Source organism: Pseudomonas sp. TSO6, from assembly GCF_056098905.1.
This window is the reverse complement of sequence record NZ_JBLZWV010000038.1, coordinates 1-90,116: the sequence shown is the minus strand read 5'-3', so window position 1 is coordinate 90,116 and position 90,116 is coordinate 1. Positions and strand designations below refer to the sequence as shown.

72 protein-coding genes and 2 pseudogenes are annotated in these 90,116 nt (G+C 61.7%); 22 read left to right on the top strand and 52 right to left on the bottom strand.

Annotated elements, in window-relative coordinates; all coding sequences use genetic code 11:
• Positions 1-157: 157 nt before the first annotated feature.
• The 19 genes from ACN6NG_RS18110 to tssB all read right to left on the bottom strand — a co-directional run bounded on the left by ACN6NG_RS18110 (position 158) and on the right by tssB (position 20,329).
• Positions 158-1,447, bottom strand: coding sequence for an MFS transporter (locus ACN6NG_RS18110; protein ID WP_474315326.1), 1,290 nt, complete (start codon positions 1,445-1,447; stop codon positions 158-160).
• A gap of 307 nt (positions 1,448-1,754) precedes the next feature.
• Positions 1,755-2,168 (bottom strand): histone-like nucleoid-structuring protein, MvaT/MvaU family, encoded by a 414-nt coding sequence (locus tag ACN6NG_RS18105; protein WP_063422955.1) that lies wholly within the window; start codon positions 2,166-2,168, stop codon positions 1,755-1,757.
• A 335-nt stretch (positions 2,169-2,503) separates the two neighbouring features.
• A complete protein-coding gene (locus tag ACN6NG_RS18100) occupies positions 2,504-2,761 on the bottom strand; it encodes a PAAR domain-containing protein (protein WP_063422956.1) in 258 nt (85 codons plus the stop codon).
• A complete protein-coding gene (locus ACN6NG_RS18095; protein ID WP_063422957.1) occupies positions 2,758-3,651 on the bottom strand; it encodes a DUF6708 domain-containing protein in 894 nt (297 codons plus the stop codon). The genes ACN6NG_RS18100 and ACN6NG_RS18095 overlap by 4 nt, the downstream gene beginning before the upstream one ends.
• A gap of 2 nt (positions 3,652-3,653) precedes the next feature.
• Positions 3,654-3,851, bottom strand: a complete 198-nt coding sequence (locus ACN6NG_RS18090; protein ID WP_063422958.1) for a hypothetical protein — start codon at positions 3,849-3,851, stop codon at positions 3,654-3,656.
• The gene (locus tag ACN6NG_RS18085) at positions 3,848-4,738 is read right to left on the bottom strand and encodes a hypothetical protein (protein WP_474315317.1); all 891 of its coding nucleotides are present in this window, start codon (positions 4,736-4,738) and stop codon (positions 3,848-3,850) included. Before ACN6NG_RS18085 ends, ACN6NG_RS18090 begins: the two co-directional genes overlap by 4 nt.
• A gap of 2 nt (positions 4,739-4,740) precedes the next feature.
• Positions 4,741-7,731: a T6SS effector BTH_I2691 family protein gene (locus tag ACN6NG_RS18080; RefSeq protein ID WP_474315314.1), complete on the bottom strand. Its 2,991-nt coding sequence runs from the start codon at positions 7,729-7,731 to the stop codon at positions 4,741-4,743.
• The gene (locus ACN6NG_RS18075; RefSeq protein WP_063425697.1) at positions 7,724-8,647 is read right to left on the bottom strand and encodes a DUF4123 domain-containing protein; all 924 of its coding nucleotides are present in this window, start codon (positions 8,645-8,647) and stop codon (positions 7,724-7,726) included. The genes ACN6NG_RS18080 and ACN6NG_RS18075 overlap by 8 nt, the downstream gene beginning before the upstream one ends.
• Positions 8,644-10,812, bottom strand: coding sequence for a type VI secretion system Vgr family protein (locus ACN6NG_RS18070; RefSeq protein ID WP_063425699.1), 2,169 nt, complete (start codon positions 10,810-10,812; stop codon positions 8,644-8,646). Before ACN6NG_RS18070 ends, ACN6NG_RS18075 begins: the two co-directional genes overlap by 4 nt.
• Positions 10,813-10,883: 71 nt before the next feature.
• A complete protein-coding gene (locus ACN6NG_RS18065; RefSeq protein WP_063425701.1) occupies positions 10,884-11,405 on the bottom strand; it encodes an Hcp family type VI secretion system effector in 522 nt (173 codons plus the stop codon).
• A gap of 131 nt (positions 11,406-11,536) precedes the next feature.
• Positions 11,537-12,406, bottom strand: coding sequence for a type IVB secretion system protein IcmH/DotU (icmH, locus tag ACN6NG_RS18060; protein ID WP_063425703.1), 870 nt, complete (start codon positions 12,404-12,406; stop codon positions 11,537-11,539).
• Position 12,407: 1 nt separating this feature from the next.
• Positions 12,408-13,745 (bottom strand): type VI secretion system baseplate subunit TssK, encoded by a 1,338-nt coding sequence (gene tssK / locus ACN6NG_RS18055; protein ID WP_474315310.1) that lies wholly within the window; start codon positions 13,743-13,745, stop codon positions 12,408-12,410.
• 55 nt (positions 13,746-13,800) lie between these two features.
• A complete protein-coding gene (gene tssJ, locus ACN6NG_RS18050) occupies positions 13,801-14,598 on the bottom strand; it encodes a type VI secretion system lipoprotein TssJ (RefSeq protein ID WP_063425707.1) in 798 nt (265 codons plus the stop codon).
• On the bottom strand, positions 14,595-15,164 hold the full coding sequence (locus ACN6NG_RS18045; RefSeq protein ID WP_063425709.1) for an FHA domain-containing protein: 570 nt from the start codon (positions 15,162-15,164) through the stop codon (positions 14,595-14,597). The genes tssJ and ACN6NG_RS18045 overlap by 4 nt, the downstream gene beginning before the upstream one ends.
• Positions 15,161-16,177: a type VI secretion system baseplate subunit TssG gene (gene tssG, locus ACN6NG_RS18040; RefSeq protein ID WP_063425711.1), complete on the bottom strand. Its 1,017-nt coding sequence runs from the start codon at positions 16,175-16,177 to the stop codon at positions 15,161-15,163. Before tssG ends, ACN6NG_RS18045 begins: the two co-directional genes overlap by 4 nt.
• Entirely contained in the window at positions 16,141-17,907 is a 1,767-nt protein-coding gene (gene tssF, locus ACN6NG_RS18035; RefSeq protein ID WP_063425713.1) for a type VI secretion system baseplate subunit TssF, read from the bottom strand. Before tssF ends, tssG begins: the two co-directional genes overlap by 37 nt.
• A gap of 3 nt (positions 17,908-17,910) precedes the next feature.
• Entirely contained in the window at positions 17,911-18,321 is a 411-nt protein-coding gene (gene tssE / locus ACN6NG_RS18030; protein ID WP_063425715.1) for a type VI secretion system baseplate subunit TssE, read from the bottom strand.
• Positions 18,318-19,808 (bottom strand): type VI secretion system contractile sheath large subunit, encoded by a 1,491-nt coding sequence (gene tssC / locus ACN6NG_RS18025; protein WP_063425717.1) that lies wholly within the window; start codon positions 19,806-19,808, stop codon positions 18,318-18,320. The genes tssE and tssC overlap by 4 nt, the downstream gene beginning before the upstream one ends.
• Positions 19,809-19,825: 17 nt before the next feature.
• The gene (gene tssB, locus ACN6NG_RS18020; RefSeq protein ID WP_049275563.1) at positions 19,826-20,329 is read right to left on the bottom strand and encodes a type VI secretion system contractile sheath small subunit; all 504 of its coding nucleotides are present in this window, start codon (positions 20,327-20,329) and stop codon (positions 19,826-19,828) included.
• Positions 20,330-20,749: 420 nt separating this feature from the next.
• Between tssB and vasI the strand changes: the two genes are divergently transcribed.
• The 3 genes from vasI to tssM are packed head-to-tail and all read left to right on the top strand — an operon-like array spanning position 20,750 to position 26,381.
• A complete protein-coding gene (vasI, locus tag ACN6NG_RS18015) occupies positions 20,750-21,307 on the top strand; it encodes a type VI secretion system-associated protein VasI (RefSeq protein WP_232876824.1) in 558 nt (185 codons plus the stop codon).
• A complete protein-coding gene (gene tssA / locus ACN6NG_RS18010) occupies positions 21,295-22,758 on the top strand; it encodes a type VI secretion system protein TssA (RefSeq protein ID WP_063425719.1) in 1,464 nt (487 codons plus the stop codon). Before vasI ends, tssA begins: the two co-directional genes overlap by 13 nt.
• Positions 22,755-26,381, top strand: coding sequence for a type VI secretion system membrane subunit TssM (gene tssM / locus ACN6NG_RS18005; protein ID WP_474315307.1), 3,627 nt, complete (start codon positions 22,755-22,757; stop codon positions 26,379-26,381). Before tssA ends, tssM begins: the two co-directional genes overlap by 4 nt.
• Positions 26,382-26,400: 19 nt before the next feature.
• On the opposite strand, the gene ACN6NG_RS18000 is transcribed toward tssM, so the two are convergent.
• Genes ACN6NG_RS18000 through ACN6NG_RS17985 form a run of 4 tightly spaced genes read right to left on the bottom strand, consistent with a single transcriptional unit; the run spans position 26,401 to position 30,978 of the window.
• Positions 26,401-28,083, bottom strand: a complete 1,683-nt coding sequence (locus ACN6NG_RS18000) for an FAD-dependent oxidoreductase (protein WP_063425723.1) — start codon at positions 28,081-28,083, stop codon at positions 26,401-26,403.
• Between the two features lie 42 nt (positions 28,084-28,125).
• Positions 28,126-28,446 (bottom strand): NIPSNAP family protein, encoded by a 321-nt coding sequence (locus tag ACN6NG_RS17995; protein ID WP_016500295.1) that lies wholly within the window; start codon positions 28,444-28,446, stop codon positions 28,126-28,128.
• Positions 28,431-30,164, bottom strand: a complete 1,734-nt coding sequence (locus ACN6NG_RS17990; protein ID WP_063425724.1) for an FAD-dependent oxidoreductase — start codon at positions 30,162-30,164, stop codon at positions 28,431-28,433. Before ACN6NG_RS17990 ends, ACN6NG_RS17995 begins: the two co-directional genes overlap by 16 nt.
• 4 nt (positions 30,165-30,168) lie before the next feature.
• Positions 30,169-30,978: a shikimate dehydrogenase family protein gene (locus ACN6NG_RS17985; RefSeq protein WP_063425726.1), complete on the bottom strand. Its 810-nt coding sequence runs from the start codon at positions 30,976-30,978 to the stop codon at positions 30,169-30,171.
• 151 nt (positions 30,979-31,129) lie between these two features.
• On the opposite strand from ACN6NG_RS17985, the gene ACN6NG_RS17980 reads away from it, so the two are divergent.
• On the top strand, positions 31,130-31,900 hold the full coding sequence (locus tag ACN6NG_RS17980) for an IclR family transcriptional regulator domain-containing protein (protein ID WP_063425728.1): 771 nt from the start codon (positions 31,130-31,132) through the stop codon (positions 31,898-31,900).
• Between the two features lie 75 nt (positions 31,901-31,975).
• Here ACN6NG_RS17980 and ACN6NG_RS17975 read toward each other — a convergent pair whose 3' ends face one another.
• The 7 genes from ACN6NG_RS17975 to ACN6NG_RS17945 are packed head-to-tail and all read right to left on the bottom strand — an operon-like array spanning position 31,976 to position 38,490.
• On the bottom strand, positions 31,976-33,019 hold the full coding sequence (locus tag ACN6NG_RS17975) for an ABC transporter substrate-binding protein (protein ID WP_474315303.1): 1,044 nt from the start codon (positions 33,017-33,019) through the stop codon (positions 31,976-31,978).
• Positions 33,016-34,149: an NAD(P)/FAD-dependent oxidoreductase gene (locus ACN6NG_RS17970; RefSeq protein ID WP_063425731.1), complete on the bottom strand. Its 1,134-nt coding sequence runs from the start codon at positions 34,147-34,149 to the stop codon at positions 33,016-33,018. Before ACN6NG_RS17970 ends, ACN6NG_RS17975 begins: the two co-directional genes overlap by 4 nt.
• Positions 34,146-35,504, bottom strand: a complete 1,359-nt coding sequence (locus ACN6NG_RS17965) for an FAD/NAD(P)-dependent oxidoreductase (protein ID WP_063425733.1) — start codon at positions 35,502-35,504, stop codon at positions 34,146-34,148. Before ACN6NG_RS17965 ends, ACN6NG_RS17970 begins: the two co-directional genes overlap by 4 nt.
• Positions 35,501-35,791 (bottom strand): (2Fe-2S)-binding protein, encoded by a 291-nt coding sequence (locus ACN6NG_RS17960; RefSeq protein WP_063425735.1) that lies wholly within the window; start codon positions 35,789-35,791, stop codon positions 35,501-35,503. Before ACN6NG_RS17960 ends, ACN6NG_RS17965 begins: the two co-directional genes overlap by 4 nt.
• A 14-nt stretch (positions 35,792-35,805) precedes the next feature.
• Positions 35,806-36,600 (bottom strand): ABC transporter permease, encoded by a 795-nt coding sequence (locus ACN6NG_RS17955; protein ID WP_016500286.1) that lies wholly within the window; start codon positions 36,598-36,600, stop codon positions 35,806-35,808.
• A 4-nt stretch (positions 36,601-36,604) separates the two neighbouring features.
• On the bottom strand, positions 36,605-37,474 hold the full coding sequence (locus ACN6NG_RS17950) for an ABC transporter permease (RefSeq protein ID WP_049275572.1): 870 nt from the start codon (positions 37,472-37,474) through the stop codon (positions 36,605-36,607).
• Positions 37,471-38,490, bottom strand: a complete 1,020-nt coding sequence (locus tag ACN6NG_RS17945; RefSeq protein ID WP_049275573.1) for an ABC transporter ATP-binding protein — start codon at positions 38,488-38,490, stop codon at positions 37,471-37,473. Before ACN6NG_RS17945 ends, ACN6NG_RS17950 begins: the two co-directional genes overlap by 4 nt.
• 249 nt (positions 38,491-38,739) lie before the next feature.
• On the opposite strand from ACN6NG_RS17945, the gene ACN6NG_RS17940 reads away from it, so the two are divergent.
• On the top strand, positions 38,740-39,567 hold the full coding sequence (locus ACN6NG_RS17940) for an IclR family transcriptional regulator (RefSeq protein WP_059396216.1): 828 nt from the start codon (positions 38,740-38,742) through the stop codon (positions 39,565-39,567).
• A gap of 147 nt (positions 39,568-39,714) precedes the next feature.
• On the opposite strand, the gene ACN6NG_RS17935 is transcribed toward ACN6NG_RS17940, so the two are convergent.
• Positions 39,715-41,571, bottom strand: coding sequence for an ABC transporter ATP-binding protein (locus tag ACN6NG_RS17935; RefSeq protein WP_353457327.1), 1,857 nt, complete (start codon positions 41,569-41,571; stop codon positions 39,715-39,717).
• Between the two features lie 119 nt (positions 41,572-41,690).
• Positions 41,691-41,936 carry a hypothetical protein gene (locus tag ACN6NG_RS17930; protein WP_162471772.1) on the bottom strand — a complete coding sequence of 82 codons (246 nt, stop codon included), beginning with the start codon at positions 41,934-41,936 and terminating at the stop codon, positions 41,691-41,693.
• Here ACN6NG_RS17930 and dapA point away from each other — a divergent pair.
• The gene (gene dapA / locus ACN6NG_RS17925) at positions 41,935-42,804 is read left to right on the top strand and encodes a 4-hydroxy-tetrahydrodipicolinate synthase (protein WP_474315296.1); all 870 of its coding nucleotides are present in this window, start codon (positions 41,935-41,937) and stop codon (positions 42,802-42,804) included. The genes ACN6NG_RS17930 and dapA overlap by 2 nt on opposite strands.
• Before the next feature lie 104 nt (positions 42,805-42,908).
• Here dapA and ACN6NG_RS17920 read toward each other — a convergent pair whose 3' ends face one another.
• The gene (locus tag ACN6NG_RS17920) at positions 42,909-43,142 is read right to left on the bottom strand and encodes a hypothetical protein (protein WP_474315293.1); all 234 of its coding nucleotides are present in this window, start codon (positions 43,140-43,142) and stop codon (positions 42,909-42,911) included.
• 351 nt (positions 43,143-43,493) lie between these two features.
• Here ACN6NG_RS17920 and ACN6NG_RS17915 point away from each other — a divergent pair, with 351 nt between their 5' ends.
• Positions 43,494-45,452 carry an ATP-binding response regulator gene (locus ACN6NG_RS17915; RefSeq protein WP_474315292.1) on the top strand — a complete coding sequence of 653 codons (1,959 nt, stop codon included), beginning with the start codon at positions 43,494-43,496 and terminating at the stop codon, positions 45,450-45,452.
• Here the strand turns inward: ACN6NG_RS17915 and ACN6NG_RS17910 are convergent.
• On the bottom strand, positions 45,380-46,150 hold the full coding sequence (locus ACN6NG_RS17910; RefSeq protein WP_474315290.1) for a response regulator transcription factor: 771 nt from the start codon (positions 46,148-46,150) through the stop codon (positions 45,380-45,382). The two genes, ACN6NG_RS17915 and ACN6NG_RS17910, sit on opposite strands and share 73 nt — an antisense overlap.
• Positions 46,151-46,372: 222 nt before the next feature.
• On the opposite strand from ACN6NG_RS17910, the gene ACN6NG_RS17905 reads away from it, so the two are divergent.
• Complete coding sequence (locus ACN6NG_RS17905; RefSeq protein ID WP_474315288.1) at positions 46,373-47,506, top strand: aminotransferase class V-fold PLP-dependent enzyme; 1,134 nt, start codon at positions 46,373-46,375, stop codon at positions 47,504-47,506.
• A gap of 193 nt (positions 47,507-47,699) precedes the next feature.
• On the opposite strand, the gene ACN6NG_RS17900 is transcribed toward ACN6NG_RS17905, so the two are convergent.
• Positions 47,700-48,059 (bottom strand): cupin domain-containing protein, encoded by a 360-nt coding sequence (locus ACN6NG_RS17900; protein ID WP_016500267.1) that lies wholly within the window; start codon positions 48,057-48,059, stop codon positions 47,700-47,702.
• Positions 48,056-48,649 carry an N-acetyltransferase family protein gene (locus ACN6NG_RS17895; RefSeq protein WP_474315286.1) on the bottom strand — a complete coding sequence of 198 codons (594 nt, stop codon included), beginning with the start codon at positions 48,647-48,649 and terminating at the stop codon, positions 48,056-48,058. Before ACN6NG_RS17895 ends, ACN6NG_RS17900 begins: the two co-directional genes overlap by 4 nt.
• Positions 48,650-48,895: 246 nt before the next feature.
• Here ACN6NG_RS17895 and solA point away from each other — a divergent pair, with 246 nt between their 5' ends.
• Together solA and ACN6NG_RS17885 are read left to right on the top strand one after the other, a co-directional pair.
• Complete coding sequence (gene solA / locus ACN6NG_RS17890; protein ID WP_474315283.1) at positions 48,896-50,071, top strand: N-methyl-L-tryptophan oxidase; 1,176 nt, start codon at positions 48,896-48,898, stop codon at positions 50,069-50,071.
• On the top strand, positions 50,068-50,847 hold the full coding sequence (locus ACN6NG_RS17885) for a MetQ/NlpA family ABC transporter substrate-binding protein (protein ID WP_474315281.1): 780 nt from the start codon (positions 50,068-50,070) through the stop codon (positions 50,845-50,847). The genes solA and ACN6NG_RS17885 overlap by 4 nt, the downstream gene beginning before the upstream one ends.
• Before the next feature lie 538 nt (positions 50,848-51,385).
• On the opposite strand, the gene ACN6NG_RS17880 is transcribed toward ACN6NG_RS17885, so the two are convergent.
• A complete protein-coding gene (locus ACN6NG_RS17880) occupies positions 51,386-51,964 on the bottom strand; it encodes a hypothetical protein (RefSeq protein WP_235549832.1) in 579 nt (192 codons plus the stop codon).
• Between the two features lie 346 nt (positions 51,965-52,310).
• Between ACN6NG_RS17880 and ACN6NG_RS17875 the strand changes: the two genes are divergently transcribed.
• The 4 genes from ACN6NG_RS17875 to ACN6NG_RS17860 all read left to right on the top strand — a co-directional run bounded on the left by ACN6NG_RS17875 (position 52,311) and on the right by ACN6NG_RS17860 (position 57,346).
• Complete coding sequence (locus tag ACN6NG_RS17875; RefSeq protein ID WP_474315279.1) at positions 52,311-53,615, top strand: SIR2 family protein; 1,305 nt, start codon at positions 52,311-52,313, stop codon at positions 53,613-53,615.
• Positions 53,612-55,333: an ATP-binding protein gene (locus tag ACN6NG_RS17870; protein ID WP_474315277.1), complete on the top strand. Its 1,722-nt coding sequence runs from the start codon at positions 53,612-53,614 to the stop codon at positions 55,331-55,333. The genes ACN6NG_RS17875 and ACN6NG_RS17870 overlap by 4 nt, the downstream gene beginning before the upstream one ends.
• A gap of 783 nt (positions 55,334-56,116) precedes the next feature.
• Positions 56,117-56,710, top strand: coding sequence for a hypothetical protein (locus tag ACN6NG_RS17865; RefSeq protein ID WP_474315275.1), 594 nt, complete (start codon positions 56,117-56,119; stop codon positions 56,708-56,710).
• A 99-nt stretch (positions 56,711-56,809) separates the two neighbouring features.
• Positions 56,810-57,346, top strand: coding sequence for a super-infection exclusion protein B (locus ACN6NG_RS17860; protein WP_474315273.1), 537 nt, complete (start codon positions 56,810-56,812; stop codon positions 57,344-57,346).
• Positions 57,347-57,670: 324 nt separating this feature from the next.
• Here ACN6NG_RS17860 and ACN6NG_RS17855 read toward each other — a convergent pair.
• The 5 genes and pseudogenes from ACN6NG_RS17855 to ACN6NG_RS17835 form a co-directional block, all read right to left on the bottom strand.
• Positions 57,671-57,907, bottom strand: a pseudogene (locus tag ACN6NG_RS17855) (hypothetical protein); the annotation flags it as partial.
• 80 nt (positions 57,908-57,987) lie between these two features.
• Complete coding sequence (locus ACN6NG_RS17850) at positions 57,988-58,713, bottom strand: Crp/Fnr family transcriptional regulator (RefSeq protein WP_063425771.1); 726 nt, start codon at positions 58,711-58,713, stop codon at positions 57,988-57,990.
• A gap of 92 nt (positions 58,714-58,805) precedes the next feature.
• Positions 58,806-67,451 carry a glycoside hydrolase family 94 protein gene (locus tag ACN6NG_RS17845; RefSeq protein WP_474315270.1) on the bottom strand — a complete coding sequence of 2,882 codons (8,646 nt, stop codon included), beginning with the start codon at positions 67,449-67,451 and terminating at the stop codon, positions 58,806-58,808.
• A 174-nt stretch (positions 67,452-67,625) separates the two neighbouring features.
• Positions 67,626-68,714 carry a polyamine ABC transporter substrate-binding protein gene (locus ACN6NG_RS17840; protein WP_063425775.1) on the bottom strand — a complete coding sequence of 363 codons (1,089 nt, stop codon included), beginning with the start codon at positions 68,712-68,714 and terminating at the stop codon, positions 67,626-67,628.
• Positions 68,715-68,755: 41 nt separating this feature from the next.
• On the bottom strand, positions 68,756-70,057 hold the full coding sequence (locus ACN6NG_RS17835) for an NAD(P)/FAD-dependent oxidoreductase (RefSeq protein ID WP_197898405.1): 1,302 nt from the start codon (positions 70,055-70,057) through the stop codon (positions 68,756-68,758).
• 134 nt (positions 70,058-70,191) lie between these two features.
• Between ACN6NG_RS17835 and ACN6NG_RS17830 the strand changes: the two genes are divergently transcribed.
• Positions 70,192-71,127, top strand: a complete 936-nt coding sequence (locus ACN6NG_RS17830) for a LysR substrate-binding domain-containing protein (protein WP_063425779.1) — start codon at positions 70,192-70,194, stop codon at positions 71,125-71,127.
• Between the two features lie 29 nt (positions 71,128-71,156).
• Here the strand turns inward: ACN6NG_RS17830 and ACN6NG_RS17825 are convergent, their stop codons facing one another.
• Positions 71,157-72,923: an NAD(P)H dependent flavin oxidoreductase family protein gene (locus ACN6NG_RS17825; RefSeq protein WP_063425781.1), complete on the bottom strand. Its 1,767-nt coding sequence runs from the start codon at positions 72,921-72,923 to the stop codon at positions 71,157-71,159.
• On the opposite strand from ACN6NG_RS17825, the gene pdxR reads away from it, so the two are divergent.
• On the top strand, positions 72,924-74,399 hold the full coding sequence (gene pdxR / locus ACN6NG_RS17820) for a MocR-like pyridoxine biosynthesis transcription factor PdxR (RefSeq protein ID WP_063425783.1): 1,476 nt from the start codon (positions 72,924-72,926) through the stop codon (positions 74,397-74,399). It abuts the gene before it with no gap.
• Positions 74,400-74,730: 331 nt separating this feature from the next.
• On the opposite strand, the gene ACN6NG_RS17815 is transcribed toward pdxR, so the two are convergent.
• Positions 74,731-75,975 (bottom strand): DUF1835 domain-containing protein, encoded by a 1,245-nt coding sequence (locus ACN6NG_RS17815; protein WP_063425785.1) that lies wholly within the window; start codon positions 75,973-75,975, stop codon positions 74,731-74,733.
• Between the two features lie 226 nt (positions 75,976-76,201).
• Here ACN6NG_RS17815 and ACN6NG_RS17810 point away from each other — a divergent pair, with 226 nt between their 5' ends.
• A complete protein-coding gene (locus ACN6NG_RS17810; protein ID WP_063425787.1) occupies positions 76,202-77,092 on the top strand; it encodes an alpha/beta fold hydrolase in 891 nt (296 codons plus the stop codon).
• 42 nt (positions 77,093-77,134) lie between these two features.
• Here ACN6NG_RS17810 and ACN6NG_RS17805 read toward each other — a convergent pair whose 3' ends face one another.
• On the bottom strand, positions 77,135-77,533 hold the full coding sequence (locus ACN6NG_RS17805; RefSeq protein ID WP_063425789.1) for a tetratricopeptide repeat protein: 399 nt from the start codon (positions 77,531-77,533) through the stop codon (positions 77,135-77,137).
• Between the two features lie 256 nt (positions 77,534-77,789).
• On the opposite strand from ACN6NG_RS17805, the gene ACN6NG_RS17800 reads away from it, so the two are divergent.
• Positions 77,790-79,415, top strand: a complete 1,626-nt coding sequence (locus tag ACN6NG_RS17800) for a methyl-accepting chemotaxis protein (protein ID WP_063425791.1) — start codon at positions 77,790-77,792, stop codon at positions 79,413-79,415.
• 202 nt (positions 79,416-79,617) lie between these two features.
• Here ACN6NG_RS17800 and ACN6NG_RS17795 read toward each other — a convergent pair whose 3' ends face one another.
• The 3 genes from ACN6NG_RS17795 to ACN6NG_RS17785 all read right to left on the bottom strand — a co-directional run bounded on the left by ACN6NG_RS17795 (position 79,618) and on the right by ACN6NG_RS17785 (position 82,237).
• Positions 79,618-80,844: an MFS transporter gene (locus tag ACN6NG_RS17795; protein WP_474315323.1), complete on the bottom strand. Its 1,227-nt coding sequence runs from the start codon at positions 80,842-80,844 to the stop codon at positions 79,618-79,620.
• A 184-nt stretch (positions 80,845-81,028) separates the two neighbouring features.
• Positions 81,029-81,739 carry a TetR family transcriptional regulator C-terminal domain-containing protein gene (locus ACN6NG_RS17790; protein ID WP_474315264.1) on the bottom strand — a complete coding sequence of 237 codons (711 nt, stop codon included), beginning with the start codon at positions 81,737-81,739 and terminating at the stop codon, positions 81,029-81,031.
• Positions 81,740-81,793: 54 nt separating this feature from the next.
• The gene (locus ACN6NG_RS17785) at positions 81,794-82,237 is read right to left on the bottom strand and encodes a GFA family protein (RefSeq protein ID WP_353456319.1); all 444 of its coding nucleotides are present in this window, start codon (positions 82,235-82,237) and stop codon (positions 81,794-81,796) included.
• Positions 82,238-82,359: 122 nt separating this feature from the next.
• Between ACN6NG_RS17785 and ACN6NG_RS17780 the strand changes: the two genes are divergently transcribed.
• Positions 82,360-83,244, top strand: a complete 885-nt coding sequence (locus ACN6NG_RS17780) for a LysR family transcriptional regulator (RefSeq protein WP_132840051.1) — start codon at positions 82,360-82,362, stop codon at positions 83,242-83,244.
• A gap of 22 nt (positions 83,245-83,266) precedes the next feature.
• Here the strand turns inward: ACN6NG_RS17780 and ACN6NG_RS17775 are convergent, their stop codons facing one another.
• Both ACN6NG_RS17775 and ACN6NG_RS17770 read right to left on the bottom strand, forming a co-directional pair.
• Complete coding sequence (locus tag ACN6NG_RS17775) at positions 83,267-84,142, bottom strand: universal stress protein (protein WP_063425799.1); 876 nt, start codon at positions 84,140-84,142, stop codon at positions 83,267-83,269.
• Between the two features lie 153 nt (positions 84,143-84,295).
• Entirely contained in the window at positions 84,296-84,562 is a 267-nt protein-coding gene (locus ACN6NG_RS17770) for an AzlD family protein (RefSeq protein ID WP_474315321.1), read from the bottom strand.
• 479 nt (positions 84,563-85,041) lie between these two features.
• Between ACN6NG_RS17770 and ACN6NG_RS17765 the strand changes: the two genes are divergently transcribed.
• Entirely contained in the window at positions 85,042-85,506 is a 465-nt protein-coding gene (locus ACN6NG_RS17765) for an Lrp/AsnC family transcriptional regulator (RefSeq protein WP_080956794.1), read from the top strand.
• Positions 85,507-85,668: 162 nt separating this feature from the next.
• On the opposite strand, the pseudogene ACN6NG_RS17760 reads toward ACN6NG_RS17765, so the two are convergent.
• Positions 85,669-86,402, bottom strand: a pseudogene (locus tag ACN6NG_RS17760) (ATP-binding cassette domain-containing protein); the annotation flags it as partial.
• Between the two features lie 11 nt (positions 86,403-86,413).
• Complete coding sequence (locus tag ACN6NG_RS17755; RefSeq protein WP_026034535.1) at positions 86,414-87,352, bottom strand: LysR family transcriptional regulator; 939 nt, start codon at positions 87,350-87,352, stop codon at positions 86,414-86,416.
• Positions 87,353-87,494: 142 nt separating this feature from the next.
• On the opposite strand from ACN6NG_RS17755, the gene ACN6NG_RS17750 reads away from it, so the two are divergent.
• Both ACN6NG_RS17750 and ACN6NG_RS17745 read left to right on the top strand, forming a co-directional pair.
• Positions 87,495-88,637, top strand: a complete 1,143-nt coding sequence (locus ACN6NG_RS17750; RefSeq protein ID WP_353456321.1) for an iron-containing alcohol dehydrogenase — start codon at positions 87,495-87,497, stop codon at positions 88,635-88,637.
• A gap of 45 nt (positions 88,638-88,682) precedes the next feature.
• Entirely contained in the window at positions 88,683-90,026 is a 1,344-nt protein-coding gene (locus ACN6NG_RS17745) for an MFS transporter (protein WP_063425803.1), read from the top strand.
• Positions 90,027-90,116 lie beyond the last annotated feature (90 nt).

Here is a 90,116-nt window from a genome sequence, read left to right as displayed (position 1 = left end):
GCTGCAATGGCCTCTTCGCAGCACAAGGCTGCTCCTACAGGACTTGTGTTTCCCCTTGCAATCAACGCTGCCCCGACAGAAAACGCGCTTTCACGGGCTGATCATCAGACCAAAAAAAGGGCCCGCAAGGGCCCGTAGAGGTAAGTGGCTAGCGCCCTCAGGCGCTCTCGGCCTTGCGTGGTGCCATGAAGTACATCCACACCAGCGCCAGGAAATACATGGCCGGAATCATCGTGAACAACACGGCATAGTTGTTGTTGGTGGCGGTCAGCACGCTGCCGACGATCTGCGTCATGAACATCCCGCCAATCGCCGCGCACATGCTGCCGAAGCCGAACACCGTGCTCACCAGGTGCTTGGGCGTGTAGTCCATCACCAGGCTCCAGATATTCGCTGTCCACGCCTGATGCGCGCCGACCGCCAGCGAGATGGCGGCCACTGCGACCCACAGGCCACTGGCGTTGGCGGCAAAGACGACGCTGACCATGGTGCAGGCAAAGATCAGCATCGACACCAGCCGTGCGGTGGTGGCCCGCACTCCACGGCCGATCAGCCAGGACGACAGGATGCCGCCGCCGATGCTGCCAAAGTCCGCCGTCAGCCAGATGATGATCAGCGGGATGCCCATCTGGGTCACGTTGATGCCCAGGCTGTATTGCTGGTTCAGAAACGGCGGCAGCCAGTACAGGTAGAACCAGAACACCGGCGCGGTGATCGCATAGGCCACCGCAAACGCCCAGGTGCCACGCAGGCGCAGGATACGGCTGAACGGCACGCGGGTAGGCTCGGGTTCATCGTCCTGCTGGATGTACTGCACCTCGCTCTGGCGCACGCTGGGGTGGTCTTCAGGGTTGTAGTACTTCAACACCCACAACACCACCCACACCAGGCCCAGGCTGCCCATGGCGATGAACGCGGCCTGCCAGCCCCACACGGCGAGGATCAGCGGCAGCAGGGCCGGGGTGACCATGGCGCCGACGTTGGTGCCGGCGTTGAACAGGCCAGTAGCGATGGCCCGCTCACCCGCCGGGAACCACAACCGCACGGTCTTCACGCAGGCTGGGTAGTTGGCGGCCTCGGTCAGGCCCAGGATGAAACGGCAGACCATGAAGCCGGCCGCCGAAGTGGCCAGGCCATGGGCGCCAGTGGCCAGGCTCCACAGCAGTACGGCGAAGAAGAAGGCGCGTTTTACCCCGACCTTGTCGATCAGCCTGCCCTGCAGCAGAAAGCCGATGGCATAGCCGACCTGAAACCAGAAGTTGATGTTGGCGTAGTCCATCGCCGTCCAGCTCATCTCCTTGGCCAGCACGGGCTGCATGATGCCAAGGGCGGCGCGGTCGATGTAGTTAAGGGTGGTGGCGAAGAACACCAGGGCAAGCATGCCCCAACGGGTCTTGCCGACGCCAAAGGCGCCACGAAGCTTGTCGCCAATCGAACCCTGGTGCATCCGGGGCGCGGCGGGGGTGGTCTTGGTGTGGTTCATAAACTGCTCGTTTCTTGAAATTGTATTCAGCTGCGGTACTACAGGTGCGTGACCAAGTCCCAGGCAGGGGGCACGCAAGGCCGGTGCATGGTGCGCAGTGAAGGCGGCAGCGTCAATTCGAGAGACGGGCTACTGTTCGGTTACCGAACGGTTGCGTTGCCCTGTGGGCGCGGCAGGGATTCACGTCATTAAAGGGTAGAAGGCTTTCACCCTTGTTGCTTGATGGGCGCAGGCCAAGCAGGGAAGGGCAGGCTGTGCTGCACAGCAATGGCTACAGGCCAGGTTTGTGCGTGCACACCGACCATGCAGTTGCCCAGCTTTCGACCTCGGCGCGGCCGTACTGCTGAATCCACAACCTTACGGTTTTGTGCAGGGTGCTTTTTGCTTCTACTTCCTCCCCGGTATGAGGGTTTATGTAGTATTTGCTTTGCCGAGCCCTGTAACGTGCGGGCGATACGACCGGGGGTGGTTGTTGATAGACACCGTAACCCTGGGTTGCGATTTCACTCTCGATGATGGCCAGTATGTTCGATAGATTGAACTGATATTCGGCAAGCAGGTTGTGGAGTTTGCTTTCGAATTCGAATTCGCGGATGAGGCGCGGATCGATTTTTATGAATGAGAGTTCGGACTTTTTGGTCGCGAGTAGTCGTTCGAGGGCGCGGAACTCGGCGAGGCGGGACATGGTTAATCTCCATTGGGTGATGGGGTTAGTGTTAGAGGTTGCCGAACGGAAATGCAAGCGGCGAAATAATTTGAAGGATTTTTCTTGGTAAACCACCATGGCTTTGTGATTCGTGGAGTTGTTTAGTTTTATGAGCTTTGTGTAAGGATATTCCGACGCCGGAGGAACTAATGGTTTCAGGAAATTACCGTTGGTTAAAATGCCTGTGAGCGCTTGTTGGGTGATTGGGCCTAAAGACGGCCTAATCACGTGACTGACAGGTTTTAGAGTTAGGGGAATGATCTCGTTTGGGTTCTGGCGTTTAACCGGCCTCGGCTTAGTGCCGGTGTTTACTTTCAATCAATGAGCCAACCCTGGTCCCCCTCGATCAAAGTCCCTCCGTGGCTGGTGGTGTCTCCCTCCCGTGCTGCTGGTTGGCCCTCGATCATCGTGCAGGCAGCGCCGGTTTCGATGACGGCGCCGCAACTGATGCGGTCGCCCACCCGTGCGACGGCCCTGCCATCCACAAATGTTGCGCTTGCGCCTGTTTGCACGGTGCCTTCGCCATGGAGCGGGCAGCTATGACGATGGCCTACCAGTACGATGGGTTTCATTTGCGCTTCCTTTTGCGGGGTTGAACGGGGGGTTCTTCGAAGGCTGCTGGGGGCGGTGGTGCTGCTCGGACATTGAATAGTTTGCAGACGAAGTACCAACAGATGGCAACGGTGAGGTTGTAGGGGAACAGCACGGCCCAGAACGGCAGTTGCCAGTTCTTTTTGCCCTGCATTTCACCGGGCTCGCCGGTTCGCCAGGGCGCGTAGTGTTGCCAGGCTTCTGCCGGCGTCAGGCAGATGGCGTGCAGCGGTTTGTGCCACCAGTTGGGTTCGCCGGGCGGGGGGAGTTTGTCCGGGCCGTGGGCCATGAAATGACGGAGGTACTCCCAGACTTCAGCGACGTGTTTGACGCCGGGTTCGGTGGGTTCGTTGCTGTCGACCCAGAGACAGTCTTTTTGGTGGAGGCTGCCATCCTCCCGGCGAGGGGCGAATGCGAGGGCGTAACCGGTGCTGAATGATGAACCGCCGTATTCGGTGCGCTTGAAAATACCACCTCCGGTGTTGCTCCACTCAAAGACTAATACCTTGCTCAAGCGTCGGTAGTAGATTTTTTGAGTTGAGCGATTGAGGCAGAAACTTGATAAGTGTTTAATGAAATATATTCGGTAAATTAGAAATGGAAGGAAAATGAAAGGGCCTGTTGCCGTTCCAATGAGCAAAATTGGGCTGAAAGTGTATGGTTCCCAAGCTTCGTTGGATAGCAAATCAGGGTAGAGGAAAATTATCAATACTATTATCAATGCGCAGTACAGTTTTCCCATGAATACGGAATCTGTCACCCATGGGTTTCGCAGGCATAAAGTGTCTCCGGATAAGCTCAGAAGCTGCCCGCCAATGGCCGGCTTAGTTCGGGAGTCTGAGGTCGGGCTAAATATCCAGGTGGTTGTCATGATCAGCGCTCCAGACGAAAGATTGTATGGGTCTCATTGTCTTCGTCTAACCCTTGATTGGCGCTGTAAGCGAGGTGCAGTGAGACGTGATTTTGGTTGGCTAGCGTGTTTTCGAAAGACATAACTAGGCCAGCACCTACAGAGATGCGTGCGCTGCAGGCAGGGCCGGAGGTGGCATTGCTGACGGAGGCGTTAGTCATGCGCGCTTCCTTTTGCCCGAATGTGCCGGGAGCTCCTCAAACGCTTCAGGCGGTGGTGAGGCGACGCGAACATTGAACAGGCGACAGATGCCGTACCAGCAGATGGCGACGGTGAGGTTGTAGGGGAACAGCACGGCCCAGAACGGCAGTTGCCAGTTCTTTTTGCCCTGCATTTCACCGGGCTCGCCGGTTCGCCAGGGCGCGTAGTGTTGCCAGGCTTCTGCCGGGGTCAGGCAGATGGCGTGGAGTGGCTTGTGCCACCAGTTGGCTTCGCCGGGCGGGGGGAGCTTGTCCGGGCCGTGGGCCATGAAGTGTCGCAGGTATTCCCAGACTTCAGCGACGTGCTTTACGCCGGGTTCGGTGGGTTCGTTGCTGTCGACCCAGAGGCAGTCTTTTTGGTGGAGGCTGCCATCCGCTCGGCGAGGGGCGAAGGCGAGGGCGTAGCTGGTGCTGAAGGATGAGCCGCCGTATTCGGTGCGTTTGAATACGCCCCCTCCGGTATTGCTCCACTCGAAGACTAATACTTTGCTCAAGCGTCGGTAGTAGATTTTTTGGGTTGAGCGGTTGAGGCAAAAGTTTGATAAGTTTTTTATAAAATAAATACGATAAATTAGAAATGGAACGAAAGGAAATGGAGAAATTAAGAACAAAAGCATTAATGCAGCGTTTTTATTGTAGAGGTCTAAGGTGATTGGGAGGATTTGAGGGTAAAATCCGATGAGTGATATGACTGTTATTGCGCAGTACAGTTTTCCCATGAATACGGAGTCTGTTATCCATGGGTTTCGCAGGCATAAGATATTTCCGGATGCGTTTGCCAGCTGCCCTCCAATTGCAGGTTTGTGCCCAGAGTCTGACTTTGAATCGAATATCCAGATGGTTGCCATAATTAACGCTTCAGATGAAAGATTGATTGGGTCTCATTGTCTTCGTCCAAACCTTGATTGGCGCTGTAAGATAAATGCAGTGAGACATGACTTTGGTTGGCCAGTGTGTTCTCGAAATGAAGAACCAAACCACCACCTACCATGTGGCCGGTCGGGGCAGCTGGGAATACGTGCATTCCTTGGTCGTCATGTAGGGTGCTCAAACTTCCTGACCATTCGCTTACCCCAAGCACAAAGCCAGGCAGCAGCACGGTGAACTCAACGGTTGGTTGAGGTGTGGGTACTTCGTTATGGGTGATGGCAGTCCAGTTGGGCGGAGACCAGTGATCATTCCGATGCCATTTAGTGTCAACTTTAGGTAGGCCGAGTGACAGGGCCTGTTCGGCCGATAGTAGTTTTGGTCCGTAATGCTCGTTGTGCCAAGCTTTGACTTCAGTTTGTAGCGACCCGAAAGCAGGAAGTTTTTGCTCATAGTCCAAGGTAATGTCTGGGTGCACTTCCCCATCATTGATTCGATTACCGAAGACGCTGCGTGCTGCCCACAACTCAATTGGGCTGTGAAGGTGCTCATGGGCCTTGGCGTGTAGGTAAAGGCCTCCAGCAATGATGGCTACGCCTACTAGAACAAGAGCAGCTGCGGCCCATCCGGCAAAGGGCACAACTGATGTCACGCCGGCAACGGCCAGTCCTGCTTCAAGGGCGACAGCGGAGCCAATAGCCATGGTGAAACCACCAGCCATCGTGTAACTGGCTGCAGTTAGGTTACCGTTGTTATGCTGTCGCAGCGCCTTAGCACTGTCCGCGAAAAAACTAAATGCTATTGCCGGATAACCAGCCAAACGCGCAAACAGATTGCTGCTTAGAAATTTGATAATTCCATTGCCAAAGGCCATGCCTGGTGCGGTCGGACTCAATTTCAGCATTACAGCCTTCTGCGTTGCTCGCACGCTGACCATCGTCGCCGCCGCTGCACCGATCACTCCGAAAATCGATGAAGCAAAGCCCAAGGTGTATTCCGGTGCATCGTTCTTTTGCAGGCTGTTATAGGCCGTCTTCAGCGATAAGATGTTGAACCACAGCATCCCCGCGTTCAAACCACCGCCACCGCCCGAGGTGAGCAACCCGAGAAAGTTGGGCTTCACTCGCGCAGTGGTGGTCAGTTCTATCGATATTGTCCGGCTACCCGAGATGCGCAGTTGTTTCATTTCCTCAACCTGCGCCATACCGCTCTTCAAATACTTCTGTGCCTCCTGGCTAAATGGATTTTCCGTGATGGCCTGTTCGGTGATTCGATAGCGCGCTGCCAACAACCCCAACGCCTTCTCGGCATTCGCCTCCCGTGCCGCCAACAGCACCTGCTGACGCAGGCCATGACTGGCATCCCACCGTGTCTGGCCATGCAGGCGCTTGAGCACTACGGTATTGACCGCCTGGGCGGTAAGGTCGGTGATGTCGGCCATGGCCGGGAAGCGACCCACCAATCCTTCGATCACGTTGTCGCTCGCGCCGAACAAAGAGCCGGTCGAATCCGCCTTGTCCTTGAACGGGTTGAACGGCGCCAGGGCGGTGTACAGCGGGCTGTCGTGCTGGTCCAGCCATTGCTCCAGGCGTTTGAAGCGTCGGTCATGCTCTTCGGTGCCGGGTGTCGGCTGGCCCATCGGGTGAATCAGCAAAGCCAGCGAGATTTCCAGGCCGCGGGCGGAGGTGCGTTCGTCGCGGTCGTAACACGCCAGGGCGGCGGCCAGGCTGTAGGGGTTGTCGATATGTTGCGATTCGGCAGTGGCCAGCCAGGCGTCATGATCATTGCTGGCTTGCAAGGCCAGGTTGTGCAGCGCTGCAATACGCCGTTCCAGTTCATCGCGTTCAGCGAGGAAACGCCGGTATTTGGCGATATCGATGCGCTTCGCCAGGCGTGCGCCGTGGGGGGAGTAATCCTCATGGGTGAGGGCCTGGAAATGTGACTCGGCCGCAGACAGCGCAGGGCCACGCCGCTCCGTGCCAAGCCTGAACGCGGCCAGTTCAGGTGAAGGCGCATCGGCCGGGTACATGCTTTCCAGCGTCTTGTTCAGCAGCATGCCCACCAGGTTGCGATGGTGGAAATCGCGGCTTTGCACGCTCAGTTGCTCGGCATCCAGGCGGTAGCACGCCGGCACGCGTTCCTGCTCGGGAGGTTGCGCGGGTTTTGTGTGTGCCAGTTGCTCGGCGGGCATCAGGTCGCGCATTTGATGCTGGTAGGCCGAGACAGACAGGCTCAGGTCCAGGGCCATGCCTTCGGCGTCGGCGAGTGCTACCACCACCGGTACCTTCGGTTGGGTCCAGGGGTAGTGACGCGCCAAGGCGACCAGGTTGCCGATAGGCAAGGTTTCGGTGACCGGGTCGCTGCTCCAGGTCAGCGGCATGCGCCGTTCGGTTGGCTTGAAGTCTTCGACCCAGGTTTGCAGGGCACTGACCGGCAACACATGGGGCTGGGTGGACGGCGCCTGGTTGCCGGCGATCAGTTCGGCCATGTCCAGCTGGCGCATGTGCCGTTTGCGCAGGGCTGATGAACCGGTGATGCGGGCGGTCACGGCGTTGGTCCACAGGTGGGGGCTGTAGCCGATCCACACTTCCCTGGCGGTATCGGGGCAGGTATCGGCCCACACCCAGCCCATGCTCCGGCTGGAGAGGTAGCGATCACGCAGGTGGTAGTTTTCCAGCCCTTTGTAACTCAGTTCCTTGTAAAGACCCGCGCCAATGTACTCATGGATGACCAGCTTTTCGCCCTTCGGGCCTTTCATGAACACGTAGACATAACCCGGGCGCAAAGCGCGCAGGGTGTAGGCAGAGTGTTGCAGCGGGGCGAAGCCCTGTTCCAGGTTGAAACCTGCACCGGCATAGCGGCAGGCGGGCGTGTCGCCGGTGCGTGGCACGATGGCATAGCGCACTGGCAGGATGGGGATGCGTGCGCTGCAGGCAGGGCCGGAGGTAGCACTGCTGACACTGGCGTCATTCATGGGTGGGTTCCTTGCTTTCGATCAGTGCGTGCAGCTCGCGGAGGCGGCCTTGGGGTGACTCCTCAAGGTTGGTGTAGATCTTCCCCGCGTGGTCATCGCTCATGAGCCACATGTGGCTGGCAACCAGCCTGATGAATTGCCCAGCGACTTCCTCATCGCCAACGTTGAGGGCTTTCAGTTGCGGCAGCAGGCGTTCGATCCATTGCCGGATGTCGGCCAATGTGTGGGTGGCGTGCTGTGGCAGTGCCAACACCTCATGCGCCAACGTGAGCACGAAGTGCTCGTGCATGCCTGCTTGCAGCCGCTCAAGTTCAAGCTGGCGAAGGGGTAATGCATGTTCCTGATAAGAGCGGGCAGTGGTCGGGCTGCGCTCGAGCGTTTTCCACGCGTGCACCGGCCCCCAGTTGACTCGCCAGGCCAGCGACGTCACAGGGCCAAGCCACGTTGCTCGATGGTCTTCATCCAGTGCATCCAGCCAGGCCGCAAGGTGGTCAGGTTTGAATTGGAAAGTGGCCAGTCCCTGGTCTGGAAGCGCGATCTGCACAAGGCTGGTGAAGTGGTCTGCCAACTGGGCAAGGCAGATCTCGGCATCCAGCGCGATGGCACCGCCAATGGGCATCCAGGTCGATGTTGCATGGGCAAGCAGTTCGGGCGCTTCTGACACGTCTACCAGCAATGGCCCAAAGTCGTGACGGTCGTCCAGGGCGCTGCGCCTCCACAGCCAGGCGTGCTGGGTATTTCGGCTGATTTCATTGATGAGTTCCAGTACCGAAGGGGCATAGGCCGGGACCAGTTCGCCCTCTTGGGGTATTGGTCGGTAGGCCCAGTACTCGAGCACGCGGGTCAACAGCAACATGAACCGAGCGTTATTTGCGAAGTGCTCGTCTGGCAGCGCATTTGAAAGGGCGGTTGTCATTGGCCTGGCCCTCTGGTGCAGCGGCAGTCGGGCAAAGTGCAGGTGCCATCGGGGCGGCGTCCGCACTGGCGCTCCAGGGGCTTCCCATTGACCGGCGCGCCGCTGATGGAAAAGAGGTTGCTTGCCCCATCTGCCGACTTGAGCATCTGGCCGGTGATGCGAATCGTCGGGCTGTCCAGTGTGATGCCCGTTTCATCGATTCGAATGGAGCCCCCAGGGCCTTGGATGACCACTGCTTCCGATGCTCGAAGTTCATAACGGCGAGTACGTCTGCGGATATCCCCTCGGGCTTCAAGCTCGGCATGCCCTTCGACCTGCTGCTCAAGGTTGCCGCCAATGTGGGTGTGGTGATTGGCTGTGATCTGGTCGTGGCGGTGATTGCCGATGGTTTCCACACGATCCTTGGCGATCTTGATTGTGTGGTTTCGACCGATGTCGAGCGTGGCGTCATGCCCGATGGTGACGTGCTCATCGTTGCCGACCGTTTCATTACGGTCGTGGCCGATCAGGACTGATTCGTCGTTATTGACCTGTTCTTTGCGGTCATTGCCTACCTGCGTACTTTCATCGTGCCCGACCACATTGTTCTGGTCCTTCTGGGCATGAATGAACACTTCCTCCTGGCCCAGTTCGTCCTCAAAGCGCAGCTCATTGAAGCCATCGCCCTTGTGAGTCTGGCTCTTGATGGTCATGCGGGTCTTGTGGTGGGGAAGGTCGTACGGCGGCAGCTGGTTGCCACAGTAGGTACGGCCTGTGATCATCGGCTGATCGGGGTCGCCATTGACGTAATGGATGATCACGTCCTGGCCGATCCGCGGGATGGCCATCGAGCCCCAGCTGCCGCCGGCCCAGCCCTGGGATACCCGAATCCAGCAGGAACTGAATTCGTTGTCCTGGCTTTCGCGGTCCCAGGGGAAGCTGACCTTGACCCGGCCCCATTCGTCGCAGTAGATCTCTTCACCGGGTGGCCCGACCACAGTGGCCATTTGCGGGCCGTCAACGCGTGGTTTGGGCAACGGTGCCGGGCGCCACTCGGTTCTGCCCGGCACCAGTACCGCCTTTTGCTCGTATCGTGTGCTCTGGTCAGCCCCGGCAGCTTCCTCCTGCAGGCTGGTGAACTGGCTGCCTTCGTGGCTGACTATGCTTACCCGCCAATGTACATTCAGGTCTTCGCGCGGGTGGCCGGTCAGGGTGAAGCTCAGGCCCGGTTGCAGGCGTATATCGTCGCCTTGCACCTCGGCAATGCGCACGTCGTGGCGCAAGGCGGTGATGCGGTTTTCGGTGAACGGCTTGCCAACGGCATCGCGTTTGTAGCGGCCTGGGTAGTCGAAGCACTCATAGTCGGCGGACTGGTGCTTCAGATAGGGGCCTGAGGCCCTGTGTTCCTGGCGGTAGGCGGGGTGGGTGAAGGTGTAGTCGCGTTGAACCTGCCGTGCGGGACGCACCTGTTCGCTGTAGCGCAAGCACCGCAGGCAGGGTTGGGGCTGGTCGCCGCCTCTGTTGGCGTGGTATAGCACTGTGTAGGGTTTGGTTGATTCATCGCCATCGACAAACCCTTCATCGATGATCTTTGCTTTAGCTGCGTTGCACTCGATGTGCCCCAATGTCAGCAGTCGGTCGGTGATGATCAGCTTGTGATGCTTTTCAGTGTGCTCGAACCGATAGACCAAACCTTCTTCAGCAGCGATGCGCGCAAAAAAGTCGAGATCGGTTTCGCCGGCCTGTACGCAGAATTCCCGCGGGTGATAGTTGAAGCCAGTTCCGAATTGATACTGGGTTATGCCTTGTCGCTTCAGCATCAGTTCGAGAATTTGCGGCGCAGTCTTGTGCTGGAAGATGCGCCAGTTCGAGCGCAGTCTGGCGCGGGCCAGTTGCGGCTCGACCAATGCGTGATAGTAAGTGCGGTGGAAGCCGCTCTCGCCCTGGCTGAAACTGCTGACCAGGCCGTGCACGTAGCGGACGGGGCGTTCACTGTCGCAGATGGTGAACAGCACGGGCTTGTCGAGCAGGTGGCCGAAGTCGACATCATGTTCGAGGCTGATGAGTTTCAGGGTCAACTTGAACGGTTGGCTGAGTTCCTCCTTGAGCTCGAACGACACCACTTCGAATTCAGTTTTTCCGACCAGGGGCTGGAAGCTGTATCGCAAATCAGATTGGGTAGGCATAAGCAGTCGTTGTCCGCCGTCTGAAGTATCAGAAGTCCGGGCAGGCAGGCCTGCCCGGCTCCGCAGCTAGATCACACAGCTTCTTTGGGCTTGCGCCAGTCGTCTGCACCTGCGGTACTTGCCGTGATGTGCTCCCACTCAATGCCGCGGTAGGCCATCGAGACTTTGAAGAACTGCGTGAAGTCGCTGTTGTCCTTGTCCTGCACGTGCGGCATTTCAAGGTCGATATCGATGATCACAGCGTCGATCAGCTTGGTCGTAAAGAAGCGTTCCTGGGTGCCTTCGACCGAGGTCCGATACCAGCTGAGCTCGACGTTGGGCAGCATTTCTCCGCTGGACAGCGCGCTGTAAAGCAGCGGTACCGCCTTGTTCAGGGCGCATGTGAAAATCAACGGCCCGTGTACCCGTTGGCCGGCCGGCTGCCCGCTTTGCGGATCTGTGGGCACAGTGATGCGGTGATTGACTTCCTGCACCAGGATCTGGTCTTCGTGACCTTCTACGAAGATGTTGCCGACTGAGTCGGAGGTGAAGGCGCCTTTGGTGATGTTGCCTTGGGTCTTGCCTTCGATGGCGATGTAAGCGGGTGTTGGCATGGCAGTTTCTCCTGCGTCCATGTGGATTGACACGCGCACAACAGTGGCGTGGCCATCGGTAACGATGGGCTTTTCAACAAGGCCGAAGCCTCATCAATTCGTTGAATTCTGTTGGCCTGTATAACCGCGACCTACTGCTGCAAGATGCCGTTGAGCGACTCCAGAACCTCTGTGGTAATCAGGTGCAGGCGATAGCTGTAGATGCCGTAAGCCACCGCCATGGCGATGGCCGAGATCACCAAAGGACTCCACCAGGGCCACTGCCGGTTCATGCGGAAATTGCGTGGGGCCACATTGGTGTAGGGGTCGCATACTTCTTCTGGCGTGGGGCCGCGCAGTTCGCGGATGATCCCGTGCAGTTGGTGAATCAGAGCGTTGAGTGTTTCTTCGCCTTTTGGCGCAAGCGCATACTTGCCTTTCAGCCCAAGGCACAGGGCGTAGTACATGAACTCCAGTACGTCCTGATAACGCTTGGGCTCCTGCATCAGGCGGGTAATCACGGTGAAGATTTTTTCCCCGCCCCAGGTTTCGTCGTGGAAGATGCTCAGCAGCGGCTCCTGGCTCCAACAACTGCTCTTGCCCCAGGGCCGCTCCATGACGGCCTCGTCTATGAACAGGCACAGGCCGTAGGAGTACGCCAGCAACTGAGCGGGCTCGTAACCGTGCTGGCGCATTTCCTCCTGAATGTTGTCGATCTGGTTACGGACTTGCTGGTGCACATCCTTGATGTTTGGCAGTTCGTCCAGCGTGCGCAGGCGTATGACCAAGCCGAACAACGGTGACGCGGCATCCAGCATCAGGTTGGCGAAGCCGCCCCGCAGCTGAAATTCCGGGTCGGCGGGGTAGCCTTCCGAGTCGGGCTCTGGTTCAGGGGTTGCCGTGGATGCTTGCGCATTGGTTACCGTGGCCTGGGCGCTGGATGCCGGCTTTTTAAGGGTTGGATCAAGCGGGCTGACTTCAGCGGTTTTGTCACCGATGGGCGTTTTGTTGTCTTCTCCCATTTCACTCACTCCTGATCGCCCAGAACTGCAGTTCAAGCCCTGGGAAATCGCCCGCAATATGGATGCCGAAGCCATTCGCCTTGGCCATGCATGCCCAGGCGGGGTCGCGCCGGTCCAGCTCGAAGTAACTGAAGCCCGCATGGAAGGGCAGGTCGCGTGGTGCCACCGGTAATGGCAAAAGAGGGATACCCGGCAGTTGCAGCGGCACCAGGTTGCTCAGTGACTCAAGCGAGGTGATCTTGGCTTTCTGGATGAACATCTGGCGCAACGCTTGCGGTGGCAGGTCGGCGCGCACGGCGAGTATGAAGTCGGCTTCGTCGATCAGCCGGCGGTCTTGCAGCGTGGTCGTCATCACGCCGAACTGTTCGCTTTCCAGCGGCAGTGAAACAGCGCGTGGCTGCAACACGGTGCTCAGGGACCGGCGCAGGGTGTCTTCCAGTGGCTTGAACGAGGCGCGCAGCGCAGTGTGGTGGTACGCGGGGTACTCTTGGGGCAGCCTGTTCTGGTCGGTGAAGGTGACGAATTCGCCGCAGGCCTGGCTCATGCAGAGGTACAGCTGCTCGGGGTGCGTGTGCGCTTGTCTGGCCAGATGCTGGAAGCACGGCCACCAACGGTTCATGGCCTGCAGCAGGTTGAAGTCGCGGATGTCGGCGATACCAGACTGGCCCGAGGCGCCTATACGCGTGGCAAGGCCGCGCGCCCGCTCGCGCAACGTGTTGGTGATTTCGTCAAGGAACCGTTGCAGTGCCGGCACCGCCCGCACCGACACGCTGGTGGGGTAGAACGCTTCGTCCAGTTGCACGCTGCCGTCGGGGCGTCGTTCCAGGATACGTGCCACGGCCAGGCGGGTGTAGGCGCTGCTGTCTTCGGTGGTGCGTCTGAGCTGCAGGTTGGGCACGGCAAGGTCTACCTGTACCAGGTCACCGTCAGCGGTGTGGGTATCCTTGATTTCCTGTGCCTGGGCGGTGTAGCGGAAGTTGGCGGCATTGTCGGGCCAGCTCACTTCGCGGCCGCCATTGGTGCGCAGCGGCAGGCACAGATACACCTCGCTGTCTTTGCTGGCGTCGTCGTCGATTTCCAGTGGCGGCGGTGGAGGCAGGTCGGCGGGAATATCGAACACCGTGCCGTCCGGCATGACGCCCCGCGCCCGGGTGATGGCGATCTTGCCAAGGCTCAAGTATTCGTCGTTCAGTTGAAGTTCGCTGAAGCCGTAGAAGGCTGCGTTGAGGCTGGCGAGGCGCTGGTTCAGGGCTGCTTCGCTTGCCCTGGCCGCCTGCTGGAAATGTTGTGGTTTGACGAACAGGCCTTCAGGCCAGAGAACGGGGTTACGTGAACTCATGGGCGCTCCGTGTCAGCGTGAGTAAGCAGGAAGGGCAAAGGGTGTCGAGGCGCCATCAGTCTTCTTCCTTGAGCACGATGTGCGTGTCGTTGACCAACACCGACAGCATGATCTGGCGGCCACGCGGCGGAATGCGCAGCACTTGCCGCCATGTGGCGTTTTCATGGCCTCGGTAGTCGCCAATCACCGCGACGAAGCGCGTTTCGGCGTGGATGGGCTCGAACGGGATGTACTTGAACTGGCCAGGGCGCAGCAGGTAGTCGTCACCACGGATGTAGGTACTGCGCAGTGCCTTGGCCGGGTCCTGGTCCAGCAGCTGGTACACGGTGTTGCGCAGCAGTGAGTCGTCGCGCAGTTGCAGGATCTTGATGGCGATAGGCGTGGCCACAGGCTCTGAGGTAACGGCTGTGGTGCGCGGCAAGGTCAGCACCACGGTAGGGTCGTCGTAGCTGCCGGGTGCGCTTTCTTCCAGGGGCGAGCGTGCCGGGTCGCTTTCGTCCTCGTCATGCATTTCGACGGGGGACATCGCAGGAAATTGCGCCTGCAGGTATTCGAACAAGGTCCCGATTTTTTCGGTCAGCGCATAGGGGTCCCCGGCACTCAGTGTCACTGCGTAGGGGTTGGGTTCCAGGGCAGGCTCCTGTTCGTCCGCTACGTCAAGGCTGTTCGGATTGCCGTTGAGGGTAGTGCTGGCATTGATGCTGAACGCGACCTGGGTCGCATGATCCTTGGGCGGCCCGATGGGCAACGAAGGGTCCATGACAACCTGGCTCGCTCTGCTCAAAGAGGTGCAGCCGGTGAGCCCGACCAACGCAAGCAGCAGCGGCGCGATCAGTAGTGGATGGCGCGTCATGGGTGTTCTCCTGCAATCAGGCGCTGCAGTGGGCATTCTCGGAATGCCCCGGCATCAGCCGCTGCGTCCAGCGCTGCCAGAGGGTCATTGCCCATGGCTGCCTTGAAGACCGAGCAGATCTCGACCGCTGGCTGAGGGGCAGAAGGCTTTGTCGGCCAAGGGGTGGCAGGCTCTTCGGCTATCAGGCGGTCGAGCACCCTTCGGTCCGGGTTGAACAGGTCCTCCAGCGAGCGTGTGCAGGCTTGATCCTGGGCGTAGTGAACCTGTAGCCGGTAGGCACCAATGCGAAGCTGGTCACCTTCAACAAGACGCCTGGGCGCAAGCGTTTCCAGGCTGGTGGAACTGTCATTCAGGTAAGTGCGGTGGCAGTGGTCGATCACGCAGAAGCTGCCTTCGAGCCAGCGGATTTCGCAGTGCAGGGGCGCAACGGTCTGAGCACGGTCGTTGATCCGCCAGCTTGCCCGTTCGCTGCCGATGGTGCCGCCCTTGCAATCGAACCTGTGCCGGGCAGTAACGTCGTGCTGCAGTTGGTCGAGGTTGGTGATGCTCAAGGTCACTGTGTTCATGAACGCCCCCGGAAGCGAACAACCGGGCTGACCTGGCCATGCCGATCATCGACGAAGCTGGTCCAGCCCAGGTAGGCGCCCTGGCTGCGGTGCAAGCAGAAGGGTGACAACGCGTTCTGTTTCAAACGCAACTCCAGGTCGTAGGCCAGACCGTCACGCAGCAGAAAGTCGATCAGTGCGCGCAAACGGCCGAAGTTGATACCGCTGGGCAACAAGTCCCGCAGCTGCGCTTGGTCGAGCTCGCTGATCACGATGGTGAACTTGCTGCTGCGGGTGCGCGTGCGGCTGCCGACCATGAACGTGCTGCCCAACTGACCGTTGGCACGCCCCAGGCTTACAAGCTGCCTGGACGTGGTGGTGACTGAGCGCGTCTCGAACTCGCGGATCTGCACATGCTTGAGGTCGAAGCAGTGCGCAATGATGCCGGCCACAGTGCCCGGCGCACGGCTGCGGCTGGCGATCACCCCGGCAAAACTGAGCAGGCGGCTCCAGGGCAGCGCCGTGTCCCCTCGCAACTGCGTGTCGTTAAGCCCCAGCAGGGCAAACACATACTGCGAAAACCCGTCACTGGCACCCGGCTGGAACCGGATGTAGTAGCGGTACTTGCGCCATATACGGTGCAACAGGCTGAGCAGGTAGTGGTTGAAAAAGTCGAAGAAGGCCGGGCGTACACCGATGCCCTGCGCATGTTCATAGGCCACCTGTTCCAGGTAGTAGGTGGGCAATGGCGAATCGGTGCCATGCAAGCCCAGAAACGTGGCAACGACGCGGTAGCGTTCTTGCTCAGCGGGCATCCTCTGGGCTTTGTATACGTCCGAAACCGGGAAGCTCAGCCGTGGGTCGCAGGCCAGGCGCACCCGCCCCCGGGTGGCTTCGTCTGGCCAACGGGGTTCGAGGTCATCGCCATGCAGCCCGTGCAGCCGCTCCAGCAACTGGAAGAAGTTGTACTGATGCGCCTCAGACAGCAGCTTGTCGGCTAGATCAGCGGTTGCTTGCCGGTCTGTATTGGCCATGTGTAGTGCTCGTTATTGGTGGTGTTGATCACTTCCAGCTGATGGAAGGAGTTGATGCTGGCGTACAGGGCGAAGAAGTGGGCGAGCACGCAGCTGAACAGGTACAAGTCGCCTTCGCAGAGGAAGGCGGTCTGGTCCAGTTTCAGACGGGTGTGCAGGCCGCGAATGGGCTGCCCCTTGATCAGCCAATCCATAGGCTGTGTATGAATGTCGCGCATGCCGGCCAGGCGTTTACGGGTGGTGCGGGCCTGCTGGATGTCGTGCAGGGCCATGAAGTCGTAGGCGCGGATCACGGCTTTCAGCGGCTCTACCGAGAGCAGAGACAGGTAGTTGAGCGACATGTTGGAGATCAATGCCCACTGCAGCTGGCCGTCCAGCACCGGCCGACAGGGGCGGGTGGGCTTACAGAGATTGGTGTAGGTGGCCAGCGGGGGCGTCAGTTCGGTCAGGACGTTGATGTCATCGATGCCCAGCGCCAGCGGCAGGTCCCGATTGGTGCAGGTCAGGTCGATGGACGCGGTTTCCAGTTCGCCTATGTAGCTGTTGGCATCGGCGCGGACGAAGGCGATTCGATGCGTGACGCCATCGCCGCGCAGAGACTCTTCCAGCTGGCAGCGGTAGTACAGCGCTGTGCGCCCCTGAACGTGCTCGATTTCATGGGCGAACGACTCGAAGGGGCGGAAGGTTCGCAGCTGCTCACCGGTGTTCCCGTCAGTCGTCGTTCGGGTGCTGATGACCTGGTCGACACTGAAGATTTCGTAGCCGTGCGGCTCTGTGCCCTTGGGCTTCAGTGGAACAAGGGCGTCCTGGCCGGACAGGTCGATGGGCTCGGCGCTGTGCTGGAACAGGTTGACCGCCGGTGCGCAGAACAGGTTGAAATCTGCTCTGCCGACACGCAGCGTGTCGGGTAGCTGGCGGGTGAAGTGAAATTCCAGGCCTACCTGCTGGCTGTCATGAGCTGGCCAGATTTTTTCCAGCCCGGTCACTCTGAAGAAATGGAAACGTTGGGGGAAGGCGAAGTATTCCTGCAGGATCCGGTAGCCATCAAAGACGTTCTGCGGGTAAGGCAGCAAGGCGTCGTCGGGGCTGAACCCCGGGAATGCGATGCTGTTTGCCGGCAGCCGGCGAACCTCGCCATTGATGGTCACGCTGACATGCTTGAGGTATTGAGAAACCCACAGGTAAAGCGTACGTGCGGTGAGGGTATCGCCACTGAGGTAAAAGTCGAGGCTGGTACAGCCCAGGCTGTTCAACGGCCGCTCGACCAGTGTTTGAAGGCCGATGCAGACCACAGAACTGTCGAGTGTCTGGGTGGCGCCCACCGTGTCGATCTCGAACGGATGAATGTTGACCGCTGTGCAGGTGCGAAACTCGCAGGCCACGCCGTCCACCCGTTTCGAGAACAGCCGCGACCCTTTTGGGATGCGCTGTGACTGGCTGAGGGATTGCCTGATCGGGCTGAACTGGATGATTGTCGCGCTGGGCAGGGGCCGCAAATAGTTCGGCCACAACAGCTGCAGCATGGGATGGGTCAGCTCTGGCAAGTCGTCTTCCAGCTTCAGCCGTAGCTTGGCGGTGAGGAACGCAAAGGCTTCCATCAGGCGTTCGACATCGGGGTCGCTGGCACCTTTGCCAAGCAACCGGGCAAGTTGTGGGTTGTCTTTGGCGAAGTCGTTGCCGAGTTCGTGCAGGTACCGCAGTTCTTCGCTGAAACTGTCTTTCAGTGACATCGGTCACCTCACTCGGGTGGAGCGGTTGTGCCCGTTGACCATCAGCTCGAGCTGCAGCTGCTCTGCGTGGTTGTTGACCTGGACCAGGCAATCCAGCCTGAAATGCAGCTCTAGCGGGGTATGAGCATCGGGCACTGCTTTGAGCGTGCGTATCTGTATGCGTGGCTCGAACCGCTGTAGGATGCGGCGGATATCCGCGCTCACCTGTACAAGCAGGTCGCCGTTGTTAACGTCATGCCCGTTGAAGTCGCGCAGGCCCAGCTCAGGGCTGCTCTGGGAGCACCCCAGGCGGGCATTCAGCAGCGTTTCGAGGTGGCACTTGATGGCGGCGAACTTGTGGGAAGCGCTCTCCCGTCGGGAAGGCTCCCGACTGGTAGCCTGATCCCGCATCAAACGATCAAAAAGACCACTCATTGCGTATCGAGCCGGCCGACCAGGGAGATTTCGAAATTCGCGCCCATGTACTTGAAGTGCGGGCGCACGGCGAGCGAAACCTGGTACCAGCCCGGGTCACCGGCAACATCCGAGACCTCGATTCTGGCGGCTCGCAGTGGCCGGCGGCTGCGAACGTCGGCAGAAGGATTCTCCTGGTCGGCGACGTACTGCTTGATCCATTTGTTCAACTCGGACTCAAGGTCACGGCGCTCCTTCCAGCTTCCGATCTGCTCGCGCTGTAACACCTTGATGTAGTGAGCCAGCCGGTTGACGATGAACAGGTAGGGCAACTGGGTACCCAGCTTGTAGTTGGTCTGAGCCGCCAGCCCCTCGGGGGTTTTCGGGAAGTTCTTGGGCTTTTGCACCGAGTTGGCCGAGAAGAACGCGGCGTTGTCGCTGTCTTTGCGCATGGTCAGGGCGATGAAGCCCTCTTCGGCCAGTTCGAATTCCTTGCGGTCGGATATCAGCACCTCAGTAGGAATCTTGGCCTGCAACTGGCCGAGGGATTCATACAGGTGAACCGGTAAGTCTTCGACGGCGCCGCCCGATTGTGGGCCGATGATGTTCGGGCACCAGCGGTAGCGGGCGAAGCTGTCATTGATGCAGCTGGCCAACAGAAACGCAGAATTGCCCCACAGGTAGTTGTCGTGCTGCCCGGCGATGTCCTCGTCGTAGTTGAAGCTCTGGATCGGTTGTTCCTGCGGGTGGTAAGCGGAACGAAGCATGAAGCGAGGCCCGGCCAAGGCGACGTGGCGGGCGTCTTCGCTTTCACGAAATGCACGCCACTTGGCATGCCGTGGGCCGGCGAAGAGGTCTTTTATTTCCTTGAGGTTGGGCAGCTCCTCGAAACAGCTCAAGTTGAAGAACTCGGGGGCAGGTGCGGCAAGAAATGGAGCATGGGACATGGCGCCAACGGAGGCCATGTAACTCAGCAGCTTGATATCAGGGGAAGAGGGGCCGAAGTTGTAGTTGCCAACCATGGCCGCAACCGGCTCTCCCCCGAATTGGCCGTAACCTGCGGTGTAAACATGTTTGTAGATACCGCTGCAGGTAATGTCCGCAGCATTTTCGAAGTCGTCCAGCAGGTCCTCTTTACTGGCATGCAAGATTTCGAGCTTGATGTTTTCCCTGAAGTCCGTGCGGTCGACCAGAAGTTTCAGGCTGCGCCATGATGACTCGAGCTGCTGGAACTCAGGCTGATGCAGAATGGCATCCATCTGTTTGCCGAGTACCCGGTCGATTTCGGCAATCATCTGGTCGGCCCGGTGCTTGTTGATCAGTTGATCCGGGTCATTGCTTTTGAGGATTTCGGCAATGAACGCAGATACGCCCTGCCTGGCAATCTGGTAGCCCTCTTGAGCAGGTACCAATTTGGTTTCTGCCATGATCTGGTCCAGCAAGGAGGCACTGCCCAACGTGTCGGTCGTTGCGTCTGTGGTGATGGTGGTGTTGCTTGGCTTAGGCATGGGGACGCTCCGTTGTCTCAGTCTTCGTCGGGTGCTTCAAGCACCAGGTCCAGTTCTTGGGCGAGTTGTTTACGGGCCTGCTCGTTGTTGAGCAGGTGCTGCAGTTGCTTGCGGAAGGCAGGGACGTTGCCCAGCGGGCCTTTCAGGGCGACCAGCGCTTCACGCAGCTCCAGCAGCTTGTTCAGCTCAGGCACCTGGCGCGCGATCCGGTCCGGTCCGAAGTCGTTGATGGACCTGAACTGCAGGTGGACCGCCAGCTCGGCATCCGGGGCGGTGCTGAGCCTGGAGGGCACAGACACGTCCAGGCTCACGTCGGCGTCGTTCAACACGCTGTTGAAAGTGTGTTTATCAATGCGCACGACCTGGCGGTCCTCAAGCGCACGGCTGTCATCCAGGCCGAAGTCGCCCAGAACCAGCATCTTGTGGGGCAGCTCCACCTCAGCCTGCTCATTGCTCGTCGCGGGGACATACTTGATATTGACGCGTTCTTTAGGTGCGACGGATCCCGTGCTTTTAGACATCAGTACGTAACTCCCTGTTGAGTTGTAGGAGATTTAGAAGCAAGTTGTGTTTAATGTTGTTGTGATCTTGTAGGAAGTTTCCTGCATATGTTTAATTGGTCGGGCTGGCTGCCCGTTTTCTATAAAAACCATGCATGGAAAAGTGTCCGGTGGTCGAGCGCGAAGATGTAAGTAAATATTTGTTTGTGTACATTTGGAACTCTGTACTAGGCTTCCGCTGGATTTGTTCGAGTTGGCTGCATGCGCATATGTGCATTGGCATTTATTTGTAGGAAAGTTCGCGCCGTCATATAGGCCGTTTGTACTATTTCAGAGAGTAAGTTCAGGATGATTAACCGCTGTGCATATGGCGCTGGTCTCTCGTTGCTGTTTTGTCTGCAATCGGGGCTGGCGGGCCCCACGCGGGACTGTCCCCGGATTGTGTCCAACGTCGAACGACTTGCCTGTTTCGATCAGGCTGCGGGCACGCCGGCGTACACACCAAAACGACAGTGGTCAGCACCGGAGCAGCAGGCCCCCAGTGTGTTGCGCGTGATGGCAAATGAAGCTGCACGGGCACCGGATGACCTGACGTTTCGCATCGGCAGCCAGACGCAGGACAGTCCAGGCGCACCAGCGCTCGTGATTTCGGCACCCGCCATTGCATCGGGTGATGAACGTACCTACATGGCGATCAGTTGCATCCAGGCCATCTCCCGGCTACAGCTGATTGCCAGGCGCCCGATCGATGCAAGTTGGGTCAAGGTACGGCTGACCGGGGAGGGCTGGTCTACCCGTGAGACGTCCTGGCAGGTGATGGAGAACGGGCAGGTACTCGATGCGGGGCGGGGCCTGCCAGCCATCGAGCAGATCAGGAAGCTGATCGGTGCCCAGCGTATCGAGGTTGTGAGTGAGCACGGCGAGGTCGACGGGCTGACCTTCGATGCTCAAGGCCTGGATCCGCTGATCAGCCAGGCGCGAAGCACATGCCGGTGGTAGCGCAGGTATCCGCGGCCGAAGTCGCTCGGCTGCTCGCACCGATTGATCCAGCAGTGCCTGCCGGGCTGTTCGATGTCGAGGACGAAACCTACCAGGCCATTGACCAGGAAATGGTCAAGCTGGGTGGGCTGCAGCACGCCTCGATCGACTGGGTCTACATCGAAGAAGCGTCCCGTCAGTACCTGAGCCAGCAATGCAAGCATTTGCGAATTGTTGCGCACCTGAGTGCCGCATGGCTGCGTAGCGGCTGCTGGGAGCGTTGGGGATTCAGCCTGGCGCTGTTGGCCGGCATGATCGAGTGCTACTGGGAACCTGCTCACCCCAAGCCGGGGCCGAAAGGCTTTCTGGGCAAGCGCAAGCTGGTTGGCCTGGTGGTCAGCCGCTTGGTCGAGGCGCTACCGCGTCTTGACCGTTTCACCTTTAGTCCTACTCATGCAGCGGCGGCGCAGGCGGCGTTTAACCACCTGCAGCAACAGGGCGCGGCACAGCTGGAGGCAGCTGTTCTCGACGAATTGGGGCGCCTGCTGCGAAAGCACATAGAGCTCGCCAACGGTGTCGGCGAGGGTGCGATACCCAAGGCACCAGCGGCGAGCGTGAAACCTGCGCCGCTGGCCGACGTCATCGCCACACCCGCGTCACACCTGTCGATGGGCAATGAGCGTGAGACACGGCGGGCTGTGCTCGCCATGGCCGAGCTCATCAACCAGCAGGACCCTTATGACGCCACTGGCTACCAGTTACGGCGTTTTGGGTTGTGGGCGCACATTCAGGCTGCTCCCCCGGCCAGGCAGGGCAACCGTACGGAATTGATGGCGGTTCCGCTGGATATCACGCGGGTCTATGAAGAGGCCATTGCCAGTTCGTCATTTGACCCTGCGCTGCTTCAGCGTATTGAAAAAAGCGTGACGGCTTGCCCCTACTGGATTCGTGGCAGCTTTCTGGCTGCGACCGTTGCCGCACGGCTGGCGATGGGCGAGGTGGCTGAAGCCATCCGTTGTGCGACTGCCCGGTTCGTACAGCGAATGCCGGCGCTGCAGCAGTTGTGCTTCAGTGACGGCACGGTGTTTGTCGACGACCAATGCCTGGCCTGGCTCAAAGGCACGCAAGGGCCCTCCGAGCAAAGTTCAACCTCCCACGAGTTTGGCGGCCTGCGCGAGGAGCTGGTCAGCCAGTTGGAAACCACTGGTGTAGAGCCGGTTCTCCTCAGGCTGCAAGGGCTGCAAGCGGGCTTTCGTGCTCCCCGTGAGCGCTGCCACGCCACCGTGATCGCTGCCGACCTGCTGGCCGCACGGGGGGTGTCGTGGCTGGCCCAGGACCTGTGCGCCAGCGTTGCCCAAACGATGCAGCAAACCACCGCCAGTGCGTGGGAGCCAGAAGTGTTCCAGCGGCTTCAGCAGTACGCGACATCCCCAGCGCTGGCAGTTCAAGACAAGGATCAGGAGCCTCGATGAATCAAATATGGACGCAACTCAAACGTTGGGGCTTGCCGTGGGTAACGCGCATTGGCCTGGCGCTGCCGCTGCTGCTTGGGCTTGGCGCCTTGCTGTTGCTGGTCGCTATCTGGTGGCTTGGCCCGCAATGGATGTGGCGTGAGCAACAGCCGCTGGCAAGTGTGGCTCATCGCAGCGTGGCAAGCCTGGTAGTCGTGCTGGTGCCGCTTTTGTGCTGGCTTGTGGTGGTGCGCCGGCGCTTACGCCGCCTGCAAGCAGAACGCCGGCAGGCACGCGCCGTCGAACTGGATGGCACGCTACCGTTCATGCAGGCGCAAGAGAAGGCGTTGAGCCAAGGGCTTGAGCGATACCTCGACAATGCCGGTGGGCGACGCGCCCTGTACCGGCTGCCCTGGTACCTGGTGTTGGGCGATGAAAAATCCGGTAAAACCAGCTTCATCGACCGCACCGATCAGCGCTTTACCCTGACGCGAATCGACCAGGCCCAGGCACGGGGTCGACAGGTTGAAGCACCGGCTTACCCGGTCGGTTGGTGGGTCAGCGACGATGCCGTGATCATTGACCCGCCCGGTATCTTCATCAGTCAAAAGCCCCCGGCTGGCTCGGCCGCCAACGACCCCTCCGAGTCTGGACCCTGCGCGGCGCTCGGTACCGAGGCCCGGTTGTGGGAGCACTTGTTGAGCTGGCTGGTGCGTAATCGAAGCCAGCGGGCGCTTAATGGTGTGTTGCTGGTCGTCGAGTTGCCGGCGCTGTTGCATGGCAAGCCCGACCAACGCGTCGCGCTGGCCCATGGGTTGCGCACACGCCTGTACGAAGTCAGCACCCAGCTGGGGTCGCGCCTGCCACTGTACGTGGTACTGACCAAATTCGATCTGCTGGACGGCTTCGACCAGTTCTACGGCAAGCTTCCCGCCGCCAAGCGTGAAAGCCTGTTGGGGTTCACGTTCAAGCTGGATGCAGTTGAGTCGTTCGATGCCTGGCTGGATGAGTATGACGAGCACTACGGGCAGCTTCTCGCCACATTGAACGAGCAGGTCATCGATCGCCTGGACGTACTGGGCAAAACAGCGCCGTGCGGGCGCCTGTTCTCACTGCAAGCCCAACTGATCGGGTTGCGACCCATACTGCTGGCATTTCTGCGCGAAGCCTTGGCAAGTGACCGGTTCACCACGCCACCGTTGGTACGTGGTGTATATTGGTCGTCAGTGGTGCAGCACGGCGACATGAGCAATGCATTTGTCCGTGAAGCGGCACAACCCTACAAGACGAAACTTCCCCTGCGTGAGGGCAAGGCGCAGGGCAAGGCGTTGGTCTATTTCATCCAGCAAGTATTCAGGCGGGTTATCTATCAGGAGGCCGGCCTGGCAGGCGACAACGTCCGGGTAGCGCGCAGCAAGCGCCAATTGCTGTGGATTGGTTCGGGCGTAGGCCTCCTGGCGTTCAGTATCGCCATCGCCAGCTGGCAGCGCTACTTCGATATCAATAGCTCCAAGGCTGCCGGTGTGTTCGCCAAAAGCCAGGAGTACAGCCGTCACGAAGTCGATCTGCGGCTTGATCCGACCGGGCGCAACCTGCTGGAGCCACTGGACCAGATCCGCGATGCGGTGGCGGTGTTTGGCGACTATCGCGCGGCGTGGCTGGGTGTTGCCGATTTTGGTCTGTATCAAGGGCGCAACATTGGCCCCCTGGTTGATGAGGCGTACCTGAGCTTGTTGTCCAGGCGTTTCTTGCCGGCGTTGGCCAGTGGTGTGATCGATGCCATGAACGCAGCGCCTTCTGGCAGCGAGCAGCAAATGGCCGCGCTCAGGGTTTACCGGATGATCGAGGATCGCGACAGCCGCCGGCCCGAATGGGTCGAGGACTGGATGGCCCGTCATTGGCAACGGGCATTTCCTGGGCAAGGGCAACTGCAGCGTGACCTCATGCAGCATTTGAAGTACGCCTTGGCCTATGCAGACACGGATTTGCCGCAGTACCGTCAGCGTGTCAGCGAAGTGCAGCAGGCGTTGCGCAAATTGCCGTTGCCACAGCGGGTCTATGCAGGGCTGAAGCAACAGGCGCAAGAGCAGTTGCGCAGCGGTCTGGACCTGCGCCACCAGGTAGGGCCTGCGTTCGATGTGGTGTACCAGCCGTCTTCCGGGGCCAGTCAAGGGGAGGAGGAGGTACTGCTGGCCGCCATGCTTACCGCCAAAGGCTTCAGGGAATACTTCGAGCCGCGCAGCCAGCGGTTCGCTGAAATGGCGATGGTCGATCAGTGGGCCTTGGGCGAGCGCAGCCAACTCGACTATTCGGACGTCGACCGCAATGCGTTGACCGAACGGCTGCATAACCTCTACAGCGCCGATTACATTGACAGCTGGCGACGCGCCTTGAATGCATTCACCGTCGCCGACTTCCGTGATCTGGACCATGGTGTCACGGTCCTGCAGCAGTTGACCGGCCCAGCAGCACCTTTGCAGCGCCTGCTGGATACGGTCAGGGATAACACCTCACTCGCTTCACCGGCTGGTGTTGAAATAACGGGTGAACTGAATACGCTGCGCTCAGCAACGGGCAAACCCGAGCAACAGCAAGCGTTGGCCATCCAGCGGGCATTTGCAGGCTTGGGCGCGATGCTGCGGGCGACAGGAGAAAAGCCGAGCTACTACGATGAAACCCTTGGCGCTGTTGCTGCCGTGCTGGACTACGCCAAGGCCGTACAGGACAGCCCGGACCGCGGCAAGGCCGCACTGCAAGCTGTGCATCAGCGCTTTGCGATGACGGGGCATGACCCGATAGGCACCCTTCAACGTATTGCCACAGGCTTGCCGGAGCCCATCAACCAACAGGTCCGAAAGCTCGCCGACCAGACCGCCCAGGTGCTGAACGTTGAAGCACTGCGCGAACTGGAGCGGCGTTGGGATGCTGAAGTGTACGGTTTCTTCCAGCAACGTCTGGCAGGCCGCTACCCCTTTATGGTGAAGGCACCCGATGGTTCACTGGATGACTTCGAGGCGTTCTTCGGGCCGAAAGGGAGGCTGCAGCAATTTCATGATCAGTACCTGAAGGTCTTCCTGAAGGACAACCTTGAAGCCCTGCAGGCCGGCCAGCAAGGGCGCTCGTTGATTCGCAGCGACGTGATCGAGCAACTCGAGCTGGCAGATCGCATCCGCGAAACCTTCTTCGATCAGCGCGGCAACCTGAGCGTGCAGTTCAGCATCGAGCCGTTGGGGCTCAGCGCTAACCAGCGCACCAGTCTGCTGGACCTCGATGGTCAGCTGATTTCCTACACTCATGGGCCGAGCCAGATCACCGGGATCGTCTGGCCCAATACCTTGGGGCAGCAGGTGCGCAGCAACCTTACCTTGCTGAGGCAGAACGGTAACAGCAGCAGCCTGGAGTACCGCGGGCCATGGTCGATGTTCCGCTTGCTCAGCCGCGGCTCACTCAATGGGCGGACGCCAACCAGCGTAGATCTGAGCTTCCGGACCGGTGATGGCGTGATGCGCTATCGACTGAATGCTGAAAAAGCCTTCAATCCCATCACCCAGCAACCGTTCAAAAGCTTCCGGTTGCCGCGAGGGTTGTTGCAACAGCCGCCCAAGGTGGCTCAGGTAGAGCAGGCGCATGGGCAGCCTTTATGAAAATCAGCCCTTGCGGTGTTCACTGTGAACGCAGGCCACTTAACGCTCTACCGGCCAGATACCCAAAGGTCATCCCCGGGCCAAGGGTAATACCACCACTCGGGTAATACCCGCCCATCACGCTGTGCATGTCGTTACCCACCGCAAACAGCCCGGGTATCGGCTGCCCCGCGTGGTCCAGCACCCGGGCCGAGGCGTCGGTGCCCAGGCCAGCGAAGGTGCCAAGGCTGCCTGGCAGCAGTTTAACCGCATAAAACGGCCCCTCCAGCAACGGCCGAAGCGACGGGTTGGGTGCCTGCTGCGGTTCACCCTGGGCCCTGTTGTAGGCCGATGCGCCGCGCTGGAAGGTCGGGTCTTCACCCTGTGCCGCAGAGTGGTTGAAACCGTCCACCGTGCGCTGTAACTGCGCGGCATCGATCCCGCAGCGCTTCGCCAACTGTGCCAGCGTAGCGCCGCTGTGCAGGTAGCCGCAGCGTTGATAAAAGCGGGTGGGGAAGGGAAACGGCTTGGCCCAGCCGATGCCGTAGCGGCGTTGCGCGGGGTGGTCGCAGATCAGCCAGGCCTCAGGTGGCTCGCCTTGCGGCGTGGCAGCGAACAGTGCGTTCATGAAGTCATGGTAGCAATCGGCTTCGTTGACGAAGCGTCGGCCATCGCGGCGCACGGCGATGAAGCCGGGTTTGGCGCGGTCGATCAGGTGTGGGAAATGGCCGAAGGTACCATTACTGCGGGGTACCCGCGAAACCGGTGCCCAGGCCCCGGATTGCGCCAGCTTGGTACTTACCAGACCACCGGCCTGTTCACCCAGGCGCAGGCCGTCGCCGCTATTTTCGTTGGGCGCTGCAGAGTAATGCCGGGTGCCATCCGGCGCATGCGCCATCAATTGAGCGATGCGCTCGCGGTCGTGCGGGAAGCCGCCACAGGCCAGCACCACCCCCCGGCGTGCGTGGATCGCCTGGCCATCGGCAAACAGCGCGCCGCTGACCCGGTCTTCCCCCAACAGGCGGCTGGCCGGCTTGTCGGTCAGCAGCGTCACACCCAGGTCCAGCGCGCTGCGCAGCAGGCGTGCCACCAGTGCGTTGCCATTGACCAGTTGCTGGCCGCGTCGGTGTAGCAGCAGGTCGCGCCCGTGGCGCAGCAGGCGCTTACCTACATGCAATGCTGCCTTGGGCGAGCGCGTGGCATTGAAAAAGGCGGCCATGTCGGCGCCGCCGGCAATGCCCATGCCGGCCAGGCTGACGATGTCCAGCGGCGGGCGTAGTTTGTGCAGCCAAGGCCCGAGCAGGCGGCCGTCGTAGGGCAGTGCGCACAGCGAACGGCCGCCGTTTGCGCTGCCGTCACCTTCGCGCATGTCGGGCATGCGGCTACCGGATTGAAACTTTACGGCGGTGTGCTGCTGGAAAAACGCCACCATTTCCGGGCCGTGGCGCAGGAATGCACGCTGGCGTGGGTCCAGCTCGTGCGTATGGGTTTGCGCACGCAGGTAGCGTTCTGGGGCATCGTCGTTTTCGACGATGCCTTCGGCAACGGCCAGCGGGTTGCGCGGTACCCATAGCCAGCCCCCCGACCAGGCGCTGGTGCCGCCCAGCTGGCTGGCTTTTTCAGCAACGATCACGTGCAGGCCGTGATGCGCGGCGGTAACGGCGGCCGCCAGGCCAGAGGCACCGGAACCGATGACGAGTACGTCGCATTCGAGGGGTTGCATGCAAGGGTTCCGCTCAGGCGTTGGTAGGAGATGGCTTACGGTTTACTGCAGCGGCGAAAAGCCGGTGGGCCGCATCAGCCGCGATTGCAGGCGTACTACTGCCGCCAGTTCGCGGTTACGCCGCGAGAATTCCGCCCAGCGCGGGTCGGCTGCCATTGCGGCGCGGCGGGCGATGCGCTCGTCGAGGCTGGCATAGCCCCAGATGTGCACCACCTGGTTGACGTCGCCGAACTCGCTGGTGAAAAAGCCCACCAGGTTACCCAGGTGCTCGCTTTGCACTTCCAGCGCATGGCTTTGGTACAGGGCCAGCCAGTCGGCCATTTTTAGTGGGTCTAGGGTGTAGGTTCTCAGTTCGTAGTACATGCCGGGGTCTCCGTTTGGGTGGCCGGCGCCTGCAGGCGCGCGGTGATGTGGTTGGCAGCGAGCCAGCCGAAGGTTAGGGCGGGGCCCAGGGTAATGCCGGGGCCGGGGTAGGTGCCCTTCATCAGTGAGTTCATGTCGTTGCCGACTGCGTACAGCCCGGCAATCGGCTGGCCGCTGCGGTTCAGCACGTTGGCATCGGCGTTGGTGACCAGGCCGCAGGCCGACCCGAGGTCGCCGGTGTGAATGCGAATGGCATAGAACGGCCCGCTTGCCAGTGGCGCCAGGCAGGGGTTGGGAGTGTGCTGCGGGTCGCCCATGTAGCGGTTGTAGCTGTTGCCGCCTTTGCCGAACGCGCGATCGATGCCATAGCGGGCATCTGCGTTGAACTGCTCAAGGGTTTGCGCAAGCACCTCTGGGTCAACGCCGATGGCCTGGGCCAAGGCCTGTGGTGTTGCCGCCTGATACAGGTAACCGGCGTCGATCAGCGCCTGGTTGTTCACCGGTTTTGGCCGCGCCAGGCCCAGGCCATAGCGGTTCATGGCCTCGGCGTCGCAGACCAGCCAGCAGCTGGAAAGGCCGTTGGCGAACATGGTCTGCACGAAGTGGTGGTAGGAGTCGGATTCGTTCACAAAGCGCCGCCCGGCCGGGTTCACCGCGATCACGCCGGGTTTGGCGCGGTCTGTAACCAGATGCGGGAAGCGCTCACGCTCGCCACTGGCGTGGCGCAGTTCGGAAACCGGCGCCCAGAAGAAGTTGGCCGCCAGGCCCTCGCCCTGCGCTGCCGAAACAGCCCGGCCAAGGCGCAGGGCAGCGCCGTCGTTGGCAGCGGGTGACATGGTCAGGTGCGGTGCTTGCTGGGCTGGCCGGTAGCCAGCGGCGAGCGCGCCTGCCGCGAACCCGCCCATGGCGCACACCACACCGCCGCGGGCCAGTACCCGTTCGCGGCGCCCCTGGTGCTGTACCACCACGCCCGTGACCGCGCCCTGTTCAACGATCAGTTCCAGGGCCTCGCTGCGCAGCCACAGCTGTGTGCCATGGGCAAAGGCACTGGTGGCCAGGCGGGCGATCAGTGCGTTGCCGGTAGTCAACCGGGTGCCACGCGGGTGCTGCAGGCGGTCCCGTGCGTAACGTGCCATCAGTTTCAGGCAATGCCACAACGACCTGGGCGAGCGGCGAATGCTGAGGAAATGCTGGATATCCACGCGGTTGACCATCATGCCGCCGAACAACAGCATGCCGGGCGGTGGCATTTGCAGGTCCTTGAAGCGTGGGCCGAGGTGCTTGCCGTCGTACTCGACCATTTCCAGCGCCCGGCCAAACTGGGTGGCGCCAGGGGCATCGGGGTAATAATCCGGGGAGTGCGGTCGAAGGGCGTAGCGCAGCTCGGTGTGCTGTTCCAGCCAACGCAGTGCCTGGTGGCCATGTTCGATGAAGGCGTCCGCGAGGGCTGGGTCGTAGCCGTCGCCGATCACATGTTTGAGGTAGGTGCGCATGGCCTCGGGTGAATCCTTGGCCCCCGCGGCGCGGGCTTGATCGGTGCCATACAGCCACACCGCGCCGCCGGATATCGCCGAGGTGCCGCCAAAACGTTCGGCCTTTTCCACTACCAGCACCTTCAGCCCGCGGCGAGCCGCTGTGGCGGCAGCGGCAAAACCACCGGCGCCGCTGCCCAATACCACCAGGTCAAAGCTGTGTTGTATGTGTTCAAGAGTCGCCATGGCCTCAGATCTCCTGCGGCGTCACGCCCATGAAGGCGCCAAGGTGGCCGAGTTGGGCGAAGGCCATTTCCGGGCCGGTCTGGATCGCGCAGCCTACTTGCCGGGCGCGGTTCAGCAGCGGGGTGATTTCGGGCGAAGTGACCACGTCGGCGACCAGGGTGTCTGGCTGCAACGTGGCCAGCAGGGCAGCGGACAACGGCAGTTCTGCGCCTGTGCCCATGCCGACCGGGGAGGCGTTGGCCACCAGATCGAAGTCTTCCAGCCCACTGAACTGTGTGCTGACCGAAAGCCCCGGGAAGGCATTGCCGAGCAGTTCGCACACAGCGCCCATGCGCGCTGTGCTGGGGTCGCTGAGGGTAATGCTGACGATACCTGCCTCGCCCAGTGCGTAGCTGATGGCACTGCCAACACCGCCGCAACCGATCACCAGCGCCCGTTTGCCCGCCGGGTCAAAGCCGTGCTTGCGCGCAGCACCGAGGAAGCCGGCGCCGTCTACGTTGTCACCCAGCAGGCGCCCGTCGCGCTCGCGGCGTATCACATTGACCGAACCCAAGGCAGCCGCACGTTCGCTCAAACCATCCAGGCGGCTGGCCAGGGCCTGCTTGTAGGGCACGGTGACCACGCACCCGCGCAGGTTCTGCCAGCCGCGCAGGCTGTCGGCAAAGCTGCCCAGCGCAGCTTCGTGCAGGTCGATGGGCAGCATGGCGACGTTGCAGTTGTTGTTGGCGAACCAGGTGTTGAAGTTCTCGGGGGACTTCACCTGGGCAATGGGCGAACCGACGATGGCAACCAGTTCAGTGGAACCACGAATCATGCTGACCTCCTTATTGATGTTGTTGTGGAGGCAAGCGTGATGCAGCGGCGGAAGAGCAACAATGCGTTGATCGGGCTTTTGATGCGATAATCGCAATCATGATCCGGTTATCGCGGTAATCGGCTGTTTTTTTCACTTGCGAGTCGTAAAGATGAACACGCCCGCCATCCACCCCCGCGACTTGATCGCCGGCTTGCAGAAAGGCCTGGCCCTGATGCAATTGTTCAGCGCTGAGCAACCGCGCCTGAGCGTGCCGCAGACGGCCAGGTTGTCTGGCCTTACGCCGAGTGCCGCACGGCGTTTTTTGCTGACTTTGGTGCACGAGGGCTTTGCCGAAACTGACAGCCGCGAGTACTGGCTGACGCCCAAGGCTTTACGTATTGGCCAGGCGTACGTGGACTCGGCGCAACTGCCGCGCATGCTGCGGCCGATTGTCGAGCAGGTGGCGCGCCAGACCCAGGAGCATGTGTCGGTGGGTACCCGCGATGGTGACGAGATCATCCACCTGGTGCGCAGCCGGTATAGCCATGTGGCGTCGTTGTCGATCAGGCCCGGTTCGCGGGTGCCAATGTATTGCACGGCCGGCGGGCGGATCTGGCTGGCCTGGCTGGGTGAGGGGGAGCGAGGTGAGTACTTTGCACGCAACCCGTTGCGGGTGTTGACGCCCTACACGCTCACAGACCGGGCACAGCTGGAGGCGGAATTGCACCGGGTGAAGGGGCAGGGCTTCTGTATTGTTGATCAGGAATATGAAATCGGTATGCGGGTGCTGGGTGTACCGTTGCTGGACCGTGCCGGGGAGTTGAAAGCGACGCTGACCATCACGACTCATGCCTCGCGGTTGAGTGTTGATGAAATCCGCATGCGTTATTTGCCGCCACTGTACGAGGCGCAGGCGCTGTTGCGGCCAGTGCTGGATTGAGGCGCCATGCAGGCGGGGTGGCGGTGCCCGCAGGCCGGCACCTGGGGCGCCGGCAGCGGGCCAGGGGGCCTCGGCCTATCGCTCGATCTGACGATTCCAGCGGGCGTTCCATTCCGGGCGCTGGGTGTTGACCTGGTCCCAGTCGATGGTCACGGCAGTTTGCAGGTAGGTCTGCATGGCCTGGACCTGGCCACGGGTCTTGTCGCTGGTCGGGGTATTGGGGTTGGACGGGATCTGGTCACCCAGCTCCAGTGCCGGTGCTTGCGCCTCAGGGCTGAGCAGGAACTGGGCAAGCTTTTGCGCCAGCTCCGGCTGGTCGTTGTTGGCGGTGACGCATTCGGCCTGGTTGAGCACCACGGCGCCTTCCTTGGGCGCGGCGTATTCCACCGGGATGCCCTTGAGCTTCAGCGCCGTCACCTGGGTAGGGGTGAGCGGGAACAACGCGGCCTCATCGGTTTGCACCATTTCCGAAAGCTTGGCCGAGTTTGGGATGTACTCCAGCACGTTCGGGCCAACGTTCTTCTTCCAGGCCGTGAAGCCCGGGTTGACGTCGGTATCGCTGCCACCGTGCAGGCGGTTGTACATCAGAAAACCGTGCAAGCCGAAGGTGGATGACGCCATCGACTGGAACACCACTTTGTCCTTGAAGCGCGGGTCGGCCAGGTCGTTCCAGGAGGTGGGTGTTGCCCAGCCTTTTTCCTTGAACAGGCGGCTGTTGTAGGCAAGCCCGGTCACCCCCAGGCTGACGGCGGCGGCCTTGTCCTTGATCAGGGCCTTTTCCGGCAGCTGGGCCAGCGTCGGGTTGGGCTTGAGCGTGCTGCACAGGCCCATGCCGATGGCGCGGTACATGATGCCGTCATCCAGCACCATCACGTGGATCGACGGCTTGTTCGGCGTGGCCTGGACCTTGGCCAGGATGTCGGCCGAAGTGCCGGGGACGATCACCACTTTCACCCCGTTGGCCTTCTCGAACGGGGGCAGGATGTTGTCGCTGAACAGCCGCTCCATGGTGCCGCCATTCATGCCCAGGTACAGCGTGGGTTGCGCCACGGCGGGCAGGCAGGCGAACAGGCCAGGTACGGTGCAGAACAGGGCGAGCAAACGTTGCTTGTGCGTCATGACAGGTTTTCCTTGTGGTGGCTGGGCTGAAAACGGTTGATGGAAAAGGCTGCCAGGCTGATGGCTGGCGCGCCATGAAGGACGCATTGCGCCAGGGCTTCCCCGGCTGCCGGGCCAATCTGAAAACCGGCGCCGGCAAAGCCGAAGCCATGCAGCAGGCCGGGTTGGCGCAGGCTGGGGCCGATCACGGGTTCGTCATCGGGCAGGTAGCCTTCGGTGCCGCTCCAGGTGCGAATCGCCTGGGCGCCGGCCAATGCCGGGTACAGCTCGGTGGCGTTACGCAGGATGTCGAGCACTGCGGCTTGCCCCGGGCGGGCGGTGGTCGGGGTCAGGGAAAAGCCGCGCCCACCGCCCAGCACGCAGTTGCCGCGCGCCACCTGACGGGCGTAGATACCGCCGCCTTCGACCCCGGTGCTGGCGGTCATGAACAGCGGCAGTGGTTCGGTGACCAGCATGGCCGGGTGGGCCGCAGTCAGCGGCACCGCTTCGCCGAAGTACTCGGCCAGTTGCGCCGACCAGGCACCGGCGCAGTTCAGCAACCAGGGTGCCCTGAAGCACTGGCCTGTGCTGGTGCGCACGGTGAAGCGCTGGCCGTCGTGGTCTACCTCCAGCACTTTGCATTGTTCGTGCAACTGGGCGCCGCTGTGCCGGGCCGCCTGGGCGAAGGCAGGTGACACCAGGCGCGGGTTGGCATGGCCGTCGTCGGGGCAATATGACGCGCCGACGGCGATATCGCCCACCCAAGGGAAGCGCTGGCGCAGTTCGCGGTGCTCCAGCAGTTGCAGGCGCAGGTCAAAGGCCTGGGTCCGACGGGCATAAGCCTTCAAGGCGTCGAAGTCGGTTTGGCTGCGTGCCAGCTTCAGGTGGCCGCTGCGGGTGTACTCGCCGTCGATGCCGATCCACTCGCGCAACTGCCCCCAGATGGCATGGGCACGCATCGACAATGGCAGCTGGGCCAGCGAGCGGCCTTGGCGACGGACCCCGCCATAGTTCACCCCGCTGGAGTGCGAGCCACAGAAGTCACGTTCAAGCAGCGCCACCTGTTTGCCACCGCGGGCCAGGGTCAATGCAGCGCTGCTGCCGACGATGCCACCGCCGACGACAATGGCGTCCACCTCGATCCGCTTCATGGTTTGATCTCCAGGCCGAAGGGCAGGGGCTTGACCGGTGCCTGGCCACGCAGGCGCCCGACCTGGTCAATGGGCCGACCGCTTTCGCAGGCAATCAGTTCGGCGGCGGCGGCCCCGCACACACGGCCCTGACAACGGCCCATGCCGACCCGGCACATGGCTTTGACCCGGTTGATTTCCCAGTGCCCGGCGCGCACGGTGGCGCGGATTTCGCCAGCGCTGACCTGTTCACAGCGGCACACGGTCAACGGGTCCGGGGCCTGCCGCGCCCACTGCTCGGGGAACGGAAAGGCCTTTTCCAGGCCCTGGCGAAAGCGCTGCAGGGTAGCCAGGCGTTTTTCCAGCTGTTGCTGGCGTTGCGGGTTGCCAGGTTTGCCGAGGTCGGCCAGCAGCGTCAGGGCGGCCAGTTCACCGGTCATTTCGGCGCCGTCGGCACCGAGGATGCCGGCGCCGTCGCCAGCCAGGTACACACCGGGGCTGCTGGCGCGGCCTTGGGCGTCACGTACCGGTAGCCAGGCGCGGTTGAGGCTGTTCCAGGCAAACTGGCAGCCCAGCAGGTCCGCCAGCTGGGTTTCGCTGCGCAGGGCGTGGGCGAATGCCACGGCGTCGCACGGCAAGCTGTGTTGCTGGCCATTGCGCGACCAGCGTACGGCGCTGGCGCGTAGCTCGCCTTCGATGCCCAGCAGGGTCACCCCCTGATGCACCGGCACGCCTTTGCGGGTGAGCCAGGCGCGGTAGTACAGGCCCTTGGCAAAGGTGCCCGGCTGCAGCAACAGGCGCGGCAGGGCGCGTACCTGGGCGCTGAACGGCGAGGTGTCGAGCACTGCGCTGACAGTGGCGCCGGCCTTGGCGTACTGGTAGGCCACCAGGTACAACAGCGGGCCGCTGCCAGCCAGCACCACCCGCTCGCCGATGGCGCAGCCCTGAAACTTCAGCGCGATCTGCGCGGCGCCCAAGGTATACACCCCGGGCAAGGTCCAGCCGGGGATCGGCAACACGCGGTCGGTAGCGCCAGTGGCGACGATCACCCGATCAAATGCCAGGCGTTCGGCCAACCGGCCCTGCTGCAAGGTGTCCAGCACTTGCTGCTCGGCATTCCACACCAAGGTTTCCGGGCGGTAGTCGATCTGCTCGCGCAGTTGTTCAAGGGTGTTGTGCAGGGCCCGGGCCTTGTCCGCCTCGAAGCCGTACAACGCTTTGGCCGAGCGGCGAAAGTTGGCCGGCTGCTGGCGGTAGATCTGCCCGCCGCCACGGCTGGCTTCGTCCAGCAGCACTGGGCGCACGCCATGGGCCACGAGGGTTTGCGCGGCGCGAATGCCGGCGGGGCCGGCACCAATGATGACGGTTGCGCTCATGGCTGGCGCCCCGGTTCGCGGGTGACACAGTGGCCCGGTTCCAGAAAGGTCGAGCAGGCGCGCACCCGGCGGCCGTCCTGCAGGCGTACCCAGCAGTCCTGGCAGGCGCCCATCAGGCAGAAACCGGCGCGCGGTTCGGCGCTGAAGTCGCTGCCACGCAGGTGGGTGGCGTTGGTCAGGATGGCGGTCAGCAGGGTGTCGCCGTTCATGCCTTGAGCCGGTTGGCCGTCGAGCAGGAAGGGCAACGGTTCGCGGTCGTTTTCGGCCACGCGCTTGAACAGCGGCATAGGGGCATTCCTTGTCATTGCTTGCCCACCAGCACGCGGTCCAGGCCATACACGCGGTCCAGGGCGATCATGGTCAGGGCGGTGACGGCAATCACCAGCGCCGAGACGGCGGCCATCATCGGGTCGATGGACTCGGTGGCGTATACGTACATGCGCACCGGCAGGGTCTGGGTGGCAGGCGAGGTGACGAAGATCGACAGGGTCACTTCGTCGAAGCTGTTGATGAACGCCAGCAGCCAGCCACCGGCCACGCCGGGCAGAATCATTGGCAGGGTGACCTTGCAGAACAGCGTGATGCGCCCGGCGCCCAGGCTTTGCGCGGCCTGTTCGGCGCTGCGGTCGATGCCGATGGCGGCAGCCAGTACCAGGCGCAGCACGTACGGAGTAATGACCACCACGTGGGCGAACACCAGCCAGGTGAAGCTGCCATTGACCCCAAGCAGGGCGAACAACCTCAGCAAGGCCACACCCAGCACCAGGTGCGGGATGATGATCGGCGACAGCAGCAGGCCGTTGACAAAGCCCTGGCCAGGGAAGCTGTAGCGGGTCAGAGCCAGGCCCGCCGGCACGGCGATCAGGGTGGCCAGCGAGGCCGCCAGGGCGGCGAGTTTCAGGCTGTTGTAAAACGCGTCGAGGAAGTCGGCACGCTCGAACACAGCGCTGAACCAGCGCAGCGAGAAGCCGGCAGTGGGCAGGCTCAGGGTGTTTTCCGGGGTGAATGCCACCAGGCACACCACCCCCAGCGGGGCGAGCATGAACAGCATCACCAGGGCATGAAAGGACAGGGCCAGCGGGCCGTTACGGGTCATCGGTTCACACTCCAAGTGCGCGTTTGTAGCGGCGTTCGACCAGCCGGTTCCAGCTGAGCATCACCAGCAGGTTGATCAGCAGCAGGGCGACGGCGATGGTGGCGCCCATGGGCCAGTTCAGTTCGGCCAGGTACTGGTCGTAGATCATGGTGGCGACCATTTTCAGCCGCCGCCCGCCCAGAAGGCCCGGGATGGCGAACGAGCTGGCGGCCAGGCCGAACACGATCAGCGTGCCCGACAGCACACCGGGCATGATCTGTGGCAGCACGATGCGACGGAACACCGTCCACTGGCTGGCGCCCAGCGACAGCGCGGCCTGCTCGGCGGCCGGGTCGAGCTTTTGCAGCGAGGTCCACACCGGGATGATCATGAACGGCAGCATCACGTGGACCAGGCCGATGATCACCGCAAACGGGGTGTACAGCAGCTTCACCGGCTGCCCGCCGAGGGCGCTGATGCCTTGGTTGATCAGGCCGTCAGAGCCCAGCAGCAGGCTCCAGCCGAAGGCGCGCACCACCACCGAAATCAGCAGCGGGGTCAGCACCAGGATCAGGAAGATCGAGCGCCACGGCGCGCCCATGCGGCTGAGGACCATGGCTTCGGGGATGCCGATCAGCACACACAACAAGGTGACCAGGGCACTGATCCAGAAGGTGCGGAAAAAGATTTCGTAGTAATAGGTGTCGGTCACCAGGCTCAGGTAATGGCTGAAGGTGTACTGGCCGGCCTGGATACCACTGGTGTAGTCGAACGCGTTGAACGACAACAGCACAGTCAGCCCCAGCGGCATCACCAGCAACGCCAGGAACAACAGCAGGGCCGGGCTGCTAAGGCCGTAGCCCCAGCTGTTGCTGCGCAGTTTTGCCGTACTCATGCGGCCACCTCGGCTGTGTTCAGCACCCGCAGCAGGGCATCGTTCCAGTCCAGGCCGACCTGGGTACCTTCGTCCAGCGGCGTGCTGCCATCGTTGGCGCGGACCACCGCCAGGTTGCCCAAGGCGGTATCGACGCGGTACAGCCACTGGCTGCCAAGGAAGTAACGGCAGCTGACGCGGCCTGCCAGCTTGCCGCTGCCGGCTGCACCCAGGCTGATCTTTTCCGGGCGCAGGCTGAGGGTCAGCGGGCCCTGGGCGGCTGCCTGCGGTAACCCGCCGGGGCCTGTGACGCCATGCAGGCGGTTTGCCTTGCCGACAAAGTCGGAAATGAACGGCGTGCCCGGGTGCTCGTAGAGACGGTAAGGGTCATCGATCTGGGTGATGCGCCCGGCTTCCATCACCACCACCCGGTCGCTGATCGACAGGGCTTCGGCCTGGTCGTGGGTGACCATCAGGGTGGTGATGCCTACTTCGTTCTGGATACGGCAGATCTCGAACTGCATCTCTTCGCGCAGGTGCGCGTCCAGGTTTGATAGCGGCTCGTCCAGCAGCAGCACCGGCGGTTCGATCACCAGTGCGCGGGCCAGGGCTACACGCTGGCGTTGGCCGCCGGACAGTTCACGCGGGTAGCGTTCGGCGTGCTTGTCCAGGCGTACCAACGCCAACGCCTGGTCGACGCGCCGAGCGATCTCGGCGTTGGCCACCTTGCGCATGCGCAGGCCGAAGGCAACGTTGTCGCGCACGGTCATGTGCGGGAACAGCGCGTAGCTCTGGAACACCACACCCAGGCCCCGGCTGGCCGGCTTGGCGTGGGTGATGTCGCGGCCGTCGAGGACGATGCGGCCACTGGTGACCTCGACGAAGCCAGCAATCATCTGCAGGGTGGTGGTCTTGCCGCAGCCAGAAGGGCCGAGCAGGGAGACAAACTCGCCTTTTTCGATGGCCAGTGACGAACTGGCCACTGCCTCCGTAGCGCCATAGCGCTTGCAAAGCTTGTCGATCAACAGAAAGGTCATGGCTGTGCTCCATCGCAAACGGACCCGGGGTAACCCGGCAGTTTCAGGGTGGGCAGAGCGCCAGCGGCGAAAAGCAAAGCTTTTACGGACGTTGGCGCTCGCTTCTATGGCGGCGGCCGATGTTGTGATATCGCCCTATGGACCGGAGAGTAGGGCAATGATTAGGATGGCGACAAAGAGTAATTTCACTGAGTGACAGCTATTTTGAAATTATTCCACTCAATGAAATTTTTATGGGTTTAACGAAAAATGGATTCCGGTAAACGAAATGAACACGCCAAGGAAGTCGGCGTAAGTGCAGTGTCGCGTTTGTTCGCCGTGCTGCGCGCGCTAGGTGATTGCGGGGGGGAGGGCGAGAAGGTCAGCCAGCTGGCGCTGCGGGTTGGCCTGGCGCAGCCCACCACCCATCGGCTGTTGCGTAGCCTGATCGAGGAGGGCATGGTCGACCAGTGCGCCACCAGCAAGCGTTATCGGCTGAGCCTGGATTTCTTTGCCCTGGCGGCCAAGGCCGGGCAGGCGGGCAACCTGCGCGATGTGGTGCGCCCCAGCCTGCTGCGGTTGTCGGCTTCGCTGGGCGATTCGCTATTTCTGCTGGCGCGTTCGGGGTTCGATGCCGTGTGCCTGGACCGCAGCGAAGGGCCGTACCCGATCCGTACCTTTACCGGGGACATCGGCGGCCGCGTGGCGTTGGGCGTGGGGCAGGGCAGCCTGGCGATCCTGGCCTTCCTGCCTGAGGAGGAGCGGGACGAGGTGATCCGCTACAACCTGCCGCGGTTGAAGGACTTTCACCATTACGACGAAGTGTTGCTGCGTGCCGAAATCGACAACGTGCGCAGCCTCGGCTACGCCGGGCGCAACACCGGAGTGCTCGACGGCATGGCCGGCCTGGCAGTGCCGATTCTGGACCGGAACGGCCATGCGGTGGCAGCGTTGAGCGTGGCGACCATCAGCGACCGCCTGGGGCCCAATCGCATGCCCACCGTGGTGGCATTGCTCAAGCGCGAGGCGGCGGCGATTGGCGAACGGATCAACCCCTTCGACCCGGTGCTGCGCCGGCCCTCGCATGTGTTTGGTTGAAGTACCAGATTCAGGTAGACGCGATCTCAGTGGGGGCAACTGCCTTGCACAACATCTAAAAGCTGGCGCGACCATTGTGGGAGCGGGCATGCCAGCGAACACCGGCGCAGCCGGTGCCATCCATCGCGTCGTCAGCTTCAGGTGAGCCTATTCAACCGCCTCGGCCACGCCCTGGTCTTCACCCAGGAACCCACCGCTCTGGTGCTGCCACAGTCGGGCATAAGTACCGTTCTTCGCCAACAGCTCGGCGTGGGTACCTTGCTCGATGATGCGCCCTTCATCCATCACGATCAGCCGGTCCATGGCGGCAATCGTTGACAACCGGTGGGCGATGGCGATGACGGTCTTGCCCTGCATCATTTCGTCCAGGCTTTCCTGAATCGCCACTTCCACTTCCGAGTCCAGCGCACTGGTGGCTTCGTCCAGCAGCAGGATCGGTGCGTTCTTGAGCATGACCCGGGCAATGGCGATGCGCTGGCGCTGGCCGCCAGACAGCTTGATACCGCGTTCGCCCACCAAGGTGTCGTAACCGTTGTGGCCCTGGCGGTCGCTGAGCTGGCTGATGAAACCATCGGCCTGGGCATTGGCTGCAGCGGCGCGGATTTGCGCGTCGGTTGCGTCCGGGCGCCCATAGGCGATGTTGTCACGAATCGAGCGGTGCAGCAGCGAGGTGTCCTGGGTGACCATGCCGATGGCGCTGCGCAGGCTATCTTGCATCACCTTGGCGACGTTCTGCCCATCGATGCGGATTTCGCCACTGTCCACGTCGTAGAAGCGCAGCAACAGGTTGATCAAGGTGGACTTGCCAGCGCCGGAGCGGCCGACCAGCCCCACCTTTTCGCCTGGGCGAATATGCAGGCTCAGGTCGTTGAGCACCTGGCGCTCGCCGTTGTAGTTGAAGCAGACCTTGTCGAAGCTCACCGCGCCGCCGCGGGTTACCAACTCGGTGGCATCCGGCGCATCCTGTACCTTGGGGCCGCGGGTGAGGGTGGCCATGCCGTCCTGCACCGTGCCGATGCTTTCGAACAGTGAGGTCATCTGCCACATGATCCAGTGCGACATGCCGTTGATACGCAGGGCCATGGCGGTAATGGCCGCGACCGCCCCTGTGCCGACCTGGCCCTGGTGCCACAGCCACAGCGCGTAGCCGCCTGCGCCAAAGATCAAGCCCACTACCAGTGCCTGGTTGACGATTTCGAACTGGCTGACCAGGCGCATCTGGCGAAAGCCGGTCTGCTTGAAATCCTCCATGGCTGCACGGGCAAAGTGCGCTTCGCGTTTGGAGTGCGAGAACAGTTTTACCGTGGTGATGTTGGTGTAGGCATCGGAAATCCGCCCGGTCATCGACGACCTTGCGTTGGCCTGTTCTTGCCCGACCTTGCCCAGGCGTGGCACGAAATACAGCATGGCCAGCCCGAACAGCACGAGCCAGGCAATGAACGGCAGCATCAGTTTCAAGGCAAAGCCACCGGCCAGGGCGATGATTGCAATGAAGTACACGCCGATGCCGGGCAGGATCTCGATGAGCGTGAACAATACCTCGCGCACCGCCAGCGCTGTCTGCATCACCTTGGTGGTAACCCGGCCAGAGAACTCGTCGGAGAAGAACGACAGGCTCTGGCGCAACATCAGGCGATGGAAGTCCCAGCGCAGGCGCAGCGGCAGATTGATTGCCAGCACCTGGTGCTGCACCAGGGTGCGCAGCGCCACCAGCCCGATGCTGGTCACCAGGACGATGCCTATCCCCCACAGTACGTGGCTTTCCTGCGTGCTGGCGGCGGCGCCACCGGCCTGCCAGGCCGAAAGCAGGTCGACCACCTGGCCGAGGAAGGCAAACAGCCAGGCTTCGTAAATCGACACCCCGGCACTGAGCAGTGCCAAGGCAAGAATGTAGCCGCGGGCGCCCCGGGTGCAGGCCCACATGAAGCGCAACAGGCCAACCGGCGGCGGCGGTACTTCGTCAGGGGGGAAGGGGTCTAGCCAGCGTTCAAAAATGCGAAGCATGTGTGTCTCCGGTAAATCAGCATCTGCCTGACAGCTAACCTTACCGCACATCGGCATGCTCTACCTGGGCAACACAAGGTTGACATCTGGTCCGCCGCCCCACCATTATCCAGCCATACCTACGCAACGGGCTTTCTCATGATGTCCACATCCAACCACGCCATTTCCGCTTCGGGCTTCATTGCCCAGGCAGGCGCGTGCGTTGCCGTTGCCAAGAAATCCAAGAAACAGCCGCTCATCTGACCGAGGCGCGCTGTCTCGTCAGATGGGCTGACGAGACAGAAGGCGCCAGGTATCCCTGCCAGACCACTTCGACTCTTCACCCGCTGACGCTGACTTTCGGTCAACATCAGGAGTTTTTGCATGTCGAATTTCCGTGGTATCTGGATCGCCCTCGTCACACCCATGCGCGCCAATGAAGTTGACTTCGCCGCCCTGGAAAAGCTGGTGAAGAAGCTGCTCGAAGACGGCGTAGCCGGGTTTGTGGTGTGCGGTACCACGGGCGAAGCGGCAGCACTGTCCAAGGCCGAGCAACTGGCCGTGCTGGACGCGGTGCTGGCCTGGGTGGCGCCAGGCCAGGTGGTGATGGGCCTGTCGGGTTACAACCTGCGCGAACTGTTGGCATTCCAGGCTGAAATCCAGCAGCGCGACATTGGCGGGCTACTGGTGCCGGCACCTTGCTACATCCGCCCTTCGCAGGCTGGCATCGAAGCGTTCTTCAATACCGTAGCCGATGCCGCCAGCGTGCCGCTTATCGTGTACGACATCCCTTACCGCACCGGCGTGCGCATCGAGCGCGAAACCTTGCGCCGGATTGTGCGCCACCCACGCATCGCGGCAGTCAAGGACTGCGGCGGTGACAGCGAAACCACCATGGCCCTGATCCAGGACGGCCACGCGCAGGTGCTGGCCGGTGAAGACCTGCAAATATTCAACAACCTGTGCCTGGGCGGTGCAGGGGCCATTTCGGCTTCGGCGCATGTGCATGCACACCTTTACGTGCGCATGCTGCGGCAGGTCGATAGCGGCGACTGGGTGGCTGCGCGTGGCACGTTCTACCAGTTGCTGCCCTGGATCAGGATGGCCTTTGCAGAACCCAACCCGGCCGTGGTCAAGGCCGCATTGCAGTTGCAGGGGTTGATGAGCGACGAGCTGCGCGAGCCGATGCAGCCATGCACTCAACCAACCAGAGACAAACTGCTGGCGGTGCTGGCGCTACCCGGTGCCCTGTAGGAGCAGCCTTGTGCTGCGAAGAGGCCTTGAACCCGAACAAAGCCTTGGCGCTAGCACGAAAAAGCCAGGTATCAGCCTGGCTTTTTCGTGCCTGGTTTTTACCATCAGAAGTCCTTGCTTACCGCCGTTTGTGCGTGGCCCTCTTGCTGCTGTTGTTTGGCTTGCACCTGGGCGATCTGCTGTTTCTGCTCGGCCGTGTCCTTGCCCCAGAGGCGTGCCTGCTCCGCCAGGAAGTTCTGCTTGAACTGTTCAGCCCGCTGAGAGCCGTCTTCAGCATGCACGGCGCCGGCCAGGCCAAGCAGCACACTGCCAATCGCGATGGTTTTTATCAGTTTCATGATGCACCTCGGTTTCCTCGCAGGCTTGCCTGCGTAGGGTTATCGCCCGCTTGCTTGGGCAACGGTCTGGCCACTTGGGCGCAGTGGGCCATGCCAGTTCCGTTTCAGCGGCAGCGCGCAGCACACCAGGTTGCGCGAATGCCGGCTTCGATGGCGGGTTTGCCAGCAGGTGCTTTACTTTCAGCGTTGGTGTTCATGATGCCTGCTCCCGTTGTTTCGAAGTTGAAGTGTGTCGATGGGTTCAGCTTCTCACCGAAGCAGTGTTCGGAAAATACAACGGCGGTAGTGCAACTTGGGTGGTGCAACAGTTGTGGTGCAACAGCTGTAGTATCAACAGCGTGAGTGGCCAACATGACCAGATGGCATGAAATCAAAGAGGCCGCAGTTGAACTTTTCGGCCTGCCGAAACCCTTCGCCAATGCGCAGGACGAACAGGGTTTTCTCGATACCCAGGCTGCAGAAAACCTTCGCAGGCGACGCTTGTTCATGTTTGTGGCCATTGCCGTATGGGCTGGTTTTGGCTATTGGGATTATTACCACTACGTGCGCCATGAGCAGGCGCTTTCGCGCCTGGACTTCTACTGGATCCTGGTGTGGCGGCTGGCAGGCACCGTGGCAGTAGCCGCAGCAACCTGGGTGTCATTCATCTCGCGTTTTGACAACGAATGGTGGGTGAACAGAACCGTGGTGATTGCGGTGTGCTTCGCCCAGACCTGCCTGGTGGCAATGATGCAAATTGTCCCCGCGCCGTTGAATTACAATTACTACTTTGTCGGCATTGTCCTGGTTATCTTCTTTCAGCACGGCACCTTGGCGCTGCTGGCGCGCTATTCGTTGTTCAGTACCGGCTATTGCGTGCTGCTGCTCTGTGTGCAGGAAGTAACGACGGGTGTTCTGGGTACCAACTTTTTCCCCGCCATGTTTTACCTGCTGGCGTTTGCACTGGTGGGCTGGACCATCAGTGTGCGCGCCGAGAAAGTTGCGCGGGAGGGCTATCTTAAATCCCTGGCGTTGAACAAAAAGAACGAAAGCCTGGAGCAAGCCAACTTCCGCGTCCGCCGCGAGAAACAGAAAGCGGACGATGCGCTGAAGGCCTTGTTCGACCAAGAGGCGAAAAAAGCCGTGGAAATCCGCGAAAAGGCCGAAGCCAGCACCCGCTTCGTCCGCGCGGCCTACCACGACACCATGCAACCCTTGGCCTCCATTGCCTCCCTGGCGTACGTTGGCGAGCGTTTGGTCGAGCAGGGCCAGCATGAACGCCTGCAGGAGATTTTCCACGATATCGACGTGTCCGGCCGGGAAATCAGCGCCCTGTTCACCGGCCTGCGCGAAGTGTTTACCAGTGGCGAGTCGCAACCGGCCATCGAGCCGTTCTCCCTGAACGCGCTGATGACCGAGCTCGAATCGCTGCACCAGCCGTTGGCGCACGCCAAGGGCTTGCGCCTGAAGTTGCAGCAGCGCCGGCAGGATGCCGTGCTCGATTCAGACCGGGCGATTTTCAAGCGTGTGCTGGGCAACTTGATCTCTAATGCCGTCAAGTACACCGAGCGGGGCGGCGTGGTGGTCGGCAGCGTGGCGGGCAGGACTACCGTGCGCGTCGATGTGGTCGATACGGGTATCGGCATACCCGACGCGTTCAAGAGCAAGGTCTTCGAGGAGTTCTTTCAGGTCGACAACCCCAGCCATGACACCCGGCGCGGCTTAGGTTTGGGGCTGTCGATCGTGAAAAACTTCATTGATCGCTTGCCGGGCCATCGGCTGAGTTTCAGCAGCCGCCCCGGGCACGGCAGCCGTTTTTCGGTCGACTGCCCTCTGTTCCAGGGGGGAGCACTGTCGACGGGCGCCAGTGTGCCGGCGCCGCAGGTCGATGACACGTGCCTGGACATCGCCGGGGCCTATGTCCTGCTGGTCGATGACGATAAACGCATCCTCGACAGTTTGTCGAAGTCGCTGAGCCTGCAGGGCGCCATCGTCGCCACGGCCGAGGACCAAAATACCTTGCAGGAAGCGTTGGCGCGGGCGCCGGATCGCTACCCGGACCTGCTCATCTGCGACTACAAACTGCGCGACGGCCTGGTCGGCGTGGCGCTGATCGAGCAGGTGCGGGCGTTTTACGACTGGGCGCACGTGCCAGCGATCCTCTACACCGCCGAGCTGTTGCGCCAACCGCTGCATGACGACAGCCTGTCACGGGCCGTCGGCAAAGGCGAAAGCGCAGCCATCCTGATGGCTGCCGTTCAGCAGCTCTTGTCTCGCGGTCGGCTGGCTAATGCTGGCGAGGCCGGTGAAGACAGCACCCCCAGCACCTGACCGGTCTTGGCGAACAGGCCTTGCAGGCCATACAGGTCGATGACCCCGAACTTGCCGTAGAGCTTGCTCAGGTACTGACGCACGTTGACCGGGTTGATCTCCAGAATCGCCGCGATCTTCCACGGCGCATTGCCTTGCAACGCCAGGCGCAGAATGTCGAACTCGCGCGGTGTCACGCCCAGGTCCTTGGGGCCGAGCGGTGTTGCGGGTTGCTCGTGGAAGGCAGAGGAGGGTGCCTGGCCGCCTTTGCCAATCGCCTCGCTGGGCAGGTAGACCCCACCGTTGAGCGCGCGGTTGATGGCCTCCAGCATCACTTCATGGGCACTGGCCTTGGGCACGAAGGACGAAGCACCGCGGCGCATCACTTCGTCGACGAAACGCCGCTCCGACTCCGCCGACATCACGATCACCGGCGCCGTCACGCACCTGGCAGGATCGGGGTCGGCTGGCGCCTCGCGGCCGGACTTGAACAGCGACAGCAGGCTCAGGCCGTTGTCGGGCGTAAGGTCGTTGCTGGTGGCCGAGGTGGGGATGCACAAGTCCAGGAAGATCACGTCGAAGGCCTGGCCACGCACCAGTTCCAATGCTTCTGCGGTGCAGGAAGCCTCCAACACCTGGGCGTCCTGATGCACGGCCTGGATAAGGCTCTTGACCCCGGCCCTGAGGATGCCGTGGTCGTCTATCAGCAGAATACGCATCAGCCGGCTCCTGGCGGGGGGATGTGCTTGCAGTATTGCCGAGAAAGGGGCGGGTGTATCTACTACGGCTGTAGTGGGTACAGTGAGTCGGGGTATCAGCAGCTGGATGGTTGCGGGGTAGAGGCTATACGCTACCTGCAAACAGTCCCGATCAATCTTCTCATTTGCCAAGGCACAGGAGAGGGTCCATACCAATGACATCTCTGCCAAAGGAATCACCGCATGTCAAAGTTATATCCAAGTATTGATCCTGAGGGGCTGGTCGAGTACTCAGTGGTCTACACCGACCGCTCGCTCAATCACATGTCGCAGGCATTTCAAGCCGTGATGAAGAACATTTCCAGCACCCTGAAACAGGTCTATAACGCCCAGGCGGTTGCAGTAGTGCCGGGCAGCGGTACATTCGGCATGGAAGCGGTAGCGCGGCAGTTTGCCACCGGCCAGCAATGCCTGGTGATCCGCAACGGTTGGTTCAGTTATCGCTGGAGCCAGATCCTCGAGATGGGCAACATCCCGGCGGCTACCACGGTGCTGAAAGCGCGGCCCGTCGACGCGGGTCGCCAGGCAGCCTACGCGCCGCCGCCTCTGGACGAAGTGCTGGCGGCCATTGAGGCGCACAAGCCGCAAATCGTCTTCGCCCCCCACGTTGAAACCTCATCCGGGATTATCCTGCCCGATGATTACTTGCGGGCTATTGGCGACGCCGTGCATGCAGTGGGGGGGCTGTTCGTGCTGGACTGTATCGCCTCAGGCACGCTGTGGGTTGATATGCACAAGTGCGCAGTCGACCTGCTGATCAGCGCACCGCAAAAAGGTTGGAGCGCTTCCCCTTGCTGCGCGCTGGTGATGCTCAGTGCTTTGGCCCTCGAGCGCATCGAGCAGACGCAGAGCAGCAGCTTTGCCTGCGACCTGAAAAAGTGGCTGCAGATCATGCAGGCATACGAACAGGGCGGGCACGCCTACCATGCCACCATGCCCAGCGATTCGCTCGCGCGGTTCAACGACGTGATGAACGAGATGCAAGCCTACGGTTTCGACAAGGTCCGCGCTGAACAGCAGGCGCTGGGCGATAGGGTACGTGCCATGTTGACCGGCAAAGGCATTAAAAGCGTGGCCGCAGCCGGCTTTCAGGCCCCAGGCGTGGTGGTGAGCTATACCGATGATGCCGACATCAAGAACGGTAAGAAATTTGCCGAACACGGCCTGCAGATAGCCGCCGGGGTGCCGTTGCAATGTGACGAACCGGCCGACTTCCAGACCTTCCGTATCGGCCTGTTCGGGCTTGAAAAGCTGCACAATATCGAGCGCACGGTCAGCACCCTTGAACAGGCACTGGACGAAGTGATGGTGAGCTGAGCCCTTCTTGGCTGCAGCCCGTCAGGGCTGCCTGCTATGGGGCGCTGTCACGCAGAGCGCAATGGTCATTGTCGGAGCGGGCTTGTCCCGCGAATGGGGCCACGCGGTGCATGGCACCGGCTCCGCCGGTGTTCGCGGGGCAAGCCCGCTCCTACAGTGATCTGAGCTGCGCTCGATGAAATGCGACCCGTGCCTAGTTCGCGGGCAAGAGGATCACGAAGTTCTTTTTCATGTCTTCCAGCACGGTCCACTTGCCCTTGGCGCCCGGTTCGATAATGAACGTGTCGCCAGCGGCCAGTGTGAGGGGGGCGCAACCTTCAAGTTCGATGACGCAGCGTCCACTCAGGACATGGCAGAACTCCCACACTTTGTAGTCGATGCGCCAGGCCCCGGTGCTGGCTTCCCATTCTCCGGAAATGCGCCCTTGCTGTTCATCGTGATAGTACTTGGACGTCAGCGTATGAGGGGTGCCTTCCAGCACCTCTTCAAAAAAGGGAAGGTCGCGCACCGGTTGGATATCCAGCTCGCGGAACACGGTCAGTTTCTTGTTCATGGCTTTTTCTCGAGCACGTTGTGGGTGGGGCGATACATCAAATAGGCTTCACCGGTTACGCCCAGCATCGGGTGCGCAACGATCTGGCAGGTTTTAACAATCTGAAAACCGTGACGTTCGTAGAAGCGGCGTGCACCGTGGTTTTCTGCATAATCGATCAGGCATAGCCCAGCCAGGCCAGCGTCCTCAGCACGCTGCTGGGCGTGGCGAAGAAACTGCACGCCCAGCCCCTGGCTGCGCCAGGCCTCATCCAGGGCCAGGCTGGATATGTACAAGGTGTCGGGTACTTCCATGTCGGCATAAGGCGCGAGCACCGGGTCTGTCTCGACAGGCCTGTCAGGGGCCTCGCTCAAGGCATAGCTATGCATCATGCCGATCACGCGCCCTTCGAAAGTGGCCATCAGGCAGTTCTTGTAGGAAAAGTCGCCCTGTTCCCTCGCATAGCGAGACGCACCGACACTCAGCAACGCTTCCCCAGGTGCGGCAAGCTTGCTCCATATGTAATCGGCCATGCCCTCCGATGTCAGTTGAAAGAAGCGCGCAATATCGTGCGCGTCCGAGGCTTGGGCGGGCCTGAAGTCGATAGGCATGAACAGTGCTCATAAGGGATAGGGGGTAGTTTTCGAGGATTACGCCTTTGGCAGGGGGCAGGGTAGACGGGTTCAACAGTTCCCATCATGCTCTGGGCGAACACCGTCAGCACTTCGTGCGACGCTGGCCCATGCTCAACGGCACGTGGCCGTCCAATGCACTAAGGTATAACCATATACCTTTTAATTCTTTGTCACCTCAGACCCTGTGTTTTCAACTAGCGCCTTTTTGAGCGAGCGCTGTCCGTGGAGCACTGTGAAGTAGTTGTCATCGGTCTGGGCGCCATGGGCGCCGCCACCACGTATCAGTTGGCCAAGGCGGGTGTCGATGTGGTGGGCATCGACCGCTTCCAGCCCCCGCATACTTTTGGCTCAAGCCACGGTGATACGCGCATTACCCGGCTGTCCGTGGGGGAGGGTGCGCAGTACGTGCCTATCGTGAAGAGGGCCCAGCAGATCTGGCGTGATCTGGAGGCGCAGTCTGGCGAGTCGTTGTTCGAACAGTCCGGCTTGCTCGCACTCACCTCCAGCCCCGAATTCGACCCCGACGATAAAACCGACTTCACCCTGCGCACCATAGGGTTGGCCCAGACCTACGGGATCGAACACGAAGTGCTCGACGCCGAGCAGATCCGCCAGCGCTTCCCGCAATTCGCCAACGTACGCGATGACGCGATCGGTTACTTCGAACCGGGCGGTGGTTTCGTGCGCCCTGAACGCTGCATCGAGGTGCAGTTGCGTTTGGCGGTGCAGCACGGCGCGACCTTGCACACAGGCGAAACGGTTACCCAGATCAGCTCGGATGAACAGGGCGTGACGGTTACGACCGACCTGCGCAAGGTCAAAGCCCGCAAGCTGGTGTTCAGCGCCGGAAACTGGGCCGGCGGGTTGTTGGGCGAGCCCTTCGACCGGTTGCTGAGTGTCTACCGGCAGAGGCTGTTCTGGTTTGAGCTCGAAGACGGCGCGGGCCTTGAGGGCGCGTCGCCCACGTTCATCCTCACCCATGGGCGGGGAGACGACAAAATCAACTACGGCTTCCCTGCGCAGCCCGGCGAGGGCAGCCTGAAAATCGCCACGGCCCAGTACCATACGGCCTCGCAGCCCGACCTGCTGGACCGCACGGTTTCTGCCGTGGAAGAACTCGAGATGTACCAGCAGCAGGTGCAGGGCCGTATTGCCGGGGTCACAAACAAGGTCCTCAAGTCGGCCGTTTGCGCCTACACCGTCACCCCGGACCGGCATTTCATCATCGACCAACACCCCACCCTCAAGCACACCCTGGTGGTGTCTGCCTGCTCTGGCCACGGTTTCAAACACTCGGCGGCCTTGGGCGAAGCCTTCGCGCAGTGGTGCACACGCGGCACTACCGACCTTGATCTGTCCTCTTTCACCCTTGAACGATTCGAAGGAAAAACCCTGTGAAGCGTATTGCACTTTCCCTTGCCCTGCTGGCTGCCTCCCTCGGCTCTGCACAGGCCGAAACGCTCAAGATTGCCGTGGTGCCTGTGCCTCACGCCGAGATTCTGGAGTTCCTCAAACCGGAGTTGGCCAAGCAGGGCGTTGAGCTGGAGGTGAAGGTATTCACCGACTATATCCAGCCGGATCGCCAGGTGGACGAGGGGCGGCTGGATGCCAATTACTTCCAGAGCAAGCCGTATTACGAGGCCTACAAGAAAGACCGCCCAAGCAGCGATCAGGTACCGGTTGTAGCCGTTCACATCGAGCCGTTCGGTGCTTACTCGAACAAGGTCAAATCGGTAGCCGAGCTGAAAGACGGCGCCACCGTTGCCATTCCCAACGACCCCACCAACTCCGGGCGCGCACTGCTGCTGATCGCGAAGCAGGGCCTGATCACGCTGAAAGACCCCAGCAACATCATGGCAACCGCCGGCGACATCACCAGCAACCCGAAGCACCTGAAGTTCAAGGAGCTTGAAGCGGCCATGCTGCCGCGCGTGCTGGGCCAGGTGGACATGGCGCTGATCAATGCCAACTACGCGCTGGAAGCCAAGCTGGTGCCGCACAAGGATGCGCTGTTCATCGAAAGCTCGGAATCGCCGTACGCCAACTACCTGTACGTGCGCAGGGACAAAGCCAGCGACCCGGCTGTGCAGAAGCTTGGGGCGTTGTTGAACTCGCCTCAGGTCAAGCAGTTCATCCTTGAGCGTTATCACGGCGATGTGGTGCCGGCGTTCTGATCGCTTGAACTGACATCTCAAACCGAGCCGTCACGAATCAGATCACGACGGCTCACTTCTCCGTGCACATGGTGGCCCGATACCGGTAAGGTCGTCCTTAAAGCAGGAGACGACCTTCCGCCACGTTTCCCGTACCGATTCAGACCAGGAATAACCGCCCGTAGGGACGCTCGAGATGAACACATTGATGGAACGATTGGAACACTGGTTGGAAGCCAACCTTCCCGATGCCTGAGATATTTCATTTCCTCGACGCGATCCCCATCCTGTACGCGTCACAGCTTGGCGGATGAGTTCACTTGGCAGGTCAAGAGGGCAAGGACTGGGCGAGTTTCAATCCTGGGTTGCCATTCTCATGGCTTCTCATGGCTACGCGCCGTTTAGCTTTGCAGGGCGCGATGGGGCGAAAGCGGTCTTCCCAGACCGGCCGGTATCGACCCAAAGCGGTCGTTCCCAAGGAGCAGCTATAGGTCGAAAAAAGCATCCATGTACGGCCGGCAGCTTTCAACCCGTAACAGACGTTACCGCATTCAGGAAATCAGCCCTGTTTAGTGGTGGACAACCGTTCATAAATGCGATGCAGGTATGCCTGGTAGATGCAAAAAGTGACCAGCAACAATCCAGCTCCGGCCTCAGCTTCCGTGGCTAAAAAAGGCTTGATTGAATACGCTGAACGGGATGCGCTTGAAAGACTCCCTGACGCCTTCAAGCTATCCGCTAGCTCTTGAAAATTGTCATTGAGCTTATTAAGCAGAGGTAGAACCGATGAAGAGTCAAAATCTACATTGACCTGATGGGCGAGCTGATTCCGAATATTCTTGATCGCTCTGAGGATCGCGGCATCCCTTTCAGAGATTATCGACAGGAGCAACGCGAGTTGGATCCTGGCACCAAACGAGCCACACGGTGCACGGCCATCGCCGTTAATGCCTAGAAACGAATGTATTTCCTGCTCTGGCCCTGTCAGCGTCATGGATAGAATTTCGACAAGTGCGAGATCGAGAACCGCGCCGGCAGTAATAGCTAGCTCACGTCTCGGCAGTCCTCGATAATCTTCGTAAATTCTATCTGCACCAGGGAACACATCCCGCATCCACTGCTCGATTTTCCAAGCCATTTCACCTCCTAAACCCCTATCCGAAAGGCCCTGACCGGGGCCCATGATGGTCTACCTTGCTTTTTTACAGTACGCGATGTACGCACCTGCAGCATGCGGATCTATGACGTCCTCCACATCCTGAGAATGCCCGGTAGGATGTTTAGGGCTGTCGAGGCCGGTTGCCATTTAGGAGAAAATGCTCGACCTCGAGAGGGATTTGATAAAGGCGAGACATAATGCCCTTCCGGCGTCTTAGCACCGATGTCATTATGCCAACACTGCGTTGCCCACAGGTTTCATCACGCGCACTCGACTGGCCCATAGCACGCCATCGGGATACGCCACACCTTCAAGGATCGTGTTGATGTCCAACGAAAGCGCCCCACCAGCCGCAACCTCTTCTGAAGATGCCGTAGCCCCCCCGCCACCTGCTGACAAACCTGTGGAGCTTGATGCCAACCGCAAGGGCCTTCAGGCCTACTTGGCACCAGGGGCATCTGATTGGGCGCCTTTGAATGAAGAAGCCTATATCGTCCTCAAGGGCGCACCAACACCTGACCCTGCGAGGATCGTTTCCAACCGCACAGCGCTGTCGGACATGCTCGCTGCGGCACTGCAAGTTCCCAATCTTGGCTTTTTGGCAGGAAGTGGGACTTCGCTTGGTGCACCAGGCGGGCCAAGCATGTGGGATCTATGGAAGCGCTCCATGTGCACACCCGGCTCAGGGGATCTCACTGAAGCGGCAGCGCGCGTGATGGATGTGGTGCGGTACAAAGAAATCATCAATCCAAACATCGAGCACTTCCTTTCTCAGTGCGACGCCTATCTCGCCTTCAACAAAGACATGACCGTTGAAGGGTTCGTCAGCGATGTCAAAGCAGTCATCCTGGATGCATGCTCGGCATTCCTGCGGGCCCCGAACGCCGAAATTTCTGCATACAGGCAGTTGCTGCAGAAGCTGGCGAGACGACGAGTCCGAGATCCTCGCCTGAAGGTCTTTACCACAAACTATGACATGTGCTTCGAGACAGCAGCCTCTGACCTCGGGATGATGGCCATTGATGGATTTTCCTATACCCGTAGGCGGCGGTTCGATGGAAAGCATTTCAGCTACGACATCGTCAGGCGAGAGGTGGAAGGTCATGAGTTCGCCGAAGGTGTGTTCCAGCTACTGAAGTTGCATGGATCGGTCAGTTGGAGCAGAGAGGGAAAAGACATCTATGAGGACACAGCGCCTACACCTGCGAACGCGTGCCTCATCTACCCAGCCAAAGGCAAATACCAGCAGGCATTCCTGCAGCCTCACCTAGAGCTTCTGTCGCGCTACCTAGAGTTTCTGCGTCAGCCCAACAGTTGCCTCATCGTGGCGGGCTTTGGCTTCAACGATGATCACCTCTCCGAGCCAATCTTCTCAGCCATCCAATCTAACCCGAGCCTGAAACTCATACTCTGCGATTTCCAATGCATCACGCACCTGCATAACCGGGGACACCATGGCTCAAGCGACTATTGGGGCAGATTCCATGACCTCGCCAAGCGTGGCCTGGACATCCACTTCGTCAGTGGTTCGTTCAGCGATCTGGTCAGCCACATTCCGCACCTGAGAACAGCTTCACCAGCAGAGCAGTTGGCGAATGCCGTCAGGCGCCTGGGGAGCCAAAACGCATGAGTGCTCTCGACGGGATTCTGGCCAGCAATCTCAAAATTGGTGTGGTATCGAGTGTGAGTGCCCACCTGGTAAAGACGAACCTGGCGCATGCCGGGAATGTGAGCGGCCAGTACTTGGGCCACAACCGTTACGGCAAAGGTGAGGTCGGCGAGCTTGTGCTCGTTGAAGGCCAGCAAGCAGTGCTGCTAGGGCGCATAACTGAGGTGACGCTGCCTGACAGGGATCGCTCGGAGATTTCACAGGACTTTGCCGGTAGCCGCCAAATCGATGCAATCGGCTTCATACGCCTTCTGGGCTCCGTAAACCCGCATTCATTGCGAGTCACAGCAGGAGTTAGCTCATACCCACGACTTGGCGATCGGGTCTACTCCGCCCCCGGAGAATTTATTTCCCAGATCCCTTTGTTGACCTCAACGGGGATAGACGGTGCGCCACCTGAGGTAGCGTTGAGTCTTGGTCACGTTGCCGGGGATGGCGGATTTCCTATTGCCGTCACTCCCGAAAAAATATTCGGACGGCACTGTGCAATCCTGGGTTCCACAGGCGGAGGCAAGAGCTGGACGACATCCAAGCTGATCGAGGAGTGTCGCCGCTTCTCAGCCAAAGTCGTGCTGATCGATGCCACGGGCGAATACCGATCGCTCGTTGGCGATGACACGGTTCATTGCCACCTTGGCAGCCCTCTCCACCTGGCTGGAGGCTCTGTAGAGGTCGCGATTCCGCCGACGAGCTTCACCGAGTCCGACTTCATAGCCCTCTTCCAGCCATCGGGCAAAACCCAAGGCCCTAAGCTGAGGGAGGCGATCAAAAGCCTCCGACTAGTACATCTCGCACCTGATCTGTTCCCGAAGCACATCGTCTGGAAGGTAGACCAATCGAAAGAGGTCTATCGCGAGGCCATGAACAGAGGCAACAATGCAAGCCTGGTAGGAAATCCAACAACGCCATTTAACCCTCGCAAGCTGGTACCTCAGTTGGTGCAGGAGTGTTGCTACCCGACCGCTTTCAACGACTCAGAGCGTTTTGGGGGTGCAAGTAACGAGATCTCACACTGCTCATCCCTGATGACCCGCATCCTCGGCGTGATGGAATCGCCGTCGCTGGGCTGCGTCTTCAGTCCCGCTGCCGGCCTTCCCAGTTTCGTAGATCAACTGGACAACTTCATTAACAGCGACAAGAAACTGTTCAGGGTCTGCTTGAGCTCAATCGGATACGAGTTCAACGCCCGTGAGGTTGTGGCCAACGTTATCGGCAGACTTCTACTGCAGCGAGCCCGCGGTGAGGTTTTCAGGAAAAGGCCGCTAATCACCATCCTAGACGAGGCCCATAATTTTCTGGGCAAAACCGTCGGAAACGAGGATGACCTACAGAATCTGGATGCCTTTGAACTGATCGCGAAGGAGGGTCGAAAATACGGGCTGAACATTTGCCTGGCGACCCAGCGACCGCGCGACATAACCGAAGGCGTGCTGAGTCAGATGGGTACCCTGCTCGTCCACCGGCTCACGAACGACCGTGACCGTGAAGTCGTTGAACGAGCGTGCGGTGAGATTGATCGCTCCGCTGCAGCATTTCTGCCGAATCTTAAGCAAGGCGAGGTAGCGATGGTGGGTGTGGATTTCCCGATCCCGGTTACGATTCAAATCAGTCGACCAACCCAACCTCCCATATCGGATGGGCCAAGCTTCCAGAGTAGCTGGGGATCACCGGGGCACTGAACTGATGCGTATGGGGCATGCCCCGATCAGAGCGTGAGCAACCTGGTGATGAACAAGTTGCGCACCGATCCCAGTGCTCCATCCAAAACGACTTTTACTTCTGTCTTGATGAATGCCTTAACCAAAGCATTGGATGAGTCTGAGCAAGCGCGCAGGGCGTTGGACTCACGGCTTGGAAGTTAGAACTGCTTTCCTGCCGGCAGACCCAAGATCCACAAATTGCAAGGTATGGAATCTGCTTCGGGTCGTTTGAATCGCCCCTAAATTCGTAGCCTCTTGATGGTAGCTCCTGGCCGGTAGCGGTTAGGGTGAACGGCAGCTATGGGTCGAAAGCTGCAGGCTTTCACTGACGGCTTTCGACCCATAGCTGCCATTCACGGAAGGTAGCTAACGGAGAGAAGAGGCACGCAGGGCCCTCCCCATAATCGGCATGGACATACAGCAGGCGACTTCGTAATATCAGTATAAATTCTGTCGACTTTTCTACTTGCCAATGTCGCGTTTCAAACGATCCATTCAGTTGGTTTGAAGGCTACGCATCGACAAGGAGTATTAACTAAGTGTTAGCATTTGGAGGCAAGGTTGAATATCAGAAGGGATCTTGAGCCTGTAGCGCCTTACATATCTAGGCTTTTATCGATCGGAGAGGAGTTTAGGGTGTGCGAAAAGAACTGGAGTCACTTCAAAAATGAAGAGGACTTCCGGTTTGTATCGAGAATCCCACATCAGGAGCGGTATCTAGTAGAGGCGTTGTATGCAGATGGTCGAGACATGGCGATCTACATGTACGATTCTCTGCTTGCTATAAATTATGACTTCAGTAGATATCCAACGCTCACGGCAATTGTCGAAGCATTCAAAAGCTCTTGGGTTTATGGTGGTTACAATCAAGACGTGCCAATCACTGCAAAAAACACATACAATAAATACGACGTCAATCTCTGGTCTGTGGATCAGATGGTTTCTCTTTTCAAAAGTCAAGAGAGGTTATTGGCGGCGGTGCGCATAACCCTGCAGATGCTGAAAGATAGCGATCTCTATAAAATGGAAAATGGTATTCAGGCAATCAAACAAGTAGCAGGCATTCACATAAGCAGTGTTTCTGGTTCCAGTATTAATATTAACTCTGCTGACGCCACAGCAAGCATAACAACTAACTATAACGAGCCGGCTATCTTCGCTGATTTGATCTCGGCAATTAAGTCTAATGGCTTCGATAGTGAAACCGAGGCAAGGCTAGTAGATAATGTGCAAGCACTCGCCGTCAGCCACCAGAAAGGTGGCTTTACAGAAGCATACAGGGACTTTATGCAAAACGTCTCTGCGCACATCACTGTATTTGGTCCATTTATTGCTGGTATATCCGCATTGTTGTAGTGCGTCGAAAATTCTTCAAGTCGTTTGATGCCTTTGCCGGGGCGGGTTGGAGCACGCGCCTCAACCAAAAACTTGCACCACATAAGGGACTGTATAGTCATGGAGAAAATAACAGAAATTGCTGAGTATTTTAGAAAAATACCAGCGGCATTCTTAGTGGCAATTCTAACGGTTTTGGGACTAATCCTGTTCCTGCCAGAGGACTATGCTAGTACCGTTGCTGTTGATGGGTTTCGTAAGGATTTCCGAGTATATTTAGGTCCCGCATTCTTGTTTGTGCTTTCGTTTTGCGTTGCCAGAATATTTACTTCCTTTAAACAGCGGTATGAGCAAAGACAGGTAACCAAATCACGTCAAGAATTGCTTCATGGCTTAACTCCAGAAGAAAAGGGTTATCTGATTCCATACCTTGAAAATCAACAAAACACCGTTCATGTTGGAATGGAAGATGGGGTCATGGCTGGGTTAAGGTCGAAGGGTATTACATATTTAGCCTCAAGCGTTGGGAGCCTCGTCGATGGCTTTGCATTTAATTTGCAGCCGTGGGCTCGCCAATACCTAGAGCTGAATCCTCACTTACTAGACGGGTATGCGGGTCAACCTCAAACCCCAAGGCAAAAAATTGGGTTTAGGTAGTAAGGCCAACAATTTCCTCAACTATCACCGACTTCGTCCGCTGGGCGTCTTAACGCTGCGCTTTTGGACTTACGTGCTCTTAATCGTCAGCTCCTGCTTTTGGCCGTTAGCCGCATGTCGCGAAAGGCGGCTATGGGTCGAAACCAGCCAGTCACGACGGCCGGCGATCGACCTGTAGCTGCCTTCCCCAAGGCTCTACAGCAGGCAGATACGGCGTTGTAAAACTGTGTGCGGTACCAGTGCGGCTTTATCGAGGCGTCAAACCGCCGTGAATGATGCGACGCGCTGCATGGCACCGGCTTCGCCGGTGTTCGCGGGTGAACCCGCTCCCACAGAAAGGAACGCTGCATCGTAGCCCGCGCCCTGCACCACCTGCCCGGCGATGGCCGGGCTGAGCGCGGCGCCCAACCCGAATACCGTTGTCAGCGCGCCGAGGCTGACATTGACGCGCCCGTCGCGTTCGGTCAGGTCCTTGACCACGATCGCCGCGACGATGCGGGCGGAGGTCAGCGCCGTGGCCAGGCGCAGGTCGGCTTGCGACAGCTTCTGGCTCAGCAGCGGGCGGTGGTGTGAGGCGAGGGGTTTGCGTGTTCCAAGGATGAAGTCTCGAAAAAGCCAAGGAGAGGGCGACCGGCAGGGCTTCATCCATGAGGGGCTGGCATGTAAGGCAGCAGTCGCTCGGTTTCTTTCTTCACGACGGCGTAGCATTCGCAACTCAGCAGTTCCAGGCGTGCCCGGTCCAGCACCCTGATCTGCCCGCGGTTGTATTCGATCACCCCCAGGCGCTGCAACTTGCCGGCGGCGTCGGTCACACCCTCGCGGCGCACGCCGAGCATGTTGGCGATCAGTTCCTGGGTCATGCACAGGCGGTCGCCTGGCAGGCGATCTAGCGACAACAGCAACCAGCGGCACAATTGCTGGTCGATGGAGTGATGGCGATTGCACACCGCTGTTTGGGCCATCTGGGTGATCAGTGCCTGGGTGTAGCGCAGCATCAAGGTCATCAACTCGCCATGACGGTTGAACTCGTCCTTGATCTTTTGCACGGGCAGACGGTAGGCATGCCCGGCGCTTTGCACGATGGCCCGGCTGGGGGTGCTTTCGCCACCCATGAACACGGCGATGCCGACCAGCCCTTCGTTACCGACCACCGATATTTCGGCCGAGGCACCGTTTTCCATCACATACAGCAGCGAAACGATGGCATCGACCGGGAAGTGGACGTGGCACAGGGTGTCGCCGGACTCGTACAGCGCCTTGCCCAAGGGCAGGTTGACGTGCTCCAGGTCCGGCGCCAACCGGCTGAACGCCTCTGGCGACAGGGCAGCCAGCAAGTGGTTGTTCTGGGGTTTTACCGTGTGTTGCATGCGTGGGACCATCGATGGCAGCGGCTGTCGGAACAAGCTTAGCCTAGCGCGGCCAAGGCTTGCGCCAGCGCTGCCGTGACGCGCCCAACGGTTCAGATGGCAGGCAACGTGCAGGCCCGACACTCGGCGATGACATGGTGCTCGCACCCGTCATCCTTCAGCCGCAGCTTGGCGTCGGCAAGCCGCTCGCCGTCCAGGCTCAGGCTCAGCTCGCTGCCGTTGCCGTTGCGTACCTCGATGCGGTAGTGGGTGCTACCAAAGCGGTAATGCAGGACATAACCCGGCCAGCCTGCCGGCAACAGCGGCTGCAGGCTAAGGGTGTCGCCACTGCGTTGCAGGCCCAGCAGGCTTTCGACGATCAAGCGGTACATCCAGCCGGCAGAGCCGGTGTACCAGCTCCAGCCACCCCGCCCGGCGTGGGGCGCAACCGCATAGACGTCGGCGGCCATCACATAGGGTTCGACCTTGTAGGTATCGATCAGCGCGTCGCAGCCCTGGTGTACCGGGTTGATCAGGCGCAGCAGCTCCCATGCCTTGTCGGCGTCGCCCAGCTGCGCATAGGCCATGCTCGCCCAGATGGCCGCATGGGTGTACTGCCCGCCGTTTTCACGTACCCCAGGCAGGTAGCCCTTGATGTAGCCAGGGTCCAGCTGGCCCTGGTCGAAGGGTGGGTCGAGCAGTTTGACGATGCCGATGTCACGGCGTACCAGGTGGCTGTCCAGCGCCGCCATGGCCTGGCGGGCGCGTTCGGGCGAAGCGACACCCGACAGCACTGCCCAGCTCTGCGACAGCGAATCGATGCGGCATTCCTGGTTGCTCGCCGAGCCCAATACCTGGCCGTCGTCGAACCAGGCGCGGCGATACCAACCGCCGTCCCAGGCGTGCGCTTCCAGTTTTTCGGCGAGTGCGGCGGCCTGGGTGGTGCAGCGCAACGCAAAGGCGCTGTCGCCCTGGCGCAAGGCGACGCAGCCGAATGCCCGCAGCACCTCGTGGCCAAAGAAGCCCAGCCACACGCTTTCGCCTTGCCCTTGTTCGCCGACCCTGTTCATGCCGTCGTTCCAGTCGCCGCTGCCCATCAACGGCAGGCCGTGGGCCCCGCATTGCAAGGCGTGGGCGAGGGCGCGCTGACAGTGCTGGTACAGGCTCTCGACCAGGGCCGAGTGGCCAGGCAGGTCGTAGTAGGACTCTTCCCCGGCGTTTAGCGCGCGGCCTTCCAGATAGCCGACTGGCTCGTCCAGCACGGCGTAATCCCCGGTGGCCTCTACGTAGCGGTTGGCGGCCAGCGGCAGCCACAGCAGGTCATCGGAGCAGCGGGTACGCACACCGCGTTGCAGCGGTGGGTGCCACCAGTGCTGCACGTCGCCTTCGGCATACTGATGCGCAGCGCAGGCCAGCAGGTGTTGACGCGCCGCCGCCGGCGCGGCATGGACCATGGCCATGCTGTCCTGCAGCTGGTCGCGAAAACCGATGGCACCGCCAGACTGGTAAAAGCCGCTGCGTGCCCAGAACCGGCAGGCGATGACCTGGTACATCAACCAGCCGTTGGCCAGCACGTCCAGTGCAGGTTCCGGCGTCTCGATCTGCACGGTGTCCAGTGTGCGCCGCCAGTAGGCGCTGACCTTGTCGAACTCGTCCATGGCGGCCTGCAACCCCCGGTACTGCTGCACGCAGCGGGTAGCGGCGCGGGCGTCCCGGGCGGCGCCCAGGCGGAACACCACCTCCCGGCTTTCGCCAGGCTCCAGCTGCAGCGCCACCTGCAATGCCGCGCAGGGGTCCAGACCGCCGCCGGTACGCCCCGACAGCCGTGACTGGCGCATACCCAGAGGCGCCTGGCAATCGCCGTTGCGCCCCAGGAATTCGCCGCGATCACAGGTCATGCCCTGTATCGGCAGGTCGCAATCGAGAAACGCCACGTGCGTGGAAAATTCCACTGAGTAGCTGTTGCGGGCAAACAGCGCGCCGCTGAAAGGGTCGGGCTCACTGACAACGTGCATGGCGGTTTTGCTCGGCAGGTCGCCCAGCACCCACTCGACGAAGCAGGTCACCGACAACCGACGTACCCGTGCCGAAGTGTTGTGCAGTTTGAGCCGGCTGAACTTGACCGGGCCATCCAGTGCCACATGCACCCACAGCTCGCAACGCAGGTCTTGCTCGGTATATTCGAATACGCTGTAGCCAAAGCCGTGGCGGGTGCAGTAACGGCCAGGGCCTGGGCAGGGCTGCGGCGTGGGTGACCAGTACTCGCCGGTGTCCTCGTCGCGCAGGTAGAAGGTTTCGCCACTGGCGTCGGTAACCGGGTCGTTGTGCCAGGGCGTCAACCGGTACTCGTGGGCGTTCTCATACCAGGTGTAAGCGCTGCCGGCCTCGGAGACCACGCTGCCGAAGTGCGGGTTGGCCAGGATGTTGACCCATGGCGCCGGTGGCGATGAGCCGGGTGGCAGCGCAATGACGTACTCGCGGCCGTCGGTGCTGAACCCGCCATAACGGTTGCCCAGCATCACTGTGGGTTGCTCGGCCGGCGAGTGGCTGGCAGGTGCCGGCCGTCGGCTTGCAGGGTTGGCCTGAACAGCCGGCGGGACCTTTGGCTGGCGGCGCAGGTGCAGTTGCTCTTCCAGCGTGCCGAGATTGTCGTTGAGCACCAGCCGGGCTACCGACAAAGTCAGCAGCCGGTCCTCGGCAGACAGTTGCTGCGCAGGCCTTACGTAGATGCCGCCGGGGCGGTCGAGCAGGGCCGCTTCGCTGCCGGAGGTGACGATCCCCATGATCAGCTCCTGCAGTTGTTGGCGGTAACCGGCCTGGTCTTCGTTCCAGATCAGCAGGTCGAGCGCGAGCCCCTTCTGGCGCCAGTAGGCATGGGCCAGCACCATTTGCTTGACCAGATGAATGTTGGCCGGGTCGCCGATCTGTACCAGCACGATCGGCAGGTCGCCCGACACCCCTTGGCCCCACAGGCCGGACTGGTTGCGCCGATTGCTGGCCAGCAACGCTGCGTTGGGCCGCAGGCTGGCATTGGGGTACAGCACCGAGGCGGCCATCTGCTCGAACAGCCGGGCGTCGGCCAGCGAACCGTTGAGCTGGTGCAACAATACCTGGCTGTGCGGCCAGGCGAGGTCGAACACCCGATCGGCCAAGTGCCGGTCGCGATACTTGGCGACTTGCTGCAGGCAGGCGCCGCGGCTGTCGGCGACGCCTGTGACCAAGTCGACCGTGGTCGCCTGGCCGGGCATCAGGGTGATGCGGCAGCGGATGGCCACGATCGGGTCCAGTACTGCTCCCGCGCTACCGGACAACGCCTCGTTTTCTGGGTCCATGGCCGCCGGCCGGGCCAGGGTGCGCCCTCGGCCGATAAAGCGGGCCCGATCGGTTTCGTAGGACAGAGCCTCGATGTCGGCGCCGTGCACCGCGAGCACATGGCACATCCATGGCACGGCGTCCTGCTGCGAGCGCGGCCGTCGCGTGCAGAGAATGGCTTGCAGCGGGCGGATCAGTTCGGTCTGGATGAACAGCTTGCTGAAAGCCGGGTGCAGGGCATCGCTCAAGGCCGGTGCCAACACCACTTCGGCGTAGCTGGTCAGCTCCAGGGTGCGGGGCAGGTCGCCATGGTTGGTCAGGTGCAGGCGTCGCAGCTCGATGTCGTCTTCGGGCGATACGGCAATTTCGGTATGGCAGTCGAAGTCGCGTTCGCGCACGCGAAACTCCGCGCGGCCGTCGCTGAAAATCGCCTCCTGGAGCTGTGTGCGGTGCCGTGTCGGCTGGTAGGAGGTGGACCAGTAGGCGCCGCTGGCGACATCGCGCAGGTAGCAGAAGCTGCCCAGGTCGTCGCGGCTGGCGTCTTCGCGCCAGCGGGTCACCGCCAGCGTATTGCGCTGGCTGTAGCCACTGCCCACGTGGTTGACCATGACGTGATAGCGGCCGTTGGACAGCAGTTGTACGGCCGGTTGCGCACGGTTCGGCTCTTTGAACACCCGCAGCCGTGCCTCGGGGTCGCGCTCGGCGGTGTCCTCGGCGGGGGCCTGGAGGGTATGCAGGTAGGGCGCAGCGGTTTTCGGCACGCGCTCCTGCAACAGCAGCATGCTGGCCTGGAACTGCGGGTCGGAGGCGAAGCGCCGTTGCATGGGCTTGTTCAGCAGCAAAGCGGTCAGGGCGAGGAAGCTCATGCCCTGATGGTGGGCCATGAACGAGCGGACCACGACGGCGTCTTGCCCGGGGGGCAGGCGTGCCTCGCTGTAGTCCACGGCCTCGTAGAGCCCGAAGCGACCAGCCAGGCCAAGGGTGGCCAGCCGTTGCAGGTTGCGGCAGGCGGCAGCGGGCGCCACCATCAAGGCCAGTGCGCTGGCATAGGGCGCCACCACGCGCTCTTCACCCAGGCCACGCTTGAGGCCCAGCCCTGGTACGCCGAACGCCCGGTACTGGTAGTTGAAATGTGCGTCCAGTGCGTTGTAGGCCGATTCCGAGACACCCCAGGGCAGGCCCGACAGCTTGCCGTGTTCGATCTGCCGTTTGACGGCGGCGTGGCAGGTCTGGTCGAGTAGCGTGCCCTCATAGTTCGGCATCACCAGCAGCGGCATCAAGTACTCGAACATCGAGCCGGACCAGGACAGCAACACAGGCACGCCGGCATTGCTGGTGAGCAGCCGGCCCAGGGCAAACCAGCTGTCCTGGGGCACCTGGCCCTGGGCGATGACGACGAAGTTGGTCAGGCGCATCTCGGACGCGAGCAGGTCATAGAACGCGGTGTCCAAGCGGTGTTCGTCGGCGTTGTAGCCGATGGCGAACAGGTCGCGGTGGTTGTCGTACAGGAAGGTGAAGTCCATGCTGGCCAACGCTTCAATGCGGCTGGCCAGGGCCTGTGCCTGGGCGATGCGCTGGCGGGCGACTGCCCTGACGTTGGCCACCGCCAGGCGCTCCGGGGGCGGCCACTGGTCTGCGTCGAGCTGTGCCAGCTGGCGCCAGGTCAGCGGAGCGTGGGGTGCCTGATCGTTACCGGGGGGCAATTGCAGCTGCTGCAGTTCGCGGCTCAGGTCCAGGCATTGCTCATTCAGGGCATTCAGCCAGAAAGTACAATCGTCAGCAGCTTCTGTGCCAGGCGCCAAGGCAGCCCGTCGCGTGATCAGCGGCTGCAACTGATCGACTAGCATCGGCAACAGCGTGGCGTATACGTCGCCCACTTGGCCATGGGCTAGCCGCACCTGCTCGCGCAGGGCTGTGATTGGCTGGGTGTCCGCGCTTGTGCGGGCATAGGCGTCCAGCAACGTGTCGAGGGTGTCGAGCAAACCCTGGGTCAGTCGCCGGTCGAGCTGGGGCGTGTCGGCCATTTCCAGCAGGCCGGGCTTGAGTGTCAACAGCAGGGCGGCGAGGTTGCCGCTGTCCACGCTCGAGACATACAGCGGAGACAGCGGCTTGAGGGCCTGGGTGTCGTACCAGTTGTAGAAGTGCCCTTTGAAGCGCTCCAGGCGAGCCATGCTGTCGAGCATGCAGGCCAGGCGTTCGAACAGGCGGCCCGTACTGAGGTAGCCGAAGTCATGGGCCGCCAGGTGCGAGAGCAGGGCCATGCCCATGTTGGTCGGTGAGGTGCGGTGAGCGATGTTGGCGAAGGGCGGCGCCTGGATGTTGTCGGGTGGCAGCCAGTTGTCGGCAGGGCCGACGTAGCTGTCGAAAAAGGCCCAGTTGGCGCGTGCGAGTCGATGCAGGAAGACCAGGTCTTCGCTGCCCGGCGTGAGGGCGGTCCGGTCACTCGGGCGGCTGAGCCACCAGGCCAGCGCCGGGCCGAGCAGCCACAGGGCAAGCACCGGCGAGGCAATCAGCAGTACCGTCGGCTGCATCGCCAAGGCACCGGTCAGCACAAACACCAAGGCCGGTTGCCCCCATTGCTGGCGATACACCGCCCGCAGGGTATCTGCGCTGCAGCGCTCGTCCTCGCGTGAGGGGTTCCATTGCAGCAGACGTTGTTTGCTGACGGCCAGCCGCCACAAGGTGCGAAGGATGGCATCCAGGCTGTAGCAGGCTTCGAAGGGTAACCAGGCCAGTGAAAGGCCGGCCCGCAAGAAATAGGTGCCCGAGGTGTGCAACGCTGCCAGCACGTGTTCTGACACAGGGACATCAGCGGCCTTGCCCGGCAGTTCGAGCAGCGAGTCCAGCACTGGGCGCGTCAGCAGCAAGGCCAGCAGGGCCAGTGTCCAGGCGAGCGGCGTGGCACTGGCCAGCCAACCCCACAGCAGGAGCGTCAGCAGTGCCGCCGGCTCCAGGCTGCGGCGCAGGTTGTCGAAAATCTTCCAGCGCGACAAGGCGCTGAGCGGGCTTAGCGCCAGGCCATGGGTGCCGGTGTGCAGCCAGGGCACCAGCCACGGCAGCAGTTGCCAGTCGCCGCGTATCCAGCGGTGTCGGCGTTTGCTGTCGGCGCTGTAGCGGGCCGGGTAGGTTTCGAACAATTGCACATCGCTGAGCAGGCCCGAGTGCGCGTAGCAGCCTTCGATCAGGTCATGGCTGAGTACACGGTTGTCGGCAAAACGGCCCTCCAGTGACTGCTCGAAAGCATCCACCGCATAGATGCCTTTGCCAATGAAGGAGCCACTTAGAAACAGGTCCTGATAAACGTCCGAAACGGCCTGCGTGTAGGGGTCGACACCGGCGTCACTGCCAAACAGGCGCGCATAGCGCGAGCGCGACACGCTGGGCAGGCTGATGCCCACCCGCGGTTGTAGAATCGCGTAGCCTGCGTCGAGGCGACCAGTGTGTGCGTCGAAGCGAGGGCGGTTGAGCGGGTGCTGCATGGCGCCGATGAATTGCCGGGCGGCACCGCGAGGCAATTGGGTGTCGGTGTCCAGGGTGATTACATAGCGCACGTGGCCAAGTGCTTGCAGGTTGCCGACGATGCGCATGAAGCACGCGTGGCCGTGGCCGCGCAACACCGCGTTCAATTCGGCGAGCTTGCCGCGCTTGCGCTCGCGGCCCATCCAGCAGCGCTCGGCGGCGTTCCATATGCGTGGCCGGTGAAACAGAAAAAAGCGCGCACTGCCCGGGCTTGGATATTTGCGGTTGAGGGCCCGGATCCCTTCGCTGGCCAGGTCGAGCAGTGCCTCGTCTTCGGGCCGGGTCTGCTCACGGGCATCCATGAAGTCGCTGAGCAGGGCAAAGTGCAGGTGCTCATCACGGTTGGCCAGAAAGCGTACTTCCAGCCCTTCGACCAGTTCTTCGACATCGCCGGTATTGGCCAGCAGGGTGGGCACTACCACCAGCGTGCGGGCGTCCTCGGGAATACCGTCCGTGTAGTCCAGCCGTGGCAGGAAGGAAGGCTTGACGGTCAAGGTCACCAGCCAGTTCACCAGGCCGATGGCCAGGCGGCTGGTGCTCAGCAGAACCGGCAGGGCCATGGCGGCCAGCACCGCCAAATGCCAGCCCTCCAGGCTAATGGCGCGTATGAAGCCCCAGGCCAGCAGGCACGACAGCAGTGCCACTGGCACCAGGTAGAATGCCAGCGGCGCCCGGTGCAGCAGGCGTTGCCAGCGCTCGCCCAGCGGCACCCGCGCGGCCAGGTGCTGCTCCAGCAACGGCAGGCCGGCCCCCGCCAGGTAGAAGCCCACGTGCCCAGCCGGTTCACCCGGCGCGGCGCCTGCTGTCTGGGCCAGCTCGATCGCCGTGCGCGCCACGGCGGGCTCGCTGAATTTACTGTGGCGTGCAAGGCGCTCGACGCTGTGCCGGTAGTGGTCACGGCTGGTGAAGTCCATGGCGGGGTAAATGGCCGCCGGGTCGCGGTGCAGCGCCTGTTCGACATGGCTCAGGTGTTCGACGAACAGCTTCCAGTCGATGGTCGACAGCAAGCGCAGGCTGCCAATGCTGTTGCTGATGGACACCTGGTCAATGGCCTGCTGCTGGGCATCGAGCTGGACATGGCCCTCGATGCTGCGCGCCGACTCGCTGAGCATCTGCTCCACCCACAGCAGCGGCTGGGTCAGTGAAGCGCTGTGGCCCTGCAGCCGCCTGGCCAGCTCGGCGACGAAGGCGGCGGTCATCGGCGGTTGCGACCGGGCCATGTCGGCGACCACCAGCACCACGCTCTTGGCGTCGCGCTCGGCGGTTTCGCCAAGCCGGTCGGCCCAGACATTGGCCAGGTCGCGGTCAGCCCAGTTGGCCATGACCCGCGCCGCTACACGGCGCAAGTTTTCTATCAGGGCCAGGCGCAGCATGATCGGGATGGCCCAGAGCTCGCCCAGGGTCAGGGTGCAGGCCTGCTGATAAGCCTCGACGAAACGGCTGAAGCTCTCAGCGTCGATCCGCCCGTCACCGTGGGAAATGGTCTCCAGGGCAATGTCGTAGACACGCGGCAGGCCGGTGGAGGCGCCGTTGTCCAGCTGCGGCAGCTGCAGGCTGTAGTTGGCCGGCAGGTCGTGCTTGGCAATGCGGATATGGGTTTCGACCAGGTAAAAGTTGTCGAGCAGCCACTGCGCGGCGGGTAGCGCCGGGCGGGGGCCGGGCAGGGCGGCGGCGAGGGCGGTGCAGCTTGCAGAGAGCATGCGTTCGTTGTCGGCCAGGCGGTCAAGCAGGGCGTCGTTGGCTGGCCGCTGGCTCAAACGGTGCTGATGGGCCAGCCGCAGACCGTGCTCGGCCATCTGGTCAGCGTTGTACAGCTCCGAGCGCAGCAGGCTTTCATAGGTGAAGGTGTGCCGGGGCGAGCGCCAGCGCCCCGCATGGGCGTACAGGCGCCGAAGGTAGCTGCGTGCGAGAAGCCAAGGATTGTCCATGGTATGCCGGGTTACCGATCTGGCCTTTCAGCATTCAGTCTGCTGCGATCGCCCGGGCAGCGTCTGTACGGTAGCGAACAGACCCGCCTTGGCCTGCGCACGGGCTGTATCGCCGATGTCCAACGCGTCGCTGTGGCACACCATGGAGGGGCTGGACGAATTTTGCTCGTTACATCACTTCCCGCTAGTCACTCGTGTCCACAGCCGGGTACTCGAGCGCATCCCTGCCGGCGACAAGGTCTTGATCGGGAACAGCGTATCGAGGACCGATTCGGGCGGGTAGACCGCCGGGTTGTTGCGCAGCTCAGGCGTGATGTATTCCAGCGCCGCCGCATTGCCGTTGGGGTACTTCACCGTATTACTGATACTGGCGATCACCTTCGGCTCCAGCAGGTAGTTCAGGTACGCATACCCATTCTCCCGATGCGGTGCGCCCTTGGGCATTACCACCATGTCCACCGCCACGGTCGAGCCCTCGTGCGGAATGCTGTAGCCCAGGTTCACCCCGTTGCCCGCCTGCTGCGCGCTGCCCATGGCCTGCAGCACATCGCCGCTGAAGCCGATCGCTACGCAGATGTTGCCATTGGCCAGGTCGCTGACGTACTTGGACTGATGGAAATAGCTGATGTAGGGCCGCACCGCCAGCAGTGCCGCTTCGGCCTTTTTCAGGTCCTCTGGCTTTTCGCTGTGCGGGTCCAGGCCCAGGGTCCTGAGCGTGATCGAGATGATCTGCGTCGGGTTGTCGAGGAACGCCACGCCGCACTGGCTCAGCTTCTGGATGTTCTCCGGCTTGAACAGCAGGCTCCAGGATTGCGTCACCTCGGTGCTGCCGAAGATGGCCTTGATCTTGTCGGCGTTGTAGCCGATGCCGGTGGTAACCCACATATACGGGATCGCATAGCGGTTGCCCGGGTCGCTTGTCTCCAGGATCTTCATCAGCTTCGGGTCGAGGTTGTGCCAGCCAGGCAGCTTGCTACGGTCCAGCTCCTCGATGGCACCCGCCTTGATCAGCCGCGGCAGGAAGTGGTTGGACGGGCTCACCAAGTCGTAGCCACTGTTGCCGGTCATCAGCTTGGCTTCGGTGGTTTCATTGCTATCGATCAGGTCGTAGGTGGTCTGGACACCCGTGCGCCGGGTGAACTCGGCCAGGGTGTCGTCGGCAATGTAGCCGCTCCAGTTGGCAATGTTGACCCGCTCTTCGGCCTGCACTGCCGCGGCCAGCAATGCTGAGGACAACAGGGCCACGCAAGTGTGCTTGATCATGGGATAGCTCTCTTGTTCTTGTTTGCGAGGTAGTTTGAATGTCAGCGTTCCAGCCGCGCGCGGCGTACTTCCCAGGCCATGCGCACCTTGGCGCCCAGGTCGAAGAACGGTCTGGGTGGCAGGTAGCCAGGGCTGGCCTGAGCCAGCACGTCGCCGAGCAACGGCGAGTCGATGCCGAGTGCCATTTCGACCAGCAAGCGGCCCCACAAGGCGCCGCGGGCAACGCCGGACCCATTGCAGCCGGCCACGGCATGCAGGCCGTCGGCGACCCGGGCAAAATACGGCTCGCCTGTGCGGGTGCCGCTGAGGTGGCCGGTCCAGGTGTATTGCAGATCCTGCGCGGTGATGCCGGGGAAGCGCTTTTGCAAACCCTGCAGGTGTGCACCCTGGCGTACTGCCAGGCCACGGTTGTCGATGTCGTGCTGACGGTATTCCACGGTGTTGCGAATCAGCAGGCGGCGCCCCGGCAGCAGGCGCAGGGTGCAGCCGCCCGGCAGGGTAGACAGCACGCCCCAGCCCTGGTCGTTAAACAGCTGCTGCCAGTGCGCCCCGGTCAACGGGCGGGTGATGCTTGCGCTCAGCTCCAGCGGGAAAGTGCCGCTGCGCTTGAGCCCGACCCTGGGCAGGAACGCACCGACACAGGCCAGTACTTGCCGGGCCTCGACCTCGCCAGCCTCGGTGCGGGCAGTCCAGCCCTTGCCAGGACGACGGCGCAAGTCGGTCACAGCGCTTTGCTCGAACACTTTCACCTGCTCTGGCAGGCCGTCGGCCAGCCCTTTGACGTAGCGCGCCGGCTGCATCAGGCCGTTGCCGCCCGCACAATGGATCGCGCGTGAATAGAACGCGGTCCCGAGGCGCCGTTGCAGCGCTTCTCCCTCGTGGTAGCTTGCCTGGGCACCCACGGCACGCAGGGTTTCCAGTGCCTGCTCGGCCTGCTGCAAATGGGCAGGCTCGTGTACCGCGAAGTGGTAGCCGTGGTCGCTGAGCTCGCAGTCGATAGCCAGCGCCTGGATTTGCTGGCGCACTTCATTACCCGCTGCGACACCGATGCGCGATGCGACTTGGTAGCCGGAAAAGCCAGGTGTACCGATCAGTTCGCCAGCACCTGGCAGCTCGTGGCTGACCACAAACCCAGAGTTGCGTGCCGAAGCGCCCTGGGCGACCCGCTGGCGCTCCAGCAGTACGATCCGCTGCGACGGAAAACGGCGGGCCAGGGCATGGGCTGCGGACAGGCCGGTTATGCCACCGCCGATGATCAGCCAATCGGCCTTATGAATGCCTTGCAGGCTCGGCCGCTGCGGCAATTCACCGGCCAGCGCAATCCAGCCACAGTGGTTGTTCATTGCGTGTCACTCCTTCAGTATCGATGCACAGGCGTTATTGGCTATTGCCCGCGAAAGCGCGTCTTGGCTCCAATTTACGAGGGTCAAAGCGCAATTTCTAACGCTAATAATTCATTCATCCATTCGGAATTTGCATGGATAAAAACCTTCGTGTGCCATCGTTCCAGGCGTTGCAGGCCCTGGTCCGGGTAGCCGACACCAGCAACTTCACCGAGGCTGCACGCCAGTTGCACCTGACCCAGAGCGCCATCAGCCGGCAGATCCAGCAACTTGAGGAGCATTTCCACACAACGTTGTTCGACCGCACCAGCCGCAAGGTCGCGCTGACCGCCCATGGGCATGAGGTGTACGGGGTGGCAAAGGGCATGCTGCAAACCCTGCGCACGCTGGAGGAAAAGCTGGCGCCGACGCCACTGGACCGCCCATTTCGCGTGCGCATGTTCGTGTCGCTGGCGGTACGCTGGCTGCTGCCGCGGCTGACCTCGTTCTATGCGCTCAACCCAGGCCTGACCTTGTCGATTGAAACGGTCGGCGGCGACCTGGTAGACACCGGCGGCGACTGCGACGCATATGTGCTTTACCTACCAGGCGGCCTGGACGAACGCCCGTTGACGCCGCTGTTCGACGAGTACCTCATCCCAGTCTGTGCGCCCGTGCTGGGCGACGGCCGCGCCCCGCCCAAGTGCGCGGCGGAGCTTGTCGACCATGCGCTGATCCACGGCTCCACTTCGCGCTACGAATGGAACCTGTGGCTCAAGGCCCAGCAGGCCCCGGCCGAGCACAAGTACCAAGAGCTGTTGTTCAATCTGGACGACCTGGCGCTGGACGCGGCAGGCCGCGGCATGGGCATCGCCATGACTGACCGCATGCTGGCCCACGATGCCTTGGTGCGCGGCGACCTGGTGGTGCCCTTCGGCGAGGCGCTGAAGACTGGCGGGGTGTATGCCCTGTGGCTAAGGGACAGCGGCGTTGCCCACCCCGCCTGCCAAGCCGTGCTGAAGTGGTTCGAGCAGCAGGTGGAACAGACGGTTTTGCAAGAACACCGGCCCCGGCCTGTAAACCTGGATTGATCGACATGCGCCCGGTTTTGCAGGGTCGGTCAAGCGACCCTTGCCATGGTCTGCTTGCCTTCAGCAATCAAAATGTCTTCGAAAAACGCCCCGATCGGTTCGGTGGGGTGGCACAACTGTATTTCCAGTACCCACACCACCTCGCTCGGGACGATTTCCACCTCGGCCAGCTTGTCCTGGCCATACAGCACATGCGGAAAGTCGGCGACGCGATGCCCGGCCAGGTTGCGTTCCAGCTGCCACCCCTTGGCCTGGGCACTGCGTTCGGCGAAGTCATACAGCTCGCGTCCGGTCAAACCATGGCCCCAGGCCTCGCGCGTTTCGTCGAACACCTCGTGCAGTGCCTTGACGCAGGCGTGGTGCAGGTCGTGCTGGCCAAACACGAAGGTGTCGCCATAGTCGCCTTCGTAGCCATCCCATACCGGGCCGACGTCGACGACGACAATGTCTGTAGTACGTAATACACGATGCGGGTCGATGCCTTGCCGCGGTGTACGCACGGTGTCGTCGCCGAAGCGGATGTAAGTGGGGTGCCAGGTGTGAGACGCGCCCATTGCCTGCAAGGTTTGCGCAGCCATCTCCAGTGCCTGGGCGGTGGTCATGCCGACGCGCAGTTGGCTGGCGATCGCGGCCACCGACCGCACTGACTGCTCGCGGGCAGCGAGCATGCCATCCAGCGAGTAGCGTGGGCCGACCTTTTCCAGCTCTGGGTGCAGGGTGTTGGCGGTTGCAGCCTGGGGTGCCAGTGCGCCGCTGGCGACAAAGGCCTCCGCGACAAATCGGTGGGGTTGTACGCCGGCGGCAAGGCACAGTTCGCGGGCCTGGCTGATCATGGCGGCATTGCCGCAGGCATAGACCTGGGTGTCGGCCCACTGATGCGCCTGGCCCAACGCCACCTGCTGCACCCGTGCCTCAGCCGAGAGCACCGGGTGCCAGCGAAAGTTGGGGTGTTCATGGCTGGCCTGTTCGAGAAACGCGCGGTCATAGAAGTCCGCCGTCGATGATCCACCCCAGTACAGCGTGACCTCGACAGCGTGGGCCAGGGCCGTCAGCAGTAATGGCTTGATACCGGCGTAACCTGTGCCGGTGGCGAACAGCACCAGCGGGCGTTGCCCTTCGTGCTGCCAGGTACAGGCGCCGACCGGCCCTTCAAGCTTAAGTACGGCACCGGCTTGCAGGGTGGGCAGCAGGCCTTCGGTGAACACGCCGCCGCTGACCTTACGGATGTGAAACACCAGTTGCCCCTGGTCCTGAGCGGGCAGGTTGGCGACGGAGAAACAGCGGCTGTCACCGTTGTCGAGCCGGAACCTTACGTACTGGCCAGCCCGCACTTCCAGTGGTTGAGCAGGGTGCAGCACCAGTTCGACGATATCTGCACTCAGTTCGCGCTTGCTGTGAACCTGCGCGTGGAACGCCAGCGACGGGGCATCCAGGGACCAGCCGGGGATCTCCAGGCGCATGTCGCTGCAAGCGTGGCTCTGGCACAGCAGCATCTCGTCGGCGGCCAGGGGGTAGCAGGGCGCGGGGGTGTCCGCATCTCGCTGCTTGTCCTGATACTGCCCCGACACTACCTTGACCTTGCAGGACCCGCAGGCGCCGCGGCGGCAGGAGAACGGTACCGGCAGGCCGCTGGCGAGCATGGCGTCGAGCAGCAGCTCGTGGCTGGCTTCGAAGGTTTTGCCCGAGGGCGACAATTCGATGACGTGGCGGTTTTGCATGAACACCTCGGGGCAATTGAAGGTTCGATTGTTGCTATAGTCCAGGACCAGCAGAACCTCCAGTTTTGGATAATTCACATGGTCCAGCTTCGCAAATGGCAGCCACTGCTCAGGCTCGATGGGGCGCAGGCTTCGTACCGGCAGATCGTCGAGGGCCTGGTGGCCGCGATCAGCGAGGGCCGCCTGCGCCCTGGCACGCCGTTGCCGGGCACGCGGGAGATGGCGCAACTGCTGAACGTCAACCGCAAGACGGTGATCCTTGCCTATGAGGAAGCCGAAACCAAAGGCTGGCTGCAGAGCGTGCAGCGCCGGGGCACCTTCGTCAGCCAGCAGCTGGCGACTGGCACAATCACGGCGCCCGCCGCCTCGCGCTCCTTCGCCTTGGCGCTGCCAGAGGAGCCCGCCGTTGCCTATTTCGAGGCAAACGAACGGGCTGCAGCGCAGCAGGGGCGGCCAGAGGCCTTGTTCTTCGACAATGGTGCCTGTGACCATCGCCTGCTGCCCCAGGCTGTTCTGCATCGCTATTACCGCAATGCCCTGCGCAACAGCTTTGCCAGCAACAGCGTGCGCCACGGCAGTGATTGCAGCAGCCTCTACCTGCGCGCCGCCTTGGCCGACATGCTCAGGCACAACCGCAGCCTGAACGTTGGCGCCGAGCATATCTGCCTGACCCAGGGTGTGCAGATGTCGCTGACCCTGTTGGCCAGCGTGTTGCTCAAACCGGGGGATGCGGTGCTGGTCGAGCGCCTGAGTTATCCGCCGGCGTGGGAGATTTTCCGCCAGTTGGGGGCCCGACTGGTGACCGTGGACCTGGACCATGAGGGTTGCCGGGTGGACCAGATCGATGCCCTGTGCCGGCAGCACAAGGTGCGGATGATGTATCTGACGCCCCATCACCAGTTTCCGACCACGGTCAGCTTGCCAGCCGGGCGCCGGCAGCAGTTACTGGAGCTGGCGCGGCTGCACGACTTCTGCGTGGTCGAGGAAGACTACGACTACGAATACCACTTTTCCGGGCGGCCCTATCTGCCTTTGGCCAGCGATCGCCAGCAGCGGCATGTGATTTACATCGGCACACTGTCCAAGCCCTTGGGCAGCACGTTCCGTTGCAGCTATATCGTCGCGCCGGTGGAGGTAACAGCAGTGCTGGAGCGCAGGGCGACGCTGACCCTGGGGCAGGGCGATGCGGTCATGCAGCGGATGCTGGCGGACTTGATCAACGATGGCGAGCTGAAGAAGCACTTGCGCCGGGTCAACCGCGAGTACCGTCGGCGTCGGCAGACCCTGTTGGCGTGCCTGCACGAGGCGTTCGGCGAGCAGATTACCGTGCAGGAGCCGGAAGGTGGGCTGGCGCTGTGGGTGCGGTTTGCCGACACGATCAATGTGGACCAGTTGGTCGACAAGGCACTGGCGCTGGACCTGGTGGTGCGCAGCGGTCGCCAGTTCTCGCCGTTTGGTCATACCGAGAATGCCTTGCGCCTGGGCTTTGCTTCGCTGGATGTGGATGAGATCCGGCAGGCCACCCAGCGCCTGGCGCAGGCAGCAGAAAGGTGATTTCGCGACCGCGGTGATTCAATTGTCTGGTGCCGCCTGGACTGGCCTCATCGCCGGCAAGCCAGCTCCCACAGGAGTGATACAAGACCTGAGGTCAATGCGGTCCAGGTGGGAGCTGGCTTGCCGGCGATGGGCCGTACAGCGCCTGGCGCAGGCAGCAGAAAGGTGATTTCACGGCCACGGTGATTCAAATGTCTGGTGCCGCCTGGACTGGCCTCATCGCCGGCAAGCGAGCTCCCACAGGAGTAATACAAGACCTGAGGTCAATGCGGTCCAGGTGGGAGCTGGCTTGCCGGCGATGGGCCGCACAGCGGCCCTGGGGTTGAGCAGGTTATCGGCGTTGCCACACCTCGCCTTGGTCGGTCACTACCCAAGGCCTGTCAGCCGCATCCACCAGCACCCCGCCAACCCAACGCTGTGCAGGGTTGTGATCAAGCCAGTGAGCCTTGCCTTCAAGCACTTGCTCGGCAAGCGGGGTCAGCCGGAGCGGTCGCTGCGCCCAGGCCTCTCCCGGGCCTTCCAGCAGCAGCGGTTGGGGCGCGTGGATCAACGGCTGCAACAGCACATGGAACATCTGGTCACCTAGGTAAGGCAGCGGGTCATCCTGCATCATCAACTGGCCAAAAACGCGCCCGGCCGGTAGCTCGCCGCGTGAAGCCAACACGCGCAGCAGCAGGCGTTCGGTAAGGCTCAATCCATCCTGTGCCCCCGGCAGCTCCTGTAGCTGGCGCGCCAATGCCCCGCCGAGCAACGGCAAGGCCGGGTGCGTGTGGTCAGCGAGGCCTGCCCAGGTCTTTGGATTGGGTGCGGTGTAGGCCGCCCATGCCTCGCGGGCCAGGGCCAGTGCATCCTCACCCAGTGCGCGACGTTGCGGCCACAGCCAGGCCAACAGGTCGGGGGCCAGTTGCCCGATGCCGATGAAACGCTCGATACCGGGCACCTGGTCAATTTCGATCAGCTCAAGCCGACGCGGCAGGCCGGGCAGGCTGGCGAGCACGCGAATCAGGAACAGCTGGTCGTAAGCGTCGGCCTCGCACCACAGCACAATTTCGCTGTCGCGGTTCAGCCCGGCCAGTGCGCTACGCTGCGCCGCCTGGCGCTGTTCCAGGTCCAAGGGGCTCAGCTTGAACGCCTGTTGCACGTAGGCGCTGCGCACCTGCCAGTACTGCTCGTCGGGCAGCGCCGGTACAGGGCCCATGACCATGGGGTCGTCGAACATCTGGAAAGCGCCGGCAAACCCGGCGGTGCGCAAGCTGTGGGCGATGTCGTTGCCGCAGCGCCAGTGCTGCACGTTAGCCTCGTCATCGGCAGAAAAACCGGGGTGGCGTGCTGCGAACGCCACGGCATCGGCATGGGCCTTGAGCCTTGGCCAGCTGGCAAAGCCGGCCTCGCGGGCCACCAGCCATTGGGTGTCGGCAAGCCGGTAGTCGGGGCCGGGCAGGCCAAGCGTGCGCAATTGCTCGCGGGCGTCGTCGGCTTGGTGGTTTTTCAGTTGGGTCAGCAAGCGCTTGGCGCGTTTGCGCAGGGCAGGCAGGTCGAGCAAGCCGTGGTGGCGTGAAGCATTTATGGCGGGCATGCCAACTCCTTAGGGGCTCGGTCCGCCGACAAGCCGGGAGCTGGTATGGGAATGTAGTGACGCGTGGCTCGGGCAACCCCTTCGCGCGGACCGCAGGCGCAGCCGGCGCCCAGGCCCCGACTTTAACGGTGCAGCGCAGCGGGTTGCAAACGATAGTTTTCCCATGGGCTGCCATGCCCCTTATAGTGGCGGGCTTTTCTCCGTCGAAGTCAAAGGAATGGCGACCATGCGCATACGCACCCTGCTTGCAGCAATCGGCACCAGCTTGGCACTGGGCTCGGTATTGGCCGCGCCAAGCCAGCCAGTACCTATGGCTGGCGAACGTATTTCGGTAACGGTCGAGGGTACCGGGCCAGACGTCATCCTGATCCCCGGGCTGGCTTCATCCCGTGAGGTGTGGGCGGGGCTGGCCAGCACACTGCGCCAGCAGCATCGTCTGCATCTGGTGCAGGTTGCAGGCTTTGCCGGTTTGCCTGCCGTGCCCGCTGTGGACGGGCGCGTTGCCGCGCCGGTGGCCGAGGCGGTTGCAGGCTATATCCGCAGCCAGCGCCTTGAGGCGCCGGCCGTCATTGGCCATTCGCTGGGCGGTGAGGTGGCGCTGATGCTTGGCGCACGCCACCCCGAGGAGGTAGGGCGGCTGATGGTTGTCGATGCGCTGCCGTTTTACACGTTATTGATCGACCCCACGGCAACTGCCGAAACGGCTGCACCGCAGGCTGCGGCATTCCGTGATGGGATGCTGCTGGCCCCGGCAGCGCAGGCCGAAGCCATGCAGCGCACAGCCATCGACCGGCTGGCCAAGACCACTGCGGCCAGGCCGGCACTGGTCGAAGCCGCGCTGCGCTCGGACCGCAGGGCGGTAGCCGATGCCACCTATGAACTGATGACCACCGACCTGCGCCCGGAGCTTGGCAGCATCCAGTCGCCGGTGCAGGTCGTCTATGCCTATGACCCCTTGTATGGCATACCCGCTGCCAGCGTCGATGCAACCTTCGCAAACGCCTACGCAGGGACGCGAAACATCAGCTTCAAACGTATTGATGGCAGCTTCCACTTTGTGATGCTGGACCAACCGCAGGCCTTCGCGGAGGCGGTAGTCGGCTTCCTCGATCGCTGAAGTTGGCCTTGGGGCAAGTAAGTCGCAGCGTCTGACCGGCCGTCAGTGTGCAGCTGTTGGCAGCATGCCTGAGTGCTGGGCGCTGTGCGCGGCCTCTATCAGCTGCAGGTTGCGATTGCGCAGGGCGCGGTTTGCGCCTACACGCAGGTTGGAGCGCAACGCGAGGGTTTCTGCCTGCTCATACTGCCCTTGCTGCAGGCGAAGAACGCCCAGGTAGTGCAAGGTTGCCGGGTTGTTCGGCTGTATGTGCAGCGCTCGCTCCAGGGTGGCCGCCGCCTGGTCGAGCTGGCCGTCGGCATACTGCTGCGAAGCCGTCTCGATCAGCACGGTCGAGGCATTGTTGCTGCGTGCAGGCGCCGAGCGCTCGCCAGCCTGTGCATAGGCTGATGCCGCGACGCTGAACAACAGGAGCAAGGCTGACAGAACAGAAGTGCTGGGCATTGGCAGTAAACTCGGCAGGTCGTTGGCAAGCCCTTTGCCGATAGGGGGCGAGGGGACGCTATCGACCGTTGGCAAGGGTTGAAGTTCCCCCCCTGAATAGCGCGATCTTCAACTCCCGGCCTCTGCCGGCAACATCTGTTCGGTTACCGCCCATAACCGACTCCCTGCGCCTCAAGCCTGCGCCGGCACCTCCGATAGCAGCACACCCACCGTCGAATTTCGACCAGAAGTGGTGCCAACAAGGAGTACTGCCCGCATGCTTGCCAACCTGAAAATACGTACCGGAATGTTCTGGGTGCTGTCGCTTTTCAGCCTGACCCTGCTGTTTTCCACTGTCAGTGCCTGGTGGGCAGCAGTGGGCAGCGACCAGCAGATCACCGAGCTGGACCAGACCGCACACCAGTCCGACCGGTTGAACAATGCGTTGTTGATGGCAATTCGTTCCAGCGCCAATGTGTCCTCGGGCTTCATCGAGCAGTTGGGGGGCCATGAGGAGAGTGCAGGCAAGCGCATGGCGCTGTCGGTCGAGCTGAACGACAAGAGCCAGAAGCTGGTCGATGAATTTGTCGAAAACGCCCGCGAGCCAGCCCTGCGCACGTTGGCAACCGAGCTGCAGGCTACCTTTGCCGAATACGCCAGGGCGGTGGCCGGGCAGCGTGAGGCGACCCGCCAGCGCTCGCTCGAGCAGTACTTCAAGGTCAACAGCGATGCCGGCAATGCCATGGGCCGGCTGCAAGCGCTACGCCAGCAGCTGGTTGGCGCACTGAACGAACGTGGCCAGCAGATCATGCTGGAGTCCGACCGGCGCCTGGCGCGTGCGCAATTGCTGAGCCTGGGGCTGCTGGCGGTGACCTTGCTGCTGGCTGCACTGTGCTGGGCCTTCATTGCCCAGCGTGTGCTGCACCCGCTGCGTGAAGCCGGTCGGCATTTCCAGCGCATTGCCGGTGGCGACCTGAGCGTGCCGGTGCAAGGGCAGGGCAACAACGAGATCGGCCAGCTGTTCCATGAGCTGCAGCGCATGCAGCAGAGCCAGCGCGACACCCTGGGGCAGATCAACCACTGTGCCCGGCAGCTGGACGCAGCCGCCACTGCGTTGAACGCTGTCACCGAGGAAAGCGCCAGCAACCTGCGTCAGCAGGGGCAAGAACTGGAACAGGCAGCTACCGCTGTGACCGAAATGACCACAGCCGTGGAGGAGGTTGCGCGCAACGCCATCACCACTTCGCAGACCACCAGCGAGTCCAACCAGCTGGCCGCACAAAGCCGCCAGCAAGTCAGCGACAACATCGATGGCACCGAGGCCATGACCCGCGAGATCCAGACCAGCAGTGCGCACCTGGAGCAACTGGTGGGGCAGGTACGGGATATCGGCAAGGTACTGGAAGTGATCCGCTCGGTGTCCGAGCAAACCAACCTGCTGGCGCTCAATGCTGCCATCGAGGCGGCCCGTGCCGGTGAGGCCGGGCGGGGCTTTGCGGTGGTGGCGGATGAGGTGCGTACGCTGGCCTATCGCACGCAACAATCGACCCAGGAAATCGAACAGATGATCGGCCGCGTGCAGGCGGGCACCGAAGCGGCGGTGGCTTCGATGCAGGCCAGCACCAACCGAGCGCAGTCGACACTGGACGTGACCCTGGCCTCGGGGCAGGTGCTGGAAGGTATCTACAGTGCGATTGGCGAAATCAACGAGCGCAACCTGGTCATCGCCAGTGCGGCCGAAGAGCAAGCTCAAGTGGCGCGGGAAGTGGACCGCAACCTGCTGAACATTCGCGAGCTGTCGATCAACTCGGCGACGGGAGCGCAGCAGACCAGCGAGGCGAGCAAGGCGCTGTCGGGGCTGGTGGGCGAGATGACGGCATTGGTGGGGCGGTTCAGGGTTTGAAATGTAAACGATGTCTGCGGTTTGTACTTGGGGCAAGCCCGCTCCCGCAGTGATTGCGCCAGCGGTCAAGAATTGTGCAAGACAGTTGCTGCCACAAGTACAGCGCGGCCCGAAGCCGGCGCTGTACTTGTGAGAGGGGCCCGCGAAGCAGGCGCCTCGGTGCCGACAGCTCAAGCTTTTCGCAGTCGCTTTGGGCAGCTGCTCAGCCCGGCTGAGCAGCAAGGTTATTGCTGACGTTGCGCCCCAGCACCAGCACGGTGACAAAACCACAGCCCACCAACGCGGTAGCCAGGCTCAACAGCACTGCGGTGCCCATATGATCGACCACCTGGCCGCCGAAGAACGAGCCCAGCGCAATGATCACCTGGAACATGGCCACGAACAGCGGCATGCCACGTTCAACATCCTTGGGCGCCACCACAAACATCCAGATATTGGCGCAGGCCGGGAACGCACCGAAGGCGAAGCCCCACAGCGCGATCAGCATGGCGGCGCCCGTCATGCCGGTGGCGAAGTGCGGGAACAGGGCGGTGCTGACAGCAATCATTAGCGCGACCAGCATCAGCGTATGCCGCACGCTGCGGTTGGCAGCGTAGCCCGCAAAAATGTTACCCATGAACCCGGCTACGCCATACAGCAGCAACAGCGAGCCAATCGTAGGCCCGTCAAAGCCGGCATTCTGTTTGAAGAACGGGGCAACATAGGTGTACGCGGCAAAGTGCGCCAGGCCGATCAGCAGCACGGCGATCAAACCGACCCGCGCTTGCGGGTTGATGAACAAGGCTGGCAGGTCGCTGATGCGAATAGCCTTTTCCGGCAGCAGCCGCGGCAGCAGGAATACCTGCGCCAGCAGCACCGGTATGCCCACCACGGCGGTGACCAGGAAAGTCATGCGCCAGCCCATCAGGCCGCTCAGCCAGGTGCCCACGGGCACGCCCACTACGGTCGCCAGGGTTACGCCGGCCATGATGATCGAGTTGGCCTTGGCCACGCCCATGCCGTCTGGGGCCAGGCGGCCGCTGAGGGCGATGGCGGTCGCCCAGAAGCCACCGATACTGACACCCAGCAGCACGCGGCCGACCAACAGCAGGTTGAAGTCGACGGCGTAGGCCACGATGGTGTTGGCGATGATCATGATCAGCGTCAGGCCGATCAGCAGGTAGCGCCGGTCCATCGCGCCGACCCCCACGGAAATCAACGGCGCGGCCAGCGCGGCCATGATACCGGGCAGCGTCACCATCAGGCCGGCAAGGCCTGCACTGATGCCAAGGTCACTGGCCACATCGTTGAGTACCCCCACCGGGAGGAACTCGCTGGTGACCAGGGCGAAGGCACCCACGGCGACCGAGAGGATTGCCAGCCATTGCTGCGTGACACTTTGTTGATTATGTTCGGGAAGGCCGCGAGGGGCCTGGCGGTTGCTTGGCATGGGGGTCGGTTCCATGAGGGATGTCGCCTGTAGCAGGCGCAGGAGCGGAGGGATTTGCAGGCGATTATAGGGATGGCGTCGCCAGGCCGACAGGCAGGCCGCTTGATAGTCATCATCAGCGCAATCGATGAAACGCCTGGTTTAGAGCGGAAAGTATTGCGTTGCGGGGCCACGAAGCCAAGTTTCAGCGCGGTGTCACAGCCGTTTGCTTTACCGGTACGACACCGCCCAGCACCATCTGGGTGACCGTACGGGTGGCGCGATCAAAGTCCAGCTTGTCGGGTACAGCCACACCTCTGAGCTGCGACATTTGCCAGGCAAGATTGGTATAGGTGCGCGTTGCCGACCAGATGAAAATCATCAGGTGTTCGGGGTCACAGGGCGCCAACCGGCCATCCTCGATCCAGTTGCGCAGGCAGGCAACGTTGCGCCTGGCTTCCTCCTGCAGCATGTTCTTGCACACCTCAGGTAGGCGTTTGCCGCCCGAGAGCAACTCCTGGCTGAACACGGCGGCGCTGAAAGGGTGCTCCCGAATGATGCGGATACGGGCCTTGATATAGGCGCGCAGGCCCACTATCGGGTCGTCGTTTTTTCGCAATGCTGCCGAAGCCCTCACCAGCGGCTCGATGAAGCTCATCAGCACCTGCACGTACAAATTCTCTTTTGTCTGGAAGTAGTAATAGATATTGGCCTTGGGCAACCCGGCGCGCTCGGCAATATCGTGCGAATGGGTGGCGGTGAAGCCGGTGACGGCAAACGCTTCGCTGGCCGCCTGCAGAATGAGCTTGTGATTCTTGCGCCGGATACCGGGGTTGCCCAAGGCGTGATGCAGTGCGCCGTGCGTGGCGTCAGCTTCAGTGTTGGCAGTGGTCGGCACATCGAGTTGGGCGTACATCACGGCATTATCTGGTCTTTCAAGGTTCGCTGTATATAAAACTTTATAGCGAATTTACGTTCGATGCCCGCCTAAGGCAGCCGCGAATGCTTCAGCAGTAGGGCTTTCTTCCCAGGCCGGTATACCGGCAGGCAACGCCAGCCAAGGTTGCTTGTGCCTGATCCAGATATGCGCAACAGGCTGCAGCGCAGCGCGTTCATGCAGTGTGCCAGCCCTGAGTACCCACAGCCCGGGTGCGGCCGAGGTGGTGTTGTAGATGCGGGTGTGGCATGTCGCGCACAGGTAGTGCCGCGATTGCTGCCCCATCTGCTCGTACTGATATTCGACCATGGGGCCGTTCAGCGTGAACGCGTCTTCTGGTAGCAGGGCGTGCAGGGCAAAGCTGCTGCCGCTCCATGCCTGGCAATGCTGGCAATGGCAGGCATACACCGCCGCCTGCAGCGTGGTTGTGGAGTGGTAGGTAACAGCGCCGCAGCGGCACTCACCGGCAAGTTGCATGGTTGTTTTCTTCCTTGTTCACGCCTGGGGCGCTTGATTGATGGAGCAGGTTCGGTAAAGGATGCGGCAGATCCTGCTTGATTGAAACTGATCAAAGCTGCCTACCTGCTCATAGGAAATGTATGAACGCCCCGCAACTACAGTGGGAGACCCAGCGGGTTTTCCTCGCCGTCCTTCGAACCGGCAGCCTTTCTGCCGCCGCCCGTGCGCTGGGGATCGCCCAGGCTACGGCGCGGCGCCGGATCGACGCGTTGGAGCACAGCGTCGGTACCAGCCTGTTTGTCCGCTCGCCAGCAGGGTTGATGCCGACCGACACGGCCAGGGATCTGGTCGCCCATGCCGAGTCCATGGCGCTGGCCGCCGAAGCCTTCGCCCGCGCGGCTTCCGCCCAGGCCAGTGAGGCCGGCGGCACCGTACGGGTCACTGCCAGCCAGCTGCTGGGTGTCGAGGTGCTGCCGCCAATGCTGCGAGCGCTGCGCGAAGCGAGCCCCGGGTTGGCGTTGGAGCTTAGCGTTTCAAATCGCATGGAAGACCTGGCGTTGCAGGAGGCCGATGTAGCAGTGCGCATTCGTCGGCCCACCGAGGCGACGGTCGTTACGCGGCATGTGGGGGACCTGCGGGTGGGGCTGTACGCAACCGAAGCGTTGCTTGCGAAAGGCACCCCGCGCAGTCTCGATGACCTGGGCCGCTACCCGCTGATTGGGCCAGACCGAAACCTGACAGAGCTTGCGTTTCTGGGGCAGCAGGGCCTTGCCTGCAGCCTGGCGAGCAGCGTTGTCCGCACCGACTGCCATCTGGCCCAGTTTGCAGCGCTCAGGGCAGGGCTCGGTATTGGCGTATGTGCCAACCAGTTGGCCAGGCAGCACGGGCTGGTGCAGGTGCTGCCGGGTGAAGTGGCTTTCCGCGTCGATATCTGGGTTGCCATGCACCATGATTTGCGCCGGGTAAGGCGGGTTGTGCAGGTATTCGACGGGCTGACGCGGGCACTGCAGCAGTACCTGGAGTAGCGGTGCTCAGCCCTCCTGCAGCCTATGGGGCCACCAGCACATCACACTGCGATTCGTTCAGTACATGCTTGGTGACGCTGCCAACCAACAGCTCCTCCAGCGCGCTGGCACCCTGCTTGCCGACTACGATCAGGTCGCACTCCAGCTCCTGTTCCTGCTCGGCAATGCGCCAGCCAGGGTCACCGTGCACCAGGATCTGCCGCGCGTCGGCCATGCCGGCAGCCTCACTCAACGCAGCGAGTTGCGCCGCTGCATCCTTGCGGATGACATTGCGGTAATGGGTGAGCGTGTCGTGGTCGATATGGGCAAAGCGCACGCTGCCTTCGAACGGGGCTTCGTACACATGCAGCAGAATGATTTCGGCCTGTGGGGCAATGGCCTTGGCCAGTTTGATGGCGCGCAGCGAAACGGGTGAGAAGTCGACGGGCACCAGCACGGTGCGATAGGCGTCACGAGGGGCCGGCTTGACCACCAGCAAAGGGCAAGGCATGTGGTTGAGCATTTTCTGCACGGTCGAACCCAGCAGCAGGCGCCGCGCCACGCTCTGGCCCTTGGCGCCGCACACCAGCAGGTCGCTGTGTTTGTCCTGCACCACCCGGTTGATTTCCGTGATCACCGAGCCGCTGGCAACCTGCACGCCCGCGGAAATGTCATAGCGCTGGAACAGCAGGGCTGCCAGTGCGCGGGTTTTCTCGGCGGCGCTAGCCAGCACGCGCTTCAGCAGGTCGTCATCAGGCGCCACCAACTGCTTGAGGCGTTCGAAGGGCGCCGGGTTGGCAACGTAGAGCAGGTCCAGTGAGGCCTGCTGCGCTTTGCTCAGGTAGGCAGCGCGCTCCGCTGCGTTGCGGGCATGGGGGGACAGGTCGGTGGCTACCAGTACGTGTTTCAGCGGGTTCATGTGGGGCTCCTTGTCCAAGGCCGCGCACAGTGTTCGGGGGTTGTGCACTGTGCGCCTGGCGGTGCTTGAGTCATTCCTTGCTTGCAGCCATCGTCGCGCGAACCCGGCGCGAGGGCTTGATTTGGGTCAATGGAGTGTAGGTGCCGCAGCGGATCATGCCGGCAATAACAGGCGCTGCACCCCCGTCATCACGATGGCAAACACCACCACTGGCAAGAGGGAAAACCGCGTAGCTGCGTACACCGTAAGCCCCAGCGCAATCAGGTCGGCCGGGTGCCCGGAAACGAACTTGGGTGCGATCACGGCAATCAGCACGCAGCCGGGCGCGGCGTTCAGTACCTGGGTCAGCTGCGGTCCCAGGGTGCCGTTGCGCAGCAGTAAAAAGCCCAGCGCACGGGTCAGGTTGGTGTCCACAGCCATGCATGGCTTGGCCCACAGGTAAGCGGTCACCAGGCCGGCCACGGTACCCGCGAGTACGTACCAGCCACCGGGAATCAGCAGGTAGAACAGTGCGGCAGTGATCAGGCTGAACAGCCAGGCCAGGGCGGCGTGTACGCCCCTCCACATACCCTTGAGCAGCACCAGGAAGACTGCGGCGCAGGCGATGTCAAAGCCATAGCTGCGCAGGTCGCCGAGCAGCGGCCCGACCTGCGCGCCGAGGACAAGGGCAAAAGGGATGAACCCCAGCAGCGCCGGCAATGCGGCAACGGCGCCGCGGCGCAGTTCGCTTTGCGGCACGGTGGCAGGGGGATCGTTCAGTACAAGTTCAAGGGTATTCATGGTCACCTCCAGTGGAGGTAAATTATTCCAATCGAGCGCTGGAATTGGCTTGCGTAGTTGCACTGATGCGCAGAGCATTTGGCATCTGCTACCGACAATATCGAAAAAGAGGTTTATCAATGCCAATCAAGCTCGATGCCATCGATCGGCGCATCCTGCGGGCGCTGCAGCGCGATGGCAGGTTGCAGAACCAGGAGCTGGCCAAGCAGGTGGGGTTATCTGCTTCGCCGTGCCTGCGTCGGGTGCGCTTGTTGGAGGAGGCTGGGGTGATCGAGCGCTACGTGGCACTGGTTGACCCGGCCAAGGTAGCGTTGGGCCTGACCCTGTTTGTGCGGGTGTGGCTCAAGCGCCAGGACCAGGACACCACCGACGAGTTTGTCGAGGCCGTGCGGCAGTTGCCTGAAGTGGTGGAGTGCCATGTGATGGCGGGCGATTGCGACTTGCTGTTGCGGGTGGTGGCGGCAGACCTGGAAGCCTATCGACGCTTCCAGATCAAGCACTTGACCAGCCTGAGTGTGGTGCAGAACGTGAAGACCGAAGTGCCGATGGAAAAGATCAAGCTCACCACCGAGCTGCCGGTGTAGCCGTAATGCCCTGCGCTCGGGCTGCCTCGTTACCGGGTAGGGGTAGCCTTGTGCTGCGAAGAGGCCGGCAAGGCAATAGATATGCTTCGGCAGTGATGACCTCTTCGCAGCACAAGGCTGCTCCTACCTGGAGTTGTGTATGTCTTGAGGTCAATGCTTGATTCAGACCCACTCGGCGCGGTCTGCCAGCAGCTTGGCCTGGCGCAACAGCTCGTCATCCGGCGTCGCACTGGCAATGGCCAGGCGCAGTTGCCCAAGGAACCGCCCCTGGATCGGCGCGATCGAGCCCGAGAACAGGCTCACCCCATCGCCCAGTGCGGTACCGATGGCCGCCAGGTCGGGCTTCAGCCCTTTGCCGCCGGTGTAGTGCAAGTCCAGGTAGCGCTTGCCGGCATTTCGTGGGTGATCAGGACGATGGTCAGGCCCAGCCGCTGGTTGATGCTGCGCAGCAGGTCGAGGATCGCCTGGGTGCTTTCCGGGTCCAGCGCCGACGTGGCTTCGTCGCACAATAGAATCTGTGGCTCCAGCACCAGTGCCCGGGCAATGCCCACGCGCTGCTTCTGGCCACCGGACAGTTGTGCGGGGTAAGCGCCGCCACGGCCGGCCAGGCCGACCAGGCGCGACAGTTCCTCGACCCGGGCGCTGCGCTGTGCCTGCGCCACCCCGGCCATGCGCATCGGCAACTCGATGTTCTCGGCCACGGTGCTGTTGGCCAGCAGGTCGAAGTGCTGGAAGATCATTGCCACCTTGCGCCGCAGCGCGTGCAAGGGCTTGCCGTGCAGCCCGGCGATGTCCTGGCCGTCGATCAGTACCTGGCCGGCGCTGGGGGCTTCCAGGCGATTGAGCAGGCGCAGCAAAATCAGGCTTTTAGATGCCTGAGATGGGCTGTTCCTGCCTGAAAACGCAACTAACTGTTGTTGTGCTGTCCGCCTTGCAACAGCAGTTGGGTGAGTGTGTCCATGGCCGGCGTCGTCTGGCTGCCTTTGCGGGTGACCAGCTCGTAGGGGTCGCTGACCGAGCCCATGGCCAGGGGCAGCATGCGCACTTGCTGGTTCATCGCGCATTGCCGGGCCACGTCAATCGACACCAACGCCACAAAGTCGGGGCGGTCCTGCAGCAGCGACAAGGTCGCCAGGATCGAGGTGGTTTCAACCAGGTGCAGCGGGAAGCGCAGCCCGGCGTCGTGGAATTCACGCTCCAGTTGCACGCGCATCGGCATGTTGGCCCGGTATACGATCCAGCGGCTTTCGGCCAATTCGGCAAGGCTGACGGTTTGGGCGTGTTTGAGCGGGTGGTCGACATTGGCGATGACCGCTAGGGTCTCATCCTGGACAAACGTGCTGGCAAACAGCTGCGGCGTATTGCTGACGCTGGTGCGGCACAGGGCGATGTCCAGCCGGCCGCTTTCGATCTGTGCCAGCAGCGACTGGCTGGTGTCTTCGATGATCTCGAACGACATCTGCGGCTGGATACTGGCCAGCTGTGATACGGCCCGCATCAGCAAGGGCACGGCGCCCATGATGGCGCCCACCGCCAGCCGGCCGCCCACACCGCGCAGGATTGCATCCAGGTCATGGCGCAGGTTGGAAATATCGGTTTGCACCACGCGCGCGTAGCGGATGGCGCAGTGCCCGGCGGCAGTGGGCTCCAGCCCGCGGTTGGTGCGGTTGAACAGCACCGTGCCGAAGGTGGTTTCGATTTCTTGCAGCGCCTTGCTGGCGCCGGGCTGGGTAAGCCCGACGCTGCCTGCTGCACCCAGCAGCGAGCGGTGCTCGTCCAGCTCGATGAGCAGGCGCAGGTGGCGGGCATGCAGCCTGGACATGATCGAGTTCAGTGATGGGGTCATCGGGTATGCGCTCTGGTTATACCGCTATGGATTGTTCTCAATATCATGGCCAGGCGCGCATTCCTATACTGGCGCTGCACGGTGTCGCATCCAGTGCGGATGAACCGCCCATAACAACAATGCCAGGAGCCTGCTGAGCCTTATGTCCCTGATCAACTACATCACCCAGATCCAGTTCGATATCGGCGCCATTGCCCTCTTGCCTGCCGAGTGCGAGCGCATTGGTATAACCAGGCCTTTGATCGTGACCGACCGCGGCGTGCGCGCTGCCGGTATCGTCGATACGGCGTTGAACACCTTTGCCGACAGCGCGGCCCAACTGCCGATCTATGACGGTACGCCACCCAACCCCAACGAGAACGCGGTACGTGAAGCCGTGGCCATGTTCAAGGAATGCGGCTGTGACGGCATCATTGCCATTGGCGGCGGCTCGGCGATCGACCTGGCCAAGGGTGTGGCGGTGTGTGCCCGGCACGAAGGGCCATTGAAAAGCTTTGCGGTGATCGAAGGCGGCCTGGCACGAATCACGCCGGCAACCGCGCCGGTGATTGCCGTACCCACCACGGCCGGGACCGGCAGCGAGGTAGGGCGGGGCGCCATTCTGATTCTCGATGACGGGCGCAAGGTGGGCGTGATCTCGCCCCATGTGGTGCCCAAGGCGGCCATTTGCGACCCGGCGCTCACCCTTGGCCTGCCGGCGCAACTAACCGCGGCCACCGGCATGGATGCGATTGCCCACTGCCTGGAAACGTTCATGGCACCTGCATTCAACCCACCTGCCGACGGCATCGCCCTGGACGGCCTGTGGCGTGCATGGCGCTTTATCGAAAGCGCTACCCGAGACCCGCAGAACCTCGATGGGCGTATCAACATGATGAGCGCTTCACTGCAAGGTGCACTGGCCTTCCAGAAGGGGCTTGGCTGCGTGCACAGCCTTAGCCATGCGTTGGGCGGGATCAACCCGCGCCTGCACCATGGCACCCTCAACGCAATTTTCCTGCCTGCTGTCATCACGTTCAACCGCAAGGCCGCAACCGTGCTGAACGAGCACAAGATGGCGCGTATCGCCCAAGCGATGGGGCTGGCAAACGAAAGCCAGATCGAACAGGCCATTCGCGACATGACCCGCGCGTTGGGCCTGCCGACCGGCCTGCGCGAACTGGGTGTCAGCGAAGAGCAGTACCCACGCATAATCCAGGGCGCGTTGGCCGATCACAGCCATCGGACCAACCCGCGTGAGGCGTCTGCCGAGGACTACCAGTGGTTGCTTGAAGCGTCGATGTAAGGCGCCAATCCGCTGTTCAATCAATAACAACAAAAGTGAACGCCCATGAATACCAAGTATGCGCAAGCCGAGCTCGGCCACTCGCCGGAAGCGGTCGTGAGCTCGAACCCGTTCAAAAAGTACCAGGTCATCACCGTCAGCCTGTTGCTGGTGATCGGCATCATCAACTACGTCGACCGCAGTGCGCTGTCGATCGCCAATACGTCGATCCAACGCGACATGGGCATCACGCCGTCACAGATGGGCATTTTGCTGTCGGCGTTTTCCTTGGCGTATGCCTTCTCGCAGCTGCCGCTGGGCATGATCATCGACCGCCTGGGCAGCAAGATCTCGCTGGGGGCGGCGCTGCTGGGTTGGTCGGTGGCGCAGACAGCCTCCGGCCTGATCAACAGCTTTTCCGCATTCATCGGGTTGCGGGTGGTGCTGGGGATTGGCGAAGCACCGATGTTCCCCTCGGCAGCGAAAGCGCTGGCGGAGTGGTTCGAGGCCGAAAAGCGCGGTACGCCGACGGGCATCGTGCTGTCGTCGACTTGCATCGGGCCATGCCTGGCGCCACCGTTGCTGACCCTGCTGATGGTCACCTGGGGCTGGCGCGGCATGTTCATTGTTACTGGGGTATTCGGCATCCTGGTCGCCGCCTGCTGGTTTGCCTTCTACAAAAGCAAGGCACGCTACCTGGCCGAGCTGCCTGCCGAGGAACGTGAGCGGCTGCTGGCGACACAGGCCCATAAACAGCCGGTGGCAAACGCCAGGCCGAGCCTGCGGGCACAACTGGCGGCCTGGACCGAGCTGTTTCGCCACAAGAGCACCTGGGGCGCCGTACTGGGCTTCATGGGGGTGATCTACATGCTGTGGCTGCACCTTACCTGGCTGCCGGGCTACTTCGAACGTGAGCATGGCTTGAGCCTGTACCAGACGGCCTGGGTGGTATCGCTGGCCTATGTATTCGGTGCGTTGGGCACCATTGTCGCGGGCCGCATCTGCGACCGCCTGGTGAAGAACGGCGCCAGCGTGTTGGGTAGCCGCAAACGGGTAGTGGTGACGGCGTTGTTCGCGGCGGCGGCATTTACCGTTCCGCTGTCGTTCGGCAGCGGCTTCATGCTCAGCGTGGCGCTGCTGTGCTGCGCGCTGTTCAGCGTGAATATGGCCAGCTCGACTGCCTGGATGATTGCCAACACTGTGGTCGATAGCCAGCGGGTGGCCTCGTTTGGCTCGATCCAGAACTTTGGTGGCTACCTGGCAGGCTCGGTGGCACCGATCGTGACCGGGTTCAGCATCCAGCAGACCGGGTCGTTCGCCTCGGCGTTCCTGATCAGTGCTGCGGTGGCGGCGGTGGCGGCGATGGCTTATGTATTGCTGCTGAAGCAGCCGGTTTCTGCCGACCAGTGATCGCCAGGCCTGTGCAATCCCTGTGGGAGCGGCCTTGTGTCGCGATTGGGCCGCAGAGCGGTCCCAGGATCCTTGCAGGACCGTCGAGAC

Coding starts and splice junctions, on each gene's coding strand:
- ACN6NG_RS18110 (WP_474315326.1), bottom strand. CDS start 1,447: ATGCACCAGGGTTCGATTGGCGACAAGCTTCGTGGCGCCTTTGGCGTC.
- ACN6NG_RS18105 (WP_063422955.1), bottom strand. CDS start 2,168: ATGTCCCGCCTCGCCGAGTTCCGCGCCCTCGAACGACTACTCGCGACC.
- ACN6NG_RS18100 (WP_063422956.1), bottom strand. CDS start 2,761: ATGAAACCCATCGTACTGGTAGGCCATCGTCATAGCTGCCCGCTCCAT.
- ACN6NG_RS18095 (WP_063422957.1), bottom strand. CDS start 3,651: ATGACAACCACCTGGATATTTAGCCCGACCTCAGACTCCCGAACTAAG.
- ACN6NG_RS18090 (WP_063422958.1), bottom strand. CDS start 3,851: ATGACTAACGCCTCCGTCAGCAATGCCACCTCCGGCCCTGCCTGCAGC.
- ACN6NG_RS18085 (WP_474315317.1), bottom strand. CDS start 4,738: ATGGCAACCATCTGGATATTCGATTCAAAGTCAGACTCTGGGCACAAA.
- ACN6NG_RS18080 (WP_474315314.1), bottom strand. CDS start 7,731: ATGAATGACGCCAGTGTCAGCAGTGCTACCTCCGGCCCTGCCTGCAGC.
- ACN6NG_RS18075 (WP_063425697.1), bottom strand. CDS start 8,647: ATGACAACCGCCCTTTCAAATGCGCTGCCAGACGAGCACTTCGCAAAT.
- ACN6NG_RS18070 (WP_063425699.1), bottom strand. CDS start 10,812: ATGCCTACCCAATCTGATTTGCGATACAGCTTCCAGCCCCTGGTCGGA.
- ACN6NG_RS18065 (WP_063425701.1), bottom strand. CDS start 11,405: ATGCCAACACCCGCTTACATCGCCATCGAAGGCAAGACCCAAGGCAAC.
- icmH (WP_063425703.1), bottom strand. CDS start 12,406: ATGGGAGAAGACAACAAAACGCCCATCGGTGACAAAACCGCTGAAGTC.
- tssK (WP_474315310.1), bottom strand. CDS start 13,745: ATGAGTTCACGTAACCCCGTTCTCTGGCCTGAAGGCCTGTTCGTCAAA.
- tssJ (WP_063425707.1), bottom strand. CDS start 14,598: ATGACGCGCCATCCACTACTGATCGCGCCGCTGCTGCTTGCGTTGGTC.
- ACN6NG_RS18045 (WP_063425709.1), bottom strand. CDS start 15,164: ATGAACACAGTGACCTTGAGCATCACCAACCTCGACCAACTGCAGCAC.
- tssG (WP_063425711.1), bottom strand. CDS start 16,177: ATGGCCAATACAGACCGGCAAGCAACCGCTGATCTAGCCGACAAGCTG.
- tssF (WP_063425713.1), bottom strand. CDS start 17,907: ATGTCACTGAAAGACAGTTTCAGCGAAGAACTGCGGTACCTGCACGAA.
- tssE (WP_063425715.1), bottom strand. CDS start 18,321: ATGAGTGGTCTTTTTGATCGTTTGATGCGGGATCAGGCTACCAGTCGG.
- tssC (WP_063425717.1), bottom strand. CDS start 19,808: ATGCCTAAGCCAAGCAACACCACCATCACCACAGACGCAACGACCGAC.
- tssB (WP_049275563.1), bottom strand. CDS start 20,329: ATGTCTAAAAGCACGGGATCCGTCGCACCTAAAGAACGCGTCAATATC.
- tssA (WP_063425719.1), top strand. CDS start 21,295: ATGCCGGTGGTAGCGCAGGTATCCGCGGCCGAAGTCGCTCGGCTGCTC.
- tssM (WP_474315307.1), top strand. CDS start 22,755: ATGAATCAAATATGGACGCAACTCAAACGTTGGGGCTTGCCGTGGGTA.
- ACN6NG_RS18000 (WP_063425723.1), bottom strand. CDS start 28,083: ATGCAACCCCTCGAATGCGACGTACTCGTCATCGGTTCCGGTGCCTCT.
- ACN6NG_RS17995 (WP_016500295.1), bottom strand. CDS start 28,446: ATGTACTACGAACTGAGAACCTACACCCTAGACCCACTAAAAATGGCC.
- ACN6NG_RS17990 (WP_063425724.1), bottom strand. CDS start 30,164: ATGGCGACTCTTGAACACATACAACACAGCTTTGACCTGGTGGTATTG.
- ACN6NG_RS17985 (WP_063425726.1), bottom strand. CDS start 30,978: ATGATTCGTGGTTCCACTGAACTGGTTGCCATCGTCGGTTCGCCCATT.
- ACN6NG_RS17980 (WP_063425728.1), top strand. CDS start 31,130: ATGAACACGCCCGCCATCCACCCCCGCGACTTGATCGCCGGCTTGCAG.
- ACN6NG_RS17975 (WP_474315303.1), bottom strand. CDS start 33,019: ATGACGCACAAGCAACGTTTGCTCGCCCTGTTCTGCACCGTACCTGGC.
- ACN6NG_RS17970 (WP_063425731.1), bottom strand. CDS start 34,149: ATGAAGCGGATCGAGGTGGACGCCATTGTCGTCGGCGGTGGCATCGTC.
- ACN6NG_RS17965 (WP_063425733.1), bottom strand. CDS start 35,504: ATGAGCGCAACCGTCATCATTGGTGCCGGCCCCGCCGGCATTCGCGCC.
- ACN6NG_RS17960 (WP_063425735.1), bottom strand. CDS start 35,791: ATGCCGCTGTTCAAGCGCGTGGCCGAAAACGACCGCGAACCGTTGCCC.
- ACN6NG_RS17955 (WP_016500286.1), bottom strand. CDS start 36,600: ATGACCCGTAACGGCCCGCTGGCCCTGTCCTTTCATGCCCTGGTGATG.
- ACN6NG_RS17950 (WP_049275572.1), bottom strand. CDS start 37,474: ATGAGTACGGCAAAACTGCGCAGCAACAGCTGGGGCTACGGCCTTAGC.
- ACN6NG_RS17945 (WP_049275573.1), bottom strand. CDS start 38,490: ATGACCTTTCTGTTGATCGACAAGCTTTGCAAGCGCTATGGCGCTACG.
- ACN6NG_RS17940 (WP_059396216.1), top strand. CDS start 38,740: ATGGATTCCGGTAAACGAAATGAACACGCCAAGGAAGTCGGCGTAAGT.
- ACN6NG_RS17935 (WP_353457327.1), bottom strand. CDS start 41,571: ATGCTTCGCATTTTTGAACGCTGGCTAGACCCCTTCCCCCCTGACGAA.
- dapA (WP_474315296.1), top strand. CDS start 41,935: ATGTCGAATTTCCGTGGTATCTGGATCGCCCTCGTCACACCCATGCGC.
- ACN6NG_RS17930 (WP_162471772.1), bottom strand. CDS start 41,936: ATGCAAAAACTCCTGATGTTGACCGAAAGTCAGCGTCAGCGGGTGAAG.
- ACN6NG_RS17920 (WP_474315293.1), bottom strand. CDS start 43,142: ATGAAACTGATAAAAACCATCGCGATTGGCAGTGTGCTGCTTGGCCTG.
- ACN6NG_RS17915 (WP_474315292.1), top strand. CDS start 43,494: ATGACCAGATGGCATGAAATCAAAGAGGCCGCAGTTGAACTTTTCGGC.
- ACN6NG_RS17910 (WP_474315290.1), bottom strand. CDS start 46,150: ATGCGTATTCTGCTGATAGACGACCACGGCATCCTCAGGGCCGGGGTC.
- ACN6NG_RS17905 (WP_474315288.1), top strand. CDS start 46,373: ATGTCAAAGTTATATCCAAGTATTGATCCTGAGGGGCTGGTCGAGTAC.
- ACN6NG_RS17900 (WP_016500267.1), bottom strand. CDS start 48,059: ATGAACAAGAAACTGACCGTGTTCCGCGAGCTGGATATCCAACCGGTG.
- ACN6NG_RS17895 (WP_474315286.1), bottom strand. CDS start 48,649: ATGCCTATCGACTTCAGGCCCGCCCAAGCCTCGGACGCGCACGATATT.
- ACN6NG_RS17880 (WP_235549832.1), bottom strand. CDS start 51,964: ATGGCTTGGAAAATCGAGCAGTGGATGCGGGATGTGTTCCCTGGTGCA.
- ACN6NG_RS17875 (WP_474315279.1), top strand. CDS start 52,311: ATGTCCAACGAAAGCGCCCCACCAGCCGCAACCTCTTCTGAAGATGCC.
- ACN6NG_RS17870 (WP_474315277.1), top strand. CDS start 53,612: ATGAGTGCTCTCGACGGGATTCTGGCCAGCAATCTCAAAATTGGTGTG.
- ACN6NG_RS17865 (WP_474315275.1), top strand. CDS start 56,117: ATGTACGATTCTCTGCTTGCTATAAATTATGACTTCAGTAGATATCCA.
- ACN6NG_RS17860 (WP_474315273.1), top strand. CDS start 56,810: ATGGAGAAAATAACAGAAATTGCTGAGTATTTTAGAAAAATACCAGCG.
- ACN6NG_RS17850 (WP_063425771.1), bottom strand. CDS start 58,713: ATGCAACACACGGTAAAACCCCAGAACAACCACTTGCTGGCTGCCCTG.
- ACN6NG_RS17845 (WP_474315270.1), bottom strand. CDS start 67,451: ATGGACAATCCTTGGCTTCTCGCACGCAGCTACCTTCGGCGCCTGTAC.
- ACN6NG_RS17840 (WP_063425775.1), bottom strand. CDS start 68,714: ATGATCAAGCACACTTGCGTGGCCCTGTTGTCCTCAGCATTGCTGGCC.
- ACN6NG_RS17835 (WP_197898405.1), bottom strand. CDS start 70,057: ATGAACAACCACTGTGGCTGGATTGCGCTGGCCGGTGAATTGCCGCAG.
- ACN6NG_RS17830 (WP_063425779.1), top strand. CDS start 70,192: ATGGATAAAAACCTTCGTGTGCCATCGTTCCAGGCGTTGCAGGCCCTG.
- pdxR (WP_063425783.1), top strand. CDS start 72,924: ATGGTCCAGCTTCGCAAATGGCAGCCACTGCTCAGGCTCGATGGGGCG.
- ACN6NG_RS17815 (WP_063425785.1), bottom strand. CDS start 75,975: ATGCCCGCCATAAATGCTTCACGCCACCACGGCTTGCTCGACCTGCCT.
- ACN6NG_RS17810 (WP_063425787.1), top strand. CDS start 76,202: ATGCGCATACGCACCCTGCTTGCAGCAATCGGCACCAGCTTGGCACTG.
- ACN6NG_RS17805 (WP_063425789.1), bottom strand. CDS start 77,533: ATGCCCAGCACTTCTGTTCTGTCAGCCTTGCTCCTGTTGTTCAGCGTC.
- ACN6NG_RS17800 (WP_063425791.1), top strand. CDS start 77,790: ATGCTTGCCAACCTGAAAATACGTACCGGAATGTTCTGGGTGCTGTCG.
- ACN6NG_RS17795 (WP_474315323.1), bottom strand. CDS start 80,844: ATGCCAAGCAACCGCCAGGCCCCTCGCGGCCTTCCCGAACATAATCAA.
- ACN6NG_RS17790 (WP_474315264.1), bottom strand. CDS start 81,739: ATGTACGCCCAACTCGATGTGCCGACCACTGCCAACACTGAAGCTGAC.
- ACN6NG_RS17785 (WP_353456319.1), bottom strand. CDS start 82,237: ATGCAACTTGCCGGTGAGTGCCGCTGCGGCGCTGTTACCTACCACTCC.
- ACN6NG_RS17780 (WP_132840051.1), top strand. CDS start 82,360: ATGAACGCCCCGCAACTACAGTGGGAGACCCAGCGGGTTTTCCTCGCC.
- ACN6NG_RS17775 (WP_063425799.1), bottom strand. CDS start 84,142: ATGAACCCGCTGAAACACGTACTGGTAGCCACCGACCTGTCCCCCCAT.
- ACN6NG_RS17770 (WP_474315321.1), bottom strand. CDS start 84,562: ATGGCTGTGGACACCAACCTGACCCGTGCGCTGGGCTTTTTACTGCTG.
- ACN6NG_RS17765 (WP_080956794.1), top strand. CDS start 85,042: ATGCCAATCAAGCTCGATGCCATCGATCGGCGCATCCTGCGGGCGCTG.
- ACN6NG_RS17755 (WP_026034535.1), bottom strand. CDS start 87,352: ATGACCCCATCACTGAACTCGATCATGTCCAGGCTGCATGCCCGCCAC.
- ACN6NG_RS17750 (WP_353456321.1), top strand. CDS start 87,495: ATGTCCCTGATCAACTACATCACCCAGATCCAGTTCGATATCGGCGCC.
- ACN6NG_RS17745 (WP_063425803.1), top strand. CDS start 88,683: ATGAATACCAAGTATGCGCAAGCCGAGCTCGGCCACTCGCCGGAAGCG.